General features: G+C 54.0%; 91 protein-coding genes (2 of these 91 only partly in view). 53 read left to right on the top strand and 38 right to left on the bottom strand.

The genetic code is table 11. From position 1 onward, the window contains the following. The 4 genes from OOF89_RS22365 to OOF89_RS22350 all read left to right on the top strand — a co-directional run. Positions 1 to 1,213 carry the end of an MMPL family transporter gene (locus tag OOF89_RS22365; protein ID WP_407661668.1) on the top strand. Its footprint begins 2,549 nt before the window's first position, so only the last 1,213 of its 3,762 coding nucleotides appear in the window; its start codon lies off the left edge, out of view; its stop codon occupies positions 1,211 to 1,213. Further along, entirely contained in the window at positions 1,206 to 1,979 is a 774-nt protein-coding gene (locus tag OOF89_RS22360) for a TrmB family transcriptional regulator (RefSeq protein ID WP_266082212.1), read from the top strand. Before OOF89_RS22365 ends, OOF89_RS22360 begins: the two co-directional genes overlap by 8 nt. 434 nt (positions 1,980 to 2,413) lie before the next feature. Then, on the top strand, positions 2,414 to 3,064 hold the full coding sequence (locus OOF89_RS22355) for an HAD family hydrolase (RefSeq protein WP_266082210.1): 651 nt from the start codon (positions 2,414 to 2,416) through the stop codon (positions 3,062 to 3,064). 150 nt (positions 3,065 to 3,214) lie between these two features. Next, the gene (locus OOF89_RS22350; protein WP_266082208.1) at positions 3,215 to 5,305 is read left to right on the top strand and encodes an alkaline phosphatase PhoX; all 2,091 of its coding nucleotides are present in this window, start codon (positions 3,215 to 3,217) and stop codon (positions 5,303 to 5,305) included. A 166-nt stretch (positions 5,306 to 5,471) separates the two neighbouring features. Here OOF89_RS22350 and OOF89_RS22345 read toward each other — a convergent pair whose 3' ends face one another. Further along, complete coding sequence (locus OOF89_RS22345; RefSeq protein WP_266082206.1) at positions 5,472 to 5,900, bottom strand: hypothetical protein; 429 nt, start codon at positions 5,898 to 5,900, stop codon at positions 5,472 to 5,474. A gap of 221 nt (positions 5,901 to 6,121) precedes the next feature. On the opposite strand from OOF89_RS22345, the gene glpR reads away from it, so the two are divergent. Continuing rightward, on the top strand, positions 6,122 to 6,889 hold the full coding sequence (gene glpR, locus OOF89_RS22340) for an HTH-type transcriptional regulator GlpR (RefSeq protein WP_266082203.1): 768 nt from the start codon (positions 6,122 to 6,124) through the stop codon (positions 6,887 to 6,889). A 120-nt stretch (positions 6,890 to 7,009) separates the two neighbouring features. On the opposite strand, the gene OOF89_RS22335 is transcribed toward glpR, so the two are convergent. From OOF89_RS22335 to pfkB, 6 genes are all read right to left on the bottom strand, one after another. Then, complete coding sequence (locus OOF89_RS22335; RefSeq protein ID WP_266082201.1) at positions 7,010 to 7,465, bottom strand: PTS fructose transporter subunit IIB; 456 nt, start codon at positions 7,463 to 7,465, stop codon at positions 7,010 to 7,012. Next, positions 7,462 to 9,165, bottom strand: a complete 1,704-nt coding sequence (gene ptsP, locus OOF89_RS22330; protein ID WP_266082199.1) for a phosphoenolpyruvate--protein phosphotransferase — start codon at positions 9,163 to 9,165, stop codon at positions 7,462 to 7,464. The genes OOF89_RS22335 and ptsP overlap by 4 nt, the downstream gene beginning before the upstream one ends. Then, positions 9,162 to 9,443: an HPr family phosphocarrier protein gene (locus OOF89_RS22325; RefSeq protein WP_266082197.1), complete on the bottom strand. Its 282-nt coding sequence runs from the start codon at positions 9,441 to 9,443 to the stop codon at positions 9,162 to 9,164. Before OOF89_RS22325 ends, ptsP begins: the two co-directional genes overlap by 4 nt. Next, entirely contained in the window at positions 9,440 to 9,916 is a 477-nt protein-coding gene (locus OOF89_RS22320) for a PTS sugar transporter subunit IIA (protein WP_266082195.1), read from the bottom strand. Before OOF89_RS22320 ends, OOF89_RS22325 begins: the two co-directional genes overlap by 4 nt. A 27-nt stretch (positions 9,917 to 9,943) precedes the next feature. Next, positions 9,944 to 11,101: a PTS fructose transporter subunit IIC gene (locus tag OOF89_RS22315; RefSeq protein WP_266082193.1), complete on the bottom strand. Its 1,158-nt coding sequence runs from the start codon at positions 11,099 to 11,101 to the stop codon at positions 9,944 to 9,946. Between the two features lie 154 nt (positions 11,102 to 11,255). Further along, positions 11,256 to 12,164, bottom strand: a complete 909-nt coding sequence (pfkB, locus tag OOF89_RS22310; RefSeq protein ID WP_266082191.1) for a 1-phosphofructokinase — start codon at positions 12,162 to 12,164, stop codon at positions 11,256 to 11,258. 1,931 nt (positions 12,165 to 14,095) lie between these two features. Between pfkB and OOF89_RS22305 the strand changes: the two genes are divergently transcribed. The 3 genes from OOF89_RS22305 to OOF89_RS22295 all read left to right on the top strand — a co-directional run bounded on the left by OOF89_RS22305 (position 14,096) and on the right by OOF89_RS22295 (position 19,116). Beyond that, a complete protein-coding gene (locus OOF89_RS22305; protein ID WP_266082189.1) occupies positions 14,096 to 15,499 on the top strand; it encodes a glycosyltransferase in 1,404 nt (467 codons plus the stop codon). A gap of 1,595 nt (positions 15,500 to 17,094) precedes the next feature. Next, complete coding sequence (locus OOF89_RS22300; protein ID WP_266082187.1) at positions 17,095 to 17,589, top strand: DUF7344 domain-containing protein; 495 nt, start codon at positions 17,095 to 17,097, stop codon at positions 17,587 to 17,589. A gap of 825 nt (positions 17,590 to 18,414) precedes the next feature. After that, positions 18,415 to 19,116: a hypothetical protein gene (locus tag OOF89_RS22295; RefSeq protein WP_266082185.1), complete on the top strand. Its 702-nt coding sequence runs from the start codon at positions 18,415 to 18,417 to the stop codon at positions 19,114 to 19,116. Positions 19,117 to 19,177: 61 nt separating this feature from the next. Here the strand turns inward: OOF89_RS22295 and OOF89_RS22290 are convergent, their stop codons facing one another. Next, positions 19,178 to 19,969 carry a helix-turn-helix transcriptional regulator gene (locus OOF89_RS22290; RefSeq protein ID WP_266082183.1) on the bottom strand — a complete coding sequence of 264 codons (792 nt, stop codon included), beginning with the start codon at positions 19,967 to 19,969 and terminating at the stop codon, positions 19,178 to 19,180. Between the two features lie 339 nt (positions 19,970 to 20,308). On the opposite strand from OOF89_RS22290, the gene OOF89_RS22285 reads away from it, so the two are divergent. From OOF89_RS22285 to OOF89_RS22230, 12 genes are all read left to right on the top strand, one after another. Then, on the top strand, positions 20,309 to 21,097 hold the full coding sequence (locus tag OOF89_RS22285) for a glycosyltransferase family 2 protein (RefSeq protein WP_266082180.1): 789 nt from the start codon (positions 20,309 to 20,311) through the stop codon (positions 21,095 to 21,097). Positions 21,098 to 21,273: 176 nt separating this feature from the next. After that, complete coding sequence (locus OOF89_RS22280) at positions 21,274 to 22,896, top strand: right-handed parallel beta-helix repeat-containing protein (protein ID WP_266082179.1); 1,623 nt, start codon at positions 21,274 to 21,276, stop codon at positions 22,894 to 22,896. A gap of 66 nt (positions 22,897 to 22,962) precedes the next feature. Continuing rightward, positions 22,963 to 24,444, top strand: coding sequence for a flippase (locus tag OOF89_RS22275; RefSeq protein WP_266082177.1), 1,482 nt, complete (start codon positions 22,963 to 22,965; stop codon positions 24,442 to 24,444). An 88-nt stretch (positions 24,445 to 24,532) separates the two neighbouring features. Further along, the gene (locus tag OOF89_RS22270; protein WP_266082175.1) at positions 24,533 to 25,684 is read left to right on the top strand and encodes a glycosyltransferase family 4 protein; all 1,152 of its coding nucleotides are present in this window, start codon (positions 24,533 to 24,535) and stop codon (positions 25,682 to 25,684) included. 2,103 nt (positions 25,685 to 27,787) lie between these two features. Then, positions 27,788 to 28,696 (top strand): hypothetical protein, encoded by a 909-nt coding sequence (locus OOF89_RS22265; protein ID WP_266082173.1) that lies wholly within the window; start codon positions 27,788 to 27,790, stop codon positions 28,694 to 28,696. 392 nt (positions 28,697 to 29,088) lie between these two features. Next, a complete protein-coding gene (locus OOF89_RS22260) occupies positions 29,089 to 30,210 on the top strand; it encodes a glycosyltransferase family 4 protein (protein WP_266082171.1) in 1,122 nt (373 codons plus the stop codon). Between the two features lie 304 nt (positions 30,211 to 30,514). Then, positions 30,515 to 31,645, top strand: coding sequence for a DegT/DnrJ/EryC1/StrS family aminotransferase (locus tag OOF89_RS22255; protein WP_266082169.1), 1,131 nt, complete (start codon positions 30,515 to 30,517; stop codon positions 31,643 to 31,645). Beyond that, a complete protein-coding gene (locus OOF89_RS22250; protein ID WP_266082167.1) occupies positions 31,632 to 32,573 on the top strand; it encodes an NAD-dependent epimerase/dehydratase family protein in 942 nt (313 codons plus the stop codon). The genes OOF89_RS22255 and OOF89_RS22250 overlap by 14 nt, the downstream gene beginning before the upstream one ends. Before the next feature lie 254 nt (positions 32,574 to 32,827). Then, a complete protein-coding gene (locus OOF89_RS22245; protein WP_266082165.1) occupies positions 32,828 to 33,253 on the top strand; it encodes a hypothetical protein in 426 nt (141 codons plus the stop codon). 101 nt (positions 33,254 to 33,354) lie between these two features. Continuing rightward, complete coding sequence (locus OOF89_RS22240; protein ID WP_266082163.1) at positions 33,355 to 34,158, top strand: N-acyl homoserine lactonase family protein; 804 nt, start codon at positions 33,355 to 33,357, stop codon at positions 34,156 to 34,158. Then, entirely contained in the window at positions 34,159 to 35,475 is a 1,317-nt protein-coding gene (locus OOF89_RS22235) for a hydroxyacid-oxoacid transhydrogenase (protein ID WP_266082161.1), read from the top strand. A gap of 1,259 nt (positions 35,476 to 36,734) precedes the next feature. After that, positions 36,735 to 37,562 (top strand): M14 family metallopeptidase, encoded by an 828-nt coding sequence (locus tag OOF89_RS22230; protein WP_266082159.1) that lies wholly within the window; start codon positions 36,735 to 36,737, stop codon positions 37,560 to 37,562. Between the two features lie 1,337 nt (positions 37,563 to 38,899). On the opposite strand, the gene OOF89_RS22225 is transcribed toward OOF89_RS22230, so the two are convergent. From OOF89_RS22225 to OOF89_RS22215, 3 genes are all read right to left on the bottom strand, one after another. Continuing rightward, the gene (locus tag OOF89_RS22225) at positions 38,900 to 39,631 is read right to left on the bottom strand and encodes a TenA family protein (RefSeq protein ID WP_266082157.1); all 732 of its coding nucleotides are present in this window, start codon (positions 39,629 to 39,631) and stop codon (positions 38,900 to 38,902) included. Beyond that, positions 39,628 to 40,293, bottom strand: a complete 666-nt coding sequence (gene tenA, locus OOF89_RS22220; RefSeq protein WP_266082154.1) for a thiaminase II — start codon at positions 40,291 to 40,293, stop codon at positions 39,628 to 39,630. Before tenA ends, OOF89_RS22225 begins: the two co-directional genes overlap by 4 nt. 301 nt (positions 40,294 to 40,594) lie before the next feature. Beyond that, a complete protein-coding gene (locus OOF89_RS22215; protein WP_266082152.1) occupies positions 40,595 to 41,362 on the bottom strand; it encodes a DUF7260 family protein in 768 nt (255 codons plus the stop codon). Positions 41,363 to 41,565: 203 nt separating this feature from the next. On the opposite strand from OOF89_RS22215, the gene OOF89_RS22210 reads away from it, so the two are divergent. Further along, on the top strand, positions 41,566 to 42,135 hold the full coding sequence (locus tag OOF89_RS22210) for a TATA-box-binding protein (protein ID WP_266082150.1): 570 nt from the start codon (positions 41,566 to 41,568) through the stop codon (positions 42,133 to 42,135). Positions 42,136 to 42,260: 125 nt separating this feature from the next. Here the strand turns inward: OOF89_RS22210 and OOF89_RS22205 are convergent, their stop codons facing one another. Next, on the bottom strand, positions 42,261 to 43,286 hold the full coding sequence (locus OOF89_RS22205) for a zinc-dependent alcohol dehydrogenase family protein (RefSeq protein ID WP_266082817.1): 1,026 nt from the start codon (positions 43,284 to 43,286) through the stop codon (positions 42,261 to 42,263). A 467-nt stretch (positions 43,287 to 43,753) separates the two neighbouring features. On the opposite strand from OOF89_RS22205, the gene OOF89_RS22200 reads away from it, so the two are divergent. Next, on the top strand, positions 43,754 to 44,701 hold the full coding sequence (locus tag OOF89_RS22200) for an alpha/beta hydrolase (RefSeq protein WP_266082148.1): 948 nt from the start codon (positions 43,754 to 43,756) through the stop codon (positions 44,699 to 44,701). Between the two features lie 31 nt (positions 44,702 to 44,732). Here the strand turns inward: OOF89_RS22200 and OOF89_RS22195 are convergent, their stop codons facing one another. Next, entirely contained in the window at positions 44,733 to 45,647 is a 915-nt protein-coding gene (locus tag OOF89_RS22195) for a hypothetical protein (RefSeq protein WP_266082145.1), read from the bottom strand. Between the two features lie 375 nt (positions 45,648 to 46,022). On the opposite strand from OOF89_RS22195, the gene OOF89_RS22190 reads away from it, so the two are divergent. Together OOF89_RS22190 and OOF89_RS22185 are read left to right on the top strand one after the other, a co-directional pair. Continuing rightward, the gene (locus OOF89_RS22190) at positions 46,023 to 46,442 is read left to right on the top strand and encodes a VOC family protein (RefSeq protein ID WP_266082143.1); all 420 of its coding nucleotides are present in this window, start codon (positions 46,023 to 46,025) and stop codon (positions 46,440 to 46,442) included. 198 nt (positions 46,443 to 46,640) lie between these two features. Next, entirely contained in the window at positions 46,641 to 46,889 is a 249-nt protein-coding gene (locus tag OOF89_RS22185; protein ID WP_266082141.1) for a hypothetical protein, read from the top strand. A 477-nt stretch (positions 46,890 to 47,366) separates the two neighbouring features. Here OOF89_RS22185 and OOF89_RS22180 read toward each other — a convergent pair whose 3' ends face one another. The 7 genes from OOF89_RS22180 to OOF89_RS22150 form a co-directional block, all read right to left on the bottom strand. After that, positions 47,367 to 48,500 carry a saccharopine dehydrogenase family protein gene (locus OOF89_RS22180; protein ID WP_266082139.1) on the bottom strand — a complete coding sequence of 378 codons (1,134 nt, stop codon included), beginning with the start codon at positions 48,498 to 48,500 and terminating at the stop codon, positions 47,367 to 47,369. 1 nt (position 48,501) lies between these two features. After that, positions 48,502 to 49,926, bottom strand: a complete 1,425-nt coding sequence (locus OOF89_RS22175; RefSeq protein ID WP_266082137.1) for an aldehyde dehydrogenase family protein — start codon at positions 49,924 to 49,926, stop codon at positions 48,502 to 48,504. A gap of 171 nt (positions 49,927 to 50,097) precedes the next feature. Continuing rightward, complete coding sequence (locus OOF89_RS22170) at positions 50,098 to 51,609, bottom strand: aldehyde dehydrogenase family protein (RefSeq protein ID WP_266082135.1); 1,512 nt, start codon at positions 51,607 to 51,609, stop codon at positions 50,098 to 50,100. Between the two features lie 45 nt (positions 51,610 to 51,654). Then, positions 51,655 to 52,809 carry an ABC transporter ATP-binding protein gene (locus tag OOF89_RS22165; protein ID WP_266082133.1) on the bottom strand — a complete coding sequence of 385 codons (1,155 nt, stop codon included), beginning with the start codon at positions 52,807 to 52,809 and terminating at the stop codon, positions 51,655 to 51,657. 1 nt (position 52,810) lies between these two features. Then, positions 52,811 to 54,010 (bottom strand): polyamine ABC transporter substrate-binding protein, encoded by a 1,200-nt coding sequence (locus tag OOF89_RS22160; RefSeq protein ID WP_266082131.1) that lies wholly within the window; start codon positions 54,008 to 54,010, stop codon positions 52,811 to 52,813. Between the two features lie 84 nt (positions 54,011 to 54,094). Further along, entirely contained in the window at positions 54,095 to 54,943 is an 849-nt protein-coding gene (locus tag OOF89_RS22155) for an ABC transporter permease (RefSeq protein ID WP_266082129.1), read from the bottom strand. Continuing rightward, positions 54,940 to 55,959, bottom strand: coding sequence for an ABC transporter permease (locus OOF89_RS22150; protein WP_266082127.1), 1,020 nt, complete (start codon positions 55,957 to 55,959; stop codon positions 54,940 to 54,942). The genes OOF89_RS22155 and OOF89_RS22150 overlap by 4 nt, the downstream gene beginning before the upstream one ends. A gap of 136 nt (positions 55,960 to 56,095) precedes the next feature. On the opposite strand from OOF89_RS22150, the gene OOF89_RS22145 reads away from it, so the two are divergent. From OOF89_RS22145 to OOF89_RS22125, 5 genes are all read left to right on the top strand, one after another. After that, the gene (locus tag OOF89_RS22145; RefSeq protein WP_266082124.1) at positions 56,096 to 56,926 is read left to right on the top strand and encodes a nitrilase-related carbon-nitrogen hydrolase; all 831 of its coding nucleotides are present in this window, start codon (positions 56,096 to 56,098) and stop codon (positions 56,924 to 56,926) included. A 62-nt stretch (positions 56,927 to 56,988) separates the two neighbouring features. Then, positions 56,989 to 57,441 (top strand): Lrp/AsnC family transcriptional regulator, encoded by a 453-nt coding sequence (locus tag OOF89_RS22140; protein ID WP_266082121.1) that lies wholly within the window; start codon positions 56,989 to 56,991, stop codon positions 57,439 to 57,441. Continuing rightward, positions 57,441 to 58,319: a dimethylarginine dimethylaminohydrolase family protein gene (locus OOF89_RS22135; RefSeq protein WP_266082119.1), complete on the top strand. Its 879-nt coding sequence runs from the start codon at positions 57,441 to 57,443 to the stop codon at positions 58,317 to 58,319. Before OOF89_RS22140 ends, OOF89_RS22135 begins: the two co-directional genes overlap by 1 nt. 100 nt (positions 58,320 to 58,419) lie before the next feature. Continuing rightward, entirely contained in the window at positions 58,420 to 59,811 is a 1,392-nt protein-coding gene (locus OOF89_RS22130; protein ID WP_266082117.1) for an aspartate aminotransferase family protein, read from the top strand. Positions 59,812 to 59,894: 83 nt separating this feature from the next. Further along, entirely contained in the window at positions 59,895 to 61,049 is a 1,155-nt protein-coding gene (locus OOF89_RS22125; protein ID WP_266082115.1) for an NAD(P)/FAD-dependent oxidoreductase, read from the top strand. Positions 61,050 to 61,193: 144 nt separating this feature from the next. On the opposite strand, the gene OOF89_RS22120 is transcribed toward OOF89_RS22125, so the two are convergent. The 3 genes from OOF89_RS22120 to OOF89_RS22110 all read right to left on the bottom strand — a co-directional run bounded on the left by OOF89_RS22120 (position 61,194) and on the right by OOF89_RS22110 (position 66,094). After that, positions 61,194 to 62,123 carry a mechanosensitive ion channel family protein gene (locus tag OOF89_RS22120; RefSeq protein WP_266082113.1) on the bottom strand — a complete coding sequence of 310 codons (930 nt, stop codon included), beginning with the start codon at positions 62,121 to 62,123 and terminating at the stop codon, positions 61,194 to 61,196. 756 nt (positions 62,124 to 62,879) lie between these two features. Beyond that, entirely contained in the window at positions 62,880 to 63,647 is a 768-nt protein-coding gene (locus tag OOF89_RS22115) for an IclR family transcriptional regulator (protein WP_266082111.1), read from the bottom strand. A gap of 809 nt (positions 63,648 to 64,456) precedes the next feature. Then, complete coding sequence (locus tag OOF89_RS22110) at positions 64,457 to 66,094, bottom strand: BCCT family transporter (protein WP_266082109.1); 1,638 nt, start codon at positions 66,092 to 66,094, stop codon at positions 64,457 to 64,459. Positions 66,095 to 66,503: 409 nt separating this feature from the next. On the opposite strand from OOF89_RS22110, the gene OOF89_RS22105 reads away from it, so the two are divergent. After that, positions 66,504 to 67,157 carry a hypothetical protein gene (locus OOF89_RS22105; RefSeq protein WP_266082108.1) on the top strand — a complete coding sequence of 218 codons (654 nt, stop codon included), beginning with the start codon at positions 66,504 to 66,506 and terminating at the stop codon, positions 67,155 to 67,157. Positions 67,158 to 67,262: 105 nt separating this feature from the next. On the opposite strand, the gene OOF89_RS22100 is transcribed toward OOF89_RS22105, so the two are convergent. Both OOF89_RS22100 and OOF89_RS22095 read right to left on the bottom strand, forming a co-directional pair. After that, on the bottom strand, positions 67,263 to 67,646 hold the full coding sequence (locus tag OOF89_RS22100) for a Rid family detoxifying hydrolase (protein ID WP_266082106.1): 384 nt from the start codon (positions 67,644 to 67,646) through the stop codon (positions 67,263 to 67,265). A gap of 10 nt (positions 67,647 to 67,656) precedes the next feature. Then, entirely contained in the window at positions 67,657 to 69,042 is a 1,386-nt protein-coding gene (locus OOF89_RS22095) for an aspartate aminotransferase family protein (RefSeq protein ID WP_266082104.1), read from the bottom strand. 161 nt (positions 69,043 to 69,203) lie between these two features. On the opposite strand from OOF89_RS22095, the gene OOF89_RS22090 reads away from it, so the two are divergent. From OOF89_RS22090 to gdhB, 3 genes are all read left to right on the top strand, one after another. Further along, positions 69,204 to 70,865, top strand: coding sequence for an aldehyde ferredoxin oxidoreductase family protein (locus OOF89_RS22090; RefSeq protein ID WP_266082102.1), 1,662 nt, complete (start codon positions 69,204 to 69,206; stop codon positions 70,863 to 70,865). Positions 70,866 to 70,952: 87 nt separating this feature from the next. Further along, positions 70,953 to 72,131 (top strand): M24 family metallopeptidase, encoded by a 1,179-nt coding sequence (locus tag OOF89_RS22085; RefSeq protein ID WP_266082100.1) that lies wholly within the window; start codon positions 70,953 to 70,955, stop codon positions 72,129 to 72,131. A 3-nt stretch (positions 72,132 to 72,134) separates the two neighbouring features. Beyond that, positions 72,135 to 73,427 carry a glutamate dehydrogenase GdhB gene (gene gdhB, locus OOF89_RS22080; protein WP_303657573.1) on the top strand — a complete coding sequence of 431 codons (1,293 nt, stop codon included), beginning with the start codon at positions 72,135 to 72,137 and terminating at the stop codon, positions 73,425 to 73,427. 53 nt (positions 73,428 to 73,480) lie between these two features. Here the strand turns inward: gdhB and OOF89_RS22075 are convergent, their stop codons facing one another. Further along, on the bottom strand, positions 73,481 to 76,522 hold the full coding sequence (locus OOF89_RS22075; protein WP_266082098.1) for an FAD-binding and (Fe-S)-binding domain-containing protein: 3,042 nt from the start codon (positions 76,520 to 76,522) through the stop codon (positions 73,481 to 73,483). Between the two features lie 6 nt (positions 76,523 to 76,528). Next, positions 76,529 to 77,500 (bottom strand): D-2-hydroxyacid dehydrogenase, encoded by a 972-nt coding sequence (locus tag OOF89_RS22070; RefSeq protein ID WP_266082096.1) that lies wholly within the window; start codon positions 77,498 to 77,500, stop codon positions 76,529 to 76,531. 137 nt (positions 77,501 to 77,637) lie between these two features. Between OOF89_RS22070 and OOF89_RS22065 the strand changes: the two genes are divergently transcribed. Continuing rightward, positions 77,638 to 78,915 carry an amidohydrolase gene (locus OOF89_RS22065; protein WP_266082094.1) on the top strand — a complete coding sequence of 426 codons (1,278 nt, stop codon included), beginning with the start codon at positions 77,638 to 77,640 and terminating at the stop codon, positions 78,913 to 78,915. Beyond that, positions 78,912 to 80,156: a threonine ammonia-lyase gene (gene ilvA / locus OOF89_RS22060; RefSeq protein ID WP_266082092.1), complete on the top strand. Its 1,245-nt coding sequence runs from the start codon at positions 78,912 to 78,914 to the stop codon at positions 80,154 to 80,156. The genes OOF89_RS22065 and ilvA overlap by 4 nt, the downstream gene beginning before the upstream one ends. 93 nt (positions 80,157 to 80,249) lie before the next feature. Here the strand turns inward: ilvA and OOF89_RS22055 are convergent, their stop codons facing one another. Next, on the bottom strand, positions 80,250 to 81,593 hold the full coding sequence (locus tag OOF89_RS22055; protein WP_266082091.1) for an aminotransferase class III-fold pyridoxal phosphate-dependent enzyme: 1,344 nt from the start codon (positions 81,591 to 81,593) through the stop codon (positions 80,250 to 80,252). A gap of 108 nt (positions 81,594 to 81,701) precedes the next feature. Continuing rightward, a complete protein-coding gene (locus tag OOF89_RS22050; protein WP_266082089.1) occupies positions 81,702 to 83,159 on the bottom strand; it encodes a YfcC family protein in 1,458 nt (485 codons plus the stop codon). 435 nt (positions 83,160 to 83,594) lie between these two features. Between OOF89_RS22050 and OOF89_RS22045 the strand changes: the two genes are divergently transcribed. After that, positions 83,595 to 83,984: a hypothetical protein gene (locus tag OOF89_RS22045; RefSeq protein WP_266082087.1), complete on the top strand. Its 390-nt coding sequence runs from the start codon at positions 83,595 to 83,597 to the stop codon at positions 83,982 to 83,984. A 368-nt stretch (positions 83,985 to 84,352) separates the two neighbouring features. On the opposite strand, the gene bglX is transcribed toward OOF89_RS22045, so the two are convergent. After that, positions 84,353 to 86,545 (bottom strand): beta-glucosidase BglX, encoded by a 2,193-nt coding sequence (gene bglX, locus OOF89_RS22040; RefSeq protein WP_266082085.1) that lies wholly within the window; start codon positions 86,543 to 86,545, stop codon positions 84,353 to 84,355. Positions 86,546 to 87,363: 818 nt separating this feature from the next. Next, on the bottom strand, positions 87,364 to 88,911 hold the full coding sequence (locus tag OOF89_RS22035; protein WP_266082083.1) for a sulfatase family protein: 1,548 nt from the start codon (positions 88,909 to 88,911) through the stop codon (positions 87,364 to 87,366). 123 nt (positions 88,912 to 89,034) lie between these two features. Here OOF89_RS22035 and OOF89_RS22030 point away from each other — a divergent pair, with 123 nt between their 5' ends. The 7 genes from OOF89_RS22030 (at position 89,035) to OOF89_RS22000 (ending at position 98,607) form a co-directional block, all read left to right on the top strand. After that, a complete protein-coding gene (locus tag OOF89_RS22030) occupies positions 89,035 to 90,444 on the top strand; it encodes a glucoamylase family protein (RefSeq protein ID WP_266082081.1) in 1,410 nt (469 codons plus the stop codon). A 142-nt stretch (positions 90,445 to 90,586) separates the two neighbouring features. Beyond that, positions 90,587 to 91,615 (top strand): ABC transporter permease, encoded by a 1,029-nt coding sequence (locus tag OOF89_RS22025; RefSeq protein WP_266082079.1) that lies wholly within the window; start codon positions 90,587 to 90,589, stop codon positions 91,613 to 91,615. Further along, entirely contained in the window at positions 91,602 to 92,690 is a 1,089-nt protein-coding gene (locus tag OOF89_RS22020; RefSeq protein WP_266082077.1) for an ABC transporter permease, read from the top strand. The genes OOF89_RS22025 and OOF89_RS22020 overlap by 14 nt, the downstream gene beginning before the upstream one ends. A gap of 261 nt (positions 92,691 to 92,951) precedes the next feature. Continuing rightward, positions 92,952 to 94,949 carry an ABC transporter substrate-binding protein gene (locus OOF89_RS22015; RefSeq protein ID WP_266082075.1) on the top strand — a complete coding sequence of 666 codons (1,998 nt, stop codon included), beginning with the start codon at positions 92,952 to 92,954 and terminating at the stop codon, positions 94,947 to 94,949. 112 nt (positions 94,950 to 95,061) lie between these two features. Beyond that, a complete protein-coding gene (locus tag OOF89_RS22010) occupies positions 95,062 to 96,177 on the top strand; it encodes an ABC transporter ATP-binding protein (protein ID WP_266082073.1) in 1,116 nt (371 codons plus the stop codon). Then, complete coding sequence (locus OOF89_RS22005) at positions 96,174 to 97,325, top strand: ABC transporter ATP-binding protein (protein ID WP_266082071.1); 1,152 nt, start codon at positions 96,174 to 96,176, stop codon at positions 97,323 to 97,325. The genes OOF89_RS22010 and OOF89_RS22005 overlap by 4 nt, the downstream gene beginning before the upstream one ends. A gap of 157 nt (positions 97,326 to 97,482) precedes the next feature. Next, on the top strand, positions 97,483 to 98,607 hold the full coding sequence (locus OOF89_RS22000) for a Gfo/Idh/MocA family protein (RefSeq protein WP_266082069.1): 1,125 nt from the start codon (positions 97,483 to 97,485) through the stop codon (positions 98,605 to 98,607). Positions 98,608 to 98,741: 134 nt separating this feature from the next. Here the strand turns inward: OOF89_RS22000 and OOF89_RS21995 are convergent, their stop codons facing one another. Beyond that, complete coding sequence (locus OOF89_RS21995; protein ID WP_266082067.1) at positions 98,742 to 99,020, bottom strand: hypothetical protein; 279 nt, start codon at positions 99,018 to 99,020, stop codon at positions 98,742 to 98,744. A gap of 103 nt (positions 99,021 to 99,123) precedes the next feature. Here OOF89_RS21995 and OOF89_RS21990 point away from each other — a divergent pair, with 103 nt between their 5' ends. After that, positions 99,124 to 100,398: a HEAT repeat domain-containing protein gene (locus OOF89_RS21990; RefSeq protein ID WP_266082065.1), complete on the top strand. Its 1,275-nt coding sequence runs from the start codon at positions 99,124 to 99,126 to the stop codon at positions 100,396 to 100,398. Positions 100,399 to 100,421: 23 nt separating this feature from the next. Here OOF89_RS21990 and OOF89_RS21985 read toward each other — a convergent pair whose 3' ends face one another. Beyond that, entirely contained in the window at positions 100,422 to 101,162 is a 741-nt protein-coding gene (locus OOF89_RS21985; protein ID WP_266082063.1) for a sugar phosphate isomerase/epimerase family protein, read from the bottom strand. Positions 101,163 to 101,274: 112 nt separating this feature from the next. On the opposite strand from OOF89_RS21985, the gene OOF89_RS21980 reads away from it, so the two are divergent. From OOF89_RS21980 to OOF89_RS21955, 6 genes are all read left to right on the top strand, one after another. Continuing rightward, entirely contained in the window at positions 101,275 to 101,505 is a 231-nt protein-coding gene (locus tag OOF89_RS21980) for a hypothetical protein (protein ID WP_266082061.1), read from the top strand. A gap of 161 nt (positions 101,506 to 101,666) precedes the next feature. Continuing rightward, the gene (locus OOF89_RS21975; protein ID WP_266082059.1) at positions 101,667 to 102,419 is read left to right on the top strand and encodes a ThuA domain-containing protein; all 753 of its coding nucleotides are present in this window, start codon (positions 101,667 to 101,669) and stop codon (positions 102,417 to 102,419) included. A 244-nt stretch (positions 102,420 to 102,663) separates the two neighbouring features. Then, complete coding sequence (locus OOF89_RS21970) at positions 102,664 to 103,416, top strand: sugar phosphate isomerase/epimerase family protein (RefSeq protein WP_266082057.1); 753 nt, start codon at positions 102,664 to 102,666, stop codon at positions 103,414 to 103,416. A gap of 313 nt (positions 103,417 to 103,729) precedes the next feature. Then, on the top strand, positions 103,730 to 104,491 hold the full coding sequence (locus OOF89_RS21965; RefSeq protein ID WP_266082055.1) for an IclR family transcriptional regulator: 762 nt from the start codon (positions 103,730 to 103,732) through the stop codon (positions 104,489 to 104,491). 165 nt (positions 104,492 to 104,656) lie between these two features. Continuing rightward, positions 104,657 to 105,430: an alpha/beta fold hydrolase gene (locus OOF89_RS21960; RefSeq protein WP_266082053.1), complete on the top strand. Its 774-nt coding sequence runs from the start codon at positions 104,657 to 104,659 to the stop codon at positions 105,428 to 105,430. Positions 105,431 to 105,938: 508 nt separating this feature from the next. Continuing rightward, a complete protein-coding gene (locus OOF89_RS21955; protein WP_266082052.1) occupies positions 105,939 to 106,397 on the top strand; it encodes an ester cyclase in 459 nt (152 codons plus the stop codon). A gap of 165 nt (positions 106,398 to 106,562) precedes the next feature. Here the strand turns inward: OOF89_RS21955 and OOF89_RS21950 are convergent, their stop codons facing one another. After that, on the bottom strand, positions 106,563 to 107,285 hold the full coding sequence (locus OOF89_RS21950; protein ID WP_266082051.1) for a helix-turn-helix domain-containing protein: 723 nt from the start codon (positions 107,283 to 107,285) through the stop codon (positions 106,563 to 106,565). Positions 107,286 to 107,451: 166 nt separating this feature from the next. On the opposite strand from OOF89_RS21950, the gene OOF89_RS21945 reads away from it, so the two are divergent. Continuing rightward, positions 107,452 to 108,513 (top strand): transcription initiation factor IIB, encoded by a 1,062-nt coding sequence (locus tag OOF89_RS21945; protein ID WP_407661681.1) that lies wholly within the window; start codon positions 107,452 to 107,454, stop codon positions 108,511 to 108,513. Positions 108,514 to 108,777: 264 nt separating this feature from the next. Here OOF89_RS21945 and OOF89_RS21940 read toward each other — a convergent pair whose 3' ends face one another. From OOF89_RS21940 to OOF89_RS21925, 4 genes are all read right to left on the bottom strand, one after another. After that, positions 108,778 to 109,827 (bottom strand): enolase-like domain-containing protein, encoded by a 1,050-nt coding sequence (locus OOF89_RS21940; RefSeq protein WP_266082049.1) that lies wholly within the window; start codon positions 109,825 to 109,827, stop codon positions 108,778 to 108,780. Positions 109,828 to 110,063: 236 nt separating this feature from the next. After that, positions 110,064 to 110,405 carry a DsrE family protein gene (locus OOF89_RS21935; protein ID WP_266082047.1) on the bottom strand — a complete coding sequence of 114 codons (342 nt, stop codon included), beginning with the start codon at positions 110,403 to 110,405 and terminating at the stop codon, positions 110,064 to 110,066. A 115-nt stretch (positions 110,406 to 110,520) separates the two neighbouring features. After that, positions 110,521 to 111,489, bottom strand: coding sequence for a nucleoside hydrolase (locus OOF89_RS21930; RefSeq protein ID WP_266082045.1), 969 nt, complete (start codon positions 111,487 to 111,489; stop codon positions 110,521 to 110,523). Between the two features lie 1,096 nt (positions 111,490 to 112,585). After that, on the bottom strand, positions 112,586 to 113,983 hold the full coding sequence (locus tag OOF89_RS21925) for a GntP family permease (RefSeq protein WP_266082043.1): 1,398 nt from the start codon (positions 113,981 to 113,983) through the stop codon (positions 112,586 to 112,588). A 169-nt stretch (positions 113,984 to 114,152) separates the two neighbouring features. Between OOF89_RS21925 and OOF89_RS21920 the strand changes: the two genes are divergently transcribed. Next, on the top strand, positions 114,153 to 114,599 hold the full coding sequence (locus OOF89_RS21920; protein WP_266082041.1) for a universal stress protein: 447 nt from the start codon (positions 114,153 to 114,155) through the stop codon (positions 114,597 to 114,599). Between the two features lie 121 nt (positions 114,600 to 114,720). Continuing rightward, positions 114,721 to 115,343: the 5' portion of an SDR family NAD(P)-dependent oxidoreductase gene (locus tag OOF89_RS21915; protein WP_407661680.1), read on the top strand. 148 nt of this gene lie beyond the right edge of the window; 623 of the gene's 771 nt are visible here — the first part of the coding sequence; it begins with the start codon at positions 114,721 to 114,723; the stop codon falls past the right edge of the window.

Below are 115,343 nucleotides of genomic sequence, written 5' to 3'. Positions count from 1 at the left end.
CCTCGGCGGTGCTGGTGCAGCACAAGTCGATACGAGCTTCTCACAGGAGGATTTCCTAGCGAGCGATCCGTCAGGTGTGATGACCGAATTGCCGGAGCCCTTCGCTCCCGGTGAGTATACGGTAAAATCCTCGCTGGATTACGTGAACAACAATTTCCTGCGTCAGGATTCCAATGCGGAAATACTGATACGCGGGGATGTAACCGAACCGACGACGCTCGAAACGATCGAAAAAGCCGAAAACGAAGCAGCCAAGAAAGATACGACCGTCGTTCTTTCAAGTGGAGAGCCCGACATCGATAGTCCACTCTCCGTCATGGAATCCGTTGCGAACCAGAACGATTCGTTTGCAACGACATTCGAGAATGCAGATACGAACGATGATGGTGTCCCTGATCGGAATCTGAAGGGAGTCTACGATAAACTGTATACGGTTGCACCGGACCAAGCGAAAGGTGTTCTCTACCGAACTGACAATGGTCAGTATAAGGCAATTCACATGACTGTCTCGGTCAAAGGAAGCGCAAGCGGTGGCGCAGTCAGTGAACAGATGAATGCAGTCGCCGGGACGATCGAACAAGACAGTAGTCTCAGCGCCGTTGCGACGGGGCAGCCGATCATATTCAAAATCGTACAAGATCAACTGCTCAACTCCGTCATCGAAAGTCTCCTTATCACGCTTGGAGCGACGTTCATCTTCTTGATGATCACATATTACTTCCTCCACGGCAGTGCGACGCTCGGATTCATCACGATGCTCCCGGTGGCATTCAGTGTTTCCTGGATTCTTGGGACGATGTACGTTCTCGGAATTTCGTTCAACGTGATTACTGGACTGATCACGAGTTTGACTGTTGGATTGGGAATCGCGTACAGTATCCACCTCAGCGAGCGTTATATCCACGAACTCGATGAACAAGAATCAGTATGGGTTGCGATGCGAAAGAGCGTTACCGGAACCGGTGGGGCACTTCTAGGTAGTGCTGCGACTACCGTTGGTGGCTTCGGTGTTCTCGTGTTCGCCATCCTGCCCCCGCTTCAGCAATTCGGGATCATCACGGGTCTCACGATCATCTACTCGTTCCTTGCGAGTGTGTTCGTGCTACCCAGTTTACTCGCCCTTTGGACTCGGTACTTAGGTCCGGGCGGGACGATAACATCCGGACCGATAGACAAATCTACGATGGATGATGTGGGAACAACAAATGACTGATTCGACGGAAGCCGACGCGATAGCTGCATTACAGCGACTTGGACTCTCTAAGTACGAGGCTCAGGTCTTCTGTGCCTTGCAGCCGATCGAAAAGGCGACTGCAAGTGAAATCAGCCAAAACAGCGATGTGCCTCGTTCACAGGTGTACGGCGCCGCCGAAGGGTTAGAAAAATTAGGACTCGTAGATGTTCAGCAATCCAACCCCCGCCAATTCCGCGCTGTGGGACTCGATGAGGCGCGTGCACATCTACAGGCCGAAATCGAACGTGAGCAGGATCGAGCTTTCGAGGCACTCGACTCCCTGCAACAACAGCCAATAGACGAAACGGAAACGCAAGAGGACATTTGGACGATAAAAGGGCAGGAGACGATCAACGATCGTGTCGCTCAACTCATCAGCAACGCGAATAGCCGAATAATCTTTGGTGCTCGTGATCCAATGATGCTGGACGAGAACGTGATAACGGCACTTTCGAAGGCACGAGATGACGGTATTGACGTTTTCATCACGAGCGGAAACCCCGACGTGTGTGAGCTGTTTGAAGAGCGTGGTCTCGAAGCGTCACAATTCCCGATGAAACCGGACAACAACGACCGGAGTGGCCGGGTTCTGGCGATCGATTCGGATGTCATTCTCATGAGCGTGCTCGTCCCGATTCATGACGAAAATCAAAACGAGGTCGCCTTTTGGAGTGACGGGACTGGGTTTGCCAGTATCCTTACTGGCCTTCTAGAGACTTGGTTCTCAAAATTCATGGAGACGTGACCTTTGCGGAGGATGTGAACCAATATAACCGGTTGAGAATCTGAGCAACGGATGAGTTTCGTGATTCGGAGATCGGATGCCGAGGCCAGTGCTATAAATGACGAATGCGTTCGGTAACTATCCCAAAATAGGACGAGGGGAGTTTCAGTCGTTGGTAGAAGGGGTATCGGTCCTAATGATGAATCTGTCATTTCGAATCCGTTCGAAAAAATCGCGCTCTGGACCCCGAACACCAGCGGCGGTCATATTCTTATGCGGTTTATTCATCGGTATGCAGTCCGCACTCGATGAATACCTGGCCGACATGAAAGAAGAAAACCGAACGTGGACGTTATCTCGGGGATAACTCGACGTTCCATCGGTCATCTCGTTCCAATCCATCCATTATTCACGAAGCCGAAATCGGCTTATCATGAGAGCCGAAGGGTTAGAGCATGCCTCGATTTCAGACCGTCCTCTTCGATATGGATGGCGTCCTCGTCGATTCGGAATCGTTCTGGCAACAGTTCTGGCGTGACCAGGTTTTCGTCCACGCAAAAACCGGCGACCCAACGCTGGCGGACGTGAACGGGCGCAATTTCCGCGAGAGCCTCGAAGAACTCGCAACGACGTATGGTCTTCCGGGCGGACCCGAACGCTATGAACGCCGGTTCGAAACGGCTGCGGAGACGGTGTATGGCGAGCAAGTTTCGATTACGCCCGGAATGCCGGACTTTTTTGCTCTGCTTCGCGACCGCGGGGTCAAGGTCGGAATCGTGTCATCAGCGCCGGCGGATTGGATCGAAACGGTTATCCAGCGGTTCGATCTGGCACCGATCGACACTGTGGTGAGTGCTGAACAAATCGATCGACCAGGCAAACCGGAACCCTTCATCTACGAGCACGCAGCCGCCGAACTTGACGTCCCTCCCGCCACCTGCCTCGTGGTCGAAGACTCCGTCAACGGTGCCCAAGCGGCAGCACGAGCGGGAAGTACTGTGATTCGGTTTCGTCGCAACACTACTGTGCCGGCTACTGACCACACTGACTCTGTCGCCCACTCTCCAGACGATCTTCAGCGAACGATTCTCAAATTACTCTCCTAGTTTCCCGTTACTCAGCGACACCGTTCCACATCCCGCAGGGGATCGCTCCATTCACAATATGCATGTTCCGAATAGGATATATATAGTACTACTCATGATGCTAAATTTAGATACAAATTTATAACACTTAATGATAGTGCTCTGTAATACATGGTGGAGTTTACCAGACGAAAGTTGATGTCAACGTCAGTTGCTGCCGCTCTCGGAGCGAGTGTCTCCGGGGTCGCGAGCACCCAATCTTCTGCGGACAAAGACAAAAACACGCCACGAGCACCCTCCGTGAAAGGAGAACTCAAACGATTCTCATCGACTGCGTTCGGTGCAGAAGTTACCGGCCCGTTCGTCTTTGGGGACGGAACTCCCCTTTACAGCCTTCAACATCCTAGTCGCGATAACCCGGCACCGTACAACGAATCTGGAATTGGATATTTTAAGGGCTTCCAATTTGCCATGGACGGGGGCAACGACGACTTTACCGAACTCTCGACACCGCAAACCAACGAAGAAAAAGGCACTGTTCGAGGTGCGAACGGTGATTACGAGTTCCTAGCTCAGGGCGGTGACCCGATCAACGGCGGTACCGAACGACTTGGCGTTACTCAAACACCGGACGGAATGGACATCACCTTGGAAACGTTCGCGGGTACCCAGTATGGGGACGCTGCGTACAATCCCGACTGTAACCAGTTCGTCGCGACCAACGACGAAGGGACGGAAGGATATCTCTTCACGAATTGGGAAAACAGCCCGGGCAATATTTCGCGAATCCCGCTCTCTCAGGAACCGAACGGCGAGTGGGTTGCCGACTTGGAGAACGCGATCAACATCGCTAACACCGAGCCATTACGTGATCTCGGTGGGACGAGAATCAATTGCTATGGCGATCTCACGCCCTGGAACACGATGATATCCGGGGAGGAAAACTACGCCCATACGCGCGTCTCTCTCACGGCAACAGTTGGAGACATCGTAGAGCAGGGAACCGGAAATGGTCTCATTGGTGCAAGCCAGTTCTGGAACCGACCGAATCCAAACGGGATCCAAGAAGCCATCGAGCAATATTATGGTGATGAATCGTGGAGTATTCAGGGCTACTGGGCTTTGACGGGTCTCGAATTCCTCGCCTATTACCTCGGTGCGGATCCGGTCGATCAATCCTGTGACGACCGGAACACTCCGACCCCGATCTCCGACTGCTATCCGAATCCATATCGGTACGGGTATTTCGTCGATGTACGCGAACCCGCCGCGGAGACGCCACAGCCGGTGAAGTACTACGTGATGGGCCGCGCAGCATGGGAAGCACCGGACATCCAAAACGACCTGCGAACGGTTTATGGGTGCTCTGACGGCGATAGCAAGGGAATTTACAAGTTCGTTGCCGACGAGGAGATTCCAAGCTACGAGGATCCGATGGATATCGCAGGAACCCTCCATGCTCCGAAAGTAGTCAACGAGGAGGCTGCAAAGAAGAATCCACCTGCCGACGTCGATCTCGAACTCGAGTGGATGGCGTTGGGTCACGCCACCAACCGCGAAATTGAAGCTTGGATCAGTGAATACGACGACATATCCCAAGTGGAGTATCTGGAAACGCACGCCACCACCGATTGGGAGGACGACCTACCAATGGCACTCGAAGAGGCCGACAAGGAGGTAATCGAGAACGGTAACCGGAACTACATCTCGAACGAAGAGATAGTGGAGTGGGCAACCCAGTACGAAAGGGATGGACCGATGGCCGTCGACGAGGAACTCAGAAAGGTTCCATTCCTCGAAACGCGTGCAGCCGCCAAGGAGATCGGCGCGACCATCGAGTTCAACAAGGCTGAAGGAATCGACAGCCATGACGATGCCGGTCCGGGCGACGACATTTATTTTGCTATCTCCGAACTCAACGATGACATGGCTAATGACCAGGGAGACCTCCAGCTAGGACGCGTGGATGGCGGAGTCGTTTACCGGGGTACGCTCGAGGACGATTACAACGTTTCGACGCTTGAATCCGTCATCGTTGGCCCGGATGCGACCGATCCTGCCGCCATCGCGGATGATGCCCTGATTAACGTCGACAATATCTACGTGATGGATGATGGTCGCGTTCTTTGTTGTGAAGACGCGGATAAGTTCGGACGGTCGTACAGCAACGATTGCATGTACGTTTACGATCCAAACGAGGACGCTGGACGCCGCGGAAAGGGCGGAGATAACGGATCGGACGAGACCGAATCCGATACGTAGGGGCGATAACTCCCGCAACGACGAACGAGCTACCTTCTTTGTTAAAACGCGATTGCAGTTCGTCTGTCGAGACAAAACGTGGTAGAATGCGTCGAACGAGACGACGGAGGTTGCACTCTCTGACACACGAGTACGATCGGAATGGTGTGGCGAATCCGAGAACCCCTTACTCCATTCCCCTTTCCTCTGCACTCTCGCGAATCTCCTGGGCGCGTCTCCGAACCGAAGCGACGTATCGTTCGATCTCGGTCGGCTTTTTGCCGTAGAACGAAGCGACCCAGTTGATATCCGAATAGGGTTGGGTGAGGAAGTACGCCGCCAGTGTATCACGGCCAGCCTGGATTATCTCCGGGGGAACGCCACGCTCACCAGTTCCGGCCTCCTCAAAACCGTTCACGTCAAAATAAACGTCGGCGTACAACTCTGCCATATCCGGATTTTCGAACGGAACCTCGATGTGACCTGGTGCATCGAATTGGTACTGTGTTCCTTTTCCGTCGAGGCATTCTACAGCGACGATTTGGACCCCTAATATGTATTCTCTGTGTATCGATTCGTGCTCCCCACGGGTAGTGTTCTGATTGGATTGGGACATAATGCGTGTTGTCTGATTGTACACTCGACGTCAGGACGAGCAAACGATGGTCGTTTGGTGATAAAATGGTGACCGGATAACCATTAGTACTTTTTGGATATCTTCATATCTAAACCGTCGCCATGATGAGTTTCTTCACGAAGCTTTCGAAACAAAAATTGACGATCACGAGCAACTATAAACTACGGGTAAAGCAATCAGACATACGAGACCCGAGGAGAATGCTACCAGCACAACGGAAACGCGATATCGTAGAGTACGTCTTGGAGCGAGACGGTTGCTCTGTAGACGAACTAGCCGACGAAATGAGCTGTTCGAAGGCAACGATTCGACGTGATCTAACCGACCTTGAAGAGAGGCAACTGATCGAACGTTCGCATGGGGGTGCAGTCCCGATTGCATCCGTCGGCGGTGAAAAAAACGTTCGAGAAAAAAAGGTACAGAACCTCACGGGTAAAACCGCCATCGCAGAACGCGCTGTCGAAGAGATTCATCACGGTACCGTCGTTTTCTTCGATTCGGGGACGACAACCATGGAAGTCGCAAAAAAGGCGTCGTCGGAAGATCAGTTTATTGGCGTTACCAACTCCCCACTGATCGCACTCGAGCTTCGAGAACAGGGAGTCGAAGTCGAACTCACCGGCGGGTCACTTCGTCAACGGACACTAGCCCTCGTCGGTCCGACGGCCGAACAGTTCATGGAATCGTCTAACTTCGATATCGTATTTCTCGGGACAAACGGTATCGACGAAGAGGGTTTTCTCACGACTCCGAACGCCGAGGAAGCGCGAATGAAGGAACTCATGATAGAGAACTCGAAGCGAACCGTCCTCGTATCCGATGTCGGGAAGCTCGGCAAACGGAGCTTCAAGCGATTCGGGAACCTCGACCAGATAAACGTCTTTGTTACTGACGAAAAGCTATCGGATGAGCACAGGAAGTGGTTACAGGATGCCGATGTACACGTTGTCGACGGAGTAACAACGTGATCTCGAAAAAGAACGAGCTAAACTCGCTTCGACACTGACCGACGCTTGTGTGCGAACCACCTCGGGGTTACGCCCTGAAGAACCCCCCTCGTGCATCCGTGGAACTTCTCCGAACCACTCCTAGCTAAAAAGACGCTTGAGTCGGGCAAACAACCCCTTTGACGGATCGCCACCGAGCTGTTTTTGTTTTCGACTAGACTCGCTCCCTGTGAGCGCCTCGTCGCTCTCTTCATCGTTATCCGCCTGCGATTCAGTTTCGGCGGGTGCGTCCGATCCCGCGAGTTTGACGGCTTCACGGATCAGACTCTCGGCGTCGTTGACGGCATCCTTGACGGTTGCCTTCACGAGGGGAATTCCCTGAAATCGGTCGCGATCGACGGCCGTATCGGCTGCGATGATGACTGCGTTCGCTGCGTCGATCTCTTCCGTCGAAAGTTCGTTTTGGGCACCCATCGCTCCCTGAACTTCGACAGATATGTCGTGGCCCATCGTCTCTCCAGTCGTTTCTAGATTCTCGGCGGCCATTTGACTGTGTGCGATTCCGGTCGGACAGGATGTGATTGCGATTAGTTTCATTGATCTTCGATGATGCTTTCGACGTCGGATCGTGTCTCCGCGGTTAGTGCTTGTGCTGCGATGTCACGTGCACGCATCTGATCTGTTGTTGCTATATTGGTCTTCACTTTCGGCAGGGTAACGGCGCTCATGCTCAATTCGTCGAACCCAAGACCGACGAGTAACTCGGATAGTTCGGGGTTACCCGCCATTTCACCACACATCCCGATCCACGCGTCATTGTCGTGCGCAGCATCGACGCTTCGGTCGATTGCCTGGAGGACTGGTGGGTGCAACGGGTCATGTAGGTGTGCGACCTGTTCGTTCTCCCGGTCGGCAGCCATGACGTATTGGGCGAGGTCGTTCGTCCCGATGCTGAGGAAGTCGACGCGGGCAGCGAATTGTTCGGCCCTGAAAACGGCCCCCGGCGTCTCGATCATCACACCGAGTTCCGGTAACGCGTAATCGGTATCCGCGGCATCCAGCGACTCCGCGACCGCATCGATACGGTTGAGTGCGGCGTCTAGTTCATCGACCGTTGAAACGAGCGGAAACATCACGCTCAACGTTCCACCATCGGCGTTCGCTGCCGCTCGCAAGAGGGCTCGCAGTTGCGTTTCGAAGAGGTCCGAATCGGGACCGAGCGACCGTCGAATCCCACGTTCGCCGAGGAACGGGTTCTCCTCCGCTGGGAGGTCGAGATACGGAATCCGTTTGTCTCCGCCGATATCGAGCGTTCGAACGACGACACGGCTGTCCGGAAACCTCTCGAGCGCGTCAACGTACGTCGTATACTGCTCTTGTTCGGTTGGGGGATTTTCACGATCCAGGAACAGGAACTCCGTGCGAAAGAGGCCAACGCCGTCAGCACCCTGCCCGACGGCTCCTTTCAGTTCAGCGGGACTGCCGACGTTCGCGGCGACTTCGATTTCAGTGCCATCGGCCGTTGCAACGCGGTCATGTATCACGGAAACATCCGTCTCGGTTTCGATGGCAGCGATTCGGTCTTCGCTGGGATCTACGCAAACCTCGTCCATTTCTCCATCTATGATGACGTTAGTACCGTCTTCGATGGTTTCGAGGGTTGCTCCCACACCGACAACTGCAGGGAGCGAAAGGGATCGGGCAACGATAGCCGCATGTGAGGTGCGGCCGCCGGTGACGGTTGCAAAGCCAGCGATTCGATCGGTATCCAGCTGAGCGGTATCACTCGGCGTCAATCGCTCAGCAAGGACAACCGATCCTCGTGGCAGTGTTGCTAAGTTCACGCGTTCACTGCCAGTAAGGAGACGAACGAGTCGATCACGGACGTCTCGAAGGTCGTCCGCTCGCTCGGCCATCCGGCCATCCATCTCCTCGAAATCTGCGATGGGATCCTCGAACGCGTGTTGAACGGCGGATTCGGCAGGAAACCCTTCATCGATAGCGGCACTCACGCCCTCGTCGATCTGAGGATCATCGAGGAACTGCATGTGTGCATCGAAGACTGCGGCCTCCATTTCGCCGACGCGCTTGGCCGCCCGGTCTCGTTCGGCTTCCAATTCGATATGCGCCCTTTCACGAGCGGTTTCGAAGCGGTCACGCTCCATCGGTCGGTTAGTGGAGGCGACTTTCTCGAAGTCATCCTTGCTCGGGAGCGCTGAATCCGGTCGATACCAGACGACGGTACCCACTCCTTTACAGGGTGTGACACCCGTTCCACCGAGTGTTTCGTTGGTCATGAGTCGTTTCGCTCGCCCTCCGGAGTGGTCAACACCTGTTCGAGTGCATCGAGTGTCGATTCGGCATCGTCACCCTCAGCGACGAGACGAACTTCCTCGCCGCATTTGGCGCCGAGACTGGTGATCGAGATCATACTCCCAGCAGGCACGAGGTCGTCGGAATCAGCACGACCGAGTTTCACGGTCGCATCGTGCTCGTTGACCGTCTCGACGAACTTCGAGGCTGGTCGTGCGTGAAGGCCAGCGTCCGGTACGATCTCGACGATTCGTTCGGTCATGCAAGTGCCTCCTTGAGAGTCCCTTGGACGTCAGTGGACGTTTTCGCGGCGGAGAGGGATTCACGTACCTCCTCGTGCATGAGTGCCCGCGACAGTGAGCTGAGAATCTCGAGATGGTCTTCGGCACCTGTTTCGGGAACGAGTATCATGAACAGCAGCTTCGCGGGCTCGTCGTCCATCGCTCCGAAGTCAACACCGTCGGTCGAGCGAGCGAACGCGACCGACGGGCACGTCACGGCGTCCGTTTTCGCATGTGGGATTCCGATACCCATGCCGACGCCTGTCGTCGTCTCCTGTTCGCGAGCGAATAACGCTTCGAGTGCCGTGTCGCGGTCAGTCACTCGTCCGGAGCTCTCGATGAGATCCAGCAGATATTCGATACAGTCGTCCTTCTCGCTGGGCGGCTCTTCGAGCGAGATGTGCGATTCCGGAATCAGGTCGTCGATGTCGTCTTGTTCGATGGTCGTGGTCATGTATTGAGTGTGACAACGAACTTGGTTTTAGTCGTTTGTCTGTGCTGAGGTCGTTGAGTCGGTCGACCCAACCGTTTCTTCGAAATCACTCTTGAGGAGTGTGGCAACCGTCGCAGTCGTGACAGTCCCGATCGCAATACAGACAAGGAATAATACGGGTTGATTCGACAGCAGGAAGACGAAGATACCACCGTGCGGTGCAGGCATCGTAATACCGAGAGCCATCGACGCGGCTCCCCCGACGACGCTTCCGGCTACGATGCTCGGAATGACCCGAAGCGGGTCGGATGCACCATAAGGGATCGCTCCCTCGGTAATGAACGCAAGTCCGAGCGGAATGGCGCTTTTTGCGTTCTCGTACATCTCAACGGTATATTTTTGCGGGGCAATAAAATTCGACAATGCCATCCCCAATGGTGGAATCATTCCCGCGATCATTACCGCAGCCATCGGCTGGTAGATCTGCTCGGTAAGCAATCCCACTGCAAACACGTATGCGACCTTGTTGATCGGCCCACCCATGTCGAAAGCCATCATCGCACCGAGGATGGCACCGACAAGCAGTGCTTCACTTCCTTGCATTCCCCTGAGGAACGAGGTCAAACTCGCGTTCGCGATGGCAACCGGAACCCCGAGCACGAATATGATGATCGGCGAGAGAACCGCCATCGTCAATACTGGAATGATGAGGACGGGCATCATCGGCTCGATCATGGTCGGGACGTTCCGTCGCTTGAACCAGCGGGCAACGTAGCCTGCAGCGAGTCCAGCAACGAGTGCACCCAAGTAGCCCGCACCGGCGGCCCCTCCCTGCAGCCCGATGACGTTACCGGCAGCTTTCAAAATGTTCCCCTGCTGGATAATGTAGGAGAGGAGGAAACCGGGGGCCAACCCCGGACGATCGGCGATCGCATAGGCGATATAGGCACCCAAGATCGGGACCATAAAGGTCAATCCGGCAACACCGATCTGCGCGAGAAACCAATCGGGGCGACCGGTCGCCTCGAAAATCGATTTCGTTGCCTGCGTTCCTCCGAGGAACGTCGAGAGCGCATATCCCAGTGCGAGGAAGATCCCACCGATCGTCACGAACGGGATCATAAACGAGACTCCCGTCATCAAATGCTCTTTGACCGAGATAATGTGTGAGTGTAGGAACCTCTCGATCGTGTTGCCGTCTGTCATGGTCTAATTCCACCATAATTGTTCATAATACCATTCAAAAATGTTTCCGAACATGTTTATTTCGAACCGGAGAGATTGAATCATTTCGGGAAGTGAAAACCGACCATCGACCAACCGGCCGGAGTCCGGATAGCAGTTCTGCATCATTTGTTCACTAGTATGCTCTTGCCGACATCTCTTCGACGTTCCCGGAAACATCGTCAAGCACCGGAACGCTCGTACCGGAGACAGAAACGACACGCGATGCGACAGCCACACCCGTACAGAGAGCTGTCGCGTCCGTTCCGCCGCGATGCCGTTCGGCAAGCACGCCCGAAAGGAGCGCATCCCCTGCTCCGACGGTATCGACGACATCGACATCGAGAGCTGGCGCATGGAGGACGGCGTCCGATGTGGCCATAATCGCGCCATCCTCTCCAAGAGATGCAACGACACGCTCGAACCCCTGTTCTCTAAGGCTCCGAACCGCTGAGAACGCATCTTCGAGCGAACCGATATCTGTGCCGGTTGCGGCAGCCAATTCCTCACGATTGGGCTTACAGAGTGCGTACTCCCCTTCGAGGGCGTGAAGGACTTCACCACGAACATCCACGACAACCTCCCACGAACCTGCCTCAGCGACGCGGTCGATTATTTCGGGGCCGACGCCGGGAGGGAGACTTCCCGCGATGACGACCGTTTGCGGGTTGTGACGCGTGATCGCCTCGATGATCAAATCGGCGGCGGTATCATCGATAATCGGCCCGTCCTGATTGATTTTGAGTTCTGCGTGAGGTGTCAGAATCGTCGTGTTCAGACGAGTACATCCCGAAATCTCGACAAAATCGGTCAGGATATCGCTCCTTGTCAGTTCCTCTTGTAAAAATCGTCCCAAGAAGTCGCCGACGAACCCTGTCGCTACTGTTTGGACGTTTTGTTCGACCAAATATTTCGAGACGTTGATCCCTTTGCCACCCGGGTCGAACTGAGAATCATCGGTTCGTGCGACGGTGTCATCCGTGAGTACACAGTCAAGTTCTACCGTATGATCGACTGCTGGATTGAGTGTAACCGTGAGAATCATTGATCGCATCCAGTGAGTACCGCCCTTGGTCGAGGCAAACGCAGCCATTTGCACGATTCGTTTATCGATCTCAAAAACGAAATCGAGTGTGTAGCCCATCTCCTCATTGTACAGCACCCTTCATCTTTGATACCGATCGTGACTTTGTGGAATTGGTGCCTAAATCATACCGTTTGTGCTTGTTTTAGATTGATTATATATAAATTAAATTCCAATCAAAAGTATTTTTATTGTCCACGGTACCGGCGCTGACTGGACATGCGGCGAGCAGTGCACTGCTGTTGCTCACAGCCGATGAGAAGAGGTGTTGTTTTTCGCATGCCGAGGGCAGACTTCGACTATCGTATCGAATCCAACGAGTGGGCGGTATCCGACATGATCCACGCGTTTTCACTCCCCGGTTCTTCGATACAGATCGCGAAAAACGACTCACGTCCCTCGTCAACGGTAATCCGGTATCCGCTGCACGCTAATTGTAAATCATCGTCAAAAGACGGTGCGAAGGTAGTCACACTCGTTCTCAGAGCGAACGATAAATAACACCAGTGTTTTGAAACGGGATGTAGCTGAAACCCTCGTTTACCGGGAACGATTGACGGTCTATCGTCGATAGTACCTTCCGGTTGATACCTCCATACGACGCCCGCTGACATCCATTAGGTCATCGTTCGACAGCGTTCCTGCCTTCTCTTTCCAGAACGTTCGTGTCTCGTTATTTTCGTGAATCGTCGTGCTCTCGGTCCGATATCTATTCTTGCCGACGTGGTTCGGGTCCCGTGATAATTTGATCCGTCTTTGGAACCGTTCGTGCTTGCTTTTCCCCAAGCACCATTTGGAGGATTCGTATATCGTGTCTGTGGTCTTTCTCGATACCTCCTCATTCGGGGTCGTCGAAACGGTAAGTGAAGCTCTGGAGGTATCCGACGAGTTCACTCCCCGAGATGTCGTCTACATGGAAGATACCGGATACTCCGGAAATCGTGGTGTTACTCATCGGCAGACACCTCCACTGTGGCCGCAGTGTCGTTTGTTGGCGTCGTGAAACGCGAGAGGTGGACGATGGTGCACGATATCCCTGTCAAAACCGATTGGATTGTTCTTGTATGTATTATACAATATACGGTGGGGGACAGAGCGGGTCTGATACTACTACGCTTGGTCGGTATTTGTTCGATTCAGATACTAAGTTATTGATGTCTGCACTGTATTATCATTTGAATATAGGATCCCGAAAAGTGGTTTTGTACCCAATTTTCCGAAAATGACAGTTTTTTCTAGCTACAATAGAGTAAATTCTGGACGCAGGTAATCTCTTCTATATATCATGTATATTTGTTTTCACTACAAGTGATGATGAGTAAACGATAGAATCTCTGGTTTAGTATTGTACTATTTATGCATTAATACTGCCATGGAAGACCGTATCTGTAGAGCGGGTGGCACTTTCTGGTGATATATCGCGGTAAAGTCTACTGATTTCGATAATAGGACACACATTTCCCAAGGCGTTATTACTGAAAACATAAATCTGGGATTAACTATAGTACGTAATACCAGCGAGTTTTGCATGTTCGCCGGCAAAACGAAGCGTTCTCTATTCGATGAAAGCGTGAATCGGGTCCGTTAATTACCTCGTAAGGAACGATTCGAGAAAAAAATGAGACGGAGGAATTCGGGATGGTTGTCACTGTTTATGTGTCCTTGGGAAGTCACTACAGTGAGGAAGTCGTATGAGCGGTCAGAGATCCGAGTGTAATCAATCAGAATCTGTTCCGGGTCATCTCCGGACCGATGACCTGCCGAAACCAGAGGGCAATATATCACCCAAGCCCTCACAAGGTGATGGCGGTATTACCATTGTCGATGTGGAAACCGAATGTACGTTGGCAGATTATTATTCACATTCTATACTACAAAAACCAATCGAAAAGATGTTTGCAGACATCGATGACCAACTACGTTCGCTGAGGGGACGAACCGTCTGGATGATCAATTCGGCGGAACAGGGGGGTGGTGTTGCGGAGATGATGCCACAGCTCATCACCCTGTTGCGCGAGATCGGGATACAAACGCAGTGGATCGTGATCGAAAGTGATGATCCAACCTTTTTCGATTTTACGAAACGAATCCACAACCTATTGCATGGAGTCGGCGTTCCGGAGATTAGCGCCGAGGAGATCTCGTGTTACGAACGTGAAAGTCGACACATCGCCGATTCGATTCAACGGTGTCTCGGTCCGGATGATATCGTCGTCTGTCATGACCCACAACCGCTCGCTGCAGGTGCGCTAGCGGTCGCAGAAACCGGTGTTCCATCTATTTGGTGTTCACACATCGGCAGGGATGAAATAACGCCACAAACGAAAGCAGGGTGGGAATATTTGCGACCCTGGATCCGTGAGTACGATCGTACTGTTTTCTCCCTCCCCGAATACATTCCTGAGTTTCTACGAGCGAAGACCGTGTGTATCTCACCGGCTATCGACCCCTTGAGCCCGAAAAATAAGAGCCTTGCACCACAGGAGCTTCTCAGCTTGCTCGTCAATTCGGCACTTGTAGAGATGTCGAGAGCGATTACGAACTCTCCCCTCGATCGTGACCAACCCGTGCAACGGCTTCAACCCGACGGTTCACTCGAACCCGCTATCATTCCGGACGATTTCGGAATCCTGTCCCGACCGTTTGTACTCCAAATCTCCCGCTGGGACCGATTGAAAGGCCTTTCTCCTCTTCTCCGCGCATTCGTTCATTTAAAGAAACAAAACGAAGAAAACACGAATTCCAACGACTACAAGAAAATCGCATCGACGGGACTCGTACTTGCGGGACCAAGCATTCGATCGGTCGCAGACGATCCCGAGGGCCAGTTGGTGTTCGACGAACTCTGTCAGGAGTGGCAACGAGTCCCTCCCGAACTCAAGCGAGATATCGCTCTCCTCGTCATGCCCGAAGATAATCACGACAGTGCTTTAGTGGTGAACGCGTTGCAGCGATGTGCGACGGTGGTCGTCCAGAACTCCCTGCAAGAGGGTTTTGGACTGACCGTGACGGAGGCTATGTGGAAAGGTGCTCTCACGGTCGGAGCGGACAGGGGTGGCATTCGCGCACAAATCTGTGACAATGAAAACGGGAAACTCATTCCCGACCCCGAGGCTCCAGCCGAGGTGGCATCAGTGCTCAAAACGGTACTTACCGAATCGGATGAGGAAGGCGTTTGGACGCACAATGCACAAGAAAATGTCAGAAACGAGTATCTGATATTTCAACAGGCTCGACGGTGGATCGCTATTCTCGACGCCGTCGGACGCTCTCATCGCCAAAATCTGGAGCGGTGATTTCATCATCTTTCGCAATACAACTGAGAATTCCGTTTCTCTTTTTGTTAGAACTCACAGTTCATCCGTGACACAGGGTTATTGATTTGTGTACCGTGTATCCATGGTAAGTAACCGGTGATAGGTACCTCGTGAGTAACAGCGCGATTCGGTTACTCCTACTTCGATATTCTCCTCGTGAACGACCCGTCCAACATGCTATACGCATAGAATCGGCCTAACTGGAGGGATCACCTATTAGCTGATGAATACTTATCTCGGTTGTGTACGTCTTCCCGTTAGATGGCCCACCACCGAGCAACGAAGGTTGTAACGACTGCACTCCTGATAGCAAAGAGAAAGGGAGAACTCCGCCTTCCCGATGTAAAAAGCCGGGCTGACTTCGGGGGAAACCAGCCGTCGGACGGTATGATTCGGCGAGTGCTTCGGCAACTCGAGGCGAGTGGTTGGCTCGAGCGAAAACATCCCGAAGGTCGGGTTTGGTATTCGGGGGAAAAGCTCAAAGAATTTTTAAAATAATCACCACACCAACAGGATTACTTTTGAATAAATTACTATTCCTTTCGGGAAGAACCTCCAAACCATCATCAACAGTCAGCTAGTTAATATTCGAGAAGAATGAAGAAGTAAGGGGGTAGCGGATAAACGATGGTCGAACATCGAGCAGTCTATATCGCTTCTAAAGCGGTGTTACTGGTATGTGAACAGGATGAATTCCGTGCGCCCGAACTCCGTGACTGTCTTGATTTACCGAGCGAATCTACCCCTTCCGACAGCACTATCCGGAGCATCCTTCGTGAACTCGAAGAGGAGGGATGGCTATCACGCACTCATCCTCAAGGGCGGGTTTGGTATGCTGGGGAAAAAACGATCCGCCTGAGAAATCACAATTGATTTCGGCAGTAGCTCCGCTGATGAGTATCGGTTTTCATTTGTACTCCTATCGTGTACTAGACTCGGTAAACTATAGCCAGATGGCTGGACTACCAACAATCATTTGATGTTAAGTAGGCGTTACCGCAGCTATTTTCTGTTAACTCGTACCTACTCATCACAATTAAAGATAGTTCGTTCGTAACTCAATTCGGAGATTTCCGAACTTCCATACTATTGTCCATTACAATCCTAACTTTGTTATGGGCATTATAAACAATTATGGTTTAAGTATTACCATTCATCCGTGAAAATTTCTCTTCTCGCCCCCATTACTCGGTCTGACCGAACGAATTCAAGATTAGCAGTAAATATTCGTTGCTAACCAGTACTCCTACGTTCATCAGTCACTATTGACTGTTAGTATCTCATTTTCACCAAACGATCTCATTACAGTTTTCGATACTCTTTGAATCGGAACTTGTCCGTGCGCCATAATTTATCGCGGTCTTTAATCAAACTCGCCCTCAATATCTACAATATTTTGGATGAAATTATAGTAATGGGTGTGAAATGAAACCATTGTACATTGTTGTACGTTCTACAGCGTATAAGTGCCTCTGCGATGTCTAACAACATGAGGGGAATTACCTATGGGTAGATACGAGTTAGATTCCGGTCGGCCGCTCAAGCCAATACCGACCGAAGAGTCCCATAACAGTATGGAAGAGATGGAAGAGGCATACGATTTATTGGCAAATTCACGATCTCGAGCGATCATCGAATACTTTCAGCACCACGATGGCGCTGTCAAAGTGAGTGTGTTGGCGAGAACGATCGCAGCCGAGGAAAACGACGTGACGGTCGATGACGTTTCAGGATATCAGCAAAAAATCGTTTACAATTCCTTGGTACAACGACAGCTACCAAGACTCGAACGACAACAGATCATCCGCTACAATGATGCTCAGAAAAAAATACGACCAACACCGAAAACTGAAGAAGTGGCTCAGTATCTGCGCATTCGGTCGGCTCCTCAGCACTCATGGGAGATCTACTATTTGTTAGCCGGGGTTTTCTGTTCATTCATCATTTTGGCATCTTCGATAAACTTTATCAACCCAGCTCTTCTGAATGGAATGGAACTGAATGGACTCATCGTATCGGTATTCCTTATAATTTCAGTCTTTAACACATATGACTCTTGGATGATTTAAATTCTATTTCACCACACAGATCCAACGACGGTTCTCTCACCCTGATACTGATGCGATGGATTACCCAGCGACGGAAACAGAAGTTCGAAATTAGCAACGTCGGTCGCCACTAGTCAGTCTCATCCTCGGCAACTGTCGTGTCCGGTGCAGCACTGAGAATTCATCTCAAACTCCACCATGGAGGACGGATGGATTTTGGATTCGGAGTGGGACAGTCTATCCATGGCTAAACGCAAATTGACGATTCCTCCCGCAACCGCTCGCTCTACCACAGGCCTCTCGGTGGCAAACAAACGAGCGGTACCAAAAATGGACTCATATTCATACTGTGAGGTAACCTACAAGAGAGAAATTGCGCGGGGTGAATAACAAAGTAAGTAGGGAGATAATGGTATGACAGTAATCATGGGGATTAGCGACGCATTCCGGGAAATAGGGGATCTGATCGATCAGTTAGAAATGATCACCTATCCTGTTGATGAGGATCCTGCGACCCTCACGACGGTCATTCCCAAAAGTGAAGTATCTATCCGGAACGAACGACTGAGTATAACTCTCGGCGTTCAGCTCCCCTTTCTCCAGGGACAGTCCATCAACAACCTCGTGATGCTCAGCCCCACTTCTGTTGCGATACAGGAGGATGGATCACTATACGTCGAGTTCGAAGCGACTGTCGATCACGAAGACGAGTATTCGGCCGAACCATCACCCCAACAAGAAATAGATCTGGAAACCGGAGACGATACCCCAGTAACGTCCAATACGAATGCAGATCCGTCATCAGAAACTAACCCATCGGTCCCTCTCTACCGGAACCGAGAAAAGTTGGAAGAGGTTTACGAAGAATACGATACCTTTCCCGAGATGACTACTGCATTGGATGTCGATGTCACACCTCAGACGGTTCGCCGGTATATGATCGATTACGGCATTCACAAACCGACATCACAGTCGAGACCGAATTTAACACGTAGATTACTCGAACTGGATCCAGATTCGATACCACCCCTGGACGGAAAAAATACCTCGGATGAAAACGAGACGTCATCCAACGACTCCCTTCAATCACCCCCTCGAACGATTTCAACGACACCGGTCATCACGAACCGAGATGGTCAAAGTTCACCGAAGGTGGATGCGGCTTGTTCACGGTTACTGCACAGTGAGATGGCGGCAACTGATGACTCAGAGGGCTGTTCGTCCGATCGAATCCAGCGATCACAAGATGAACCGCTCCTTCTGGATTCTGTCGAGCATAGTTCCATCGAGATTCCACCGCATTTGACACTCGAGGATATCCAAACGGCGGTCAAAAAGGCGAGAACCCTTTATGAAGCACAACAGCTGTTAGAACTAGATCGCGATGAAACTCGTCGTCTTCTACAGGAGTTGGATCTGCTCGATTTCGTCTACGGACGGTTGGCAACACAAGGATTTGAGGAATACACGATCGAGGATATTACTTTCCGCATTCAAAATGCACGTCGTTTGAAGGATGACCGCACGATTGGTTACGATTACGGTTAGCCACGGTAATACGATAGCCGGGAGACCTAACCGTAGTGGTCAACGAGACCAGCAAACGTCGTTATCCCTTCTCGTCACAGGGGACTGCTTGGCGTCGATACCGTTCGTATGTCTCTTCACCCCATGCAACAGCCCGTTCGGTGTCATTTACGATTATTCCCCGAAGCTGCTGATTATCATCATACACGATGAGACAGACAACGGTCCCACGTTCCGTAGAGAAGAGAAGTAGACTGTACGATAGTTCGGTAACCAAGTATCCCGTGAAGTTATCCCTCCCGTTGATATTTGCTACGATCTCGGGATACTCATCATCCAAAACGGTATATATCTCGTCCCGAAACACCAGTTCCGCCGATATTTTATCGTGGAGTATCTGGTTCTGAAAGAACTCTATAGCCTCGGGTGAGGTGTGTGCATACACAAGTCCTTTGAGGTGATTCGCCTCTTCGATCAGGTCCACGATTCGAGTTATCGGTGTATCAGGGACGGATGCCGCGGTAAGATGAATCTCAGCATCGATGAGGAGGCTGAATTCGAAGTTGATGTCCGGCGGGAGGAGCACTAATAGGGGCTTTGCTCTTTGTGCGTACGTACTGGTAGTGAGAATCGACTCGTAACAGGCTAAAAGAGTGCGGCCGTACAGTGTAATCCGATATTTGGGATTCTTTCTTGTAACCAGTTGTTCCGTTTCCAACTCGTGAAGCGCACGATCTATCGTTGAGCGAGAAATATCGAGCTCCGCCATTAAATCCCGCTTTTCGCAAACCATCGAATCGAGACATACGAGTACGTCGTACCGTTGATTAACTAGTTCGAACAGGGATGCGGCCGACTCACGAGTGTTCCCCATCGGTCTCAGTAGAAATACGGGTAGTGTACGCATAACCATTCTGCCTTTCGATCGAGTCAAACGAACTACGAGGCTATCTGACTCTTCTGTCACCGGAAGCTTTTAATATGAAAACGCAATGCGCGACGATTTCGCCACGAGATGAGGTTATCCAATCGGATGTTGGACGGTTACTTATGGGTAAAAGACATCCAACGAGGGGAGAAAAGAGTGACTTCGAGAACACATCATTTGACGCTGGACGCCAACCACGTGTAGGCGAACGACGCGATACGGTCCGTGTTCGACTTGGCGAACTCGCAGTGTCCGGAGGATTATCACCGGAGGCAATGGAGTCATATGGCATCTGAAGAGCACCGGAAGGATTCGTTGGTACGGAGTTCAGAAGCCGTCGTCACGAGAAGCGACACGACCACTAGTAGTCTCGATGACCACGAAACACCATCACTGAGTGTCGTTCTTCCAACTCGTAACGAGGAAGAGGGAATCTCCGAGTGTCTGGACCGCATTCACCACGTCATGGACGCCACAGACATGGAGATCGAGATCATCGTGAGCGATAGCTCCACCGACCACACACCGGACATCGCACAGGAGTACGGCGCAATAGTTATCAGTCCCCCATCTATGGGATATGGGAACGCATACAAGTACGCGTTCGAACGTGTCCATGGCGATTTCGTCGTGATCGGGGATGCCGATATGTCCTACGACTTCGAGGAACTCCCGAAATTATTGACTCCATTGATGGAGGACGAAGCTGATCTCGTCCTGGGTAGTCGGTTCAAAGGACGTATCGAACCGGGTGCGATGCCGGCCCTTCATCAGTACGTCGGTAATCCGTTCCTCACCGCGATGCTGAATCGGTTGTTCGATGCGAACGTTACTGACGCGCACAGCGGATTTCGAGCCGTGCGACGAGACGTACTCGTTCAACTCGAATTGGAAAGCGACGGCATGGAGTTCGCGAGCGAAATGATCATGAAAGCGGTATCGGACGGATTCCGAATTAGAGAGGTACCCATCACATATCACAAACGCGTCGGTGAGGCTACTCTCGAGAGCTTTTCGGATGGATGGCGGCATCTGAAATATATGATACTGAATTCGTCACGTGTTCCCCGGTAGGACAGGTTTTCACGAACCATTTTAAATAGATTCGACGAGTATGAGTACTACATATGGGGGGAAAACGTGGAATTGAGAGACGTGCCTACCTAAAACTGCTTACGGGAGCAGGCTCGTTGATATCGTCCGATTCACTGTTCGCAGGTAGTAGTCGTGCAGTATCGAAAATGGGAAAGATGACCGATAATCACAAGTACAAGACGGCAAAGGGAAATGCTGCAGATTGGTGGGGAGTATACAACGAGAATATCGGTCGCCTCGACACCGACATCGAGATTCGGGACAGTGAATCGAATCTCGGCACGTACAAACCCAACCGAGGTGCCAAATTTCTCGCACTGGACACGGAAAACAAATTTATCGGCGAAGGGGATCGCTGGCGGGCGTTAACAACCTCCGGCCGCTCCCCGACCGTCGATTCAGTACAGTTGCGTTCGCTCTCCAATACCGTCATCTACGCGGCGAATTACGATACCATTCAAGAAGCGCTCGACGACGCCACCAATGGTGAAACCGTCGTCCTTCCCGGTGGAACAACAACGATTCAGAATCCGCCCATACTAGTTTCTTCGAAGGTGACGGTTCAAGGGAGTCGCTCCGGGTCGATCCTGAAACTCCCCGACGGAGCCAATACACACGCGATCACGATTGCCGAGGGGAGTATCGGTGTCTCGTTGAAGGATTTCCGGATCGACGCGAACGGGGCGAATCAGGACACGACTATTCCTCGTGGAGACCTGCACGTTATTCAAAAAGAACCTGGCGCTTCATCAGTTCTGTACCAGAATCTCACGATCATCGATGCGGCGAAAGGTGCCGCAATCGCGAATGCGGGCGGAAACGACATCGTTATCATCGGTTGTGATGGTTACAGAGGAGGGAAAAACGGTGAACCGTGCGACTTCGTATTCAACAACCTGGTGACGAGCTTGAGGATGAGCGGATGTTACGCCGAGAACTTCACCGATACAGGGATGGCACAGGACAACGTCCGAAACACGATCGTCTACGGCAATATCTTCAAAGACTTCCAATCGCAAGCCATCAGCTTTGTCATGGATTCCACCGGAGGAGCGATCGTCGGTAATCAAATCGTCAACGCCGGTGCCCTCTCCGACGGCGGCATCGTCGTAGGTCCGTTTGGAACCAATAACCGACCGACTGAACTCGTCGTTGCGAACAACACCGTTCATGACTGTCAAACGAACGGAATATTCGTCGAAGCGACTCACGTCGGGACCATCGGAAACGTCGTTGCCGGTAACGATGGGTCCGGTATTGTGTATCGCGGTGGAACCTACGGAGGCATCATCGGTAACATCGTGGTCGACAACGGAACAAGCACGACTCCCGCGCCAGGAATACTGATACAGGGGACGGAAGCGTACAATTCCGTCCACAACGTGGTAGGAATGAACGTCATGCACAATACGGGCGATACCCAGTCGTACGGTATCGAAACGGCCAACCCGACGGAGAATTTCAACACGTTCGTCGGCAACTCTGCGTCCGGACACACCCGACAGGCTTGGAACGTCTCCGGTCGCGGGAACCGGCGGGTCGGAAACAGCCCACCCATGCCGCTGGCCACTGGCACAGTCTCACTCACGCCCGGTGGCGCACAGGTAGTCTGGTCGGATCCTCATTTCGTCCATTATCCATCCGTGTCCCTCCTGGCGCTGAGTGGACGCGGTCAGGCGGATTCGTACGTCACAACGGACGAAGGGCGTACACAGATCGGTGTTCGGGAAATCGGCCGAGAGAACCCCATCGAAGTACAATGGGCTGTTTGGCCATGAATCTCGAAACGTCTCCGAATGACAACCTCGGCGGGGGAATACGCCAAACGAATACGATGTGAAACTATGAGTGAACGGGTCGAAAACGCATTTCAGCGCTTTGTACAGGGAACGGCGCTGATATTTGTGGGCGACTTACTGGGGGCAGGAAGTTCCTTCGTCTTACGCCTAGGTGCTGCTCGATATCTGGGTCCTAGCAACTACGGGATAATCGTTTTGGGGATTACCATCGTCGAAGTCGTTTCTATCGTCGCCCTTCTCGGATTACCGGAGGGAGTGGCTAGAAACCTCGGACGGATCGACGATGACGAGCTGTACTTGCCGCTACTGACATCCATCTTGCTGGCGGGAATTTTCGCTGGCGGCCTCGTCCTGCTTTCCGATCAGATCGTTTCCCTTTTCGACGAGCCCGAATTCCACCCAGTGTTGTTGATATTCGCCGCTGCACTTCCGTTCGTCGTGGTAACGCAATTGCTGGTGGGGATATTTCGCGGGCTCGAAAAATCCACGTGGAGAGTTATCGTACAAAATATACTGTACCAGACTGGAACTGGCGTGTTGGTTGGCATCGGAATCGTCCTCGGGGCAAGTACTTCGGGTATCACGTATAGTTGGCTCGTCGCTCCGTTCGTTGCGACTCTCGTTGGGACCTCGTTTCTCTACAGCCGGACGACTATCCTTGACTTCGACGGATTCACACGGAGTATCGGCGAACTACCGTCATTGGCATTGCTTTCGTTTTCTCTACCGCTGATGGTCTCCCGCGGCCTTTGGTCGTTGATGCAACAGAGCGACAATTTTCTCCTTGGCTATTTCATCTCGAGTTCAGTCGTGGGTCTATACGATGCCGCGTTTACGATTTCAAGCGTGCTGTTGGTCATTCATACTGCTATCGGCTTTCTGTTCTTGCCTATCTTCTCCGAACTCGCCGCAGCCGAGGACATCGACGATATGGACGAATTCTACAAGCTGGTGACGAAGTGGATGGTGCTCATCTCGCTTCCGATATACTGTCTTATACTGGCGTTTCCCCACGCGATCTTGTCGCTTACGTTCGGTGCCGAATACCAGTCCTCGACGGATCTTCTCTTACTGATTTCGACGGGGTTTTTCATCCATCTCGTTTTCGGGATCAACGAGCACGGTCTCATCGCGATCGGGCGGACAGGAACCATTCTTCGCGGGAACATAATCTGTCTCTCGATGAACTTGCTCTTGAACGTCTTACTTATACCGTCGATAGGTGCTCTCGGCGCTGCGCTGGCTTCCGTCTCGGCATATACGCTGATAAACGTCTATTGGACCGCTCGCCTCTTCTCGTTCAGTGGTGTGTTTCCGCTCTCGAAGAGTACCACAAAGGTACTCGTCCTTTGTTTCCTCGCGTTTTTCGGTCCATTGACACTCCTCGAATCCCTGTTTGGTCTCTCGATCGAAACTCTGTTTTTGTTTATGATCGTCTTCCCGATCCTGTACGGCGCGGTACTGTTCGTTCACATCGAACCAACAGAAGCCCGTTTTCTCCGAGTGATTACTGAGCGGTACACGTAGTAAAAACACCGGTGTTCGACACGGTTAGTCCCCTGTCGCCCGTTAATGGCCGTTGTGCTTATGCTCCTTTCAGGTGAAGAACAATAGTGTGGAGATACTTCAAACACCCTGTCGATTCCATCCCGACATCGGTGGCGTGGAGTCATACGTCCGTGATGTATCGAAAGAGATGGTACGTGACGGCCACGACGTAACCGTCATTTGTGCAAGAAGTTCCTCCGCTCTCCCGCGACATTCGGTAGTCGACGGTATCCATGTCGAACGGCTGTGGACGGTCGGCAAGATTGCGGACACGAATATCACTCCTCGACTGCCAACAGCACTCCTGAAGGCCGCCCGAAACGCCGATGTTATTCACACACATCTTCCGACGCCATGGAGTGCGGACATCAGCGTCCTGGTGGGACGGCTGACGAATACGCCTGTCGTCGTCACGTACCACAATGATATTATCGGAGATGGCTTCGATGAGTATATCGCGCAGGTGTATAACAAAACTGCGCTTCGACTGCTCTTACATCTCACCGATCGTATTATCGTCACGCAGGCTGGGTATATCTCACACTCACCTCATCTCCAAAATTTCACCGATAAAATCACCGTAGTTCACAATGGCGTAGACACGACCGAATTTCGGCCGGGAGAAGTGTCCGATGGGGAAAAACGACGGTTAGGCCTAGACCCGAACCGGGTGAACTTGTTCTTTTTGAGCGTCCTTGACGAGTATCACGAGTACAAAGGTCTCGAGACACTTCTCCGTGCGATACAGGACCTTGATCGGAGAGATGGTCGGACTCCAAAGTTGCTTGTCGGTGGTGACGGTCCACTCCGTCCGAAATACGAATCGACCGCCATCAGCTTCGGAATCGCTGATCACGTCGAGTTCCTTGGACGCCTCTCACAGTCTGCGCTACGGCGATCGTATCGTGGTGCCGACCTGTTCGTCCTCCCATCGAACGATGCAGATCAGGAGGGATTTGGGTTGGTCGTTCTCGAATCCATCGCGTCCGGGACACCCGTGATTACGACGAACGTCGTTGCTGTCGCTGATCACATCGACGAGTTCGACATTGGCGCGGTCGTCGAAACGAAAAACCACGAAATGTTAGCGGACGAGATCGCTGACGCGATGTCCCGGCTCGATAGTTTCGAGATGGAATTCGCTAGAGAACTGTGTGAACGAACGTATTCGTGGAACGCGAGTGCTGAGGAGCTTTTGCAAATTTATTCGAATCTGTAGCCCCCTCGTTCGTTCGCCACAGTGCAGTCGGTACACGATGAACCCATTCGTCTGGAAACCTTCGGTGAATGCACTGCTACGGTTGAATTTGTCATATGCCGCGTCACCGATCGGACGTCGTTCGTAGTTCTCAACCGACAAGCCCTCGTCTTTCACTTCCTCGTTCAGGATGAAGTATCGGACGTTGGCGTGTGATTTCATGGATCGACAGGCACTCACTGCATCCGTCCCGTACCAAACGCTTACCATTCCGCTTCTATCCCGATCGCTATCGATACGATATACCCGTTTATACTGGTGTTTCCCGACCAGATATGCTCCCGTTTTCATATCGGTGTAAATTGGGGTGTTCGGACCGATACCCTGCTCAGTCAACTCGTGAGCAAGGCCTTCGTACTCGTTCTCATCATACGGTATGACGATGGGGTCTGGCATCGTCGCGATGTTGCCCGCGGCCATGAGAACGGCTAGTGTCAACACACCGATTACGACTGTTTTTCTATACCGCTCCTCGGTAACGACCTCTTCTACCTGACTTACGGTGATGAGGAGACCAGGAACAGACATTTCGAAGAAAACTCGAGACCAAAAGAAACTGACTGAGAGACTGACGGGAACATACGTTGCAAGGATCGTGTATACCCAAATCATCCGTTCATCGAAGAGGAACGACCACCGACGAGTAACGAGTAGTCGCAACGAAGAAATGCTGGACGCGACTGCTACCGGCAGGAGTGCAATGGCCCCGTACGGGGGTGCTGATACGATGAAGGGCACGGCCGCTTCGCTAGATGTTCCAAGAACGTTTTGAAGCGCAACGGAGAGGGTGTCCCCGATCAACTGCTTGTTCACTCCGAGCACATCATATTTGAAAACATTACGTATCACTGAACGGAACTGGAACAGATAAATGACTGCCGATGTAACAGCGATAGCCGCGATGACGTGGAATTTGTCGTATCGTTGCACTGCGACTACGAGACCGAACATCACGATTACGGCCGCCAGCAGTATCGTTCTTGGAAAGTAGAAATACGATAGAAGAACGAGACAACCGACGGTCGGAGCGAACATCCGTCGTCGTCCACGTTTCCATTCCAGTGTCGAGTAGATCCCCAGCAGCAGTATGGGAAACGATAGTCCTTTCGCCTCCGTTATGTATATCGATGAATAATCCGGGACGAGGAAAACGAGTGCCGCAGTAAGCAACCGATACGACCGATTTTTGACATATAGCGACCCCAGTAAGTAGCCCGCGGAAAACTTGAGAACGGCAGTTAACAAAAAATACCTTCGCCATTCTCCCGTGAAATCCAGGCCGGTAATTCGTGTCGCGAGGACATTCGCATACGCATGGCCAGGTTCGTAGATCTGAGTACAGATCTTCGGCCAATACGAGTCGTAGTTACCGATGGCAGATACGTGTGGGCAGGATGGCAACCGAAGCCCCGACGCCACGAGAAAATTTTCGACGTACCACGTCGAATATTCCCATCTATCGACCAGTGGTGGGAGTTGAGTAGCCTTCACCACGACGGCGATGCAGAGTATCAAAGGAAGTATACAGAGGATCCATGTCTGTATTCTCATCGGGGTGGGAACGGAACGGCGGTACTGGTTCAATCTTCGTTTCAAATCCATGATTTTCAATTCGCCACAGGGTGTGACGGTGCCCAACTGGCGTGGCAACACCCCTCCGGGTCGGTCTGAATCTCGACAACGGTTTTCCCGTCCGGACTGCTTCGCCGGTATGAGGTATATTAGTTGTGCAGTGTGAAAGAATTCACCTGCCGTTCGTCCCCATCGACGGTTGATTTGGCGCTGAAATTTTCATCTATGTCCCCTCGGCCTTACATGATCAAAGGACATCGTTGTTCGTGCAGTGTAACTGTTGTAATGGGTGACTCGCCACGTGTATTCACAAGTATACTGCCCCGAACCGCTGCTTGCCACTGATGACGACGTCGATACATTCCGCGAGTGTATTAGGATGGACGGGAGTGTTATATCGCCAGGGAACGAGTAGTCAATTCAAGAGGAGGTACTATATGATGCAGGCTATCAGTTGGTTCCCGTGTACAACGAGGTTCGGGTGGTCGATTCATGAGTGACGATGGGTACGACTCGTCAACTGGACAGGATACCGGTGATCCGCGAGACAGTGACAGTACGAATATACCCGTGGGGGATGTCCGAACGAGGAAACCTTCTTGGAAGCGAAAGCTTGTCGGTCAAAACCGCTCGTTCGGACGGCCCGCATTCACCCTCTTCGTTCTCGGACTGATACTGGTCGTTGGAGGGATAGGACTGCCAGATGGACGACCGGTTTTACTTGCATTAGGCGGCACTGGTATGTTCTCCGGTACGCTTCTGTACTATCTCTCAACCGAACCGCTACTACCAGCACAGGTCTGCACTGATACGAATTCGGTGTTCTCTCGGAACGAACGCTTGCTCGTACAAGAACTCGATTTTCAGGACATCCGAATATACGTGCCGAATCTTACGGAATCGACTGACGGACATTCGACCGTCCGTCTGTTCGTTCCCTCGTCGTCCGATTACGTCCTTCCCACGAAATCATCGACGGAAACGCTATTCATGAATTCCCCGTCGCCAAATCGAGGTGGCATAGCGTTGTACCCCAGTGGCACGATGCTCTTTCGACGGTTTCAAAAAATCAGTACGAAAAAATCCGTCACGTCGCCGAAATTCCTCGTAGAGCAGGTGATGGAGGCTGTCACGGACCAATTTCAACTTGCACGTACTGCCACAGGAACCGTCGATACTGCGGGAAGACGCGTCACGGTCGAAATCGGTGGGAGTCGTCTTGGACGGGTCGATACATTTGACCACCCGACATCTTCGTTCATCGCGGTTGCGTTCGCGGAAGCTATACAAAAACCGATACGTGTCAATGTCGAGCAATCGGAAGTGTCGGAGAGTCATACATTGTTGTTCGATTTCGTTGAACCGGAAAGAAAGCCGACGAGCGGTCGATACGAAGGATGACTCGACAGCAACACATCGTTTATGTCCAAACAACGTGGATGGTACTAGTGATCCTTGTGCTGTCTGTCTTTCACTTGCTGTCGCTACATACGTTCTTCATCATCTCGTTGATCGGGTTCCTTACACTCCTTGAGGTAACCGCCCCCGTTGGTATTCAACCGCCTTGGCGTACTCGCCTTCGCCTCGTGGCTCTTCTCGGCTTCTGTATCTTCGTTTTCCTGGTTATCCAAACGACGATCGGACATCTGTAAGACTGTCCGTTTTGATGGCAGTTGTGTCTGTCAAGAGAGTGGATCGCCATGTAAGCTCATGATATACCGACGTTCGATACGTAAACAATCAGTACGACTATTGAACGGTGGTTCGTATCGACTCATGGGGTTGATAACCGGATGAAGATTGCATTCATCTACGACGCGGTGTACCCATGGGAAGTCGGCGGAGCGCAGAAGCGGGTGTGGGAAATCGCAAAACGATTGGCCGATTCACACGACATCCACATGTTCGGGATGAAGTACTGGGATGGGCCGTCTACTATCGAACGCGAAGGGGTGACGCTCCACGGGGTCTGTGAACCGATCGAACTTTACACGGGGGAGCGAAGATCGATCACGCAAGCGGTTCGGTTCGCAGCGTCCGTTGCCAAACCGCTGTTCACCGAGAGGTTCGACGTAGTCGACTGCCAAGAATTTCCGTACTTCCCGATACTCGTCGCGAAATCAAACGAATGGGTAACTGAAACAGCCACAGTCGTCACGTGGTACGAGGTATGGGGCGATTACTGGTACGAGTATCTCGGATGGAAGGGCGGGTTCGGGAAAGCAATCGAGCTATTGACCGCACGGTTGCCTCTTCGAATGATTACCGTTTCTGAGAAAATCAAGCGAGATTTAACGGAAATTGGCCGTAGCCCGGATATCATCAACGTCGTCCCCGACGGAATCGATTTCGATAAAATCCAGTCGATCCCTTCGGCAGACCAGTCGTTCGATGTAGTATATGCTGGTCGGTTGCTACCCCACAAAAACGTCGATAAACTCATTCAGGCGGTCGATACGTTGAATCGGAGCGGTAGTGTGACGTGTGCGATAATCGGAGATGGACCGCAAAAAGAGGAGCTGGTTCGCTTGGTAACGGAGCTACAACTCCAAGAAAAGGTAGAATTTTTCGGGTTCTTCGAAAAGTACGATGATGTCGTAGCACAGATGAAATCCGCACGCGTCCTCGTGTTACCGTCCGTACGGGAGGGAGCAGGCCTCGTTACCTTAGAAGCAAACGCGTGTGGTCTCCCCGCGATAACCGTTCAGCACCGCAACAACGCTGCGACAGAAGTCGTCGTCGATGGGCTCAACGGATTCATCTGTCAACCGTCGATTACCGATCTGGCCCGGAAAATCCGTACCGCTCTCGAACAGGCCGCAGATATGGAGAAGGATTGTTTTGAGTTTTCGAAATCGTACGATTGGGACGAGATCGCGACGATGACGGAATCAGTATATAAGTCAATAATTTGATATAGATGTAACTTGCGGATAGATATTTGCTGAACGATTTTGGCTATTTTTCGTGTCCGGGCAGGAACGGTGAGTTGCCATCGTCTGGCCGACAACCTTCGTACCTAAGTGCCCACCCGTTTAATGGCACGAGACCCGAGAGCAACGGCAGATAACATGGATATCAGCCACTGTTTTCAAGGATAGCAGTCGATAACGAACGCTATCGATAATCGTTCCGAAGAAACAGGGTCGGTAATGGGGGGGATGAATCCATACTCGCTCTAAATTACAAAATACGTAGCAGTTGTTCAGGTCTATGAGTATGATAGAAACACGAGTTCCGTGGGGGAAACCATATATCGGTCGGACCGAACGAGAACAGCTCTTGGAGGCGATAGATACGACATGGATATCACAGGGACCAAAGGTAGAGCAATTCGAATCGACGGTCGCCGAATATGTCGGGTCCCGGTACGCCGTCGCGGTGAATTCGGGTACTGCTGCCCTCGACGTTGCTCTCAAAGCGATCGGAGTCGAACCCGGAGACGAAGTCATCATCCCAGCCATGACGTACATTGCGACCGCAAATGCGGTGCAATACCAACACGCAACACCAATTCTCGCAGATATCGAACCCGAGACGTATAATATCGACCCGGAGGCTGTGAAAGAGAAGGTGACGAATAAAACGGTTGCAATCTTGGCGATGGACTACGGTGGACAATGTGCGGATTACGATGCGTTGAGCGAAATCGCGGACGAGCATGATCTGTATCTCGTTGCGGATGCAGCGGAGTCCCTCAGCGCAAAACAGCATGGCGTCCGTGCGGGATCCCTCGCAGACATCAGTATCACGAGCTTCCATGCTGCGAAACTGATCACGTCTGCCGAGGGGGGGATGGTATTCACCGACGACGAGGAGTTGTACCGTCGAGCGAATATTATCAGAAATCAAGGCGAGGACCCCGATGAGAAGTATCGCCACGTGCTGTTGGGTCACAACTACCGAATGACTGATCTTCACGCCGCGATTGGGCTCGCTCAGTTCGATCGAATCGATGAGATCACAGAAAAACGGTCGGAGTTAGCGAACCGATATACGAACGCGCTACAGGAACGTTCCGATATCGTTGGACTCCCGAGTGTCGCATCGAAGAACGACCATGCATGGTTCCTCTATCCCATCATCCTTAGCAATCGAGACGAGGTGAAAGCGCAACTGGAAGCCGACGGTATCAGCACGCGAATCACGTGGCCGGATCCGGTTCATCAGCAACCACTGTATCGAGATTCGTTCATGGGTGAGCAGTATCCGGTCGCGGAGTGGCTCTCTCAGGGCGTTCTGAGCCTCCCAATGTTCTATGAGATGACGGAGACGGAGCAATCACGCGTCATCAGCTCACTCAAGAATGCAATCGATAATCACGTGGAGCAATCATATGTCATGGTCTGAGAAAACCGTCGCAGTAACGGGGGGTGCAGGTTTTCTCGGAAGCCATCTCTGCGAGGCGCTGATCGAACGGGGTGCGAACGTACTCGTGTTCGATAACTCTACCACTGGAATGTTCGATAACCTCGATCTGATTCGGAGGGATATCGAGATCGTTGACTGTGACGTTCGGGATCGGGAGAGTATCGCCGACCTCGGCAATGCGGATATCGTCTTTCATTTAGCGGCGGTTGCGAACCCGAGAACGTGTAAGGATAATTTCGACCTCGCCTTCGACGTCAATGTCACTGGAACGAAAAATATACTCGAAACGTGCCGGCGGAACGGTTGTGACCGGATCGTATTCACTTCGACAGCCTCGGTGTATGGGGACCCCGAGTACGTTCCGATCAACGAGTCACATCCACGACATGGTTATGATCCATATGCTGTCACGAAGAAGATAGGGGAAGACCTCTGTCGAAACTACTACGAAAACTATCGTCTTCCGGTCACTATCGTTCGAAACTTCAACCTCTTCGGACCGAAACAGGAAAGGGGATATCTGATTCCGACTCTGATCGCACAAGCCCTCGACGAAGGAAAAATAGAAATCTGGAACGGTAAGTCTTCGAGGGACTTTATGTACGTCACAAACGGTGTTGCGGCACTGTTAGAAGCTTCGACCTGTGACGGGCTCCTCGGTGACGTCGTGAACGTCGGGAGCGGCGACGAGGTTTCGGCCGGAACGCTGGCTAATCAGATCTCCCAACGATTCGGTAACGTCCCGGTCGAAGATCTTCGGAAGGACACAGTAGGAAGTCGTCGCCTCATCTGTGACAATCAGAAACTGCAGAAAGAAACCGGGTGGAAGGTCGAGGTTCCCTTCGAGCACGGACTTGAAATGACGATAGAGTGGTTCGAAGAGCGTCAACTCCGGTCCTATACATAGACCGAAATAATTCGCACCGATATTTGTGATTCGTGCGATCAGAACGGACGACGATACCGGTGAATGTTCTTGTGATCGATTCTGTAAGCATCCATCAGTTGTGGATCTGAGTTGGCTCACGACTGAACGGGAGTCGGTGGGAAGCGGTTCGGGTCGATCGTGAATCGGACCGCGAGAGGAACCCGGTTTAGTACCCTTGCGAGGGCAAGCAAGAGATATCAACCATTCGTTTCCCACTAGTGAAAACAGAACCAATGGACGACTCGATAGACCGAAGTGAACGAATCGAGCAGATCGAGCGAGGTCTCGACCTGCTCTTCACGACAGAAATCGCGAAGAACGTTCTCGATAGCGTGGACGTCCAAGCGTTGTACGATGGCGCAGGGTACGACGCCGCCGTGGATTACGAACAGCTCGCCGAAACGTTTGGCCGAACGCTCGGACGGGGCCTCGGAAAGCAACTCCTCGATCGCTTCGGCGACGATCACATGGTGGTTCGCTTTGCTGGGAGTACGGTCGCGGGACGACTAAGCGCGATAGCTGTGCGAGAACTTCTCCACCAGACGGAGCCGGAAGAGGTGATGACGTGGATTTCCGCCGTCGCAGACGACGGTTCTCTCAGCGTTGGGGGTGACATAGCGATCCCGATCGACGTGATAGAAGAAAGCGACGAAGATTGAATTTCCCGAGCACATTTTCTATTGCACTCCTGCCGATTGTATATTGCAAACGGAGACGATACGGGCAAAAGTATGATTAGTAATCATGGTGCTACCTAACTATGGTCAATGCGACCATCGACGTAATCGATCGTGGCGAACTGCAATGTGACCTGAACTACTTGATCGAGGGAAACACACTCGGATCGCATTCGAATCCGAATCCAGACACTGAGTATGCCGCAATTCCAGTGTTCAACCTCGTTATCGACCATCCAGAGGGGACTATTCTCTGGGACACCGGAAACCATGAGGACGCACTCGACGGCCATTGGCCCGAAGGATTGAAGGAGGCGTTCTATCCACACGATGCTTCCGAGCATACTCTCGCGGGTGACCTCGAAGATGCAGGATGGAGTCTTGATGATATCGACTACGTGTTCCAGAGTCACCTTCATCTCGACCATGCGGGTGGCCTCCACCACTTCGACGGGACCGATACACCCGTGTTCGTCCACGAAGAAGAGATGAAGTTCGCCTACTACTCGGCAAAAACCGACGAGGGAAGTGCGGCGTACATCCTCGAGGATTTCGATCACGACCTGAACTGGCAACTCCTTCATGGGGATCGAGAGACACATTTCGAGGACGTGGACTTCGTCCGTCTGCCGGGGCATACGCCGGGGTTGACCGGAACAGTCGTTCACCTCGACGACGAGGGCACCGTCGCGTTCGCGGGCGACGAGATTTACCAAACGGAGAACTATGAAGACGAAACACCGTTGGGGGCAGGGTTGTTGTGGAGCCACCGCCACTGGTTCCGAAGCCTTCAGACGCTGAAAGAAATCGAGCGTGAACACGACGCGGAAATCGTCTACGGCCACGATCCTGACCAGTACGAAGCGATTCAATCGGGGTGGGGGTAGATGGGATACGAACGTTCAGTATCCGCACCGTCCCACGAACTCTCCCCGGAGACCGTGTGGCACATTCAGATGCCACAGATACGGTTCGGACTGGATGCGACCGAAGAACTCGCGTTTCAACTCCGCGATCTGGGTGTCGATGAAAACGCCAGCGGTCTCATCATTACGGACGAAGGACTCGTCGATGCCGGACACGTCGAGCGTGTTTCGTCTCACTTGATCGACGCGGGTCTAAACGTCGATATCTACGATGAGTCGGAGCGTGAACCCTCGATCGAGGCGATCGAGGATTGTGTTTCGTTCGTTCGGTCCCGAACGGGAGACTCCGGGTACGACTATTACGTCGGACTCGGCGGTGGCAGTTGTATGGACACCGCGAAGGCCACACGAACCATCGTTGCCAACGGGGGGAGTCCGCTCGACTATGTCGCTGAACCGACTGGGCAAGGAAAATCCATCACCGAGTCAGGCCCGCCGCTTGTCCTCATGCCGACGACCGCAGGAACAGGGGCCGAAATATCGCCGGTGGCTATCCTTTCCGTCGAAGAAAAGAACATCAAGGAAGGCATTTCGAGCAATCATATCCGGGCTGACGCGGCCATCCTCGACCCGACGTTGACGACGACGCTTCCACCGGAGTTGACGGCGAACACTGCGATGGATGCACTCGGGCACGCGATCGAGGGGTTTACCACTCACGAGTATGATTCCCTCTTGCGGCCAGCCGACCCCGAAATGCGCCCGGTCTATGCTGGCCGGACACCGCTTACCGAGATGTTTTCGGAGAAGGCCATCGACCTGCTGTCGAGCAACGTTCGCACGGCTGTTCACAACGGCGACGACCTCGAAGCTCGTTCGAACATGCTCCAAGGGGCGTTATTTGGTGCCATTGCTGGGCTCACGGCTGGTGCGTCGCTCTGCCACGCGATGGCCTACCCGGTTGGAAACCGCTATCACAGTTTCCACGGGGAGACTATCGCCGTTCTCACACCAGCGAGCAGCATCGATTACAACTCGGCGAGTGATCCCGAGCGGTTCGCACGCCTCGCGGAATTGTTCGGCGTAGAGACGACCGGGAAAACCGATCACGAAGCGGCTGAAGCACTGAAGGCACAGTATATCCAGCTCCAGCGAGATCTTAACGTCCTTCCGAGTGGTCTCACCGAACTAGCAGGAATAACGGAAGACGACGTGGACTGGTTGGCCGAACAGACCGTCCAAACCCAAGAACGGCTTCTACGGTGTAATCCGCGGCCGGTAACCGAAGAAGATGTCCATGACATATTCGTGGACGCACTTCACAACTGGACCGAGTAACGATATCGGATTGCCATCCTCGGATTTGAACAGTTTGACCATTCACCGTTTCGCCCTCCAACTGATGACGGAGGTGAACATGAAATAACATAGCTCCTCGTTCCTTCGCTATACCGTGAATCTACATTTCCAGTAAGTATGGTGGCTGGTAGAGCGCTTCCCGAGAGCGAGACTAGTAGCTTTATATAACGGAACTCGTCCCGGATAGTATTTTACGGAGTTGGTCAAACGGAACGCGGATTGAACTACGTTATGATCTCTCTGTGACGTACTTTAGGACAGAAATCAGTCATTATATGATAGATGGTGTGAATAATCTGAAACTAGCCAATCAGCATCAACGAAGATCGAACCCGATCGATTGGATTGACGTCGGAAGTGGAAGACGACCTCACTTGGAGGACTAATGAGTACTATTCTCCCTCTATCGCTCTCAACAGAGAAACGAGATATATTTTCATATAGAGAGCAAAGTCTTTGTACAAGGTCATTGAATTTTCCTTCACCAATGGGGTTCCTACACCAGTTGCGAGATGCCTTCAGTCAAGACAGCCCTACTCAACAGACGGAACGAGAAATGCGAACGACCGGAGACATTTTCGAGTGTGAAGAATGCGGTACGACGTTTATCTCGAAACCAACTCACTGTACACAGTGTAACGAAAGCGAATTTCAGAATCACGGTAGTCTGTAAACCGTCTCGCCCCGCCTATCACGGCTAACGCCGGTTGCTCCTTGAGAGGGATGTCTCCTGTTTTACGGCGTGTTTTGGGGACACGGCGGTGTCAAGAAGGAGTGGGGTCTCTACAGACCGTACGTCGGAGAATTCCACTTTTATATCTTCGCACCCCCGAGAAAGAACGATTTACGATATATCTGCCACGTACAGCACTGGTACGAATACTCACGTACCTGTCGTGGTCCGTCTGATTCGGTTACAGACGTTTTCGCTCCATCGTCGTATTTCTCCGGGTCTGGGTCGATGAAATCACCTCTCACCCTCCGTGGTACGCCTCCGACTCACGTGGGTTGGAGCAATTCTGTTCGACCGTTTGGTATGACCTCTCCTACAATGGGCTGTAACACCCGTTCATAACGGGAACCACGTTAGCGTTCGCCAATGAGTTCCCGAATCAGACGGGCGGAAAGCGATGCTACCGTTGCCTTGGTTCGGTATCGGTCCCATCGTTCAGTAATGTTTCCTTTAGTAATTGCAGCGACCGTATAACTAACTTATTCTATGTTTGACAAAGGTTGCAATGGCAGAAAAACACGAAGGCGGTAGCGAAAAGACAACTCAAAAACGTCGTTCATTTCTACGTCACGCTGGCTTAGCAGCTGTTGCAACACCGGCCGCACTGGCTACACAAGGCACTAGCCAGGCGGCGATACGGGACACTCACACTATCCGTGAGGGTACACCTGATGAAACTGATGTGTATCTCACGGATATGCAGAACGAAGGACCCACAGCGGTCGTTGTTGGGGGGTTTCATGGGATCGAAGAAGCGGGCTACCAAGCCGCAGAGGACGTAAAAACATGGTCGATTGACCAGGGAACTCTTATCACGATTCCACGAGCAAACCCCGTCGCGATTCGACGAGATACATACTCGAACGATAACGGAAATCTCAACCGCAAATTCCCTCCCGGTGAAGAGCCGACGACACCACTTGCGCGTGCAATCTGGGACGTTATCACATCATACGACCCAGATGTCGTGCTCGATCTCCACAGCTCGAAGGGAATTTACAACGAGGACGTCGGTCCTGAGGGAGTTGGGCAGGCGATCTATCCGACGACGGCGTCGGGTGCTGGAGAAGACGCAGTGATGACGACCCGGTACATGAACCGCTATCATTTCGACGGTTCACTCGAAGACTACTATCGCTTCAGACGCGGCAACACCATCGATGGTGACCGACCGTTACTCATCCATAAGGTCGATGCTGACCTCAACCAACCCGGATTTATCGTCGAAACAACGCGCTATGGGACCGATCTCGAAACACGACGCAATTGGACACTCAACATCGTACACCATCTGCTTCGCAGGCATGGAATAAATCGAACGTACGAAAACTAACAGGGTTTACTGCCTTTCGTCTCCGTCCGCGTTCTCGTGTCACTGTTCGGATCGTAGGGGACGTCTACGGAGGAGAGGGGATGTGGCAGCAATTGGTACGGATCAGGAGTGATGGCGCCAGATCCGGGGACTCATTCGGGGAATGGTTCGTGAGTATCGTGCCACAAGGAATCATGTTTCCGGGTATCGTATCTGCGGTGTGGTGATGGTATTAAAACAACTGATTCATGAAGACCACGTATTTTTCGACGGGAGCCGTGATTCGTCTCGAGAGTCCATTTCGAACTACCTCCGTACCGTTCGATATCAGGTGAACAATCACGTCCGAATATTCCAACGAAATACACGGGTACAATGTCCTCACTAACCTGAATACGATAGAAATGATCAGCCACCTTACTGAATAGAACCGGTGGTACGAACGAATTGATTTCTCACCACTTCGCACCGATTGAAAGGAGAATGCAAACTTAGTATAGATGTTCGATAAACGTACAAATCGAGGTGGTTCCTACTTCGGCAATTCCAATCATTTTGGCACATTACGTGGATTTATAATGACGCATTCCTAACTTATAGGTATGAAACGAAGGGAGGTTGCAGTACTCTTTTGTTGTTGCCTTCTAGTCTGTTCTTCTACCATTCCCCTCGTTCAAGCTCTCTTTACCAGCACAACTAAATCAACCAGTAACTCGATATCTGCTGGGACGCTTGATGGGTCACTTAGTGAAATTGGGCCCGCTACGCAAGGAAGCACTACGAATGAGAACAATCAGGATGCGGTGTCTGCTACCTGGCGTGATCTTGAGCATTCGTTGTTACTCGCACCCCCGGTCCAAAATACACTACAAATACGAAATACCCGGTCCTCACTTTCGGCCGAACACGTTGGCCTTACGATCTCTTATTCGGAAAGTGATGGCTTATTTGGTTTGTCCGGGAACAGTCAAGCTACAGCGCGGTCAGTACGAATTATTCAGTGCACGTATGGTGGGACCTCGCTTCTCGGATCTGTTATTAAAGACGAAAATGGAAACGGAAACTATGATATTGACGATCTTACTCGTGGTCAAACACAACAAAACCTACTCTCTCTGCCCGGTATTAATGCCGGGAATGAGAAATCCCTAACAATAACGTTCCGGGGGCAATCACTCGGTGTTCTACGAGCTGGTGATGGAATCTCATTCACGATTCGCGTCACCGTTGCTACTCGTTCGTTCATCAATACGGATCGTGCTACGAACAACGTAGTACGGTACGTTTTATAGCCCGTTTCAACTCCCGTAACGGCTCTTGTGACCCCATTGTCGGCGACGGACACATCGGTCGGAGTCTCAGTCGTGTTCACGTGGTTCGTATGCCGTTTCGAAGAAGGAAACTTCGAGTGCCATCGTTCGCCTGAATAGCCGCTCTATGCGTCGCTGACGGCGGAGTGATGCTGCTTTCCCTTCCCGATCGAGTTCATTTCGGAGCCACATGACGAAGGCCCTGAACTCCTCGTTCACGTGGAGGTCGATCCACTCGGCGAGATAGAACCGTGACTGTGAATCATACTCGACCGTAGTAGCCCATTCCAAATAGGTCCACTCGGCGGGGAGAAGAACCGCGAGTGTCTCGGCGTAGCCGTTTTCTCTCGCGGCCCGCAGTAGAAGGTCTTCGAAGGCCTGTGTTGTCGGTGTCAAATCAGGGTCGGTGTATTCAGCTTTCGTGACGTCCAATGCCTCGAAAGAGCGTTCGAAGTAATCGTTCTCCTCGGCGGTGAGTGTCCCGAGAAAGTCGACGAGTCGTGATTTCGATTCCATGGTCGGTGCGTTCCCGACAGCGTATCCAAAGACCCCGACGAGTGTCTCGACGAACGCGTAATCCTGCACGAGATACCGTCGAAAGACTTCATCGTCGAGATCTCCGGTTCCAAGTTCGTGCGTAAAACGATGGGCCGTTGCATTCGACCATTCCGGTTCCGAACGTTCACGAAGCCAGTCTGTGAATCGGTGTTTCTCACCTCCCTCGGCATACTCTTCGAAGGTCTCGGAATCGCCCACGACGTCGGTATCATACCGAGTCATACCGACCATTCCTCCTGTCGCCATGCAGCGTCCCAGAAACGGTACTCGTAGCGTCCCGATGTTCGAAACAGGTACCGAAAGCGGTCGCGCTCGTCCTCGTTTTTGCCCTCAGCTACCTCGTCCATCAACTCCTTACACCATGTCGTGAGTTCCGTGAACTCTTCGCCTGCGTACATCTCAATCCATCCAGCGTACCGGTCATCGTCCGGCAATCCTCCCTCCGCGAGCCGCTTTCCTGTCTCGTTGAAGCCCCACATACAGGGGAGAAGTGCAGCCACGAGATCGCCGAACGTCCCCGTCGTCGCGATGCGCACAAGGAAGTCGGTGTACGCCCTCGTAGTGGGTGATGGTTCAGTAGCCTCCAAATCGCTTTCAGTGATGCCGAACTCGGCCGCGTACTCGCGGTGCAAGGCCATCTCCGTGTTGATCGTTGAATCGAGAAGCTCAGCAAAGGTCCCCATGCGCTCGAGGTCGGGCGCCATCGTCGCACCGTGCGCGAAGACTCGTGCATAGTCAATCAAATAGATATAGTCTTGTCTGACCCAATACCTGAATAGCTCTTCGTCAAGGGTACCGGACCCTAACTCCTCGACTATCGGATGCGCTACGATGGCATCCCAGATAGGTTCAGCCACTGGTTCGAGATCGCTACTGAAGCTCATAGCTGAACGTGTGGGTTCCATCCCAATATAACTTGATACTACCATCGGGTAATACCACGTTCGAAATCGATCGTCGTTTTGACTAAGGTACCTATCCAAATGACGCCATCAATAGGGGGATTTTGCACCGACAAAGCTGATTTAAGACGGAAGAATCATTCGCAGACGAGAACCACTGACGCCGACTTCTCGCACACCACCTCCGCTTTTGCGGTGGTTGCAGTCGTTCTCGCCCATGCTATGCTGATGTCCCGCCTGTCTCAAAACTAGCCCGATCGCAAATCTCCCGTGTAGTAAACCGCTATATCTCTTCGAAATCCACCTCATACTTATTCGGGGTTCCACTGTCACGCGTTCTAACCAATCCCGCCCAATGACGAAGCTTGATACGGTCGAGTATCTGTCGAGCCGTCGCCAGGGCTGCTAGCCCAGGGAAATCCGTCTCGAGACATCCATAAATGTACGACGAGAATAGTTTGTCATGTGTTTTCTTTCGTTGATGTAAGTGCGTTTGCCGCTCTTGCGTTAGTTCATCCAGTTGCTGCTGTATAGTGGTCAACCGGTCACTCCGCTCTGCAAACGGGTACTCGCATCGCTCCACTGCGGCCAACTCATCTCCGATTTCGCTGAGTGACCTGCGCAGTTCCTGTAGTTGCTGTCGCTCTTCCGATAACACTCCGAGTGATCGCCGTCGAGTTTTGATAGCCGCTTCACTTTCAGTTCGGAGTTGATCCCATAGGAGATGTGACCACGTTGCTGACCCACCTGCTAGCCCTGTTGCTATCTCCGGTCCAAACTCGTTTTTGATACTCTCGTGGACGTTCTCTTCACCGTATTCGTCTGCCCAATGGTCAACTGCAAGAATGGTATCTCGATAGGCCATTAGTACTGCCTTTTGCACTGATCCGCCGTCAGTTTGGTACGGTCGTGGTGAAATTTCGTCGAACTTGTCGAGAAAGTCTTGAAATGCGTTGATTTCCGCTTTGCATTGAGATTCTTCTTTGCTCGTCAGTCTCTCCGCTTTCGGCAAGGAAGTGTAATCGACTAGTTGGTATCCGTTCTGTCCCATTGCTATAAATTGCCATGACGAGATCGATTATTAGGCTTTATTCCAATGTATTAATATAGATTATATTCCTTACCCGCATTTATGTATTTAAACTAGTAGGAATATGGTATTTATCCGCGACTTTCATATAAACTGGTGAAAATCGGATTCAATGTCACTTGAGTGCCGATTGAATCATTATCGTGGAGTGTGATAGCAACCCAATGACAACGCACCCTCCATCGAATCAAATCACAATCGAGAATATCGTGGCCACGTCTGCAATTGAGCAGGAACTCGACGTTGCACGGCTCGGCGACGACCTACCGAGTGGGACATACGATGCCGAGCAGTTCCCCGGTGTGATTTGCCGACTACCGATTACCTCGGCTACGATGTTGTTGTACCGTACCGGAACGATAACCTGTACCGGTGCTAATAGTATCCATGATATAGAAAAGGGATATGAAGAGTTATTCACACAGCTTCGAAACCTTGGAATTTCAGTACCAGAAGAGCCATCGATTTCGATCGAAAATATGGTTTCGAGTGCGGATCTCGAAACGTCACTCAATCTCAACGCACTTGCCATTGGGTTAGGAATCGAGGATATCGAATATGAGCCAGAACAATTTCCAGGACTCATCTATCGTCTCGATGAACTACCCCTCGTCATTCTGATTCTCAACAGCGGAAAACTCGTCATCACTGGTGCGAAGACGGAAACCGAGGCACAAACCGGAGTTTCACACGCCAAATCTCGACTTTCAGAACTCGGGTTTCTGGATAATTAATCCGATACATATTCGGAGTTCGCTCTCTCTTCTGAAGACCACGGATAACGACGCGTCTATACTATCGTTCGAAGCGGGTTGTGTCCCTCTCGATAATCGTGAACGGTTTGTTGTTCTCCGCTGGATTACCGGTTAGGGTAGACCAACTTCTTCAGTCCCTTCCCAGCCTCCATTTGCTCGAATGCCGTTTCAAGCCCCTCGAGGGCAAACTCGTCGGTGACGAGTGTATCGACATCGATTCGGCCGCTTTCGAGCAGCGCCACCGCCCGTGAGAACGTGTTCGGCGTGAGCGAGTAGCTTCCGACGACCTCGCGCTCTTCGAAGAACAGATCGAAGGGCGAGAGTTCGACCATCGAATCTTCAGGGGGAACACCGAAGACGAGCGTTCGACCACCCGGCCCCGTGAGGTCAAGCGCCTGTGTGATGGTCTCGGGGAATCCGACGGCTTCGATGGCAACGTCGACGGTACCAACGAGGTCCGGAATGACGGCCGTTGGATCCTCGTCGCTCGGATCCACCACGTGATCGGCCCCGACTTCGAGGCCAATTTCCCGTCGCTCAGCAACTGGTTCGGAGAGAACGATGGTTCCTGCGCCACTCGTCCGCAACGCCTGGACGAGTAACTGGCCGATGAAACCGCCACCGACAACGACGACAGTTTCTCCGCTCGTCAGGTCGACTTGATCGATACCGTTGATGACGCATCCGAGCGGTTCAGCGAACGAAGCGGTCCGGTAATCGAGATCGCCGATACGCTCGACGTTTCCGATGGGTACGGTCGCGTACTCCGCAAACGCCCCGTCAATGATATTCTTGGCGGCGCCACCGATGGAGGTGAGGTCGTGACAAAGGTTTTCCCGACCGGATTTGCACGCCCGGCACTCGTTGCAGGGGACTGAAGGGTTGATCGCCACCCGATCTCCCACTCGAAAGTCATCGACATTGTCGCCGACTGCGGCGACCTCGCCGGCACTTTCGTGACCCGGTACCAGTGGGTAGTCGATCGTGAGCGATCCGCTGTACATGTGCAAATCCGTTGTACAGACGCCACAGGCGTTGATCTCGACGAGAAGTTCGTGTGGGGCAGGTTCCGGTCGCTCCGTGTCGTTGATCTTCACCGTATGCGTGTCGGTTAGCAGGGCGGTCTTCATCATCTTATATCAACGGATGCCATCGCAAAGAGGATGATGGAATTATATGCTACAGGATGCCGTCCTCGCGCCGCTTTCGCTTCGGAAGTATCGAAAAGAGCGGTAGATCTCGGTTGTGGTCCTTTCCAGCTCGTGACTCTGTTAGATCGTCGGGTACGGTTGACACCCACAGATCCGTGAGGTGTCTCGACATTTCCCTTTCCATGGGAGTATAGACGTCGGAAGGTGGTAACAGATTGGCCGATGGTGTGAAATCTGAATACTGTATCTGCATACTAGATACATATACATACGATTCGGCAGTGGTAGACGAAAATAGACTAACCGAAACGAATGCAAAGGACTACAAATACGGTTCCGACGTGCAGCGTGCGTTGATGATGTTCACGGTTGGACGAGAATATGGTTCCATTTTGTGTATGGGCTACCATTATAGACACTGACCTCCTCTACTAGAATGATCTGAGATGGCCGCAGCAGCACCCCATCCGGACATGCAAGCGATCCTCGACGCACGGAAAACACAAGGCGTTCCGCGATTCAGTTCGCTCTCTATCGACGGGGCACGCCACCTTCTTGCAGAGCTCTGGACCTCATCCGAGGACCCCGAGCCTGTTGGGACAGTGTGCGATTTCACAATCGAAGGGCCCGCCGATGGTGTTCCAATCAGGATTTATACGCCAGAAGGCTCCGCCCCGTTTCCCATCCTTGTGTACTTCCATGGCGGTGGCTGGGTTATGGGAAGCATCGATACTGACGACAGTATCTGTCGAGCGCTCGTGAATGCGGCCGAATGTGCGGTCGTTTCAATCGGTTATCGTCAGCCACCTGAACACCCGTTCCCTGCACCTGTCGAAGACTGCTATGCTGCGACGAAATGGATCGCAAATAATCCACGGGTCGCCCACGGTGATTCCGCCCGCATTGCGATCTATGGAGAGAGTGCAGGTGGTAATCTAGCAGCCGCAGTTGCACAACTCGCCCGTGATCGTGACGGCCCGATACTAGCTCACCAGGTGCTAGTCACACCTATCGTTGATCACGCGTTCCACTCCCCGTCGTTCGACTTGGATCCTGAACAAGTCGTAATCACACAAGCGGATCTGAAATGGGTTTGGAACCACTATCTTGAGAATGACTTAGATGGTAACAACCCGTACGCATCGCCGCTGCGAGCGCGAAGTCTCCATAATCTTCCCCCCACAACGGTAATCACCTGTGGCTTCGATGTATTACGAGATCAAGGGATTACCTACGCTGAACGTCTCGAAGAATCTGATATCGAGGTTATCCACCGTCACTACGACGATTTGATTCACGGGTTCATCGGTATGCTTGATGATCCCGAATTACGTCAAGCACGAGACGCCATTGCTGAAATCGGACGGGATCTACAGGGTTCATTCGGCGTATAACTCATTCTCACGTGGGTTACGTCCAGTACGGTTAATTGGCGGATTCAACTAGACGGATATCAACCCCGGCAAGGGTCGAGGGGGCGATGGTGACTGACGACTCGCTTACGTTTCCGACCATATCATGAGTCGCTAACAATGCTTTCGCCTGATCGAGAGATTCGACTTCGACCACGAGGCCGACGAATCCGTCGTTCGACTGCGAGACGAGCCGAATACCCAGTCCATCGTCGAAGCGCCATCGGTTTGGGGTTGATTCAGCAACGGGCCAAAGGAGATCACTCCACCGGTCTCGAGCCGCATCAGTATGCTTTGTACCAATCACGATCTCACGAAGGCCGACTACTCCCAGTGGGCCGCCGTTACGAGTATCGAATTTACGTCGTGCCTCCTCGCGCTCGAAGTTCTCAGCGAACGCAGGGTCGTAATCCACTAAAAACGTCATTCCATGGGGAAACACTCGATCAAGAACGGCACTGACATCGCTATCGCTTGTCCGCGCGAGAAATCGGTTTGGGAGAAATTTCGTTGACGCAAAAAATATTTTCTGCCATAGATTTCCACCGAGAAGCCCGCCGACATAGAGACTGTCCCAGAGGTGTTCGGGATTGCCGTTTTCGTTTCGGCGAATGTATGGGACTACTGAACTATGAGGGATACCACGTCGCTGTAGCACACGCTGGCTCTCCATGAGTGTTGGTGCGTTCGGTTCGAATGCGATGCCGTAGAGACGGGTGTTTGGTCGTCGTTCAATAGACTTACCGAATCGAACGAGTTCGAGATCGACGTTTCCGAGCGAGACGCCAACACTGGTGAACGCTGAATGAGTCGAAAGTGGCCACGGCGACGGTAATCCGAAGACCTCGGTGAGTGTTGAGAAAAGCGGTTCTAGGTGTTCAACACGGATGAGAATATGGTCGATACCGGAGATCACCGCGTCAGTCATGCAAGTGGACTCATCACAGGGTGATTAAATATGTTCATCGGTGTGCGAAGTCGTGACCGTTCTCCCGATGCCGAAGTCTCCAACAGAGCTACGGGAACCTGCAAACCACCAGTACGCGATCTCCATGACGGAACCGACGAACCGGTAGCCGACATATGCCTCCATAACGTTGGTCACTTCACACTCTGCAGGCGTGTGACCTCCGAGAGCACCCCGTCGAGCCTTTCCTGTTGGACGCTGGAATGATGTTTCTCGACTGTGCGACTGTTCGGACCCCTATTGCTATGGTCTCCGAGATGTCGTTCGATATCTGGATTAGCGTTCTCCAAGTGCTAGCCGAAGCCGTTTTACCCGTGATCTACCTGACATCGTCACATGGGTGAATTAAATGCGCATCACTTTGGTGTGACTGTGACGGACCTTGACCGCGCTGTGGAATTTTATCGTGATGTCCTCAACCTGAGTGTTCTTGACCGGTTTACCGTTTCCGGAACGTCGTTCTCGACAGCGGTTGCCGTTGACGGTGCAACTGGACGATTTGCGCATTTGAGCGCCGGGACTGCGCGAGTCGAACTGATCGAATACGAGCCAACAGGAGAAAAGCGGGGAGAAAGTGCGATCAATGAGCCCGGAGCAAAACATCTTGGTCTGGAAGTCGATGACATCGACACGTTTTTCGAGACGCTTCCGAGGAACGTGGAATCGCTAAGTAAACCACAGACGACGGAAAGCGGATCACGGATCTTGTTCCTCCGGGATCCCGATGGAAACCTCATCGAACTTATCGAAACGTAACCATTCCCGCCGGATTGCCACGAATATAGAGTGTGGAGATGTCCGACCTATCTTGTGTCAGTTCCCCACTCCTTTCTTTCCTTGACAAATCTATTTATTATAAATAGCAGACAGTAGGCCTCAACCTTTTTTAAAATCGCTCGATTATCGCTACGTGTATCGTACGATAGACTACCGCGGGTATCACCAAACCAGACCATGTCCATACAGCGCCATTCCCCGGACGGTGAAGCAAGTCCGTGTTCGGACGATAAACGCTATGCGGTCGCTGTCACCACGAAAGCCGAAGGAATGGACATCGTCCTGCACGGGTTGCAACGACAGCGAGCAGAACGAATCGCGGCTCGGGAAAACAGTATCCGAGACGTAAACACGAACGTCCAACTCGTGCCGGAGGAAGACCTGGAACAACGTGAAGTACAACTGAAACACCCCGTTAACGATTGATCGCGACGATACATCGTCCTATCCGAGTGCTCGGCTAAGCACTCTTGCCATTTTTTGGTCAATTTTCGCACGGCAGTATTACGAGACCGATGAGGCTGACCGCGAGTGAACGTTCGGAGAAACCGTTCGGTCAGCCTATTCATCGAGTATCGCCAGCGCCTCACGTTCGTTACGTGGGGCTGGGTAATCTGTCCGAGCTGAGCGTAACTAATCGTTCACGGATACGCTTGTATCTCGAACTCGAATTTCGACATCTCGACGAGACGGCAGGTCGAACGGTTTGCTCCGTTGCGACCGCGTGAACGGTTTTCGGGGCGTGCTTGTGGTGGACCAACTTTGCTTCGGTAGAATACGATTGGTTGTGGAGTAGCGAAATATCCCACCTATCGACGATCTGTGTCGGAACGGTTTCACGATGGCGTCCGTACCGATACGCCGATAGATCGACGAATAGGGTGAATGTAAGCGGATACCGGATTACGCCACTCTCTTCTCGTCAATGACGATATCACGTTGTCGCAGCTCCTCGATGAACTGTTTGGGGTCCAGAGCTTGCTCGGGTGGCTTTGCTCCCGTTTCGAGCGCTTCTCCACGGCCGACTAGTTCCGCCGCAATACCCATCGGTACGCCCGTCCAGACGGCGGTGGCTTTCAGTCCCCAACCGTCGAGCCGTGATTCTACGACGACGGAATACTGATAATGAGTATCCTCGCCGTCTTTCTCGCCAGTGACGTCCACTCGGAACGACTTCCACTCTTCGACTGCGCCAGGTTTCGGTTGTTGGTCGAGGTGCCAGTCGAGGAATTCACGGGGTGTGAACGTAGTGTCCTTGAATTCGATTTCCTCCTCGCTCGTGAGATTCAGCCCGATGAGTACGTCACAGATGTTCACTAAGTCGGGCGAGAACGCGACGCGGAAATCGACGGTGTCGACCCCGTCGAACGTGTATGGCATCGTTGCTAGCTCCGAGTGGATACTGTGAAACCCTTCTACCTCCCCGACAGGGTCCGGCATCGTGTACGTCTCCCGACCGGAGAGGGGATCGAGTTCCTTGAACTCACCGTCCTCGAAGACGACTGGGTTCATCGTAAGCTCGTCTAAAATCGTCTTCGCTGAATACGCGAATCCGTCGCCGCCCCCCTTTGCGCCGGTTCGAATGTGAATCGCGTCCACACGGTCGAGACGACTCGCACCCATTGCGGTTGCGACGTTCGTCAATCCCGGACTCGCTCCGATCCCGAGAACTGCAGTGAGCTCCGCATCGTCGAACGCATCGTCGAGTTCGAGTTGTTCCTGTGTCTTATGATAGAGTCCACCGAGATCGAGGTAGTGCGCCTCCGCTTCGAGACACGCCTCCATCACATCGATGTTAAATGCATACGGGAGCGCGTTCGCGACGACATCCGAATCGGTCAAGACATCGACGAGGTGGTCGTGATCAGTCACATCGACCTGCACGGTCTCGACTGTTCCCGGAAGGTCCGTAGCGAGCCTCTCCGCAGTGTCGATATCCGCGTCTGCGATGGTTAATTCGACGTCATCGTTCCCTGCAAGTTCACGGGATGTCGCACGACCCATCGCCCCACAACCACCGAGTGTTACGATTTTCATGTCAGTAATCCTTATAATTTATCATGACTGCTTTCGTTTGCGTCATCGCTTCCAAGTGCCATTTACTTCCATACCGACCACCAGAACCGCTACTTCCGTATCCGCCGAACGGAAGCAGCCGTTCCCAGTAGTTGTTGGTTTCATTGATGAACACGCCGCCTGCTTTCAACCGATTCGCAGCATCGTGAGCACGTTCGAGGGAATCAGTGAAGATCGCGGCTTGAAGACCGTACGGTGAACGGTTAGCGACTTCGATCGCTTCTTCGTAGTCATCGACGCGGATTACCGGTGAAACCGGTCCGAACGTCTCCTCTGTAGCGATATCCATCTGTTCGTTTACGCTATCCAACACCGCAGGGGTGTAAAACAGACCGTCGGTATCCCCACCGGCCAGGAGCTGGGCTCCTTGATTTACCGCATCATCGACGTGATCTATGACCTTCTGCTGGATCCGTTTGCTCACCATCGGTCCCACATCAGTTCCTTCCTCGAAGGGGTCGCCCAGGGTAAGGGCCTCGGTCTTCTCTACTACGGCTTCGACCAATGCATCGTGGACGCCATCGGTCGTGATGACACGCTCGGTCCCGCAACAAACCTGCCCCGCATTCCAGTTACTCCCCATCACGATGCTTTCGGCGGCATGATCCACGTCAGCGTCGTCGAGAACGATGATCGGGTCCTTTCCACCCATCTCCAACAGACACTGTGCATTTCGCTCAGCGGCCGTTTTGGCGATCTGTCGTCCGACTTCGGTACTACCGGTAAACGCGATCAGTCGAATGTCTTGATGGCCGACCAACTCCGCACCGGTTTCGCCTGCTCCCGTGATGAGATTGAATGCACCGTCGGGAAGGCTCGACTGGTCGAACGCTTCCGCGATATGGTACGCCGTGAGTGGCGTCTCCTCGGCAGGTTTGAACACGACCGGATTCGCGGTGGCGATGGCCGAATATATGCTTCCACCGGGGACTTCGAGGGGAAAGTTCCAGGGGCTGATGACCGCACACGGACCGTATGGCTCGCGCTGGGTATATGCAAACCGCCCTCTGAACTCCGATGGAACGACGTCGCCGAACAACCGGATCGCATCGTGACCGTAGTCGTCGCTCGATTCGATGACGTATTCGGTCTCCTCGTATGATTCGTGGAGTGGTTTCCCCTCCTCGCGCGTGATGAGTTCGGCGATCTCGTCTTCGTGTTCCTCGAAGTAATCGGTCACCTCGTCGAGCACTGCCGCACGTTCGAACGCGGTCATCTCCTCGAGTTCGCGTTGTGCCCGGCGGGCGGCCTCGACTGCCGTTCGTACGTCCCGTGCGGATGCAGCAGGAACGGTATCGATGACCTCTCCTGTGACTGGTGAGTCGACGTCGATGCCCTCGTCGGACTCGGAGTCGGTCCAATCTCCATCGATGTATAACTGTCTCATGCGTGAGTCACTCTATCAAATGGCTACCCAACCCAAAAATCTTTCCGGGACTGGGGGACAAACTCGGAAAAACTTCGGCAGATGAATCGAATTGTCGAACCGATTATTTCGGGACGAACTTTCTATCCCTTCGAAACCCCTGATGGTACGGCTGCGCCTTCCAAACACCGATCAAAGCGTGGGGTCGTCGAGCGCGAGGTGGACGGACTTGCTCTGTGTGTATTCCGTGAGCGCCTCCTTCCCGCACTCACGCCCGATACCGGATTGTTTGAAGCCTCCGAACGGAGTTCCCGGGACGGTACCGAAGTACTGATTTACCCAGATGCTCCCTGCCGCGATGTCCGCGGCCGCCCGATGTGCACGTGAGGCGTTCCGTGTGAAGACGCCAGCGGTGAGACCATAGGTCACGTCGTTTGCTATCTCGATGGCTTCCTCGTATGTCGAGAACTCCAGAACGAACTGTACCGGGCCAAACACTTCTTCCTGTGCGATCCTCATCTCGGGGTCCACGTCATCGAAAACCGTCGGTTCGAAATAATAGCCATCGTCGAGTTCAGTGTCGTCCGGACGGCTGCCTCCGGTGAGGATCGTCGCTCCTTCTTTTTCGCCGAGTTCGACGTACTGTTCTACCTTATCCCGATGTGTCGAATAGCAGAGTGGTCCTTGATTCGCGTCCTGTAAGGGATCGCCGATCGTCCGATCTTCGACAGCGTCGAGGTAGTAGTCGAGAAACTCGTCTTTTATTCCTTGGTGCACGAGGAGACGGGTCCCTGAGTCGCACGACTGTCCATTGTTGTAAAGCCCCGCAACAGCTGCTGTCTGTGCGGCTGCTTCCACATCAGCGTCGGGAAACACGACGAAGGGGTTTTTTCCACCTAATTCCAGCGTAACTGGTGTGACGTCGTCCGAAGCTGCCCGCATGACTTCCTGACCGACCGGTACTGAGCCTGTAAACGATACTTTTCGAATATCGTCGTGGCTTGCGACGGACGCACCTGCTTCGTCACCGAAGCCAGGGACGACGTTCAACACGCCGTCGGGAAGAATGCCCTGTGCGAGCTGGGCCGCGCGGATTACTGCGAGCGGTGCTTGTTCTGCCGGTTTTGTCACGGACGTATTCCCCGTCGCGAGGGCTGCACCGACCTTCCAGCCCATCAAGAGTATCGGGTAGTTCCATGGAAGGATTTGACCGGTCACGCCATAGGATTCTCGATTGACATACGCAAACGAGTCATCCCCGACAGGTGGCACTGACCCTTCTTCTCCGACGGCCGCTGAAGCATAGTACTCGAAGAAGTCGAGCCCCGTCTCGATGTCCGCTCGTGCGGCCGAAAGCGGTTTTCCGACCTCGAGCGTTTCGAGGAGTGCGAGCTCATCGAGATTGTCACGAAGCGCCGCCGTCCATTCTCTGATAGCATCCCCACGCTTCAGCGGTGTCATGTCGCCCCACCCTTCCGCATACGCCGTAGTGGCGGCTGCCACTGCGGCATCTACATCTGCGTCCCGACCACGTGCGACGTCCGCGATCGGTGCCCCTACTGCAGGGTCGGTCGGTCGAAAGGTCTCTTCGGCAGCCGATTGATGGGTCTCGCCGCCGATAACGATGCCGAACGTTACGCCGTCGGTTGCATTTTCGATTGCCGATTCGTGATTTGCTTTGAGCGTGTCGGTGTATTCTTCCATTGGGATTCTAACCTCCTCCTCGATGATCGTTCCAGTATGGGTGTTTTACCGCGTCAGCACGACGGCGTTGTCCGCCGACCACCCGACCGTCACGGATTGACGGGGTGAGAGATACTCACTGCGGTCGGTTATCTGCATGTCCACGGTCAACTCCTGACCGTTCGAAAGCTCGACGACGAATTTTCCGAGGTTACCTTTGTAGATCTCTTCGATCACTTTCCCTTCGAAGGAGTTGCCCAGTCCACGAGCATCATCACCGAGACGGATCTTCTCCGGCCGAACCGCGAACGAAACGTCACCTTCGGCGTCGGGGTTTCGCGGCACCCTGAACGAAATGCCGTTCCGTTCGACAACTGCACCATCGGCGGTCTCTCCATAGGAACCCCTGATGAGGTTTGTTTCGCCGATGAAGTCCGCGACGAACTCCGTTTTCGGTTCCTCGTATATCTCCGTCGCAGACCCTAACTGTTCGAGACGGCCATCGTTCATCACCGCGATTTCATCGCTCATCGTCAGTGCTTCCTCCTGATCGTGTGTCACATAGACGAACGTCGTGTCCAACTCTTCCTGGAGGTTTTTCAACTCGACTTGCATGTTTTTCCGGAGTTTCAGGTCGAGCGCACCGAGTGGCTCATCGAGCAACAGGACCGTCGGTTCGGTGACCAATGCACGAGCGAGGGCAACACGCTGTTGCTGTCCGCCGGACAGTTCGCTTATCTTCCGACCCTGATAGTTAGGAAGTTCCACCAATTCGAGTGCTTCTGCAACCCGCGCGTCGATCTCTTCGCTTCCGGTCCGTTTGAGAAGTCGCTTGAAAGACGCGCCGAGACTGCTATTCGATGTCGCCCCACCGTCCGTCTTTCGAGTATCGTTCGACGGTACTCCTTGCATTTCGAGTCCGAACGCGACGTTCTCCCCCACCGTCATGTGCGGGAATAAGGCGTACGATTGGAACACCATACTCGTGTCGCGTTCGAATGGCGGGATGTCATTGACGCGCTGCCCGCGAATATACACGTCACCCGCCGTGGGGGTCTCGAATCCATCGATACACCGTAACAACGTCGTCTTTCCACATCCCGACGGTCCGAGGAGGGTGAGAAACTTCCCGGATTCGATGTCGAGGCTCACGTCGTCGACTGCGACGACGTCATCGAATCGCTTGCTGATCCCGTCGAGGCGGACATCGTACTCCGTCATGCTATGCGTTCTTGATTTCGGTCCAAGCCTCGTTGTACATCAACGTCGCCTGACCGATATTTCGAATGTATTCGAGCTTTTTCATCGTTTTCGAGTCGGGATAGATGCTCTTGTTATTCAGGATGTCTTTGTTGATGTACTCCTCTGCCGCCTTGTTCGGACTTCCATAGTAAGTGTAGTTCGTGATGCGTGCGCCGATCTTTGCGTTGAGGTAGTAATTGATGAACGCGGATGCTGCGTTCGGATGTTTCGCTTCTTTGGTAATCGCTCCGTTGTCGACCCAGATGACTCCTCCTTCGTCCGGGACGGTGTATCCGATAGGCGACGACCCATTCTTGTACGTCTCCCAATACGCCTGAAATACCCCACCTGACCATCCGTGCACCGGACTCGCCTGCTTGTTGATCAGGTTGGTCGTGAAGTTCGACGAATCGTACGTCTTTAGCAGTTTCTTCTGATTGATCAGCGTCTCTTTTGCCTCGTTGATTTTCTTCTCGTCTTTCGTGTTCAACGAGTAGCCAAGCCGTTTCAGGGCAGCGCCCATTGTCTCGCGCATATCGTTGAGCATCGTCATCTGGCCCTTCCACTTGGGATTCCACATGGCATCCCAGGAGTTGATGTCCACGTCACCACCGAGCATCTGTTTATTGTACCCGATACCGGACGTTCCCCACTGATACGGTGCAGAATAGGTTCCTGGATTTGGGTCGTACGGCGTGTCCGTGAATTTCTTATCGAGGTTGCTATAGTTGGGGATCTTCTGCATGTCCAACTTCTGTATCATCCCCTGGTTGACGAGGACGTTGATCATGTAGTCACTCGGGAAGATGAGATCGTACTGACTGGTTCCTCCGGCTTTGAGTTTATTGAACATCTCCTCGTTGGAGGCATAGTTCGAGACATTGACCGTCACACCATACGCCTTCTCGAAATCCTGAACGGTGCCATCGGGCCAATAATCTCCCCATTGGAAGATGTTTAGTCGGTCCTCGACTTCATAATCGAGTTCCTTCAGTCCGTACTTCTTTCGAGGATTATCGCTTCCAGCGGCGGTTCCGTCAGACGGTGTCGTGCTCGTTTGACCGGACTGGTCGTTTCCACCCATACATCCGGCAAGGCCGGTGACTCCAACCGTCGCCAGTGTTCCCGTCGTTTTCAGAAATCGCCGCCTATCCTCCCGAGAGTTACTATGCTTGTCCATGTGTATCACGCCGATTCTTTTTGGTAAAATGCGCCTGTATGACATAAAGATTGGGGGGTTACGGGGTTTATTCCGAATCTTTTTCTACCATATCGGTCCTTCGAACCATTGGGCGACGGCTACGACGGACATCGTCACGACGATTATGAGCGCCGCGACGACGTTGACCCCAGGTGTGATTCCTTGGCGAACCATCGAGAAGAAGAAAATCGGGAGGGTATTCTGATTACCGATGATAAAGAACGTGACCACGAAGTCGTCGAAGCTCATGGCGAACGCGAGCAACGCACCAGCTACGATTCCGGGTTTTAGGAGCGGTAAGGTGATATATCGGAGCGTCTCCAACTCGTTCGCTCCCAGGTCCTTGGCTGCCTCTTCTAACGTGTGATTAAAGCTCTGCAGTCGAGCAAGCACGACGATCGCGACGAAACTGATGTCGAATGCGATGTGTCCGATAACTGCGGTGTGGAGCCCGAGCGCCATTCCGACGATATTGAAGAATAAGAGCAGTGAAATACCCATTACGATGCTCGGAATGATGATCGGCATGTAGACGAGACCCGTAAATAGCCGCTTCCCGGGGAACTCGTATCGATCGAGGGCAAACGCCAGCATCGTTCCAAATATGGTGCTAACGACGACAGTGACGAGTGCGATTTCGACCGAATGAACGAGGGCTGTGAACGCAGCATCCGGATCGACGCGAGCGACTGTCTGCCCCGCGAGTAGATCCGTATACCATTTGGTTGTGAATCCCTGCCATACCAACGCATATCGCGAGTCGTTGAACGAGAGGGAAATGAGTACCGCGATCGGGATGTAGAGGAACAGGTAGAAGAGCAGCGTTTCGACCGCGAGTATCGTTCCACCGTTTCGGAAGAGTCGCGACCGAATACGGGAGAGCCAGGTGCGCTGTGGGGTTTCCGTACTCATACGAGATCAGCGCTCCCGTACCGCTGGTATACCGCTATCGCAACTAGCATGATCCCCATCAACGTGAACGACCCGGCGGCTCCGAGTGGCCAGTTACCGGCCGCGCCGAACTGTTCCGCGATGAAGTTCCCGATCATTTGGCTATCCGTCCCGCCGAGTAGGTCCGGGATGACGTATGCCCCCGTACTTGGAATGAACACCAACAAGCTCCCGGCGATCACACCCGGCATGGATAACGGAAAGACGACCCGCCGAAACGCTTGGAACCGATTTGCCCCAAGATCCATCGCTGCCTCCCGAAGGGTAAAATCGATCTCTTCGAGACTTGCGTACACGGGCAGGATCATAAACGGGATCCAGATGTACACTAATCCTACCATGACCGCAAGCCGTGAGTTCATTAGCGACTGTCCGGGGGTAACGAAGGGAAGGAGCCCTAATGCGTTCGTCAGAACACTATTGCCCGATAACAGTATTTGAATCGCATAAATTCGAACGAGGAACGACGCCCAAAAGGGGAGGATAATCAACACCAACAACAGGTCCTGATACTCTTCGGGTGCTAACCGACCGACATAGTAGGCAACGGGATATCCGATGACGAACGAGAGTACAGTTGCGACGACTCCAAAGCCGATACTCTTCAACGTCAGTTGCACATACGGTGTCGGTTCTCCCGCTGCGAGATGGATAGTAAACGGGAGAATCGAGTTGATCACCCACGCGATGGTATACCAAACGGTATCCACGATGGAAGCGCCGTCGGGGATGAAGAACAGGCTGTACTGTTGCAGCCCGAGATACTCCGGTCCGATGAGAACCTCACCGAACGCCCCCCGTTGACCGAAGCTATAGTAGAACATCACGGCCAGCGGAATGAGGAAGAACGTGATCAGCCAGAACATGCTCGGGAGTATGTTCACGGCCAGCCCAGTCCAGCGATTCCCACGCAACTGGCGGAGAAGTCCCGACTGCGTCTCGACCTCTTGTTCCCGTGTTGGTGTTTCACCTGCCATGCGTTTACGTGTCACACCATCACGGCCCCACAAAATAAGTTTTGTTCTATTCCGGGTATCTACCGATTATTTCTCGTATCCACTGCCGAATTTCAGATAAACTTTTTGTCTCCTACCTTCATAGCTCCGTAAGCAAATGGACAGCAGCGAGACGTTCGACATCGCCTTGTGTCAGTACGAACTCTGCGATGTGGGGTCGTTTGATGCGCTATTGGAGCGCATTGCGGCCGGATTCGACCGTGCAGGTACCGCCGACCTCTACATCCTTCCGGAGTTGTTCGTGAACGACTATCTCGAAGAAATAGGGACAGACGATTCGATAGCGACCCTCTCTTCCGAGGAAGAAACACGGTTTCATGACTTCCTTGTCACCGCAGCAGACCGTCGCAATGCGGTGATCGTCGGTGGTTCGTACAATATCATCGATGGTGATGCGATCCATAATCGATGTCCTATTAGTTCCCCTGATTCGAGCATCGTCACCTACGATAAGTCACATCTCATCCCCGAAGAGCGCACCTGCGGGAAACGGGAAGGAGCCGACCTCCCGCCGGTTATCGAACACGATGGCATCGGTATTGGAGTCGCGATTTGCTATGACGTCGAGTTCCCGGATATCATCCGTGGCCTCGCAAATCGCGGCGCTGAGGTCGTTGCAGTTCCTTCGTGGACGGCTGAAGAGGCAGGGTATCAACGCGTCAGTCGCTGTTCGGCTGCTCGGGCAGTCGAGAATCAGATGTATCTCGCACAGGTTTGTCTCGTCGGAGCGCGACCGGATGCAGGGCTGTCAGCGACCGGACGATCGACGGTCTTCGCACCATGTGACGACATCGTTGGACCGCATGGTACACGATTGTCGTTGGCTCGCGACATGGATGCGACGGGAGTGTGCCCTGTCGATATTTCCACTCTTCGAAAATCGAGGACAGACGCCTCGGTCCGGCCATACACGGATTCGAACAGATGAAAAGGCAAAACCACGACGAAAGAATTAGAACGAACAGGAGACCGTAATTCACAATGAACCGTATGAATCTCGACGATATCGACGTTAAAATCCTCAAAATCCTTCAAGCCGACGGCCGATTGGCACTCTCGGAGATCGCTCGTCGGCTCAATATGGGGACTGCCACGATCCACGAACGAGTGAATTCGCTCGAAGAAGACGGATACATTCGAGATTATCGGGCGGTGCTCGACCCCGAATTGCTTGGGTTGGATAACGTGGCGTTCGTCCGCGTTCACACCGAGGCTGGCCATTTCTCCGAGGTTGCTGAACGACTCACCGAAGAGACGGAGATTCAAGAAATACACGAAATCACCGGCGATGCCGATTTGTTGTTGAAAGTACGAGTCGGCAACCATTCCGAACTCACTAGCTTGCTAAGTCGGATTGGGGAATACGATGCGGTGCTTTCGACAGCGACCGATGTGGCGCTCCGAAACGTGAAAGAAGAACAGCGCTTCAGTCTCTCCGAATAATGATCGAGTGGGATCTCTCGCCGTCCGTTCGAACCGAAGTCGGCCGTTTGGAGAGCGTTCTCGTTCACGAACCTGGCCCGGAATTCAGTACTGTAGTCGACCCTGACGAATGGGAATGGGGTGGGTTGCCCCGGCAGGAGGGCGCCGCAAGTGAACACGGTGCATTGGTTGCTGAACTCGAAAATCGAGGCGTAACGGTATATCGTCTCGTCGACGCCGGTGAGGGATTGGCAGAATCGCTTTTCGTTCGTGACGTCGGCTTCGCACTCGAGGGTGGGTTGATCGTCGGTAAAATGGTCGAGGGAACCCGCCATGGTGAGGAGCGCCGGATGTCCGAACGGGCAGTCGAATTGGGGATTCCAATCTATCATATGGTTCATGGGCCGGGCGGGTTCGAGGCCGGAAACATGGTATGGATCGACGAGGAGACGGTCGCTATCGGACGGTCGAGAACGACAAACGACGAAGGAATTCGCCAGGTCAGGACCGTCTTCGAAACGTTCGGGATCGATGTCGTCGAGGTTCCCATCTTCGGTAGCACGGACAGTACTGGACAAACGCATCTCGCCCTCGTGTTTGGAATGGTCGCCCCGGACCTTTCGCTCGTCTACCCGCAGGCGATCCCGACCGACTTCCAGGAAACGCTACACGACCGAGGAATCGAGACGATCGAGGTACCGATGCGGGAACAGCGTAATCGAGCCACGAGCACCATCGTCGTCGAACCTGGTGAGGTGTTGATACCGTCCGGGAATCCGTTCGTTCGGAACGCGCTCGAAGAGCAAGGAATGGACGTTATCGAGCTCGATATCCGTGAAATTCGAAAAACAGGTGGGGGGTTGAAAGGGTTGGTACTCCCACTTTCTCGCACCTCGTGATCGTATTATTTCCTCTTAACACCAGTGTTTGACGGACTATTTTCGGAATGAACTCTCACTGGCCAAAGATTTATTGGATGTTCTTCCGTCGTATGGTACGATGAGTCTTGATGACAAAGGACAAGAAGACGACCACACTGAGCGCTTCCGGAAGAAGACCACCTCAAGCGAACGATTTCATGAACGAGCGTCCAACGTGACGCCTCTCGGGGTAGAGTCGAACGTTCGTTCATTTGACCCATATCCGTTTTACGTGGAGGAAGCTGACGGGTCGTACTTGTACGACATCGACGGGAACGAATACCTCGACTTTCTCCTCGCGCTTGGCCCGATCATCCTGGGCCACGGCAATCCCGAAGTACGGGACGCAGTCAAAGAACAGGTCGATACGAGCGACTTAACTGCCACTCCACAACCGATCGCGATCGAATACATGGAGAAGGTCGCGGAGATGACTCCCAGCATCGAAAAAGTCCGACTCGCAAACAGCGGGAGTGAAGCGACCATGCACGCGATGCGGGTCGCGCGTTCGTACACGGGCAAGGACAAAATCGCCAAACCTGAAGGTGGGTACGCCGGGGCACACGATTATGCGCTTCAAAGCGTCTATGCCAGTGAAGAAGCACTGGGACCAGCCGACGCTCCGAACACTGTTTCGTATGGAACCGGCATTCCTGATGTCATTAGCGATACTGTCGTTGTGTTTCCGTTCAACGACAAGGATGCGACCGAGCGAATACTCCGTGAACAAGCCGACGACCTCGCGGCGATTATCATCGAACCAGTGATGTTCTCCTGTGGTTGTTTACTGCCGCGTGATGGCTATCATGAATTCCTTCGTGACCTTACCGAAGAACTGGGAATCGTCCTAATCTGGGACGAAGTCATGACCGGCTTCCGACTCGGTCCACAAAGTGCGCAAGGACGGTTCGACATTACACCCGATATGACTACATTTGCCAAAGCCGCCGGTGGCGGCTACCAGATCGCTGGGTTCGGGGGAAAATCCGAAATCATGGACGAGATCATCCCTCCCCGAAAGAAGGAAGCATCAAAGTGGAACACCTCGACGTTCCACGGTGGGACCTACAACGGACATCCGGTTTCAGCCGCAGCCGGCCTCAAAACGCTCGAAATCCTCGACGAACGCGACGTGTATGAACACATCGACCGCCTCGGCGACCGTCTGTTCTCCGGGCTCCAAGAAGTTGCCGACGACGTCGGTCTCGATGCTAACGTCCAACACATCGGCTCGATGGGGCAGGTGTATATGACCGACCACGACATCCATCGGTATCGGGATACCTGGCACGCCAACGAGGACCAGTTTGCCGATTGGTGGCTCGAAGCAGCGGCCAGTGGTGTCCTCTTCGGAAACCCAATGCAGGGCGAGCGTTTTTTCACTACCTATTCTCACACGGAAGAGCAAGTCGACCACGCACTCGAAGTCGCGGAAGAAGCGTTTCGTGCCGTGGACCACGAGTACGAATAGACCATGAATACTCGAGATCGCTGGTCGATTTGGACCGACTACCCGCTCACTGCCCGTCACGGTGAGGTACGATCGGTGATACGATGACGGACGATTCCTACGACGTCATCGTTATCGGTGGCGGTATCATCGGTTGTGCTATCGCTCGTGACTTGGCCAGTGATTACGATGTGGCCGTTCTGGAGCGAGGACAGATAGCCGGGGAAGCATCGGCGCTCGCCGCAGGTGAGATTACGATGGCACCATCGTATTCCGATATTCCCGCCATCTCCGATCACGCTATCGAATTTTTCCGACGATACGACGGAACTGGACAGTTTACGTTCACCGAGTGTCCCAGTCTCGAACTCATTTCTCCCGTTCGTGAAGGCGAGTCTCGAAGACGCGTGGAACGCCTTGCAGCAAAGGGTGTCAACGTCTCGTTCGTCGAATCCGAGCGGATCGAAACGACGTATCCTCGGTTCGATCTGCCCGACTTCGTCGGCGCAATCAAGTACGACGACACCGGCTTCGTCGATCCCTATACGTTCGCGATGACGCTTAAAGAGGACGCGGAGTCGAGGGGAGCGACGTTCGAGACTGGGACCATGGTAACAGGTCTCCGAACCAGCGGTGGACGGGTGCAGGGTGTCGAAACAACCTCGGGTACCTGTTCTGCCCCAACCGTTGTCGTCGCTGCTGGCTGGCGAAGTGAGCGCTTTCTCCGCGACCGTCTCCAACTTCCCATCAGACCGTATCGAACGCAGTGTGTCGTGCTTACACCCGAAAACGATTTGCGGACGGATGTTCCGATGGGATGGATCCCGGGTGAACACATCTACTTCCGTCCGGAGCGCAACGGAGATTTACTCGTCGGCGGTTGGTCGTTTGCCGAAGACGCTCCCGAGCACGCAAGCACCAGTGACGATGAGGCGTTCCGAAATCACGTCGCCACCCTCCTCCCGAAATTCATGCACGGGTTCGAACGTGCTCGGTTCGTCAATGGCTGGGCAGGGATCGATGGAGCAACACCCGATACAAGGCCGATAATCGATGCACCGAATGATGGTCCCGCCGGGCTATTGGTCGCAACCGGATTCCATGGTCGAGGTGTGATGAGTGCGCCCGTTGCGGCGACGACCGTTCGAACGCTCATGACGGGTGGTGAATGTCCGTTCCCAACCGGCACATTCGATCTCGATCGATTCGAATCCCGGTCGCCCGATTTCGAGTTCCGGAGTATCAGTGCAGGAGATTGATTTCGTCTCGTTTACTCGGTAGCCGATTCGGTCCCTTCGTTCGTCTTGGCGACCTGTTTAGCCTGTTCGAGAACGTCAATCTCGAGTGCAGCGTGACGGTAGTACGACGTTATGCGGAGCGGGAACGGGGGTCGGATGCGAAAACTAATCGTTCGCTGGGACGGCTTGCCGTCGTGGGGAATGGTCGTTCCCTTCGCCGCGGGAGTCATGTACTCGCTGCGGGAACGGGATGGAGATATCCGCCGCGTCGAACTGGTTTTTGATCACCTTGATCGCGTTCGTTTTCGCCTTCCATCGGCGACGACTCGTCGGATTTTCGATCCAGACGCGAAGTTCGAAGAGGATGGATGAACTCTCGAACTCCCGGATGATTATCTGCGGGGCAGGTGTCGATTTGATTCCCTCGATCTTTTCACTGGCCTCCTCCAACTCGTCCTCCGCGTGTTCGAGGTCCGTCTCGTAATCGACGCCGACCGGAATCTCTATCCGTAGCTGGTTGTTCTCCGATACGTTTCGAAGGCCCCTATTCGTGATTTCGTCGTTCGGAATCAGGACGCTCTTTCCGTCGAACGTTTGTATCTTCGTGTTGAAAATCGTAACGTCCTTGACGACCCCGGACTCCTCCCCGATTTTGATCCAATCACCGACCCGAAACGGTCGTGAAAAGAGGAGTACGAACCCGGAGACCATCGCAGCGAGTGTCGTCCGAGCCGCCAGCCCGATCATGACGCTCATCACACCGGCACTGATAAAGAAGTTCGTCAGGTCGATTCCCCAGAGGGAGAGAACGATTCCTATCGCGACGAGGAAAATCCCGACGTTCGAAACGTGGTACGCAATCTCCGTTTGATGGCCCGTCAACGCCTTTGTTTCAGCGAGTTTATCGATCGATCGGTTGGTGAAACGGATCAACAGATAAGCGATGATGAAAACTGCTATCGTCACCAGCTGCTGTATGAGCGTCCACTGGTTGACGATCACTGCGCTCACGACCTCCCGAAGGACGAAATTCGCGTTCCAGATCGTAGCAAAGCCGACGATTTCAGCGGCGACGACCAGTGCAGTGCTGATCATTTTGATTGCCTCCGCGATTTGCGAACCGAACCGGCGCCGCAGCTTCTCCCCCGACCAGCGTATAAGGCTCCGGGACGCTATGAACGACACTACGAGTACGATACAGCCGAGGAGTCGTTCGTCGAGAGTCGAGAAGAGAGTGTCACCAATCATTTTCGCATATTCTCATGTCGCTCGAGTGTGCCACTGCTGTTCCTTTTTCGTTTCACGAACAAGAGCAAATTGCTTGATAGCGCAGGCATGTATATGCGCTGCCAGTGCTTGTGTTAGTAGGCACTCCCAGTTAATCTAGCGAGAGAGTCCAACTGTCGGACTCGGAAGTCTTATCGAGGAATTAGCGGTGGCAAGGAGACATGTCAAACGAAAAGTCGTATCTGGGTTTTGAGTGAACGATGGTGATAGAGCGCTTCCTAATGCATTCATACTCGTCTCAAATCGTCAACTGTATCAGAAGTATATCCCGATGGTGGCAGTATTGAGGTTGGTCATCCGGCAGGTGGTCTCACTGCGGGACTCGACCCAATGATGCAACGGACCGATGGTATCCGGATCGCGTAAAAAGACGAAACAGCGGAAGACGCAGTTACTATCAACAGCGAAATAATCGGGGGTTCCACCGGAAGAGCAGGCATATCGTGTTTCCAAGCCGCCCGTGCCACGTAATTGTAGGACGGTAGATTCGAAAACGACTGTTAGGCAAGCCAGCGAATTGGATGGCATCCTGGACCCGAGTTGATGTCGGTCAAACAGCCGATATCAGGATCTCTCGGCGATACTTCGTTCAAACGCCTCGATTTTCTTGTCGAGTTGAGAAACGATGGTTTTCTCGCGTTCGTCGGTGTGGATATATGTGGGGCCACAAACGTTCAACGAGCCACGGACACGGCCCAGCCGGTCTTTTACGACCTTGCTTACCGCCCATAGTCCTTCGATCGCTTCCTCTTCGTTGATCGCGTAGCCCCGTTCTCGAGTACGTTCTAGATCCGCGAAGAGTTCATCCCTGGTCGTGATCGTTTGCTCTGTTTCGCTAGGAAGCCCCCACTGATCGAGAATCTCCGTAATTCGGGTCTCGGGATATTCCGCGAGGATCGACTTCCCGGACGCTGTATTGTGCATATGGAAGAGACGGCCATCGACGATGAACGATGGGCTATCGGAGTAGCTAGTGGCATCGTACAGCGCGACGGTTCGTCCGTTCTCCTCGACGGTGAAATCGACCTCCAACTCCGTTTCCTCGGCTAAGTCAGTAACGATTCGCTTGGCAATATCGTACACCTCGTTCTGCTTGCGTGCGTAATCGCCAAGATGATGCAACTTCAATCCGACACGGTAGATGTTGTTCTCTCGAACGACGTATCCGTAGTGTGCGAGCGTCTGAAGATGGTTATGGATCGTACTCCGTGCGAGATCGGTTTCGTCAGCGAGTTCACCCAACGTTGCTCCATCATGCTTTACCAATAATTCGACCAGCTGGAGAGATATCTCGGTTGTTCGAAGCCCATTCTCCGTCCGCTGTGGCATCATACGGACCTAGTTTTCTACCATGACTACTTATGACTATGTTAGCCTCTGTTTTCCCATTAGCCGACTGACAAACCCGACGTTACCGAAAACCGTTTATAAAATTGCGATATTTTACCTCGAATAGTTATATATTATGGTAATGGTGGTATAATATGGGAAACATGGAAAATATAGGTTTATTTCTAATTTTATTACTCAATAATAACCATCGAAAACGAATATTGTGTACCAAATTTGCTAGAGCGTTCTGGCAGTAAAAGTAACCAATGACCCTATTAGTATGTTCGCGAGAGGAAAACAGTATCACCTTGATTCTACTCGACAACTGGGTGTGTGGAAGGGACATAGTATTCGCCTAGAGATGTTGTAGAGGTATCTCGGTAGGATAGTTATTTCGCCGATAGTGGTCTCAAAATACCATTGTGTACCGGATAACTTTCGCAAACGCCATTTTTAGTTCCTATTTGATATCAGATCGATATCGAAAAGATACTCAGACGATTGTGAGAATTACAACGTTAGTTCTGTAATGGATGCGACTTCGATAGAACAGGGATCATCGATAGTAGATATTAATACATTCGGTTCTCCGGAACAGAAGCGTGATTTACCGTTGCAGTTCCTTTCCTCGACTATATTTCATAAAGTGAGAGGATAGCTGTGGCCTCCGCATCCACCGCAATGGATTGGATTTGTGGGCTTTCACGTCCAATTCGAACACGTATGCCTCTCTTCATGTGGCCACCCACGAGTTCCAAAACAGAATATAGCCGGAGACAGCAACGACGAGACGACCGACTGACCGATTATTAATCGTCTTCGGCACCAACGGCGACCGTTGATGAGTTGGTTTGCTTTTCCGTGCTTGGCTTTCCGAAGAGAACAGTTTCCTCTCTAAGAAGCACGTTTCCGCCTTCCTCCCGGAACGTCTTCGTCAATCCGATAACGGCTATGAGACACACTATCGCGAATGGACCTCCGGTGATGATCGCGGCAGATTGGAGCGCATCCACGCCACCGATGACCATCAGGATCGACGCAACAGCGCCTTGTAAGACTCCCCAAAAGATCCGGTTGATCGCCGACGGTTCTTCTTTCCCACCGGTCGTCATTATGGAGACTGCGAGCGTTGACGAATCGGCCGACGTCACGAAGAAAGTAGTTACCAAAACCAGGAAGCCAAACAACAGAAGGGTTCCAATCGGTAGACCCATGAACTCGATGGCTCCGAAGAGGACGTACCCTGAAACTGCTTCACCGTAGTTATTGACAGGGTCGAGAATGTTGGCGACGCCGTTATGTTGGAAAACCGTTGCTGTACCACCCACGATGGCGAACCAAGGAATCGTCGCAAGTGACGTCGCGACGATACCAGTGAACGCGACTTCGCGGACGCTTCGACCACGGGAAATGCGTGCGATAAACAGGCCCGCAAACGGCGACCACGCGAGTGGCCACAACCAGTAAAAGACAGTCCAGGCGTTCGACCATGACCCACCATTGGTGTAATCCAAAAAGAGGCTCATCTTGAAGAAATCGCCCAACAGGCCACCGATTGCCTGCGTACTGAGTTCGAGTACGCGGAACGTCGGTCCGAATACGAGGGTCGATATCATGAGCCCGCCGAACAGGACCATATTGAAGTTCGATAGACGGCGAATCCCCTTATCCACTCCGAGCACGAGCGATACCGTGAACAACGCCGTCATCCCGGTAATGACTGTTATCGTGCCAGCGTCACCGAGTTGAATGCCCCATTGGAACTCGAGTCCGGTGAGAAATTGACTCCCGATGAATCCCAACGATGTCGCGACCCCACCAAGCGTCGCGAACACGGCGAGAATATCGATGATCGTTCCGGCCAGGTTGTCGACGTTGTCCGCGCCCACAAACGGTGTCAGAACGGCGGACACACGAAGGGGAGCACCGTGAGCGTGGACGAAATATCCGATACCGAGGCCCATCACCGTAAAACAAGACCATTGGATGATCGCCCAGTGGAAGATAGAATACTGCACAGCGATGGGAATCGCGGCCTGTGACTTCGATGCAACGTCGTACAGTGGTGGCACACTCGAATAATGGAGGAGTGCCTCGGACGGTCCCCAAAAAACGATACCTGCGGCGAGCCCAGCCGAATAGATCATCGTAAAATACGAGAAGTAGCTGAACTCGGGGGCTCCATCGCCGAGCTTGATCCGTCCCCAGGGGCCGAAAATGAGGAATGCCAGGAAGCCGACGAACACCAACATCACCAGCATGAATGCCCAATTGAAATGTCCGAGGACGAAGTCAGTCGCGGACGAAACGAGGTTCGCTGCCGTCTTTGGATTCAGTGCGAACAGGGCGACGAACAGGAGGGTGATGCCAGCACCAAACGCGAATACGATCGGTTCTATCTCGTCGATGAACTCTTCAACCGGACTTTGTTCGTTTGAGCGACTCATATGTCACGCTCCGTCATGTGACTAATACTATGATTTCGTTCGTTCTGACGCCGAGTCGATTTGTCCTGTCCCTCGCGTGTGTTTCGACTGCCATTCGACACACATTCGGTCGGATAGTAATCTTCGTTGCGTTGCGATTTCATGGTTCGAACGTCCACTATGTATGACACTGTATAACCAGGGTCACGACACGCTTCATCCATCACAACTCATCTGGATAAATGTTATGGTTGTTAAAGACATAGTTCACGATCACTGTTTATTTATCAACGTGGATAGATAATTACTGTCGAACGATGCTGTAGTCCTGTTCGGGTACCATAGTAGAAGAAACCATCACCGAACAAGAAACAGCCAACAATTGTTGTCAGTCGTAATACTTACTTGATACGATACGCATAGACAATGCATGGTCAACGAGAACGATGAGGCCGATGCCCCCGATCGATTGGCGCTTTCTGCTGACCGGGGACGGGGGATCCTGACGCCAAGTGATCGTGAGTTCCTCCTTGGCCGAAAAACCGACTACACGGAACACTCGAAAAAACAGAAGCGAAACCGGATTCGACAGCGACTCCGCAACGCGATCCTCGACTTTACTATCCTCTTCGAGCACCTCGAAGATCGTGACCGCAAAAACGTCTTCAACCCCGAATCGGAGAACCGTGACGACTACACGAACGGTATAATCGATATGCTCGGCTTCCTCCATCTCGCAACGATGGGCTATCACGTTCCGTTCAAGGATATGCTTGGAAAGGGGGTAAGCCGGTCCGAGCAGAGCCTCGCTGGGTCGGACTACCGGATGGTAACGGTCGACTTCAACGTAGATCCCGTCGGACAGATCGATATCGACGAGGTCACCGAACAGTTAGAGAACGGAAGCTTCGACGAAATCACTGACGAAGATCTTCGCGCGTTCGTTCGGCTTCTAACCGAATCGGGGGGTTTTTCGGCGACATCGATGCGTTCCGAGATGAAAGATCAGATGGCAGAGTTCGTCCGGAACGTAAACAGAGCAACCGACCGACGGAATCAACGGTTCGAGGAATCAAGCAACTAAGTTATGGTTCGGTTCTGGCGTGTTTACCACATAGGGGGTCTGACCGCCAGCGAACCGTTCTCGTGGGTCAAAAGCAGATGACCGGACGACTTCTCGAAGGAAGCGTCACCCGAGATGTGCGATGGCGTCCATTTCGATATGGACATCGTCGGGGAGACGCGAGACCTCCACGCAGACACGGGCCGGTGGCGTACCGGTGAACTGGTTACCGTAGGCCTCGTTGACACGGTCATAGTCGTCCAAGTCGGTCAGATAGACAGTTATCTTGACGACATCGTCGAGCGACCCGCCCGCTTTCTCGACGGTCGCTGCAATGTTCTCCAGTACTTGTTCGGTTTCAGCTTGCACGTCGCCGTCGACGTCCTCTCCCGTTTCGGGGTCGACTGGACCATAGCCGGATACATAGAGCGTATCGTCGGCGCGGACGCCCTGCGAGTACGGATTGTCATTGCGCGGTGCCTCGTCTGTGACGATGGGTTCCGAAGTCATTGTGAAACTGCTATCTTTGGATGTCTTGCTTTGCGGCGGTCGTCGTTTCGACGGCCTCAGTGATGATGTCGAGCGCCGTTTCGGCCAGATCCTCGGTAAGCACGAGCGGTGGGAGCAGTCGTACGATGTTGCCGTACCGGCCCGCCTTCCACACGAGGACACCGTGCTCGAAACAGTAATCCTGGATCGCGTCGGCCATCTCCCCGTCGGGGTTCCCATCACCATCGACGAACTCCGCCCCGATGAACAGTCCCTTTCCTCGGACCTCCCCTAAATGGGGATTTCCTTCACCGGCTTCTTTCAACCGGGTCCGGATGTATTCGCCTAGGTTACGAGCGTGTGCGAGCAAGTCATGTTCCTGAATGTATTCGATAGCACGTGTTCCAGCACGCATCGCGACGACGTGGCCACGGTAGGTGCCAGCGTGATCACCGGAGCCCCACGTATCGAGGGATTCGTCGTACATCGTCGCCGAGAGTGGGAACCCGACGCCACCGAGGGCTTTCGCGGAAGTCATGATGTCGGGCGTGACGTCGTCCCATTCACTCGCCCACCACTGACCGGATCGACCGAGTCCGCTCTGAATCTCGTCGAAGATGAGGGGCACATCGTTATCTGTAGCGAGATCTCGAACGCCCTGCAAAAACCCTTCCGGCGGCGTAATAACGCCGCCCTCTCCTTGAATCGGTTCGACGATGATGCCCGCAGGATTCGCGAGGCCACCGTACGGGTCTTCGAGCGTTGCCTGTAGTTCTTCGAGTGCGTGATCGACTGCCTCTTGTGGATCCTTTTCCTGTCCAAACGGATACGGGTAAGGCGAGTGAACGACGTCCGGGAGCAGCGGCGTGTAGTCTTCCTTGAACTTCGTGTTTGACGTGACGCTCATTGCACCACTCGTCGCGCCGTGGTACGCGCCACGGAAGGCGATGAGTCCGTCGCCACCCGTGTTGTACTTGCCGAGCTTGATGGACGCTTCAACGGCGTCGCTACCGGTCGGACCGCCGAAGACGACCTTGTTGTTCCCTTGTAGGGAACCTGGGGCAATCTCGTCGAGCTTCTCGATGAGTTCGAGTCTGGCCTCTGTCGGGAAGTCGACGGTATGGACGAGCTTGTCCGCTTGCTCATGCACTGCGTCGAGAACGTACGGGTTCGCGTGCCCGACGTTGAACACGCCGATACCGGCGAACATATCGATGAAGGTGTTGCCGTCTACATCACGAACCGTCGCTCCCTTTCCCTCCTCGAAAGCGATCGGGATATCCTCGGGGTAAGCGACCGCGCTGCTGTCGATACGTTGTTGCTTCTCGATAAGCGCCCGCGATGTCGGTCCGGGAACGGAATCGACTGACGGTGCCTCGTCGAAGTGTAACTCCTCGATCGATGGTCCTACTGCCATATGTGTGCCATTGTGAAACAGTCATATATATCTTGTCCACAGAAATCACCCAGGTCATACACAGTTATTGATACCGCTCTTGACCTGCGAAAACGAATAGGATGACTTACATACACAGATTTCGTGAACAATTAAGTAACACGGGATTCCTTGTCTTGTGTATGTTGCACACAGTGGGGCCACACCTCACGATCGACGTGGGGACACGAACGACGAAGACAGAATCCATCGACGATATCCTCGAATCGTTCATCGGCGGACGAGGCGTCGCGACGAAGCTCGCCCACGAGCGTATTCCGTTCGACGCCGACCCGTTCGATGCGGAAAATCGGCTGTTCTTCGCAACCGGTCCGATGCAGGCATCGACGATGAGTTTCACTGGACGAATGAATGCAACGGCAGTTTCCCCGCTCACTGATGGGCTGGTCTCGTCGAACGCGGGCGGCTTTATGTCACGTAACTTCGCAGATACGGGTCACGCAGCCGTCGAAATCACTGGAAAAAGCGACGAATTAGTGATTGTTCACATCTCCGATAGTGGCGTCGAATTCGAACCGGTGCCAGCGCTCGCCGGTGCGACCGTTCCGGAGACTGTTTCGTACTTGGAAGACGAACATGCGATCGGAGCCGATCAAACCGCCGTCATCGGACCGGCCGGCGAAAATTTGGTCCGTTTTGCTTCCATCATGACATCCGAAGAGCGGGCATTCGGTCGTGGCGGGCTCGGGGCAGTGCTCGGGTCGAAGAACGTGAAAGCGCTCACTTTCGAGGGAGACTCGGCGCTCGACATCGATATACCCGCCTCACAGATGGAAATCCACCGTGAGGCAGCTACGGACGACCATATTATGAAACGACAGGGAACGGTCGCGGTGATGGACCTCGCGAACGAACTGAACGGCCTCCCGTCGTATTATTTCTCCGAACAGGAGTTCGAGGGCGTCGGAGGAATCAACGGCGCCGCCGTCGAAGAAAAGAAGTACAAGAAGGGAACCTGTTCTGCATGTGCGTTCGCCTGTAAACTTCCGACGAAGGACGAAACACGCGGCGTAGAAACGGAAGGTCCCGAGTTCGAGGTTGCGATGGCGTTTGGGTCGAACTCCGGCGTTGACGATATCGTCGATGTGATGAAGTCGAACGAGTTGTGTGACCGATACGGATTGGACGCGATTTCGGCGGGGAACACCGTGGCCGCCTATCTCGCCGCACAGGACGAGTTTGGAAACGTCGACCTCATCCACGAACTGGTCGAGAAGATCGCCCACCGAGAGGGTGTCGGTGACGACCTTGCCGAAGGGATTGCCCGCATTCACGATGATCTCGATGTACCGAACTGGACGGTCAAAGGCATGGACTTTGCAGCCCACGAGGGACGCGTACTCCACGGTCAGGGACTCTCGTATGCCGTCGCGAACCGTGGTGCAGACCACATGTATGCTGTGTTCTACTCACAGGAGTACCCACTTGTCGACGAGGACGACGCGTACGACCCAACCGGGTTCGAGGGAAAACCACAGCGGCTCATCGAGAAGGAAAATCAGATGGCGGTCAACGATAGCGGTGTCGTGTGTAAATTTTCACGGGACTATATGAACCCAGAAAGGTATGAGATGCTGTTCGGCGCTGACTTCGAGGAGCTACTCGCGGTCGGAAACCGAATCGTCACCCTCGAACGACACTTCAACAACCAGCGTGGCTTCGACCGGTCGGATGATACGCTCCCCTACGAGATTCCAGGCTTCGAAGACGCGTTGGAGGAGTACTACGAAATCCGAGATTGGGACGACGGGGTCGTTCCCGATGGGCAGGTCCCTACGGAGTGACTGTCGCCCATACACATGAACCGTACTCACCGTACACAAAAAATTAAAATAGGTCTCCAATAAATACCCCTTTCGGGAACAGGTAGCATGCCACAGTCAGTATTTACCGCCAGCGAATACGAGAGACGAATCGAGCAGACGAAAGAGCGAATGCGTGAACGCGAACTCGACGCGCTCGTGATCGCCGACCCGGCGAACATGAACTATCTATCTGGCTACGACGGCTGGTCGTTCTATGTGCATCAAGCCGTCATCGTCACCCAGGACCGAGACGAGCCGGTCTGGGTTGGCCGCGGCCAAGACGCTAATGGCGCACGCGCGACGACGTGGTTGGAAGAAGAGAGCATTCGATCCTACAGCGACGACCACGTCCAGTCGCCGTACGACTTGCATCCGATGGACTTCTTCGCGCAAGTGTTACGAGACCTCGGTGTCGATGATGCACGCATCGGACTGGAGATGGACGCCTACTACTTCACGGCAAAGTCCTATTTGCGCCTGCAGCAGAACCTCCCCGAGGCGGAATTCGAGGATACGACCCTGCTGGTCAACTGGGTTCGTGTCACGAAATCCGATCAGGAACTCCAGTACATGCGGGAGGCTGCCCGTATCTCGGAGAATGCAATGAGTGCCGGTCTGGACGCGATCGAGGAGGGCGTCCCCGAGTCGGAAGCAGCACGTGCCATCTACAACGCGCTCATCGATGGTACCGAGGAGTACGGTGGTGACTACCCTTCCATCGTTCCACTCATGCCTTCCGGCGATCATACTGGGACCCCTCATCTCACGTGGACCGATCGTCCCTTCGCACAGGGTGACCCGGTTATTATCGAACTCTCCGGATGCCGGCACCGCTACCATTCACCACTCGCCCGAACGACGTACGTGGGCGACCCGCCACAGGAGATGCAGGACCGGATGGAAATCGTCGTCGAAGGCGTGAATGCCGCGCTTGACGTCGCCGAACCGGGTGTGACTTGCGAGCGCGTCGAGAAGGCATGGCGTGAGGTTATTCAGAAATACGGTCTCGAAAAGGAGGAACGCATCGGTTACTCGATGGGGCTTGGCTACCCACCGGATTGGGGCGAGCACACCGCTAGTCTCCGTCCAGGGGACGAGACGGTGCTCGAAAAGAATATGACGTTCCACATGATTCCGGGCCTCTGGTTCGACGACTTCGGCGTCGAACTCAGCGAGACGTTCCGCGTCACCTCGAACGGCGCCGAGGTACTGGCCGACTTCCCGCAGGAACTGTTCTCCACGTAACTCATGTCCCAGCTAACGTCCAAAGACGCCGACGCGACGGAAACTGACGAATCGAGCGAATCAGCGTTGATGACGGCTCGCCGCCAACTGAAGCGTGCTGCAGCGCACATCGATGTCGACGATGGCGTCGTCGAGCGGTTGAAACATCCGACGAAAGTTCAGCGCGTATCCGTCCCACTCAAGCGTGATGACGGCGAATTAGAGGTGTTTACGGGCTTCCGCGCACAACACGACGACGTTCGTGGACCGTATAAAGGTGGGCTTCGGTATCATCCCGAGGTCAACGCCGAGGAGTGTATCGGCCTCTCGATGTGGATGACGTGGAAGTGCGCCGTCATGGACCTTCCATTTGGTGGTGGAAAGGGTGGCATCGCCGTCGATCCGAAACGTCTGAGCAACGAGGAAAAAGAGCGGCTCACACGCCGATTTGCCGAAGAACTTCGGGACGTCGTCGGTCCAAAACAAGACGTGCCAGCCCCGGATATGGGCACTGATGCACAGACCATGGCGTGGTTTATGGATGCCTACTCCATGCAGCGGGGTGAGACGACACCCGGTGTCGTCACCGGAAAACCGCCAGTCATCGGTGGTTCCTATGGGCGCGAAGAGGCGCCAGGACGGAGTGTCGCGATCGTCACACGCGAAGCTATCGATTACTACGACTGGAACCTCGACGAAACCACCGTTGCCGTGCAGGGGTACGGAAGCGTCGGCGCGAACGCTGCTCGAGCACTCGACGAATGGGGGGCAGACGTCCTCGCCGTCTCCGACGTCGACGGTGCGATTTTCGATCCTCGTGGGCTGGACACGAAAGGGGTGATGGCCCACGACGAGCGTCCCGGAATGGTCTCCGGCTACGAAGCGCCCCAGCAGCTTTCCAACGAGGAACTGCTCGAACTCGACGTCGACGTGCTCATTCCTGCCGCCGTCGGTAACGTTCTGACGGCAAACAACGCCGACGACGTCGAGGCTGACCTCATCGTCGAAGGAGCAAACGGTCCAACCACGTTTGCCGCGGACTCCATCTTCGAACGGCGTGATATCCCGGTTATCCCCGATATCCTCGCCAACGCGGGCGGCGTGACGGTGTCGTATTTCGAGTGGCTACAGGACATCAATCGACGACAGTGGACACTCGACCGTGTCAACAACGAACTCGAATCCGAGATGCTAAAGGCGTGGAGTGCCGTTCGCGACGAAGTCGAAACTCGCGGCGTAACGTGGCGTGATGCCGCATACATCGTGGCACTCAATCGCGTTGCGACTGCCAAGGGAACACGCGGACTCTGGCCGTAGCGTGCCAGTTCGGTCCTTCTTCCCGTCGAAATGGAGGATAAGAGGGATATCGGTCAGGTTCGAAGTGCGTCTTCGACCTTTTCGATCGGATGTACCGGTTCCTCGCCATCGTTTCTGTCCTCTAGCTGCGTTCGGCAAGACGCACCAGGAGCGACGACTTGTTCGCCGTCGCTGTCGTCGACCTGTTCGAAGAGGATGTTCGCGATCGCCATACTCATTGAGTAGTGTTCGGACTCGTAACCGAACGAACCAGCCATTCCACAGCAGCCTGAATCGAGCACATCGACTTCGTATCCGGCTTTCCCAAGTACCGAAGCCGCATGATGGTCCTTCTTCGTCGATTTTTGATGGCAATGACCATGATACGTGAGCGATTCGGTGAGGGTCTCGAATTCGAGGTCGAAGTCGAATCGGTCGAGGTATTCGAGTATACCATACGTGTTAGCCGCAACCCGTTCGACGTCACGACCCGACAAGAGGTCGAGATAATCCGACTGAAACATCACGGCGTCGGATGGTTCGACGAGAACGACGTCCCAGCCCTCGATGACTCGTGGTGCGAGGGCGTCGATGTTCGTTGCCGCGCGTTCACGTGATACGTCGAGGAAGCCCTTCGAGTGTGCCGGACGACCGGTCGAGGTTACGTTTTCGGGGATTCGAACGTGAACATCGGCAGCTTCGAGTACTCGAACCGCTGCTTTCCCCGCTTCGGGGTGGTTGTAGTTCGTGTACGTATCGGGGAACAACAGTACCTTTCGCGCTGCATGTGATGGTGAAACTCGTGGACCGCCCCGTGCTTCGAACCACTCCTCGAAACTCTCGCGATGGAACGTTGGAAGTGAGCGTTCTTTGGCGATGCCGACCGTCTCTTCGAGGACGGTTCGAACCCCAGGGATCGTTTCGGCCCAGTTTGAAACCGGGGCAAGCCTCGACCCGATGGAGTTGAGCGTGTCGATATTCGCAAAGAGCCGTTCCCGAACGCCCGCACCGTGTTGCTCATGATTGGCATGTTCGACCTCGGCTTTCAGCTTTGCCATGTCGACTTCGCTCGGACAGTCGCGGGAACAGCCCTTGCAGCCGATACAGAGGTCCATTACCTCGTTCATGAACTCGATATCGAGTACGTCATCATCGAGGTCACCGCTCATCGCTTGTCGCAACATGTTCGCTCGACCACGGGTTGTGACGCTTTCCTCTTCGGCAGCGCGATAGGTCGGGCACATCACCCCACCAGTGGTTTCCTGCTGGCCGCGACAGCCACCACAGCCGTGACAGAGTTCGACCATTCCCTGGAAGCCATTGTCGTTCTCCCAATTCAGCGTCGGATCGAACTCGGCTTCGAAATCGTAGTTACCACCGAACCGAAGCTGCTCGGTCATGTCTATTTCACCACAGACCTGTCCAGGATTGAGGATCCAGTCGGGGTCGAACGCCGACTTCACATCGCGGAATAGCGACCAGACATCATCGCCGTACAGCTTCCGATTCCACTGTGTTCGAGCACGACCATCGCCGTGTTCACCTGAAACGGAACCGTTGTACTCGACGACGAGGTCAGTCACGGCGTCGGAGATCGACTCCATTTGGGCAACACCTGCTGGACTTTTCGTATCGACGAGTGGCCGCATGTGCATACATCCGGGACCGGCGTGGGCGTAGAACGAGGCGAACGTGTCGTGGTCGTCGAGTACCGCTTGGAAATCAGCAACGTATTCAGCGAGGTTTTCCGTCGGGACGGCGGTGTCTTCGATGAACGAGATGTGCTTTGCGTCGGTCGTCCGGGAGAGGAGAATGGGCATTCCGCTCTTCCGAAGTTTCCAGAGCGTCGCTCGTTCCTCCTCATCGTACGCTTCTAGCACGTCAAAGGCGCGGACTGGCTCGTCGTATTGGCGATCTTCTTCTTCATGCTCCGCCTCGTCTAGAGCGACATCCGGGATTCTGTCGGCGACCAGCTCCGCGACTTGCTGTCGTCCGTGTGCCTCGTCCTCCGCGTAGAACTCGACCAGCAGTGCCGTTTCGGTTTCCGCCGGCAGCATCGCTGCGACTGTTTCGAACTCCTCCGTCTCACGAGCGAGATCGAGAAGAACATCGTCGATGGCTTCAACGGCAGCAGGATCATGATTTTGGACGATCGTATCGACGTCGGCCATCGCGTCTATCAGGTCGTGATACGTAAGCAACGCGACCGATTTCGTTTCGGGAACCGATTCGAGCGAGATGGTCGCCGCCGTAACCACGCCGAGCGTTCCCTCACTCCCAGCGAAAACACGAGCGAGGTTGATCGTCTCCGACGCTGCTTCCTGGACGAGCCTGTCGAGGTTGTACCCCGAGACGTTGCGTTTCAGCTGTGGATATACGTCGTGAATCGTTTCGCTCTCCTCGTCTACGACACGGCGGAGCACATCGTAAATGCGGCTCTCGATATTGCCATCGGAAGCGGCACGATTTCGGAGTTCGTCGAGTGTCACTTCCCCGAACGTGGTAACCGTCCCGTCGGCGAGAACGACCTCGACCTCTTCGACGTAGGCGTCCGTCTTACCGTATTGTAGCGAGTGGGCACCCGTGGAGTTATTGCCAATCGCTCCACCCAGCGTACTCCGATCGCCGGCAGCCGGGTCCGGGGCGAATTTGAGGTCGTGAGGTGCGAGTGCTGCGTTGAGGTCCGCAAGTACAGCACCGGCCTGTACATCGGCTACGCGAGCACCAGGGTCGACCTCGACGAGATCGTTCATGTAGACGCTCAAATCGAGCACGACGGCTTCGTTCGTTGCCTGGCCAGCCAAACTGGTGCCGCCCCCCCGCGGAAGAACGGGAATCTCGTGGTCGAAACAGTAGTCGACGATGGCGGCGACGTCGTCCGTCGAGCGTGGAAAGACGACGCCGACGGGTGTGACCTCGTAGGCGGAAGCGTCGGTCGCATAGAGCTGCCGGGAGTACTCGTCGAACCTGACGTCGCCGTCGATGAGCGATTCGAGGTCATCGACGAGTTCCTGTCGATGGTGAGACCCACCGGTGTAATCGTACGTCGCCCGGTCGTCGCTGGCCGGATCTATCGATCCTGATTCGTCGAGTGGTTTGGAGTCCTGCGTCGCCATTGCTGGTTACCGTGTCTCCGGTGCACGTACCTGATTCACTAAGGTATCACCGGCATCGAGTCGAGCAACGTTTTCGGCGACGATGTCGGCGAGGCGGTCCCAATGCTTCGGAGTGTGGCCACCGGTATGCGGGGTGATGAGGCAGTTTTCGAGCCCCCACAGCGGATGGTCGTCAGGCAACGGTTCTGGATCGGTTACGTCGAGCGCGGCCCCACGAATCTTGTTCGATCGAAGCGCCGAAACCAATGCGTTGGTATCGACGATGCCACCACGTGCAGTATTGACGAGGACGCAGTTGGTCGGCATCGTGGCAAACTCTTTGCTCCCGATGAGGTTGCGTGTGAGGTCGTTGAGGGGGCAAGCGATGACGACATAGTCGCTTCGGGAAAGCGCTCGATGGATGTCGTCCTCCTCGAACCCGAGGACTTCGTCGGTTGGGCCGCCCTTCGAAGGTGTGTAGCGAATACCTATCGTCTCGACCTCGAATCCCTGTAGGCGCTGAACAATTGCCTGACCGATCGAACCGAGTCCGATCACCGTCACCGTGCTATCGGTAAGTTCACCCGATTGGAAGTGTCGCCACTGGCTCTGTTGTTTGCGCCGCCACCCCTCGTGTAGTCGGCGAGTGAATACGAGTATGTTTCCGATCGCCTGCTCGGCGATACCTGGGGCGTGAATCCCTCCAGCGTTCGTGACAGCGACGCCGCTTGCCTCGATTTCGTCCATTGGAACGTGGTCAGTTCCGGCGAATGTGCAGGCGAACAGTTCGAGATCGGTGGCACGTTCGAGGAGTGCTTTGTCGAGGGAGATTCCCGTGACGATGCGGGCGTCTTCGACGAGTTCCCTTTCTTGTTTCGGCGTGCGTGCGAGTGCGACTGACTGTTCGGGAAGTCGATCGCGAAGCGCTTCGGCGTACGATTCCATCGATAATCCTTCCGTCCCCTCTCGGAGGACGACGATGTCGGCGTTTTCACTCATAGCTAGTTCATAGGTGCGTCAATGATGACGCGTGTCGGTAGTGTGGTAATTGTCACTCCCCCACTTAGTCTTTTTGTGTATTCGATATCAACGAATGTTGTGTACTGTTAAGTGTGTGGAGTGTGAATATGACTCATATGTCCTCCCCGATTACGAACCGATTGGAATCGGTACGACGCGATCTGCATCGGCATCCTGAACCGGCATGGCGGGAATTCTACACGACGTCTCGACTCGTCGAAGAGTTACGCGAAATCGGCGTGGATGAACTCGCCGTCGGCCCCGACGCCTATGATCCGGCCGATAGGATGGCTGTTCCCGAAGAGAACAGCCTCGATCAGTGGTTAGAGCGAGCACGCGAACGAGGAGCTGACGACGATCTGCTGGAGAAAATGGCTGGTGGCAACACGGGCGTCGTTGCCGTCCTCGACGAAGGTGCGGGACCATCGGTCGGACTCCGTGTTGATATTGATGCACTGTTTATCGAAGAGTCCACTGACGAGACACATCTGCCCGAAGCTGAGGGTTTCCGCTCGGCGAACGACGAGTCGATGCACGCCTGTGGCCACGATGCCCACATGACGTGGGGTCTCGCTGTACTAGAAACCATCAAGGACCGCGAATTCGAGGGAACGCTCACGGTGTTCTTCCAACCTGCGGAGGAGGTCTCTGGTGGCGGCCATCCGATGGCGAAGAGCGAATACTGTGCCGACCTCGATCACCTATTTGCGGTCCATGTCGGGCTAGACCACCCAACTGGCGAGGTCGTCGCAGGCATCGAACGCCCGCTTGCCATGTGTCACGTCGAATCGACATTTGAGGGAACGTCAGCACATGCGGGTAAAAATCCCAACGAGGGAGATAACGCGATGCAAGCGCTCGGAACCGCCATTCAGAACACGTACGCGATCCCGCGTCATAGCGATGGAATGACACGGGTCAACATCGGCAGAGCAGAGGGTGGAACTGCAAGCAACGTCATCGCGGACGAGGTCACAGTGCTCGGGGAAGCGCGAGGTGAAACGACAGCACTCATGGAGTACATGAAAGAGGAGCTGGTCCAAACGCTTCGCACCTCCGCAGCCATGCACGGCTGTGATTCCGAGGTCGAAATCGTCAGCGAATCGCCTCGTGCTGACAGCGACCCGGAACTCATCAACGTCGTCGCCGATGTCGCTCGAAACGTCGATGGCGTCGAGAAAGTCCGTCCGACGGCTGACTTCGGTGCGAGTGAGGATGCCACGTTCCTGATGAAGCGGGTTCAAGAGGACGGTGGCTCCGCGACGTATCTCATTATCGGAACGGACCATCCGACCAGCCACCACACTCCGACGTTCGACGTTGACGAGCGGAGTCTCCCTATCGGCGTCGAAGTGCTAACGGAATCCGTGCTGTCCGTGAGTGAGAATGTATGAGCGATCGGAAGGCACTCGATATCGTCACCGCTGATGCGGTCGCAGCAGCCCACGACAGAATCGAGGCCATCGTTCATCGAACGCCGGTAGACAGCTCGACGACCTTTGCCGATATGAGCGGCGCATCCTCGGTCGGGCTCAAACTCGAAAACATGCAACGGACGGGGTCGTTCAAGATCCGTGGGGCGTACAATACGATGGCCCAGCTCTCGGAGCAAACGAAAGACCGTGGCGTCATCGCTTCCAGTGCTGGAAATCACGCACAGGGTGTCGCACTCGCGGGAGATATCCTGGGTATCGATACGACGATCGTCGTTCCGGAAGTGACGCCAGCAGCAAAGATCGAAGCGACGCGCGGATATGGTGCGGAGGTCATCGTCGAAGGGAAGATCTACGAACACTCCTACGAATACGCGTTGGAACTCGCCGAAGAAATGGAGTTGGAGTTCATCCATCCATTCAACGACGAAGGCGTTATCGCCGGACAGGGAACCGTCGGTAAGGAACTGATAGAACAGTATCCGACCCTCGATACTGTCGTCGTCTCTATCGGCGGTGGTGGTCTCATCTCTGGAATCGCGACCGTTCTCAAGCAGCACGACCCATCGATCCGTGTCATCGGTGTGCAACCAGCAGGTGCGTATCATGCAAAGCCGTCGCTTAAACGGGACGAGATCCGCGAGCTATCCGAAATCGACACCGTTGCCGAGGGGATCGCAGATACCCGTCTCCTCGAAAAAACGTTTACCGTCATTCGTGAGTACGTCGACGACGTCGTCTCAGTAAGCGACCTGGAGATGTCCGTCGCACTGACGTTACTCGCAGAACGGGCAAAAACGGTCGTCGAGACTGCCGGTGCAGCACCCGTCGCTGCGCTCCTCTCGGATGCGGTCGATGTCAGGGGAGAACACGTTGCTGCCGTCGTTTCCGGTGGAAATGTGAACCTCACCGAACACGGCGAACTCACCAGAACCGGGCTGATGCATCTCGGTCGGTACGCCGAGGTCGAAATCGCCGTCGATAACTGGCCGACCGGGGTGAGTGCAGTAACAACCACGACGGAGTCACAAGGTGCGGAACTGGATGTGCTCGAACGAACGCGACGGACCGCTCAGGACGACCCGAATCGGACGCCGATCAGAGTCGGTATCGAAGGGAGCGGTACGGAACATCTCCAATCGGTCATCGATGCGCTCGATTCACTCGACGAACTATCCGTCACTTCACATACGCTCGCCTGAGTCGATATCCGTTCGTCCTAGTATCGGTATGATCCGGTGCAACGATGCTGGTGTTTCGAGTCAGCGGGAAAACACGCAAACGAAAAGTGGGGATTATCGTGCCGCGTCGATAGCCTCGGTGAAGATGCCGACGCCGAGTTCGATTTCACGTTCGGTGGAGTCCAACGGTGGGAGTAGTCGAATCGTCTTCGACCCACACCCAAGCGTGAGGAGCCCTCGTTTGAGTGCCTCTTGAACGACGGTATCCCGGCGTTCCGTCGTGTCGAATTCGATGGCGAGCATGAGCCCTTTCCCACGAACGTCCTCGATATAATCGGGTGCATCGGCACGAAGGAGCTCTTTCGCCTGTTCGCCTCGGGTAGTCGCGTTCGTGAGAAGATCGTGTTCTTCGATCGCTTCTAGCGTGAACACACCCTGCATCGACGAGAGGATATCGCCGCCGCCGAACGTCGATCCGAGGCGGTTCTTTTCGCTCGGGAAGATATCCGAACGTGAGATGGTCGCACCGACACGGAGTGCCTTTGCACTGGCGATGATGTCCGGTTCGATCGGGTAGTGGTCCGAAGCCCAGATTTCACCGGTCCGGCCGACACCAGACTGTATCTCGTCGACGACGAGCGGGATGTCGTACTTCTCTTTGACGTCCTGAACTTCCTGCATGAACTCGGTACTGGGGAACCGATACCCACCGACTCCTTGAATCGGCTCTAGAATGATAAACGCAACCTCTTCCGGGTTGATATGGCCGCGCTTCGGATGCAGCATGGTTCGGAGTTGAGAACCCTCTCCGACGAAGAACCCACAGTCGCAGGTCTCGGGACTCCCGTCCTGATTGTCACAGAACGGGACCATCCGCATTCCGGAGAGTTCCGGATAATGTCGGGTATACACCTCCTTTGAGCGGGTTACCGAGAGCGTTCCGAACGTCCGACCGTGGAAGCTATCCTGGAAAGCAATTCCATACTTCGCTTCCGGCGTATTATCGTAGGAAATCTTCATACTGTTCTCAACGGCCTCTGCCCCGGAGTTCGACAGGAACACCGTGTCCATCCCGTACTGACTTGAGACGTCACAGAGTTTTTCCATAAGGTGACTCGAACCAGGTATGTCGGAGGATGCGGGTGTCTCACCCGCTCCGAAGTACATGTCCTGCCCCGCAATCTTCATCGGTTCCACGAGGTCGAACTCGCGGAGTTTGTCGAGGACCTTCCCGTTGTTGTAGCCGAGTGGGGCGGCACCAATATGACAGGTGAAGTCGAGCAGGACGTTCCCATCGACATCGGTCACAAACGGTCCGTCCGCTTCTCGGGTGATGTCCCAGACGAATTCGTGTGAGTATTCGCTCGGTGCAGCGTGTTTGGTATGAAAATCGATCCACTCTTTCGCGTTCGGACCAGGAAGACCCTCGGCTGTTGGCTCCGCGGTATGCCTATCCATACACAACAAGTGTGAATACCATACATTAAATCTGATGGTGAGCGCTGAAGCCGTATGGAAAGACGATCGACCTACCGTTGAGGGGTAATAGATCTGAAATGGGATGCGCTAGAATGGCCCGAGGTTTATCGCGACCCCGATGGCTACGGCAGACATCCCGATAAGCGTCTGGAGAACGAGTAGCTTCCAGGTGAATCTGAGCCATCTCCCGTACGGAATATCCGCGATGGTGATCATGGCCATCGTTGGTCCCAACGTAGGGATGAACATATTGGAAAAGCCATCCCCGTACTGGAACGCCAACACGACGACCTGTACCGGAATCCCCACAATTTCGCCGATTGGTGCAAGGATAGGGGTGATCACTGCTGCCTGACCGCTTCCGGAGGGGATGAAGAAATTCACGATCGACATCATCGGAACCATCAATGCAGCCGATACCACGGGAGACATGTCCTTGAGCGGTTGAACGAGCGTCCAAATCAAGGTATCAAGGACGGCTCCATCTTTGAGGACGACGATGATACCTCGTGCAAATCCGATGATGAGGGCTGCATAGAGGAGGTCTTTTGCGCCGCCGATAAAATTAGAGACGATTTGATCCGTGTTCATTCCGTAGAGCAACCCAATGACGGCACCGGTTACCAAAAACAGGGTTGCGATTTCATTGATGTACCACCCATACTGGGTTACGCCAACGATAAGCAAGAGGATGGTGAATGTGAAAACACCCAGTATCACCGCCTGTATACGTTCGAACGCTATCTCCGTTGGATCTGAATCAAGTTCGAAGCTACTGTAATCGATATCACTTACGTAACTCTTCGATGGATCCACCTTTACTTTCGAAGCATATCGATAAATGTAGAGTATCGTCACAGTCATTGAGATGACCCAGAATATCGAACGATACCAGAGACCGGAGTATAGTGGGAGACCAGCAATGCCCTGTGCTACGCCGACTGTAAATGGATTTAGCGGTGCTGCAGCAAATCCTGCAGCTAGTCCTAACAGGACCATCGAACAGCCCACAACAGCATCATACCCCAAACTAAGCGCGAGCAGAATCGCCAACGGGACAAACGGTATCGTACTTTCGTATAGACCGGCGACCCCGCCCAAAAGACCGAAGAACAGCGGGACGAACACGACTACTAAGTATTCTCTATCACTCGTTTCTACCCTCGTTACTATTTCAGATAATGCCGCGGTGATCGAACCGGTCGCGGTTATTACTCCGAAGGCACCACCGATGATAAGTACGAAAAATACGATCGAAGCAGCATCGATTAACCCCAACTGGATCGATTGTAGGGCACCTACCAACGAAACCGGTGGCTCCTGGATGTAGTGGAAACTACCAGGAACGATCACTTCCCTGGTTCCCACCATCCTCCGCTTATATTCTCCAGCAGGAATCAGATGAGTTGAAATCGCAGCTATGCCGATGATGATCGAGATCAGTACGTACGGATCCGGTATCTTCTCAGCTATGGTTGCTGCAGTCGCGCCCGTCTGTGCGTCCGATTCCGGTTTAGCCGTTGTCGATTGTGTATCTTCTTCCATTGTTACTATTTTTTTGTTTATGATATTCTGCCAACATCCACCATCGTGTGAGTAGCTAACCAACAAAAGTCTATTGCTCTAACAGGAATGGTAATATCATTGAATTCAATTCTCGGAAGTTATCTTAAGAAAATCAAGTGGATGGTTGAGAAAAAACTGTTTTCTAAATGCCACTTCCCGATCACTTTATCAGAGATGTAAAAGTCATAATCCTCTTGGAACCCACAGTCTGCGATCGACCACCCATTGCGTCAGTCTGGAATACATGCGGCGATGAAGTATGAACTAGGATCACAACCTCAGAACAGTGTTAATGGTTATCATGACTGATCACTGAAGTCAAACTTGGTTGGTTTCAAATGGTCTTCTGGAGTAATTAACCAACAAAATTATACCTTTGCATCTCCCATTGTAGTTTAACCAGGAACGATATCGATGCCGGAACCAACCAAACCCACTCCCTCCGATTTGTTGCCGAAGTACATGGTCGAAGGACTCCAAAAACAGGACAGTGAGACGCTGCGAGCCGTTGCCCACTATGCTCAGGAGCTCCGGATTTACCATGCCGCACGGACGAAATCCGATCGAACGACTTCTACAGACACCCATCAGACTGAAAAAGCGACAGCCGATGAACTCGTCGCCGAAGCACGCGAAAAGAATATTCCGGAAGACGTGGCAGATTGGGATACGATCGTCGAAAAAGGCGTTCCAGCTAACGCATCGATCGTAACGAAGACCATCAACGACAACCAGTATTACTATTTTCAATGGCGGGACGGGGATCATATCAAATCCGCATATGTCGGCCCTGCGAATCCATAATAACGATCCCAAATTACAATGTATTTTGGAAAACTATTTGATAGAAAATCGACTGTTAACAAACGACCAGTGGTCAAAATTGTAGGTTAACAGGTCTCGGGAAGGGCATTTTTCTTACTAAAAATGATTGTCATCAGGTCCTCCAAGTTTCGACGAAACTCTCCTGCTTAGGATAGTCCCAAAACCCGGTGGTCCGGAGATTTACCTTCTACAAGTATGACGACGACCGGTACAGTAGTCGGACAAGCTCGATTGCTCGTTTGTGAGCTTTCCACAGTCCTACTTTGACACTTTATCGAGTTACCGCCGACGAGACGACCAGTTGGTACGGGGTAGCTGGCCGACAAACCAGTATGGAGTTCCCTTAATCATTCTTGGACTTCGAAGACACCCGTCTCCCTAATATCATCTGAAGAACGTCCTACCAGTACCTCGAACTCGCCCGGCTCGACGGCGATTTCTTCGTCCGTCGTCCAAAACGCAAGTGAGTCTGGCTCGATGAAGAGCGTCACCTTCCGTCGTTCTCCGGGCTCGAGACGAACTTTCTCGAACGCACTCAACTCTTTTTCCGGTCGTGATCGGTTCGCGACGACGTCGTGCGTGTACAGTTGTATTACTTCCTCTCCGGGCCGCGTGCCCGTATTTTCGACTATCACGGATGCTGTTACAGTCTCCCCTGGACTGATCTGATTGGGATTCAACTCCAAGTCGGAGTACTCGAACTGCGTGTAGCTGAGCCCGTGGCCGAAGGCGTACAACGGATCGTTGGGGGTGTCGAGGTAGGAAGTCCCCCACCCCGGTTCTGCCCGCTCCAGTGGTCGCCCCGTTGGCAACTGATTGTATTGAATCGGGACCTGACCTACCGCCCGGGGAAAACTTATCGGGAGGTTTCCGGATGGGTTGTATTCGCCGAACAACACATCCGCGATCGCGTTCCCTGCTTGCGTTCCTAAAAACCACGTTTCGAGAATCGCGGGGATATTTTCGTCCATCCACGGTATCGCAAGTGGACGGCCGTTCGTGAGGATCGCGACGACGGGAGTCTCTGTCGCAACGAGTTCCTCGAGGAGGTCACGCTGATCCCCGGGAAGAGTGATGTCGGAACGGGCGGACGCCTCGCCGGAAAGCTCCCACGTCTCGCCAACGGCGACGATGGCCACATCAGCGTCCGTTACAGTCTCGATCGCTTCGTCTCGTAATTCGTCGGTGACAGTTCCCGGTCGCTCGTATCCCTGTGCAAACCTGACGGTCGTACTGGAATCGGCTGCCGATTCGATCCCGTCTCGAACGGTAATCGCGTCTTGGGGTCGGCCACGTGCGCGCCAGTCACCGATTGCATCGTTACCGTCGTCGGCGAGGTCACCCACTACTGCGATTTCGCCACGATTCGAGAGCGGTAATATATCTTTCTCGTTTTTCAACAGAACGATCGACTTGCGTGCGGCGTCACGAGCGGTCTCGTGGTGCGCCGCCGCCTGGATAACGGCCGACCGGCGTTCCTCGTCGAAGTAACGATATGGATCGTCGAAAAGCCCGAGAAGGAACTTGGTTCGAAGGACTCGCCGAACTGCTTCGTCGACGAGTGTTTCATTGACATCACCGGCACGTACGAGATCCGCGAGCGCCGTGGCGAAGATATGCCCGACCATATCCATGTCTGAACCGGCTTCGATAGCAAGCTTCGCTGCGTCGTGCTCATCGCCGGCGACACCGTGGTAGATGAACTCTCGGAAGGAGTTCCAGTCGGAAACGACGAACCCCTCGAACCCCCATTCGTCCTTGAGGATATCCCTGAGGAGGTGCGTGCTTGCGCCTGCAGGAACCCCGTCGTACGTGGTGAAGGCGTTCATCAGTGTCCCGACGCCTGCGTCGACCGCTGCCTTGAAGGGTGGAAGATGAAAATCTCGGAGCGTCGACTCGCTGATGTCAACCGTGTTGTACTCCCTGCCCGCTTTGACGTCCCCATATGCCGCATAATGCTTCGCACAGGAGAGAACCGTGTCTTTCGCACGTAAATCATCACCCTGGAACCCGCACACCCGAGCGGTTGCAAATTCGCTCGCGAGATAGGGGTCTTCACCGCTGGTCTCCATTGCTCGTCCCCACCGTGCATCACGTGTCACGTCTACCGGTGGGCCGAACGTCCAATGGATACCTGCTGCGGCAGTTTCGCTCGCAGCAACGCGCGCTGCTGCCTCGGCTACGTCTGGGTCCCAGCTTGCCGTTTCCCCGAGCGGGATCGGGAAAATCGTTCGATACCCATGGATGACGTCAAAGCCGAATAGAAGCGGGATCCCGAGCCGTGACTCCTCGACCGCCAACTCTTGGTATCGCTTCCGAGTTTCGAACCCATCGACGTTCAATACAGACCCGACGTGGCCCGCACGGATCTCTGCTTCGAGATCCATATCCTCGACTGCCGGTCCGGTTTGGTCGGTTCCGTTGAGTTGGTTCAGCTGCCCCACCTTCTCTTCCAATGTCATTTCCTCCAACAGTGAATCTACCTCGTCCTCGATGAACGAGCGTTGCTCGGTAGAGGCGAACATCTGTAATAAACTCATTTTCAAAGTATCTCCAATCAAAAACAGCTGAGGAACTCTACTACTTAGTCGTTTCTGTCTTCCGAAATCCGTCCCTCAAGAAGAGTGATCGCACGGGTTTGTCCGTGGCTTTCGGCAGTGGAGAACCACCCTCACCCACATCCGTGAACTCATTCGGACCCTCTGTCGATGAGAAGGGTTCGTAACGGACGTTCCCGTGAAATAATCGTTCGCCAGCGACGACAGCAACATTCAATGATGATGAAAATATCCGCTTCACCTACGGTATCTCCTCATTATTTCTTCTCAACCTCCATTAGACCGCCGAATAGATCCCTCGTAGACGGATCGATACTGAGATTTGCAGTCGAACTTCCGACGACTTTCATCTGCAAGCAACAGCACTGACCGGCAGTTCGCATTACAAATCTAACTTTGTAATTCCCCTCGCCATGAACCACCCTCTCAATACTCGTTCGTCACCGAGAAACGGCCGGTGGCTCGCAACTCTTCCGGTCAGCTACTTCCAGCACCGAACACAACGCATGCATTCACCTATGACTAGTGCCTGGCTACGCCCTTTTCAATCATGGTGGATATAACCATACTTAAACGAAACACTCATTTCGGATGCCTTTGTTAGTAATTTCGCAAATTCCGGTAGAAAATATTCCCATTTGCTTGTATACATCTGAATACTGCGTGAATATGGTTTTTTGACCATCCATCATTCGGAAAATCCACTGGTACGTACGTGAACTGTCCTATCGTGGCGGATCCCGATTTTTTGCTCTTCATCGGAAACCATCGAATACGGAGTCGGCGGATTAGAATGGACGTTACTGTCGGTGGCTGTACTCCTTCGGGTCCCCAATCAATGAACTATCGTGTTCGACGACACCAGATTTATTCAATAGTTCGTTCGCATGGTGTTCGCGTCCTGTCTCCCGAAGTCGCGCCACGAATGACTCACGGTTTCCACGCTGGTAAAACGGTTTGCCTTCCTGAACGACCTCGAGCAGGGGATCGACGAGTGCGTCTGAAGCTTCGGCAATCCCACCGGCAGCACCGGTCGCATTTTCTACCATCCGGGCGCTGTGCCAACGCTGGAGGAGACTGAGCCCGTGGTCCACGACCCCCGGTCGCTCTTCAGCTACGTTCGTCGTCTCGTGTGGGTCCGAATCGAGGTTGAACAGTGCGAGTGGGGGAAACTCTCGCCAGCCGTCGTGATACGTCTGGATGAGTAGCCAGTCTTCCCATCGGACGGCGCGCTGGCAGGTCCACGTTCCCTGACTGAGAACCAGAAATTCACGGTCACCCTCGCTCTCGCCACGTTCGAGCGAGTCGGCGAACGACTGCCCATCCCACCCCTCGGGGATGTCACCGTCGATGAACTCGGTGATAGTCGGCGGGAGGTCGACGTTGTAGTGGAGATCGTCGTCGATTCCGGATTCGACGCCGGGACCGGAGACGATCAGGGGGATCCGGCAGGTCCACTCGTCCGCGAGTTGGTGGTCGCCATACACGTTGAGTTCTCCCTGATTCTCGCCGTGGTCTGCGGTGACGATGATGAGGGTGTCCTCGAGTACTTCCTTCTCTTCGAGTACGTCGAGGAGTCGGCCGATGTGATCGTCCATGTATCGGATACCAGTATCGTAGCCGTCGATCCACTGTTTGAACGTTTCTCTGTCGCGGATCTCTTCGGGTGTTCGCGGGAGGTCCGGTAGTCGTTCTCCCGTCATATATTCGTGGTGTAAGTCGTGAGCACCGTGTGGACCGTAGCTCTCACGCTGCTGGTCTATCCGTTCCTGTGTGAGCCACTCGGGAGCCGGTTCGGATTCGAAGGGGTTGCCATACTCTTCGGGCGTGTCGTAGTTTGTATGCGGATCCCAGAAGTTGACGTGGAGATACCAGTCGTCCTTCTCGGCTTGACTCTCCAGCCACTCCTCGGCATAGGAGTAGACTACCTCGGCGCGTTCGTTGCCGCCACCTTTCGTGTCATGCCACTCTTCGAACCCATCGAGTACGTGCCATGCGGCGTGGCGTTGGGGGAACGGACTGATGAACGCCGTATGGTGGCCTTCATCACGCAGTGCCGACATCCACGTACGGTACGATCCCGTATTTCCTTCGTCCCGACTGGCTCCGTGTGGTCGAATATCCGCCGCAGCACCACCGTGATTTACGACACCCGTATGTACACCCAAGCGTCCGGTGAACAGGGCAGTCCGCGAGGGGAGGCAGGGAACGTCCGAGGCGTAGTAGTTCGTGAAGCGACGACCGCCGTCAGCGATGCGATCGATGTTCGGAGACGTGTTTCGATCGTAGCCATAACAGCCGAGATGGTCGGGTCGCAGCGAGTCACAGTCGATGTACAGTATCCGCATACCTCCAATGGCAAGACCGATGGGTATCAATGTTCTCCTCCCCGCCGAGTCGTATCTGATTAGCACAACTATCCCTAAAATTTAAAACGAACTAACTGCTACTCAGAAGCGGCACGCTAACTCATGACAGAGCAAAGATTCACCAGCGAGACACGTAGAGACATCCTTCGCACGGTCGGTGCTGTCGGGATCGCATCGTCGATCGGTGTCGGAACCGCTGTTGCTACCGAGGACAGTGACGGGCGCGACCAGTGGGACGACCGAGGAGATGGCCGCGTGAATAGACTCCGTGGGATCGCCCGGAGACATTATCGGTTCTTCCAGCGGTTCACATCCAATCTCGGACTTCCGGACGACGTCGTCGACGTGAGTGGCGCGTCGATCGAACGTTCGAACCGTACCTCCCCATCGAACATCGCGATGTATATTATCAGTACCGTCGGTGCGGAGGAACTCGGGTTCCTGTCCGAACGACGAACACGAGATCGGTTGCGGACCGTCGTCGACACGTTGGAATCCGTCGAGACATGGAATGGACTGTTTCTCCGCTGGTATGACATTCGGAATGGGCGTCCATGGGTGGAGACGCATTCTGGATCGAAGCTCATCTCGACCGTGGATAACGGCCACTTGACCGCCGCACTCGGTGTCGTCAGCCAACGATACGAAGATGAGGAACTGGGCCGTCGTGCGCGCGCGCTCGTCACTGCACAGAATTACTCCCCGTTCCACGACGAGGAGACGGGTCGACTCATCGGGAGTTATGACTACCAAAGTGGCCTTGCCGATTGGGAGTACGGAACGATCAATAGCGAACCGCGCGTCGCCAGTTACTGTGCGATCGGAAAAGGCGACATACCCAAAACTCATTGGTGGCAACCGAATCGGACGTACACTCCCGAGGACACTTGGACCCAACAAACCGCCGAAGGGGAGTGGCAGACCTACGACGGCGTTGACGTGTTCGAAGGTCATTATGACTACAACGGAACGTCGTACGTCCCATCGTGGGGTGGTGCACAATTCGAGGCACTGATGCCGTCGCTGTTCATGAAGGAACAGGAACTCGGAACTGACGCATTCGGCAAGAACAACTCGAACTGGACCCAGGTTCAGATCGAGTTCGCTGCCGATCAAGGGTGGCCCGTTTGGGGACTCTCACCGTGTGGAACACCTGATGGGTACGGCGCGTTTGGCGTTCCCGCACAGGGAGTATGGAAGGACAACTATACGCCCGGCCCAATCGTCACGCCTCACGCCACGTTCCTCGCGATCGACTACGCGCCGGATGCCGTGATCGAAAACGTAACGCAATTACGAAAGATGGGAATCGACGGCAAGTACGGCTTTTACGACTCGATCAATGCCGAGACGGGCGAGGTAACGGAGAAATTCTACGCTCTCGACCAAGGGATGTCCATCGGGGCTATCGCGAACCATCTCGAGGACGGGGTCATCCGTGACTATTTCCACGAGACGACGATGGGGAATCGACCGGAGCATCTCCTCGAACGCGAGGAGTTCAGTATCTAACCACAACCCAACCGATTCCGCAAACCGAGTAGACGTTGGTTTTTCTCCTCGGCGTGAGCAGCGGGACATGGCTTTAACAGGGATTGCAGGAGAGTAACACCCAAAGATTTTTCTTTAGCAAGTTGGTTTTGCGTGGTAGACAATGAACTATTACGTTAGACGTGTCGGAATGGCGATCATGGTGTTGTTCATCGCAACATCATTCGCATTCGTTCTCTTCCGGTCGATGCCGGGAAGTATGGAAACGATCCTTCGGACACGGCTCGTCGACCAGGCAGTTCAGGGTGGCGGCGGCGCCAGTCAGGTCGATCAGGCGCGTATCGACCAACTCGTGAAGGTGTACACCAACGTCAATCCGAATCAACCGATGCACGTGGCATATTTCAACTACATGAAGGGCATCATCCTGCACCAGGATTTCGGCCAGTCGGTCTGGCGGGGGGAACCGGTGTTCGATATCCTGTTCGAAAAGATGCCGTGGTCCATCTTTATCAGCGTTTACGGTCTCGTGCTCGGGACGACGGTTAGCCTTCTGCTCGGTGCAGGGATGGCATACAAAGAGGGAAGTCGTTTCGACTCCGGGTTGACGATCCTCACGATACTCAACCAGACGGTCCCGTACTATATCGTCGCCATTCTCACGCTCATCTTGTTCGCATACATCCATCCCATCTTTCCGACCGGTGGACGGTACGACCCGGCGACGACACCGGGATTCAACTATCCGTTCATGGCGAGTGTCGTTCATCACGCCGCACTTCCCATTCTCTCGGGATTCATCGCTGGTTTCGGAGGTGCACTCGCATTCCGTGGAAATTGTATCCGCGAGATGGGGAAGGGATATCTCCGCGTCGCCCGTCTGCGTGGAATCAATCGCGGACGTATTGCCATCAGATACGTGGGTCGAAACGCTATCCTTCCGATCTACACGGGGCTGATGATGGGTATTGCGGGCATCTTCGGAAGCGGAATCATCTTGGAGTCTATCTTCCAGTACCCTGCGGTCGGATTCGCGACGTTCGGCGCGTTGCAGAACCGTGATTACCCACTGTTGATGGGTGCCTTCATCTTCTTTACCCTGATCACTGTGATCGGCATCTTCATCGCGGACTTCACCTACGGCATCATCGACCCCCGGGTTCGTGGAGGTGACGACCGTGAAACCTACTGAGGAAGACGCACGTTCAAGCGAGTCACTCGGGAAGACCCAATCCGACACCGGATCCATCCCTCCAGCCGATGTCGCCACCGACGGGGGCCAACTCGAACACGAGTTGTTCACGACCACCGCGGAGGACCGTCCGTCGTACACACGGAAACAACGGCTCTCCCGCCTGCTCGACGCCTATGTCTACGCACCGATGTCGGTTGCGTGGGCCGACTGGCGAGTCCGAATTGGTGGAATCATCCTCCTTTTCTTCTTCCTCATGGGGACTGTGGGGCCGTACGTGGTTCCGGAACCTCGGACCCTTCAAGGCCCTATCTTCCTCGAACCGTTCGTCGACATGACCCATCCGCTCGGCACCGGCGTTGTCGGGAAGGACATGGTGAGCCAAATCGTCCACTCCACGCCGGCGATGTTGAAGATGATCACCGCTGGCGCGCTGTTCTCCGTCGTGGTTGCCACCCTTATCGGGACCGTCTCGGGATACAAGGGTGGAAAAGTAGACAGCGTACTGATGTCGTTCACGGACGTAGTGCTAACTGTCCCGGGACTCGCACTCGTCCTCGTCATCGCGTCGGTCTTTCCGCCGAAGAGCCCGTGGATAGTTGGACTTATCCTCGGTATCGATAACTGGCCAGGGCTTGCTCGAACCATTCGGTCCCAGGTGCTCAGCATTCGTGAAGAGGAATACGTCGAAGCCTCTCGCGCGATGGGTCTCTCGAAGTGGCACATCATCCGAAAAGACCTCATCTCACAGCTGATGCCGTACATCTCGATCAACACGGCGACGAGTGCACGCAACATCATCTTCGAATCCGTAGCGCTGTACTTCCTCGGTATTCTTCCCATGACGTCGCTCAACTGGGGAGTGCTGCTCAACACGGCGTACCAAGAAAGCAACCTTCGAAGCCCCGAGAACATTCACTTCATTCTCATCCCGATGTTCACGATCGCACTGATATCGCTCGGGTTCGTCCTATTCGCACAGGGAATGGATCGCGTCTTCAACGTTCGACTCCGTGCGAAGCACGCAAAACGCGTCGGTGGTGACGACGAGGGAGCCGAACTGAACGACGTGTAACCGAAATTGTGACTATCTCTGACATGATTTCGACGAAGTGACCTAGGTGCTACGGTATTCACCGCTCCTCGGCACTGATTGTTCTACGGGTTATCACGGCAGGATCTCACTGTGATCTTTTGGCGGCCAATCATCGATACACCCCTGGACCAGTCGCCGTTCCACTCCGCTTCATGCCTCTACTCGTGATCGACGACGACCTTTCTCCACCCCAGAACCATAACTATTTTAAACACACTTCGACAATACGAGTGCGAATACATGCCAAAGGAGAGTCCACCATCTGACGAGATATCGGTATCGACCGTCTCGCGGCGGAAATTGCTGGCGATGACTACCGGTGCGGCAACAGCCGGATTGGCTGGCTGTTCCGGAGGCGGTGATACCGGACCCGACAACAACGCCGGTCCGACGATCGGGACGGACGTACGCACGGAAAGTGGAAAGAACGTCGTCGATTCAAAGGCTCGTGACCCTCGCATCGACAAAGTACAGTGGCTCAGCTACCAGCCAAAGAAGATGGAGATGAACCCGCTGAGCCCATCCCCGACCAAGGTTGGTCCGGCTTGGATCGCGTGGAGGGAGAAGGCACTGAACTACTCGTTCACGTCGGATGGATTTCAACCATACTTGTTGAAAGAACTCCCGAAAGTCGATGGGTGTGAAGTGACGTTCAATTACCGAGAGGACTTTACGTGGTGGGACGGCGAGCCGGTCAACGCTGACGACCACATCACGCGCTGGAAACTCACCGAGTACTTCTACGGCGACGGCCCGGAGGCGTCCGACGAGTCCATCGAGAAGGTGGACGAATTCACGGTGAAAAAGACGTTACCGCGGCCATTCAACCCAACCATCGTCGCGATTCAACACGAGTTCACGATCGGTGAGTACAAAACCGGGTTCTACGGCAAGTACGTCGACAAGTTCGAGAAAGCGAAAAGCGACGAAGAGATCCAAGCAGTCAAGAAGGAGCTGATCGATCTCAAAGTCGATCTCCAAACGTACGTCGATGAGGGGCTCGGAAACGGGATGTGGAAGCCGACGGAATGGAGTACGACGGAGATCATCAGTAAACCGGTCACGGATCACCCGTACGCGAAGCAGACGAATCTGGAAACGCTCCGCATGATCGCGATGTCCGATTCGCAAAAAAAGAAGCAGTCGTTCTCTCAGGACAATCTCGACTGGGGTCGAAACGTCTCGAGTTGGCGCGGGAAAGTCAAAGCTCCGAAAGGTATCAAGACGCTGTCTCAGTACCGAACCCTTGGTGGACCGAAGGCCTGTATGAACTGGCGTAACGAACATCTCGCGCGACGAGGTGTTCGCCGTGCGATCGCGTACATAACCGATTTCGAGAAGATAGCGAAGGTCCTCAAACAGGGATACGGCAAGCCCGTGGAGACCCCTGGAACGATCGCTTCAGGAATGACTCCCGCGATGGAGAAGAAGTACCTCGGCGAGGAATTCCTCGGGAAACTCATCGACTACGGCACGAGCGCCAAACCGAAAAAGGCGAAACAGGCGATGAAAAACGCCGGCTACACCAAGAACGGTGACGTTTGGACCCATTCCAATGGGAAGAAAACGACGGGTATCAGTTATTACGCCCCGGATTGGGGTCCATGGCCCATGTCCGCGAAAACCCACTCGGAGATGCTCAACGCTTTCGGCATCAAGAACGATTTCATCTCGCCGGAGAGCGGTTCCTGGGGGAAGGTCGCATACGAGAGCTACGACTTCGATATCAATCAGTATCCTATTGGAACGAACGAACCCCATCCAACCCGATTCTACGACCTCAGTCGGTCATCAGGATACAACGGATTCGGCACGTACGAAGACCTCGTCTCCGATCCGAACACGCCTGGAGGCTGTTCGAACAAAGTCACTCGACCGAAGATCGAGGGCGATACGAGTCCCGTGTACAACCATCCGTTTAATCCGACGCCGAAATTCCCCGCCAAGGTTGGCGCTAAGGAAATCTCCGGTAACGGTCAACGCTTCCGCCCGTTCGAGTGGAACCGTGGCATGGAACTCGCACAGACGGAAGAGGAAGTGTCGAAATATGCCAAGAAGGCGGCATGGTACCACAACTTCCAGGCCCTTCACATCGAAATCTTTAGCGACGTGTACAGTATGTGGGGTGACACTGGCGACTTCATCTTCGCTCCAAACGGGGAACCCGAACTCGGAATGGGGAACCCCGAGTGGTTAACGAAACGTGGTGGAATCAAGGGTCGTCCAAAGCAAAAGTGACTGTGACGGCCTCGACGACTAACTCTCACTACACGAACACAATGTATTACCCGATACCCACACAGACCGAAGATCAGAATCGACCGAACCCGACGACAGGAGGTGTCCAGTGATGTCCATCGAGACACCGAAGCGGAATCCAGCAACCGATGTCGACGGCGATGTCGTGCTTGAAGTCCGCAATGCCTCGGTCACGTTCGACATGGAACGCGGCGAGTCGCGTGTCCTCAACGACGTGAATCTCGAGATCATGCGCGACGAGGTGTTGGGTGTCGTGGGCGAGTCCGGTTCCGGCAAGTCCATGTTCGCGGATTCGTTGTTGAACGCCGTTGTCGATCCGGGAGAGTTCTCGGGCGAGATCATCTATCACCCGGAGGAGGGAGAACCGGTCGACCTCCACTCGCTCGCTCCCTCCGAGCTGAAGGAAGTGCGCTGGGAAGAAGTCTCGTTCATGGTACAGGGTGCTCAGAGCGCGTTTAACCCGACGATGACCGTTCGGTCACATTTCTGGGAGACGCTCAACGAACACGACTACGACATCGGTGCGGGAATGGAGCGCGCACGGGAAATCCTGACCGATCTTCACCTCGATGCCGATATCGTGCTCGACTCGTACCCACACGAACTGAGCGGCGGAATGAAACAACGAGCACTCATCGCCCTCTCGCTCATCCTCAAGCCCAACGTACTGGTGATGGACGAGCCCACGGCTGCGCTCGACCTACTGATGCAGCGTTCTATCATCAGCCTCCTCAACCGGTTGAAGGAGAAGTACGGATTGACGATGGTGTTCATCACTCATGACCTCTCGTTGGTCTCGGACATCGCCGACCGTCTCGGGGTAATGTATGCGTTCGAGTTCATCGAACTCGGCAAGACGAAGGACATTCTCCGGCGTCCGGCTCACCCGTACACCCGGTCACTCCTGAACTCCGTTCCCAACCTTGCCACGGTAGAAGAGGAGATGGAGGCGATTCCAGGCTCCGCCCCCGATCCCGTCGACATCCCGGATGGCTGTTCGTATCATCCACGCTGTCCGCTCGCCGACGAACAGTGCAGACGCGCAAACCCGGAAATGTTTGGCCTCGGGAACGACCAGGGTGCAGCCTGCTTCTACCCCGATGAAGCTAGGGAGCGACTTCAGCTTAATTACCTTCCCGACGATGGGGAGACGGCGAATACTGATATTGCCGGAACCCGTGGATCGGACATGGGAGGTGGAGTATGAGCACCGACGAACCCCTCCTTTCCATCGAGGATGCTCACGTCCATTTCGAGAATAACACGCTGATGGGTCTCGGTGGATCGGAGACGGTACGTGCCGTCGATGGTGTCAGTCTCGAGATTCCGGAGAACGATGTTGTCGTTCTCGTCGGTGAGTCCGGCTGCGGGAAGACCACGCTCGGAAAGACAGCGGTGGCACTCCAGCGACCGACTGGAGGCGCCGTGACGTATCGCGGCCAGGATGTTTGGGAGGCGAAAAAACGCTCGGAATCTCTCAACCCCGTAAAGCGACTATCGAACGACGAGAGTCAAATCCCGTGGGGCGAGATTCGTCGGTCACTCCAAATAATCCATCAGGATCCTGGTTCGTCGATGAATTCCAATTATACCGTCGAATCTGCACTCGAGGATCCCTTGAAACGTTGGCAGCCGAACCTTTCGAAGGAAGACCGGCAGGCACGCATCTTCGCCATGCTCGACCGCGTGGGAATGACGCCGTCGGAAGACTACGCGAATCGGTATCCACACCAGCTCTCGGGCGGGGAGCAGCAGCGAGTCGCGCTGATCAGGGCACTCCTCATGAATCCGGATCTCATCCTCGCGGACGAATCCATCAGTGCGCTCGACGTGTCGCTGCGCGTCGAGATGATGGATCTCATGCTCGAACTACAGGATCTGTTCAACACCTCGTACCTGTTCATCTCCCACAACCTCTCGAACGCGAAGTACATTGCGAGCAAAGCTGACGGGCGTATCGGTATCATGTATCTCGGCGAACTCGTCGAGATCGGACCGGTCGAGCAGATCATCGATGACCCCCAACATCCATACACGAAAGTCCTGAAGTGGGCCACACCGGACCTCCTCTCGAAGAACGTCGAGCAGCCGCCGCTTCGATCGCTCGACGTCCCCGATCCGTCGAATCCGCCGAGCGGCTGTCGGTTCCATACGCGCTGTCCGGAGGCTCGCGAGCTCTGTAAACGGGAGTCGCCACCGATGGAACACACCAGCAACGAACATCGAGCTGCTTGCTTTCGCACCGACAGTATAAGCGAATATTGGCAGAGTGAGGAACTGGACGACGGACTCAGTCCTGCCTCAGAACTCGACGACACGTCAGCAACGAACACGGCTGATTCCGAAAGCGACTGACCGAACGGTTCGTGGCTGTCGACGATCGATCGTCTCCCATTCGCCCGGCAAGTAGCGGTGGGTCTCCTCCGAAATCGCAAGACGGTACTGCCTTCAAATCACCATCTGACGAAAGGTTTTAGTGGTAATCCTCGAGATTGATTGACAGAGACACCCCATGACAACATACCGTATCGCCTTCGTCGGAACCGGTCCCGCCCCCGAGAGTCCGGACGCGTCCGGGTTCGCGATGGCGTACCGACACGCAATGGCCTACGACTCCCGAAACGACTGCAAACTCGTCGCGTGCGCCGATATCGTTCGTGAAAACGGTGATGCGTTCGCCGACAGCTTTGCCATCTCTGATTCGAACGTGTACGAATCGTACGAGACGATGCTCGAAGAAACGGAGCCGGATATCGTTAGTGTCTGTGTTCCACCGGCCATTCATGCTGATATCGTCGTCGGTTGTATTCAGACTGGCATTCCCGATGCCATCCATTGTGAGAAGCCGATGGCTGATACATGGGGTGACTGCCGACGAATGGTTACCGAAGCATCCGAAGGGAACGTCCAGCTCACCTTCAACCACCAGCGCCGCTTCGGCGGACCGTTCCGTAAGGCGAAGGCGTTGCTCAACGACGGTGCCATCGGAGAACTTCAGCGTGTCGAGTTCTCCGCCAGCACACTCTTCGACTACGGTTCCCACTCGTTCGACCTGAGTAACTTCTACGTAGACGAATCCGATCCGAAATGGGTCCTCGCACAGATCGATTACAGCGAGGAAAACATCTTCTTCGGAGCACACAACGAAAACCAAGCATTGGTACAGTGGGAGTACGAGAGCGGTGTTCACGGTCTCGCAGTGACTGGTACTGGCTCGGGGGCACAACTCGTCGACTGCCACAACCGCCTGATCGGTAGTGACGGCACTATCGAAATCGGAGTCGGCTTCGGTGGCGGCGAACCAGGGCCGGTTCTACGCGTTCGACGAACGGGTTCGACGGGATGGGAAACCATCGATACCGATGAAGACGTTCACGGGGCGAAAGATGTAACCAGTCTCGAAAAGGATCAGGTGTTCCTTCGACGGGCAGTCGCGGACGTCGTCGAAAGCCTGTCATCCGACGAATCATCGGACCTCTCCGGCGAGAACGCCCTCCGGGCAACGAAACTCATCTTCGGCGCGTGGGAGTCAGCACGTCGCCGTGGCCGAATCGAATTCCCGCTCAGTTTCGATGACAACCCACTCGTGGCGATGGTCGAGTCAGGGGCACTCACACCGGAACCGGCCTCGGATTAAGCCGGGGGAAAAGCGGTCGGCAGCGATGTGAACGAGAAATACACCTATCGTCGTCGAAACTGTTCTCGGTCCACCCAGAAAACGGGACTCACAAACGCGACCTGTCGATCCGTGAAGTGTCTTTCACAGCGATCTCAGTGATAACCGATGAGCTTGAGCAGACCATAGCCGAGGCCAGCATAGAGAAGGCAGCTCACGCCCCAGATGCCGAACATTCCAGCGAGAACTTCATCCATGATGGTCGCACCCGTCACGATAAACAGAACACCAACCGAGGCAATGAAAAGGAGGAACGATCCCCTGATCGCAAGGAGGACGCGAAGGAGTGGCTCGGTAACGATCGAAAATGCCCCATGATCGGACCCCCGTCCGGACGACCCGCTCTCGCTGGTCGAATCATTGACTGTTCCCATAGTTAGTGAAGTTTCTGTGTTCAGGATTAAAAGCGTTGTGGTAACTGCTCACACAGTTCGTCAACTCTTTGAGGGACTACTGCCAGACTACGGATGAATCCAAATGGCTCACCACGATACGGGTGACGGTACTGACTTTCTGTCGCGTGCACGAAACGAACCGGCCACGGTACCTGTCTCCGACGCGGTTTCACTGTTGACTGCCCCGGAAGTGGTCGGTCGAGACGGGCTTGTTGGAGCCATTGTGACGGTAATAGAGGCTAATCCCGACCAACGTGACCATGCTGTGGAGGTGCTACGGAACGCCCTTTCCTCCCCGGACCCCGAAGTTAGAAACGCAGCAGCAACGGTCGTCGGAAGCGTCGCCGAAAATCGACCGACACTTCTGTCTGCTCTGACACCTAGCCTTGTCGAGTGCCTTGACGATGATGCAACTCTCCCTCGAATCAATGCGACACATGCCCTGATGGAGGTTGCCCCACACGCACCTGATGCAAGCGCCCGCGGTGTTCAAACCCTCGCTGAACATCTCGAGAGCGAGTTTCCGAATCTACGGGAACTAGCCGCACGGTGTTTGCTTGCGATAGCTCAAGCCGACTCTGCATCAATTGAACCAGCGGTTCCCGCGCTGTTGGATGTTCTCCCATGCGAACGAACGGGATCCGAAACCGAACCGACTGACATCGATGTCCCTGGAAAAACGACTCCCGGGAAGTCACCTGTCACCGAGCGAATGGCAGACGCGCGCACCCGACGACTTCGACTGCGCGTCATCTCTGCGGAGACGATAGCGACCGTCGCTCGAGAGGACCCCTCAGCCGTGCCGCTCGACGATCGGCTTCTCGATGCGATCGAGGCGGATGTCGCGGTTCCGGTTCGACGTTGGGCCACCGATACCGTCGCCGCTCTCGTTCGATCCGACGTCGATAACTCTCGGCTGGCGATAGACCCACTGGTAAGGGTCGTCGGCGACAGCAACGCACCACTTGCTATCCGCGGGGTAGCTGCTGAAACGCTCGCACACTGTGCCGAGATCCGATTCGAAGAGACAACGGCCGCTGCACGGTCAGTGATTTCAGATCTCGGCGAGTTACTGTCCGTCGACGACCAAACCGCTCGTGCAGGAAGCGCGGCGCTTCTCACGTATCTCACGGAGCGATTCCCCGACGAGGCATCCGTAACGTCCACAGCGATCCGAGCTGCACTCGATGCAGAATCCGACTCCGTTCGCGCTCGTGCAGCGTTCGCGCTCGGATACGTCGCTGATTCCGACGATCGGAGGAAGCTGGCTTCGTTACGCGAGAATGATCCCTCGGAAGCTGTTCGTGGAGCAGCCGACGTTGCGCTTCGGGAGACTAACGGTGATCCGGATTCGTGAATTCGTGCTCCGAAACCCGGGAGCTATGTGTTCTTGACCTCGTCGGCGAGGCGATCAGCGCCGTGTTCAAGCTCGGTTACGGGGTCGTCGGGTTCGTCATTTTCGTAGATCACCCACTCGACGTTCTGCTCCTGTGCGGTTCGAATCGCCCTGTCGAGGTTTAAGTCGCCCTCCCCGAGACTCACGAACTTCCCAGTCTCGAAATGCATGTCCTTCACATGAACGGACGACACACGGTCACCAAGCGAGTTGAGACGGGCGTAGGGGTCGTCGCCACCGGTTCCGATCCACCCGAGATCGAGTTCGAACCCGACCCGTTCGTCGACGGACTCGAGGAGTATGTCGAACGCCGTCCTCCCTCCGATTTCGCCGAATTCGTGGTCGTGGTTGTGATAGTGGAAGTTCAATCCGTACTCGTCCAATGTCCGGGCGAACTCGGAGAGCATGGTAGAGGTTTCCTCGACCCGTTCGACTGACTCGAAGTAGGACGCATCGAGATAACCGAGTACCACTGTATCACAGTCGAGTGCATCACAGACCTCGAGAAGCCCTGATTGGGGGTTCTCGAGGTCATCAGTCCCCGCCATCAGGTTCGCGAGCTGAAGATCGCGGTCGGCAAGCTCGTCTGCAATGTCAGCCGGGGACGTGGCCTCCCCCACACCGAACTCTACGCCGTCGAGGCTGGTTTCGGCGACACGGTCGAGCGTCCGGTCGAGCGGTTCATCCAGCGCTCGCAGGGTATAGAACTGTATTGCACTCTGCATAATCGAAACAACTAATCGGACGCATTTAGTCGTTCCCCACCGCGCTGTGACTGCTGTAGATCGGCCGATTCCGAGCGAAGGATTTTCGGTGTGGCCCAATCTCAAATCAGGTATGTCGAATACCGACGGCGGGTTCCGTGACCACCTCTGTACGTATATTGGAGCGATCCACATCCTGTTCATGGTCTGTTCCCTCGTGCTCGTACTGAACCTCGTCTCGTTTGTCGTCGTCCCGCGGAGGAGTGCAACGTTCGTCATCATCGTCTTGAATTTCGTTGCATTGGTCCCGATCTCCCTGGCGGCGGGATATATGGTACTCTATTGCCGTAACGTTCCACTCTAAGCGCTGATGTGCCGGTCCCTCGTTCGCTTCGTTCACCCAGTTGCTCCTCATCCGAACGTTCTGACGACGGCGAAAACGGCTGAACCAGAACGACATCCTCGAAGCACGCAAATAACTATCCGAACAATACGCTTTTACACCATCCACCCAATCTGTCCGGTATGTCGAAAAATATCCGTGTTACCGTCTGGAACGAGTACATTCATGAGCAAGAGAGTGAAACGGTCGCCGAGGTCTATCCGAACGGCATCCATGATGTCCTCGCAAACGCGCTTCGAGAAGGTGGGTTCGATGTCGAGACAGCGACGCTCCACGAGCCGGAGCATGGTCTCACCGATGATGTACTCGACGAGACGGACGTGCTGACCTGGTGGGGCCATGCCGCACACGATGACGTAGACGACGCGGTCGTCGAACGCGTCAAAGAAGCGGTCCTCGGTGGAATGGGACTCATCGTGCTTCACTCTGGTCACTTTTCAAAGATATTCCGTACCCTGATGGGAACGAGTTGTTCGCTAAAGTGGCGCGAAACTGCGGAAACGGAGCGACTGTGGGTGACGAATCCGGTTCATCCCATCGTCGATGGCGTCGACGAGTACATCGAAGTCCCCGACGCGGAGATGTACGGGGAGCATTTCGACATTCCCGAACCGGACTCGTTGATTTTCACTTCTTGGTTCGAGGGTGGTGAAGTGTTCCGTTCTGGCTGCTGTTATTCCCGCGGTGAGGGGCGCATCTTCTACTTCCGACCGGGACATGAAACGTATCCGGTCTACTATCAGGAGGAAATCCGACAGGTGCTTCGAAACGCCTGTGAATGGGCTGCGCCAAACGAGAACGGTCCCGACGTTGTTCGTGGAAATCATGATCCGATCGAGGACATCGATACAGCCGACGAGCGAACCGTCCATTGAAATATCGATCGAGTGATTGGTATCTGGCAGTCGCCGTCTGACACACCCACCTTCGACACACCCAATAATCGAGGGGAACTATTATTATGACTGATACCTGAATTAAAACTACCTATACGTTCGTGTCATGGACCGAAGGCGGATTTACCGACCAGTAGACGCAAGAATGCGTCGCCGACTTGCGCCATCTCCACACACGAGCGATACCAACCGATGAAAATGACCCGTCCAATCCGATGTGTCTATGATGATTAGAACTGCTATCCAACTATACACCCTGAACGACTTCGACGTAACCGAGCCGACGAAGGTTCGTATTGCAGGAGAAACGGCAGTAGAGGGGGTTGAACTCGTGTACGATGGACATCCATCTGCCGAAACGTTACGTGCGCTCGAGGAGACAGAACTCGATGTAGCGGGCCTCACAGTCGGCCTTCCAGATCTGACCGAAACGCTCGATGACGTGGTCAGTGCATGTGAGGCACTCGAGTGCGACAAAATCGTGCTCGGATTCCTCGACGAACAGTACTTCGAGTCAACGATCGTGACTCAAGAAACCGCGAAGCTACTCACCGAACTCACGACTACTCTTCGTAGCCACGGGATTCAACTCCTCTATCACACACATCGACACGAATTTACGAGTCTCGGCGATCGGACCCACTTCGACCTCCTCGTCGATGAAACCGAGAATATCGTCAAGTTCGAACTCGATCTCGGGTGGATCGCAATCGCTGGCTACGATCCATACAAGGTGCTCGAAACGGTTGGGGATCGAACCGTCTCGGTTCATCTAAAGGATGTTCATGTCGCGAACGAGGCGCTCGTCAACCTCGGTGATGGAGACCTCGACATGGACCGAGCATGGCGCTCCGCCGTCGAGGCCGATATCGATTGGCTCATCTACGAGCACGAGAACCCCGACGACCCCGTCGAGTCGGTCGTTACTGGTGCCGCTCAATTGGCGAAATTCAAGCACCTCCAGGCGTCACAGTAGCGATCGATGGTACGGTAGATTTACCATCGTTCGAGATGAGACTCTCTTCGGATTCGCTGTGATTCACTATCGCTGAATCTCTATGCCCGTTTCGAATTCGATTTACTTGATTTTAATTAAGTCGTTTGTACAGAAAGTCCCGTTTTCGGATCGGAAACACCCTGCTGACTGGTTTATGTTTGTTGTGTTGTCACGGTGCCAATTAATACATAAATTCACCACTACCGAATGTGTTTGTGGTTAACTGGTATCTCGACCGTTTCCTTTCAGTGATACCGGAAAGACTTAATCCCTCGACCGCTTGTCGGCAAATATGTCTTCAGGTGATGGAATCAAGGCTGTTCGAACCACTTTTCGGGTGCTGCACGCACTCCAAGAGATCGATGGGTACGCCGGAGTATCCGAACTCGCGGAGTGCTTGGACATCCCGGTCAGTACCGTTCACAGTCACCTGAACACGCTTCGCGACTGCGAGTACGTTATCAAGCGTGGTAAAGAGTACAATCTCGGGTATCGGTTCCTTGAAAACGGTGGACAACTTCGAGATCGGACGCGCCTCTATCAGTTTGCGAAGCCAAAAATCGACCAGCTTGCAGCGGAGTTCGGTGACGAAGTGGCGCTCGTCGTCGAAGACCACGGTCTCGCTGCTCACGTATACATCTCGAAGGGGGAAGAATCGATCGAGACGGACACTTACATCGGTATCAGGCTCCATATTCATTCCGCTGCTGGGGGAAAGGCGATACTCGCGTTCGAGCCTGAAGAACGAGTGCACGAGATTCTCGACCGTCGAGGTCTTCCGAACCACGGTCCGAACTGCATCACGACACGCGAAGCGTTCATGGAAGAACTTGAAGAAATCCGTGAGACAGGGGTTGCATTCGACTATCAGGAGCGAATCGAGGGAATTCGAAGCGTTGCCGTCCCGCTCCTCTGTGACCCCCCAGAGCCGAACGCCGCCATCGTGGTCTCCGGACCTGTTAGTCGGATGAATGGGGACCGATTCGATGAGACGATTCCCGAAAGCGTCGAAAACATCACGGAGACGATCCGGATAAAGCTCCGATATGCCTGATGCCCGTCACGAATCATCCCCCCGAAATCCCTCTGAATACTCCGTGTACACGATGATCGTCACGCGATTTCAACCGATACATTGTCGGACCGAGAGCAACACGGAGTCACCATGCATGCACCGAAACCCTCCAGTCCCGAGATAAGCAATTGGGGAGATGGGTTCGTGGAAACAAACGGGATCGATATCCACTACTATCGCACTGGAAACCCGGATGGCGTGACGCTTGTATTGGCTCATGGTCTCTACGACGATGGTCGCTGTTTCGCACCGACAATGGCCGAATTCACGGATCAATTCGACGTCATCGCTATCGATGCCCGAGGACATGGTCTATCCGATGCACCATCGATCGGATATACCATCGACGATCGCGTTGCCGACCTCGCTGGCCTGCTGGATGAACTCAGCATCGACTCTCCCATCCTTTGGGGACACTCGATGGTCGGCAACACCGTCGCGTGTCTCGCAGCGACGTATCCCACGCTTCCACGAACGCTCGTCCTAGAAGATCCGGCGGGAATGCTCCATGGCATTCACGAACGCGCCTCCGAGGAGCGGATATTTAACGTGCGAGAACTGATCGAATCGTGGCACAATCAATCGTGCACCGCGCTATTGGAGTCGTTCGAACACGAAGCATGGAAGGAGTATCTCTTCCATGCCCGTCGACGAGTATCCACTGACGTTACAGAGATTTTCCGCAACGGATACCGCCGACCATCGACTACGTTTTCGAAAATCACCTGCCCGACGCTCATACTGAGGGCCGACGTCGACGACGACCAACGTGCCCTCGATCGAGAGCGTGTCGATCGCTTCGACGATGCCCGGTTGGAACACGTCACAAATGCAGGTCACTGCATTCGACGCGACGAATTCGGGACGACGGTGCACCTGATTCGACAGTTCCTCAGTGATTCGGTCGAAACCGAATGAGAAAACCCGTGACATCGGCATCTACTCCTCCGAAAACGGGGTTCCGTGGATGTCACGCTATGATCGATAAGGTAGCTGTTCCGGATCGTCCCAATGAAGTCGATTGCACTGATTCAGCGGCGAACAGTGTAGTAACGATCGAAACGGAAGGCGATGGGGGAATCGTCGAACCGTGACTCCGATGGAACTATCGCATTCTCTATTCCTAAGAATCGATGGAAATACACGGGACACCGAGCGTGCAAATCAATGGAAAATTGCCACAGATACGTCATAGACGAGTAATAAGACGCGACACGATACTCGCAACCATTCGTACTTTCATCTGGATAGTGAGTGTAGACGTCTCCGAGAGACGTCATAATGGCACTCTAGGAGGATGACAGTTCTGGTCGGATTGCGCAATGTACGGTTGGAAAACGGTATGCCGACACGATTCTCCCTCCCCGACTTCATAACTAAGCACTGGGATGGCGTCGAAACGCTGCGGACACGAGGAGAGACAATTATGAGCACTAAAACGAAAGAAAACGAGCAACTCACGCACCGTCTCAACGAGGAGGTCTGGGAACACCACAACTTCGATGCGATCGACGAATTGGTTGCCGAAGACTACGTTTTGCACGACCAATCCATGCCAGAACCGATGCGCGGTCGTGACGTCTATCGAGAAATGGCCGAGATGGGTGCTGGCATCATAGATGGACCGATAGTAACCGAGCAACTCATTTCAACCGACGATTATGTGATCGGTCGGTGGTCACAGACGGGAGAACACGTCGGGGAAATGATGGGGATTGATCCAACGCATGAAGAGGTAACCGTCACGGGGATCGACATCAACCGGTTTGAAGACGGGAAACTCGCCGAAACGTGGCAAGAAGTCAATATCCTGGGCATGCTCATGCAGATCGGCGCGCTTCCGGATGAACTCGTTGCCGCAATGGAAATGGACGACCAACCGTAGAACAGCGACAGCGGGCCTGTTATTTCTCTCGTTGGCAGAATACCGCAGTGATCGAGCCTCGTGCACACGGGATGGACACACGATATACGTATGGAGCAAGACACGCCGTGTTGAGTGAAACCCCACCCGCAACACGACTACTTCGACTTCCGACAAGTTAGTTACTCACGAATATGATTCGCTCATGAAGCGTGTCGCGAGCCATGATTCGGCACGCTGCAATCGATACTGTAGGGTCGAACGCGGAACACCGACACTATCAGCAATGTCTTCGACCGACGTCTCACGGGGCGTCTCGTAATATCCCTGTTCGACAGCAGCGATGAGTGCCTCTCGTTGTGCGTATGGCAGGTCGGCGATGGTGACGGCCTCTTCACACCAATGAGCTGGCGTGCCTAGTTGATCGAGTTCAATCCGTACACCATCGCGGAGCTCCTGTTGAATCGTGTCGTAAAGTTCGCCAACTGCTGTCTTATCGCGCATGAGAATACGCCACTCGTACTGGGATTCGTTGCGTGTCGTTTGGAAGAGTAAACCATCACCGAGCTGTTGTGCTGCGCGATAGGGAACCGAATGACAGCCTTCGATTTCAGGCTGATACGTATAGATCGTTCGCTGATTAGTATCGCTATCTAACTCCGCATACTCACTGGGTGTGTGGCAGTTTCGTGAGCCGAGACACTCATTACAGTGCTTTGAATCGAGATAAATCGTCTCTAATGACGACAGTGCGTCTGTTGGACCAGTGATCCGATCAACTCGCCACATACTCCGAGCCGTCACACAGCAGGCGAGTGATTTAGCCATCGTCGCTGGATAATCGATGAATATGTCTGTAATCGGATCGATTCCCGGATCGTACTCGATCGTAAAGATGAACTCGCGCATATCATATCTTAGCTCATGCTAAGCTAATAGACTTTGGCTGTTGAAGGCCGATATAGCGAAAAAGTCGAGTACTATCCTTAATAATGTCTTTTTGAGATGAGTACTGGTGTAGTCGAAATCTCTATTTGGTTCATGCCAACCAAAGACTCATGGTCGTGGTACCCTTATATCAGAGTGCAGCAAGAGTAGTTCGGGCCATCCACCCGAACACCAGAATGCCACTCACAAGGATACCAACACGACTGCGCAGTTAACCACGAAATCGACCGTATCGACCGAGAACGAACACGAAGAATCAACAACATCGACCGAGAAGCAACGCGTTTGTCCTGAGTGTGGCGGATCGCTTACTCACGATACTGCACACGGTGAGACCGTGTGCCGGGAGTGCGGTCTCGTCGTCGACGAAGGTGAAATCGATCACGGTCCCGATTGGCGCGCATTCAACAGCGAAGAACGCGATCAGAAGGCTCGTGTCGGTGCTCCGACGACGAAGCTACTGCACGATAACGGGCTGTCGACCAAGATTGGATGGCAGAACCGTGACACTCACGGTCGGTCTCTCTCATCACGCCAGCGCCAGAAGATGCAGCGCTTACGAACATGGGACGAGCGTTTCCGCACGCGCAACTCCAAAGAACGCAATCTCAAGCAAGCACTCGGCGAGATCGAACGAATGGGATCCGCCCTCGGCGTACCGAAGACTGTTCGAGAGACGGCGAGCGTCATCTATCGCCGCGCACTAAAGGAGGACCTCCTCCCCGGCCGATCCATCGAGGGTATCGCGACCGCCGCGATCTATGCCGCAATCCGCCAGGCAGCGGTCCCCCGATCAGTCGACGAGGTCGCAGCCGTCAGCCGAGTCGACAAGGTGGAGTTCAAGCGCGCTTACCGATATCTCGGCCGGGAACTAGGTCTTGAAATCCAACCGCCGAATTCCGAGGACTACATTGCGAAGTACGCATCCGCACTCGACGTCAGCGACGAACTCGAGACACGTGCTCATGAACTCCTTCAGTCAGCGAAGGCGGCAAACGTCCACAGCGGAAAAAGTCCGGTCGGGCTCGCTGGAGCGGCGCTCTACGCAGCCGGATTGCTCACCGACGAAAAGATGACGCAGAGCGAGGTTTCCGAGGTAACGGATGTGAGTGAGGTAACGATCCGGAATCGCTACCAAGAGCTACTGGAGACTGCAGACCAGAACTCCAGAGGAGTCACACGTAACTGATGACGACACAGACATCGGTGTCTACAGCAGCAGAGTGTAACCGGGTCTAAGTCAACTGTTTCAACTTTGAGTCTATAGCCACCCGTTCGACCAAGCTTCGGTTTCATCGAAGACGGAACAATGCGATTGCCCCTGTTCCGTGAATGTATGATGTGTGGCGAAAGGTGCGTCTTCGTCAACTCGGCGTGTGACGAACTCCGTTTCCAAGAGATCATCGAAGGCGATGAGACGACACTGATTGCCGGTTTGGTTCTGTTTCTTTTTTCATTCCCATTCGAGTCCCTGCGGCGTTTCTGGTGGCGAAAGCGGACTCGACGGCAGATTACCACTGGGATCTGGGTCATTGTATGCTTTCGGAGCCACATCGTTCGGCGCGTCCGGGTAGAACAGCGATGCAACTGCGTGAATATGTCCTCGACCGACATCGAGTTCGAACTGGCCGCCGCCGAACATCTGGATATCGTGGTTGTGACAGTAATCGATCGTCTCGAGCAACGACTGAACCGAGCCGAACCGCGACGGCTTGATGTTGAGCCACTTCGGTTCCCACGGTAGTTCCGTAACCGTCTCAACACTGCGGATGGGGTAATCCCACGTTACACGTCCTTCCTGTCCCTCAAATAGCGGCCGTGTTTCATCGTTCAGTGCTGGATCTTCGATGAGCGCGTCCGGGAATCCCTTGACGACTCGTTCGTAGAGCGCGGGATCGGCAGGCTGATCCACAGTCGTCCCGTGGTACTGGCCTTTCAGATCGAGCGTTCGAACTGCGTCAGTCGCAGCCAACCGATCGACGACGTCGTCGGTCCAGTCAGATGTGGGATCGAGCTTGAACTCCAAATTTGGATTCCGATCGAGCCAGTCGATGATACGGTCGCCGGTTGGTGGGTCGTCGAGTCGCGTACTCACGACGAACCGTACCGGGTTATACTCGCGGTCAAGTTGGGTAGCGAGATCAGTATCGGCTTGTTTCAATGCGAGATCCAGGGCGGCGCTTTCGAACGCCCACTGTCGATAGTTCCGGAAGATCGTTTGATTTGGCTCGTCTCCGAGGAAGAAATCGATCCCGGAGAGCTGCTCGGAGAATTCATCGAGCGTGTACTTCCCTGTGAGGGAAAATTCCTCCGAGGACTCGTAAAGCGTGTCATGGGCATCGTTGTCGTACGTCACGTCCTCGCCCTGCCCGATCTCACCATCGCCGTGTAACGAGACGACGGTCGTCGCCCTGACGAACCCGCTAGATGTATCCCGTTCGTGTCGTTCGAGGTCATACCCATCGATCTGGAGATCGAGATCGGCGACGTGGTCGTATAGCATCGTCGGGACACGGTACGTCTTTAGATCATTAAAAGGTAAGAGGGACAGATGCCGAACCTGATAACATTCATGCCATCTGTTCGTCCCCTGGTCTCAGATACACCAAGAGCATCCACTCTCGACCGCTACTCATGTCCCCACGCGTTTTTGCCATCGATGAAACCAGCATTCGGGGTGGGGGGAGTCCTCGGTGGAACCCCGGATGACGAAGCGTTCGTTCCGAATCTGTACGAAAACTACGGTACTTTGATATACCGATACTCCTCTTCTTGTAACCTGGTAAGCACCCCGACGGAGGTGGGGGCTGTGTCGACGGTATCAAGAATATCGTCGGACGTCAATCCGGCGGCTTCCATCGATTTTTCACACGCGATGAATCGAACGTCGCCTTCCGAGAGCGCACCGATCTCCTCGGCGAAGGCTGAGTCCGTCCGAACGAGTTCGATTCCCGATGCGTTCGCAACTACCGCAACAGCGTCGATATCGACGGACTCATCCTCAAAGATCCCGCCCGCATATCGGATCGCAGCGTCCTGTATCTCGTCCGCTCCATCACTAACGTGGAAAACTGTTTTCACAATCTATCGATGGGAAACTACTGGGTAAAAATTTCCCATCGAGATACCAACTGTCCACTTCCGAGCATGTTCACTCTTCTCGATCGACAAACGCCGGACGACAGAGTCGATCCGGTTATAGGGACTCCGTCGGGGTCGATTCGAACAACATGTCCTTGAACATCCGGTGGAACGAGGCGGTATCGAACGACTCGATCACGGTCGTTCTGGCCTCGCCGTCTGTGACGTCGTCCTCGTCCACCAAAGTGTATCCGCGGGTCAACCCTTCTCGTTCGTCGACATCGACGTGGTACGTCGCGGCCGATTCGATGAGGGCCGGTTCGATAAGTGCAGCCATCAGGCCTGCGTCCGGTTGCGTCGTTCTGTCTCGGCCCTGTGACTCCTTGTTAAACTCGCGGACGGCAGCGCTTATCTCCGCGAAAAACGATGCGAATTCGGTGTCGGGGCCGTCGTCGATTTCGGCCAGCAGGTCGGCGTCGAAGACGGTGTCTCGAACGGTGACGCCCCAATCGAAGAGTACGATATCGAGATCACGAACCACCCGCTTTGCGGCGTCGGGGTCGGCCCAGAAGTTGAACTCCGCTGCGGGGGTGACGTTGCCGAGGCAGTTGACGTTCCCTCCCATCACCCACACCTCATCGAGCAATTCGTTCAGGTTCGGTTCTATTTGGAGTGCAAGCGCGACGTTCGTCAGCGGCGCAATACAGACGAGCGTGATCTCTCCCGGATTCTCGCGAGCCATTTCGACGATGTAGTCCGCGCCGTGGCGGTCACCGGAGGGAATTCCAGTATCCGGGAACAGGTCGCCTCCGAGTCCTCCTTCTCCGTGAACGTAGTCGGCATATTCGTGTTTCTTCACGAGCGGCGTTCGTGCACCTTCGTAGACGGTGACGTCGTCGCCAATATTCGCCATCTCTAGCGTGTACTTCGCGTTCTCCACCATGTACTCGAATTCGATGTTTCCGGTACAGATGGTAACACCCTCAATTTCGATGTCATCGGCGGTCGCTGCGAGAAGGAGTGCCTGTGTGTCGTCGCCCGCCGTGTCGGTATCGATAATCACCCGTCGCGTTTCTTCGGTCATGAAAATACGTACGGACAGGTCTTTCAAGTAAGTGCTGACCAAATTCGTCTCGGATGACGGTTTGAGATACACGATCGAATAGCGAAACGACCGACTATACTCACTATAGTAGAACTGTTCCGGGTCGCGAACCCTCTTTTGACGCCGGGCAATCGACCGCCGCAGTCCTCGCTACGAATCCGTACCCCAATTGGCGATCGTCTACTGGTGTCACATAATTGAATACGGAGTATAATACAAATACAGTATGCAAATACCGTATATGAATATTGCATTCTCACATGCCTTCCAGCGATGAATCCGTTACCGACTCTCGGTTTTTCCACCTCTACAGTCCGAAGGGAAATCCCGAGCGAAAGCAAAGTGGGAAGCGACGGTTATAGCGAGATTCCATATCGCGGAGCACTTACACGGTTTTGTCGAAGATAGATGGGGATAGTTGCAGTGCTCATACTGACGCATACTTCATTCGGACACTCAGTGACCCATCAACTCAAATTGGAATCGAATTCTCCAGCGCCATAAGTATACTTCCTCAATCATGTTTTTAATGCTATCTCGAAGCTGTAAATGAACTGTAAACTATTACTATGCGTACGTCGTAGTTGTTGTTTGGTAGAGTGGGAACCTACCACGAGAGCGACACAAGGTGACACAATGACACAAACCGATCGAAACAGTCGGAATGACAGGGACTCGTGCCAGGATACAGATCCATATGCGGTCGTGGTCACTAAAAAGCAAGAGCAAGTCGACGTTGTTCTCTATCGACTATCCGCCGAGCAAGCAGAACGAATCGCAGCTCGGAAGCATCGCGATATGGATCATGGCTATTCCGTTCATGCAGTTCCGGAAAGGCAACTCGAAGAATCCAATCGTCGCTTCCATCAAGTTCTCACAGCCTAACTACCTCCGTTTTCGAGAACGGATTCCATTGCGGTATTGTGGTGTGTGTCGAGAAATTCAACTAGCGGTCGTCGAATGATTGTCACGTCCGAATTGACGACGGTCCGAGGGTTTCCCGACCGTTCACCTCGAATACGAAGTACTACGACGTAACGATGGTCAAAATCGGGTCCCGCAGATGACGGATTACCTACGCCAACGGGATGAGCGAGGAGAGAATGAGTACCGTCACGAGGCCCGTAATGGAGATGATGGTCGTCAGCATCGTCCACGTCTTCAAGGTTTCCGCTTGCGTGAGTCCTCCGATCTCCTTGACGAGCCAGAACCCGGAGTCGTTGTACCACGAACAGATGTTTCCGCCCGCTCCGATTGCCATCACCATGTATACCGGACTAACCGATAACTGACCGGTCAGCGGTGCCATGATTCCCGCAGCCGTGAGCATGGCAGCCGTCGCCGAGCCCTGTGCGACCCGAACGATAGCGGCGATGAGCCACGCGGTCACGAGCAGACCGATACCGATACCCTGGAGATGATCCGCGATGTACGATCCGATTCCGGACGCGGCCAGAAGTGCCCCGAACGCGCCACCCATCGCGGTGATGGCGGCGATGTTACCACCACTCTTCAGTGCCTCTGTGAGTTCCTCTTCCCAGAGCGACCGCGAGAGGTCGGACCAGCGGAGGTACGTGTACGCCGCCGCGATGGCGGCGATCGTCAGCGCGACGTTTTTGTCCCCGATGAAGGCGACCACCGGTTGCAAATCTGCGAGGACCGGATACGGATCCTTGAACGTATCGACTATTGTGTACGAAGCGACCAGCCCGATAGCGAGGAAAATCGGCATGGAAGCTTCGAGAACGCCGGGAAGGTCCTTGGTATCTCGGTTTGCACGCTCTTCGAGTTCTTCCGTCGTCGTTCCCATCGCATCCCGAAGCGGAATGGTGATTCGCTTGTTAATCCAGCGACCGTACACGAGCCCGCCCATGATTGCCGAGGGGATGGCAACGATGATACCGATGAGGATGGTTAGCCCGAGGTTGGCGATTCCGAGTTGATCGGAAACTGCCAAGGGTCCCGGCGTCGGTGGGATGAATACGTGGGCTACCGATGCACCTGCCCCGACGGCGATGAGGTATAGCGCGTAGTTCTTGCCCACGCGAGCACGCATCGAACGTGCAAGCGGTGCCAGGAGGTAGAACACGCTATCGAAGAACACCGGTATCGCGAGGATGGTACTGCTTCCCCACAGGGCGATGTCGGAGTTCCCTTTTCCGACGGCCGATTGAAACGCCCGGACGATACGCTGTGCGGACCCGCTTTCGAGCATCGATTTCCCGATTACCGATGCCATCAGAATCGGGATACCGATTCCCGTCATACCATCCCCGAACGCCGCCGCCGTTTTCGTCGCCGCGTCGCCGAACGTAAAGTCCGCGACAAACACCGCGTTGAGCAAACCGACACCGAACGCGGCGATAGCTAGCCCGACGAATGCTGGAAGATCCCAAACGACTAACAGGAGAACGACCAATACAAGTCCGACTACGAACGTCAGCAGCGGACTCTGTGCGAATTCAATTGCCATGACTTGCGCCTCCATGTCATTGATACCCATTGAAAACATTTTCCATTATAATACGAAATTTAATAATGAACGTTAACAAATGAAACTCATATATGAAAAATATTGTATTATCTGTTTGCTTCGATAAACGAACGCTGGTTTTATTATTTCACGTTGTCTCACATTAGACATGGAACGTGCACTCGCCGTCGTCGAGCCTACTGAAACGGCAAAGGAACTATTGTACGAAGCGGGTATCATCGCCGACGGATCGGACGCTGACCTGGTACTGACTCACATCACCACCGAACAGGAGTACGGAGCTCGTCGAGACGCGATGGAATCGCTCATGAGCAGTTCGGCGAACTACACGGTCGGCGAAGCCAAAGATGGTGCGACCGAGTTCGCCCGCGACATCGGCGACGAGGTACTCTCGGAACTCGACGTCGAGTACCAGGTGACCGGCTACCTCGGTGACAAGGCGGATACGATCCTCGACGCCGCCGAGGAGTACGACTGTGACCACGTCTTCATCACCGGACGCCAGCGGTCGCCGACCGGAAAAGCCCTCTTCGGCGATGCCACGCAGAAAGTCATCCTCGACTTCGACCATCCTGTTACCGTCCTTACCGAATGACGCCCTATCTTTCCTGATTATTGCAACATTTGGCTATATTTCTCTTTTTTGATGAAGAAATAGTGGCTAAAACCGGAAAAATAAAACCATCTCACGATATCCACTAACCGTGACTAGCACATTGCACGACCAGACCGCCGTCGTAACGGGTTCGAGTAGCGGCATCGGTTTCGCAATCGCACGGGAGTTTGCATCACGTGGCGCGAACGTCGTCATCAACTCACGCTCGCAGGACCGAGCGGCAGCGGCCGCGGACGAAATCGCGGCCGAAACCGGGAACGAATCCGTCGCCCCAATCGAAGCCGACGTTACGGACGCTGACTCGCTTAGTGCGCTCGTCGATCGAACCGTCGAACGGTTCGGTTCCCTCGATGTATGGGTGAACAACGCGGGTATCAACATCCGTGGGCCGGCGGAGGAGATGTCGCTTTCCGACTGGCAACGGGTCCTGGACGTCAACCTCACGGGCGCGTTCAGTGGCGCACAATTGGCCGGACGGCGGATGATCGAACAGGGCACCGGCGGGAGCATCATCAACGTCTCCAGCATGATGGGTGAACAGGGGCAAACCGGTCGAACTCCCTACAACACGTCGAAGGGAGGTGTCAACAACCTCACCCGCTGTCTGGCCGTCGAATGGGCAGAACACGACATCCAAGTCAACGCTATTTCACCGGGCTACATTCGGACGGATATGGTCGACGATGCCCAGGACCAGATCGGATTTGACGAGCAGGATGTCAT

The organism is Haladaptatus caseinilyticus, from assembly GCF_026248685.1.
GTDB lineage: Archaea > Halobacteriota > Halobacteria > Halobacteriales > Haladaptataceae > Haladaptatus > Haladaptatus caseinilyticus.
Note: the sequence above shows the minus strand (reverse complement) of the source record. Positions and strands in the feature narration are given on the sequence as shown.

What these genes read in the sequence shown, in the direction of transcription:
- OOF89_RS22360 (WP_266082212.1), top strand. Translation starts at nt 1,206, where the DNA reads ATGACTGATTCGACGGAAGCCGACGCGATAGCTGCATTACAGCGACTT.
- OOF89_RS22355 (WP_266082210.1), top strand. Translation starts at nt 2,414, where the DNA reads ATGCCTCGATTTCAGACCGTCCTCTTCGATATGGATGGCGTCCTCGTC.
- OOF89_RS22350 (WP_266082208.1), top strand. Translation starts at nt 3,215, where the DNA reads ATGGTGGAGTTTACCAGACGAAAGTTGATGTCAACGTCAGTTGCTGCC.
- OOF89_RS22345 (WP_266082206.1), bottom strand. Translation starts at nt 5,900, where the DNA reads ATGTCCCAATCCAATCAGAACACTACCCGTGGGGAGCACGAATCGATA.
- glpR (WP_266082203.1), top strand. Translation starts at nt 6,122, where the DNA reads ATGCTACCAGCACAACGGAAACGCGATATCGTAGAGTACGTCTTGGAG.
- OOF89_RS22335 (WP_266082201.1), bottom strand. Translation starts at nt 7,465, where the DNA reads ATGAAACTAATCGCAATCACATCCTGTCCGACCGGAATCGCACACAGT.
- ptsP (WP_266082199.1), bottom strand. Translation starts at nt 9,165, where the DNA reads ATGACCAACGAAACACTCGGTGGAACGGGTGTCACACCCTGTAAAGGA.
- OOF89_RS22325 (WP_266082197.1), bottom strand. Translation starts at nt 9,443, where the DNA reads ATGACCGAACGAATCGTCGAGATCGTACCGGACGCTGGCCTTCACGCA.
- OOF89_RS22320 (WP_266082195.1), bottom strand. Translation starts at nt 9,916, where the DNA reads ATGACCACGACCATCGAACAAGACGACATCGACGACCTGATTCCGGAA.
- OOF89_RS22315 (WP_266082193.1), bottom strand. Translation starts at nt 11,101, where the DNA reads ATGACAGACGGCAACACGATCGAGAGGTTCCTACACTCACACATTATC.
- pfkB (WP_266082191.1), bottom strand. Translation starts at nt 12,164, where the DNA reads ATGATTCTCACGGTTACACTCAATCCAGCAGTCGATCATACGGTAGAA.
- OOF89_RS22305 (WP_266082189.1), top strand. Translation starts at nt 14,096, where the DNA reads ATGTTTGCAGACATCGATGACCAACTACGTTCGCTGAGGGGACGAACC.
- OOF89_RS22300 (WP_266082187.1), top strand. Translation starts at nt 17,095, where the DNA reads ATGGAAGAGATGGAAGAGGCATACGATTTATTGGCAAATTCACGATCT.
- OOF89_RS22290 (WP_266082183.1), bottom strand. Translation starts at nt 19,969, where the DNA reads ATGGGGAACACTCGTGAGTCGGCCGCATCCCTGTTCGAACTAGTTAAT.
- OOF89_RS22285 (WP_266082180.1), top strand. Translation starts at nt 20,309, where the DNA reads ATGGCATCTGAAGAGCACCGGAAGGATTCGTTGGTACGGAGTTCAGAA.
- OOF89_RS22280 (WP_266082179.1), top strand. Translation starts at nt 21,274, where the DNA reads ATGACCGATAATCACAAGTACAAGACGGCAAAGGGAAATGCTGCAGAT.
- OOF89_RS22275 (WP_266082177.1), top strand. Translation starts at nt 22,963, where the DNA reads ATGAGTGAACGGGTCGAAAACGCATTTCAGCGCTTTGTACAGGGAACG.
- OOF89_RS22265 (WP_266082173.1), top strand. Translation starts at nt 27,788, where the DNA reads ATGAGTGACGATGGGTACGACTCGTCAACTGGACAGGATACCGGTGAT.
- OOF89_RS22260 (WP_266082171.1), top strand. Translation starts at nt 29,089, where the DNA reads ATGAAGATTGCATTCATCTACGACGCGGTGTACCCATGGGAAGTCGGC.
- OOF89_RS22255 (WP_266082169.1), top strand. Translation starts at nt 30,515, where the DNA reads ATGATAGAAACACGAGTTCCGTGGGGGAAACCATATATCGGTCGGACC.
- OOF89_RS22250 (WP_266082167.1), top strand. Translation starts at nt 31,632, where the DNA reads ATGTCATGGTCTGAGAAAACCGTCGCAGTAACGGGGGGTGCAGGTTTT.
- OOF89_RS22245 (WP_266082165.1), top strand. Translation starts at nt 32,828, where the DNA reads ATGGACGACTCGATAGACCGAAGTGAACGAATCGAGCAGATCGAGCGA.
- OOF89_RS22240 (WP_266082163.1), top strand. Translation starts at nt 33,355, where the DNA reads ATGGTCAATGCGACCATCGACGTAATCGATCGTGGCGAACTGCAATGT.
- OOF89_RS22235 (WP_266082161.1), top strand. Translation starts at nt 34,159, where the DNA reads ATGGGATACGAACGTTCAGTATCCGCACCGTCCCACGAACTCTCCCCG.
- OOF89_RS22230 (WP_266082159.1), top strand. Translation starts at nt 36,735, where the DNA reads ATGGCAGAAAAACACGAAGGCGGTAGCGAAAAGACAACTCAAAAACGT.
- OOF89_RS22225 (WP_266082157.1), bottom strand. Translation starts at nt 39,631, where the DNA reads ATGACTCGGTATGATACCGACGTCGTGGGCGATTCCGAGACCTTCGAA.
- tenA (WP_266082154.1), bottom strand. Translation starts at nt 40,293, where the DNA reads ATGAGCTTCAGTAGCGATCTCGAACCAGTGGCTGAACCTATCTGGGAT.
- OOF89_RS22215 (WP_266082152.1), bottom strand. Translation starts at nt 41,362, where the DNA reads ATGGGACAGAACGGATACCAACTAGTCGATTACACTTCCTTGCCGAAA.
- OOF89_RS22210 (WP_266082150.1), top strand. Translation starts at nt 41,566, where the DNA reads ATGACAACGCACCCTCCATCGAATCAAATCACAATCGAGAATATCGTG.
- OOF89_RS22205 (WP_266082817.1), bottom strand. Translation starts at nt 43,286, where the DNA reads ATGAAGACCGCCCTGCTAACCGACACGCATACGGTGAAGATCAACGAC.
- OOF89_RS22200 (WP_266082148.1), top strand. Translation starts at nt 43,754, where the DNA reads ATGGCCGCAGCAGCACCCCATCCGGACATGCAAGCGATCCTCGACGCA.
- OOF89_RS22195 (WP_266082145.1), bottom strand. Translation starts at nt 45,647, where the DNA reads ATGACTGACGCGGTGATCTCCGGTATCGACCATATTCTCATCCGTGTT.
- OOF89_RS22190 (WP_266082143.1), top strand. Translation starts at nt 46,023, where the DNA reads ATGGGTGAATTAAATGCGCATCACTTTGGTGTGACTGTGACGGACCTT.
- OOF89_RS22185 (WP_266082141.1), top strand. Translation starts at nt 46,641, where the DNA reads ATGTCCATACAGCGCCATTCCCCGGACGGTGAAGCAAGTCCGTGTTCG.
- OOF89_RS22180 (WP_266082139.1), bottom strand. Translation starts at nt 48,500, where the DNA reads ATGAAAATCGTAACACTCGGTGGTTGTGGGGCGATGGGTCGTGCGACA.
- OOF89_RS22175 (WP_266082137.1), bottom strand. Translation starts at nt 49,926, where the DNA reads ATGAGACAGTTATACATCGATGGAGATTGGACCGACTCCGAGTCCGAC.
- OOF89_RS22170 (WP_266082135.1), bottom strand. Translation starts at nt 51,609, where the DNA reads ATGGAAGAATACACCGACACGCTCAAAGCAAATCACGAATCGGCAATC.
- OOF89_RS22165 (WP_266082133.1), bottom strand. Translation starts at nt 52,809, where the DNA reads ATGACGGAGTACGATGTCCGCCTCGACGGGATCAGCAAGCGATTCGAT.
- OOF89_RS22160 (WP_266082131.1), bottom strand. Translation starts at nt 54,010, where the DNA reads ATGGACAAGCATAGTAACTCTCGGGAGGATAGGCGGCGATTTCTGAAA.
- OOF89_RS22155 (WP_266082129.1), bottom strand. Translation starts at nt 54,943, where the DNA reads ATGAGTACGGAAACCCCACAGCGCACCTGGCTCTCCCGTATTCGGTCG.
- OOF89_RS22150 (WP_266082127.1), bottom strand. Translation starts at nt 55,959, where the DNA reads ATGGCAGGTGAAACACCAACACGGGAACAAGAGGTCGAGACGCAGTCG.
- OOF89_RS22145 (WP_266082124.1), top strand. Translation starts at nt 56,096, where the DNA reads ATGGACAGCAGCGAGACGTTCGACATCGCCTTGTGTCAGTACGAACTC.
- OOF89_RS22140 (WP_266082121.1), top strand. Translation starts at nt 56,989, where the DNA reads ATGAATCTCGACGATATCGACGTTAAAATCCTCAAAATCCTTCAAGCC.
- OOF89_RS22135 (WP_266082119.1), top strand. Translation starts at nt 57,441, where the DNA reads ATGATCGAGTGGGATCTCTCGCCGTCCGTTCGAACCGAAGTCGGCCGT.
- OOF89_RS22130 (WP_266082117.1), top strand. Translation starts at nt 58,420, where the DNA reads ATGAGTCTTGATGACAAAGGACAAGAAGACGACCACACTGAGCGCTTC.
- OOF89_RS22125 (WP_266082115.1), top strand. Translation starts at nt 59,895, where the DNA reads ATGACGGACGATTCCTACGACGTCATCGTTATCGGTGGCGGTATCATC.
- OOF89_RS22120 (WP_266082113.1), bottom strand. Translation starts at nt 62,123, where the DNA reads ATGATCAGCACTGCACTGGTCGTCGCCGCTGAAATCGTCGGCTTTGCT.
- OOF89_RS22115 (WP_266082111.1), bottom strand. Translation starts at nt 63,647, where the DNA reads ATGATGCCACAGCGGACGGAGAATGGGCTTCGAACAACCGAGATATCT.
- OOF89_RS22110 (WP_266082109.1), bottom strand. Translation starts at nt 66,094, where the DNA reads ATGAGTCGCTCAAACGAACAAAGTCCGGTTGAAGAGTTCATCGACGAG.
- OOF89_RS22105 (WP_266082108.1), top strand. Translation starts at nt 66,504, where the DNA reads ATGGTCAACGAGAACGATGAGGCCGATGCCCCCGATCGATTGGCGCTT.
- OOF89_RS22100 (WP_266082106.1), bottom strand. Translation starts at nt 67,646, where the DNA reads ATGACTTCGGAACCCATCGTCACAGACGAGGCACCGCGCAATGACAAT.
- OOF89_RS22095 (WP_266082104.1), bottom strand. Translation starts at nt 69,042, where the DNA reads ATGGCAGTAGGACCATCGATCGAGGAGTTACACTTCGACGAGGCACCG.
- OOF89_RS22090 (WP_266082102.1), top strand. Translation starts at nt 69,204, where the DNA reads ATGTTGCACACAGTGGGGCCACACCTCACGATCGACGTGGGGACACGA.
- OOF89_RS22085 (WP_266082100.1), top strand. Translation starts at nt 70,953, where the DNA reads ATGCCACAGTCAGTATTTACCGCCAGCGAATACGAGAGACGAATCGAG.
- gdhB (WP_303657573.1), top strand. Translation starts at nt 72,135, where the DNA reads ATGTCCCAGCTAACGTCCAAAGACGCCGACGCGACGGAAACTGACGAA.
- OOF89_RS22075 (WP_266082098.1), bottom strand. Translation starts at nt 76,522, where the DNA reads ATGGCGACGCAGGACTCCAAACCACTCGACGAATCAGGATCGATAGAT.
- OOF89_RS22070 (WP_266082096.1), bottom strand. Translation starts at nt 77,500, where the DNA reads ATGAGTGAAAACGCCGACATCGTCGTCCTCCGAGAGGGGACGGAAGGA.
- OOF89_RS22065 (WP_266082094.1), top strand. Translation starts at nt 77,638, where the DNA reads ATGTCCTCCCCGATTACGAACCGATTGGAATCGGTACGACGCGATCTG.
- ilvA (WP_266082092.1), top strand. Translation starts at nt 78,912, where the DNA reads ATGAGCGATCGGAAGGCACTCGATATCGTCACCGCTGATGCGGTCGCA.
- OOF89_RS22055 (WP_266082091.1), bottom strand. Translation starts at nt 81,593, where the DNA reads ATGGATAGGCATACCGCGGAGCCAACAGCCGAGGGTCTTCCTGGTCCG.
- OOF89_RS22050 (WP_266082089.1), bottom strand. Translation starts at nt 83,159, where the DNA reads ATGGAAGAAGATACACAATCGACAACGGCTAAACCGGAATCGGACGCA.
- OOF89_RS22045 (WP_266082087.1), top strand. Translation starts at nt 83,595, where the DNA reads ATGCCGGAACCAACCAAACCCACTCCCTCCGATTTGTTGCCGAAGTAC.
- bglX (WP_266082085.1), bottom strand. Translation starts at nt 86,545, where the DNA reads ATGAGTTTATTACAGATGTTCGCCTCTACCGAGCAACGCTCGTTCATC.
- OOF89_RS22035 (WP_266082083.1), bottom strand. Translation starts at nt 88,911, where the DNA reads ATGCGGATACTGTACATCGACTGTGACTCGCTGCGACCCGACCATCTC.
- OOF89_RS22030 (WP_266082081.1), top strand. Translation starts at nt 89,035, where the DNA reads ATGACAGAGCAAAGATTCACCAGCGAGACACGTAGAGACATCCTTCGC.
- OOF89_RS22025 (WP_266082079.1), top strand. Translation starts at nt 90,587, where the DNA reads ATGAACTATTACGTTAGACGTGTCGGAATGGCGATCATGGTGTTGTTC.
- OOF89_RS22015 (WP_266082075.1), top strand. Translation starts at nt 92,952, where the DNA reads ATGCCAAAGGAGAGTCCACCATCTGACGAGATATCGGTATCGACCGTC.
- OOF89_RS22010 (WP_266082073.1), top strand. Translation starts at nt 95,062, where the DNA reads ATGTCCATCGAGACACCGAAGCGGAATCCAGCAACCGATGTCGACGGC.
- OOF89_RS22005 (WP_266082071.1), top strand. Translation starts at nt 96,174, where the DNA reads ATGAGCACCGACGAACCCCTCCTTTCCATCGAGGATGCTCACGTCCAT.
- OOF89_RS22000 (WP_266082069.1), top strand. Translation starts at nt 97,483, where the DNA reads ATGACAACATACCGTATCGCCTTCGTCGGAACCGGTCCCGCCCCCGAG.
- OOF89_RS21995 (WP_266082067.1), bottom strand. Translation starts at nt 99,020, where the DNA reads ATGGGAACAGTCAATGATTCGACCAGCGAGAGCGGGTCGTCCGGACGG.
- OOF89_RS21990 (WP_266082065.1), top strand. Translation starts at nt 99,124, where the DNA reads ATGGCTCACCACGATACGGGTGACGGTACTGACTTTCTGTCGCGTGCA.
- OOF89_RS21985 (WP_266082063.1), bottom strand. Translation starts at nt 101,162, where the DNA reads ATGCAGAGTGCAATACAGTTCTATACCCTGCGAGCGCTGGATGAACCG.
- OOF89_RS21980 (WP_266082061.1), top strand. Translation starts at nt 101,275, where the DNA reads ATGTCGAATACCGACGGCGGGTTCCGTGACCACCTCTGTACGTATATT.
- OOF89_RS21975 (WP_266082059.1), top strand. Translation starts at nt 101,667, where the DNA reads ATGTCGAAAAATATCCGTGTTACCGTCTGGAACGAGTACATTCATGAG.
- OOF89_RS21970 (WP_266082057.1), top strand. Translation starts at nt 102,664, where the DNA reads ATGATGATTAGAACTGCTATCCAACTATACACCCTGAACGACTTCGAC.
- OOF89_RS21965 (WP_266082055.1), top strand. Translation starts at nt 103,730, where the DNA reads ATGTCTTCAGGTGATGGAATCAAGGCTGTTCGAACCACTTTTCGGGTG.
- OOF89_RS21955 (WP_266082052.1), top strand. Translation starts at nt 105,939, where the DNA reads ATGAGCACTAAAACGAAAGAAAACGAGCAACTCACGCACCGTCTCAAC.
- OOF89_RS21950 (WP_266082051.1), bottom strand. Translation starts at nt 107,285, where the DNA reads ATGCGCGAGTTCATCTTTACGATCGAGTACGATCCGGGAATCGATCCG.
- OOF89_RS21940 (WP_266082049.1), bottom strand. Translation starts at nt 109,827, where the DNA reads ATGCTATACGACCACGTCGCCGATCTCGATCTCCAGATCGATGGGTAT.
- OOF89_RS21930 (WP_266082045.1), bottom strand. Translation starts at nt 111,489, where the DNA reads ATGACCGAAGAAACGCGACGGGTGATTATCGATACCGACACGGCGGGC.
- OOF89_RS21925 (WP_266082043.1), bottom strand. Translation starts at nt 113,983, where the DNA reads ATGGCAATTGAATTCGCACAGAGTCCGCTGCTGACGTTCGTAGTCGGA.
- OOF89_RS21920 (WP_266082041.1), top strand. Translation starts at nt 114,153, where the DNA reads ATGGAACGTGCACTCGCCGTCGTCGAGCCTACTGAAACGGCAAAGGAA.